The organism is Streptomyces sp. ITFR-21 (assembly GCF_031844685.1).
Taxonomy (GTDB): domain Bacteria; phylum Actinomycetota; class Actinomycetes; order Streptomycetales; family Streptomycetaceae; genus Actinacidiphila.
Genome location: NZ_CP134605.1, coordinates 5,487,672 through 5,603,014 on the forward strand (window position 1 = coordinate 5,487,672; position 115,343 = coordinate 5,603,014).

Annotated in this window: 98 protein-coding genes, 7 pseudogenes and 1 riboswitch (2 of these 106 cut by a window edge); of the genes and pseudogenes, 73 read left to right on the forward strand and 32 right to left on the reverse strand. The window is 72.2% G+C overall.

Annotation, left to right across the window (positions count from 1 at the left end; translation table 11 throughout):
* Window positions 1-835: the end of an ATP-dependent DNA helicase gene (locus RLT57_RS24575; protein ID WP_311299434.1), read on the forward strand. It extends 1,151 nt beyond the left edge of the window; 835 of the gene's 1,986 nt are visible here — the last part of the coding sequence; the start codon falls outside the window, past its left edge; its stop codon occupies window positions 833-835.
* Window positions 836-974: 139 nt separating this feature from the next.
* Here RLT57_RS24575 and lexA read toward each other — a convergent pair whose 3' ends face one another.
* Window positions 975-1,754, reverse strand: a complete 780-nt coding sequence (gene lexA / locus RLT57_RS24580; protein WP_311300851.1) for a transcriptional repressor LexA — start codon at window positions 1,752-1,754, stop codon at window positions 975-977.
* A gap of 503 nt (window positions 1,755-2,257) precedes the next feature.
* Between lexA and nrdR the strand changes: the two genes are divergently transcribed.
* The 7 genes from nrdR to RLT57_RS24615 all read left to right on the forward strand — a co-directional run bounded on the left by nrdR (window position 2,258) and on the right by RLT57_RS24615 (window position 10,089).
* The gene (nrdR, locus tag RLT57_RS24585; protein WP_311299435.1) at window positions 2,258-2,770 is read left to right on the forward strand and encodes a transcriptional regulator NrdR; all 513 of its coding nucleotides are present in this window, start codon (window positions 2,258-2,260) and stop codon (window positions 2,768-2,770) included.
* A 185-nt stretch (window positions 2,771-2,955) separates the two neighbouring features.
* Window positions 2,956-5,850: a vitamin B12-dependent ribonucleotide reductase gene (locus tag RLT57_RS24590; RefSeq protein ID WP_311299436.1), complete on the forward strand. Its 2,895-nt coding sequence runs from the start codon at window positions 2,956-2,958 to the stop codon at window positions 5,848-5,850.
* A gap of 265 nt (window positions 5,851-6,115) precedes the next feature.
* Window positions 6,116-6,886, forward strand: a complete 771-nt coding sequence (locus RLT57_RS24595; protein WP_311299437.1) for an MBL fold metallo-hydrolase — start codon at window positions 6,116-6,118, stop codon at window positions 6,884-6,886.
* Between the two features lie 161 nt (window positions 6,887-7,047).
* Window positions 7,048-7,653, forward strand: coding sequence for a YdbC family protein (locus tag RLT57_RS24600; RefSeq protein WP_311299438.1), 606 nt, complete (start codon window positions 7,048-7,050; stop codon window positions 7,651-7,653).
* Between the two features lie 133 nt (window positions 7,654-7,786).
* On the forward strand, window positions 7,787-8,449 hold the full coding sequence (locus RLT57_RS24605; RefSeq protein ID WP_311299439.1) for a phosphoglycerate mutase family protein: 663 nt from the start codon (window positions 7,787-7,789) through the stop codon (window positions 8,447-8,449).
* 218 nt (window positions 8,450-8,667) lie between these two features.
* Window positions 8,668-9,354, forward strand: a complete 687-nt coding sequence (locus RLT57_RS24610; protein ID WP_311299440.1) for a ribonuclease HII — start codon at window positions 8,668-8,670, stop codon at window positions 9,352-9,354.
* Window positions 9,355-9,408: 54 nt separating this feature from the next.
* Window positions 9,409-10,089, forward strand: a complete 681-nt coding sequence (locus RLT57_RS24615) for a hypothetical protein (protein ID WP_311299441.1) — start codon at window positions 9,409-9,411, stop codon at window positions 10,087-10,089.
* An 87-nt stretch (window positions 10,090-10,176) separates the two neighbouring features.
* Here RLT57_RS24615 and RLT57_RS24620 read toward each other — a convergent pair whose 3' ends face one another.
* On the reverse strand, window positions 10,177-10,767 hold the full coding sequence (locus RLT57_RS24620; protein ID WP_311299442.1) for a hypothetical protein: 591 nt from the start codon (window positions 10,765-10,767) through the stop codon (window positions 10,177-10,179).
* Between the two features lie 481 nt (window positions 10,768-11,248).
* Between RLT57_RS24620 and RLT57_RS24625 the strand changes: the two genes are divergently transcribed.
* Window positions 11,249-13,408 carry a RecQ family ATP-dependent DNA helicase gene (locus tag RLT57_RS24625; protein WP_311299443.1) on the forward strand — a complete coding sequence of 720 codons (2,160 nt, stop codon included), beginning with the start codon at window positions 11,249-11,251 and terminating at the stop codon, window positions 13,406-13,408.
* 334 nt (window positions 13,409-13,742) lie between these two features.
* A complete protein-coding gene (locus RLT57_RS24630; RefSeq protein ID WP_311299444.1) occupies window positions 13,743-14,990 on the forward strand; it encodes a DUF4192 domain-containing protein in 1,248 nt (415 codons plus the stop codon).
* Here RLT57_RS24630 and RLT57_RS24635 read toward each other — a convergent pair.
* Window positions 14,902-16,212, reverse strand: coding sequence for an alpha/beta fold hydrolase (locus RLT57_RS24635; RefSeq protein ID WP_311299445.1), 1,311 nt, complete (start codon window positions 16,210-16,212; stop codon window positions 14,902-14,904). The genes RLT57_RS24630 and RLT57_RS24635 overlap by 89 nt on opposite strands.
* A gap of 163 nt (window positions 16,213-16,375) precedes the next feature.
* On the opposite strand from RLT57_RS24635, the gene RLT57_RS24640 reads away from it, so the two are divergent.
* The 5 genes from RLT57_RS24640 to RLT57_RS24660 all read left to right on the forward strand — a co-directional run bounded on the left by RLT57_RS24640 (window position 16,376) and on the right by RLT57_RS24660 (window position 22,739).
* Entirely contained in the window at window positions 16,376-17,110 is a 735-nt protein-coding gene (locus RLT57_RS24640) for an NUDIX hydrolase (protein WP_311299446.1), read from the forward strand.
* 50 nt (window positions 17,111-17,160) lie between these two features.
* Complete coding sequence (locus RLT57_RS24645; RefSeq protein WP_311299447.1) at window positions 17,161-18,927, forward strand: ATP-binding cassette domain-containing protein; 1,767 nt, start codon at window positions 17,161-17,163, stop codon at window positions 18,925-18,927.
* A 50-nt stretch (window positions 18,928-18,977) separates the two neighbouring features.
* A complete protein-coding gene (locus RLT57_RS24650) occupies window positions 18,978-19,937 on the forward strand; it encodes a FadR/GntR family transcriptional regulator (RefSeq protein WP_311299448.1) in 960 nt (319 codons plus the stop codon).
* A gap of 246 nt (window positions 19,938-20,183) precedes the next feature.
* Window positions 20,184-21,770, forward strand: a complete 1,587-nt coding sequence (locus RLT57_RS24655) for an RNA polymerase sigma factor (RefSeq protein WP_311299449.1) — start codon at window positions 20,184-20,186, stop codon at window positions 21,768-21,770.
* A 132-nt stretch (window positions 21,771-21,902) separates the two neighbouring features.
* Window positions 21,903-22,739, forward strand: a complete 837-nt coding sequence (locus RLT57_RS24660) for a S1 family serine peptidase (protein ID WP_311299450.1) — start codon at window positions 21,903-21,905, stop codon at window positions 22,737-22,739.
* A gap of 102 nt (window positions 22,740-22,841) precedes the next feature.
* Here the strand turns inward: RLT57_RS24660 and RLT57_RS24665 are convergent, their stop codons facing one another.
* Complete coding sequence (locus RLT57_RS24665; RefSeq protein ID WP_311299451.1) at window positions 22,842-23,072, reverse strand: DUF7455 domain-containing protein; 231 nt, start codon at window positions 23,070-23,072, stop codon at window positions 22,842-22,844.
* Between the two features lie 426 nt (window positions 23,073-23,498).
* On the opposite strand from RLT57_RS24665, the gene RLT57_RS24670 reads away from it, so the two are divergent.
* The 5 genes and pseudogenes from RLT57_RS24670 to RLT57_RS24690 all read left to right on the forward strand — a co-directional run bounded on the left by RLT57_RS24670 (window position 23,499) and on the right by RLT57_RS24690 (window position 29,386).
* Complete coding sequence (locus tag RLT57_RS24670) at window positions 23,499-25,619, forward strand: DNA gyrase/topoisomerase IV subunit B (protein WP_311299452.1); 2,121 nt, start codon at window positions 23,499-23,501, stop codon at window positions 25,617-25,619.
* Window positions 25,620-25,944: 325 nt separating this feature from the next.
* Window positions 25,945-26,438, forward strand: a pseudogene (locus RLT57_RS24675) (histidine kinase); the annotation flags it as partial.
* A 29-nt stretch (window positions 26,439-26,467) separates the two neighbouring features.
* Window positions 26,468-27,076, forward strand: a complete 609-nt coding sequence (locus RLT57_RS24680) for a LuxR C-terminal-related transcriptional regulator (RefSeq protein ID WP_399129926.1) — start codon at window positions 26,468-26,470, stop codon at window positions 27,074-27,076.
* Window positions 27,077-27,170: 94 nt separating this feature from the next.
* On the forward strand, window positions 27,171-27,665 hold the full coding sequence (locus RLT57_RS24685) for a DUF485 domain-containing protein (RefSeq protein ID WP_311299454.1): 495 nt from the start codon (window positions 27,171-27,173) through the stop codon (window positions 27,663-27,665).
* A gap of 71 nt (window positions 27,666-27,736) precedes the next feature.
* A complete protein-coding gene (locus RLT57_RS24690) occupies window positions 27,737-29,386 on the forward strand; it encodes a solute symporter family protein (protein WP_311300852.1) in 1,650 nt (549 codons plus the stop codon).
* Between the two features lie 24 nt (window positions 29,387-29,410).
* Here the strand turns inward: RLT57_RS24690 and RLT57_RS24695 are convergent, their stop codons facing one another.
* Entirely contained in the window at window positions 29,411-30,331 is a 921-nt protein-coding gene (locus tag RLT57_RS24695; protein WP_311299455.1) for a sucrase ferredoxin, read from the reverse strand.
* A 22-nt stretch (window positions 30,332-30,353) separates the two neighbouring features.
* The gene (locus RLT57_RS24700; RefSeq protein ID WP_311299456.1) at window positions 30,354-32,813 is read right to left on the reverse strand and encodes a DNA gyrase/topoisomerase IV subunit A; all 2,460 of its coding nucleotides are present in this window, start codon (window positions 32,811-32,813) and stop codon (window positions 30,354-30,356) included.
* Between the two features lie 191 nt (window positions 32,814-33,004).
* On the opposite strand from RLT57_RS24700, the gene RLT57_RS24705 reads away from it, so the two are divergent.
* The 4 genes from RLT57_RS24705 to RLT57_RS24720 all read left to right on the forward strand — a co-directional run bounded on the left by RLT57_RS24705 (window position 33,005) and on the right by RLT57_RS24720 (window position 38,083).
* Entirely contained in the window at window positions 33,005-34,393 is a 1,389-nt protein-coding gene (locus RLT57_RS24705; RefSeq protein ID WP_311299457.1) for a M16 family metallopeptidase, read from the forward strand.
* The gene (locus RLT57_RS24710) at window positions 34,390-35,775 is read left to right on the forward strand and encodes a M16 family metallopeptidase (protein WP_311299458.1); all 1,386 of its coding nucleotides are present in this window, start codon (window positions 34,390-34,392) and stop codon (window positions 35,773-35,775) included. The genes RLT57_RS24705 and RLT57_RS24710 overlap by 4 nt, the downstream gene beginning before the upstream one ends.
* Before the next feature lie 203 nt (window positions 35,776-35,978).
* A riboswitch (cyclic di-AMP (ydaO/yuaA leader) is annotated at window positions 35,979-36,131 on the forward strand.
* A 15-nt stretch (window positions 36,132-36,146) separates the two neighbouring features.
* On the forward strand, window positions 36,147-37,073 hold the full coding sequence (locus RLT57_RS24715) for a M23 family metallopeptidase (protein WP_311299459.1): 927 nt from the start codon (window positions 36,147-36,149) through the stop codon (window positions 37,071-37,073).
* A 335-nt stretch (window positions 37,074-37,408) separates the two neighbouring features.
* Window positions 37,409-38,083, forward strand: a complete 675-nt coding sequence (locus RLT57_RS24720) for a GntR family transcriptional regulator (protein ID WP_311299460.1) — start codon at window positions 37,409-37,411, stop codon at window positions 38,081-38,083.
* A gap of 159 nt (window positions 38,084-38,242) precedes the next feature.
* Here RLT57_RS24720 and RLT57_RS24725 read toward each other — a convergent pair whose 3' ends face one another.
* Complete coding sequence (locus tag RLT57_RS24725) at window positions 38,243-38,524, reverse strand: HPr family phosphocarrier protein (protein ID WP_311299461.1); 282 nt, start codon at window positions 38,522-38,524, stop codon at window positions 38,243-38,245.
* Between the two features lie 165 nt (window positions 38,525-38,689).
* Here RLT57_RS24725 and RLT57_RS24730 point away from each other — a divergent pair, with 165 nt between their 5' ends.
* The 4 genes from RLT57_RS24730 (at window position 38,690) to RLT57_RS24745 (ending at window position 44,264) form a co-directional block, all read left to right on the forward strand.
* Complete coding sequence (locus tag RLT57_RS24730; RefSeq protein ID WP_311299462.1) at window positions 38,690-41,587, forward strand: GNAT family N-acetyltransferase; 2,898 nt, start codon at window positions 38,690-38,692, stop codon at window positions 41,585-41,587.
* A 100-nt stretch (window positions 41,588-41,687) separates the two neighbouring features.
* Complete coding sequence (locus RLT57_RS24735; protein WP_311299463.1) at window positions 41,688-42,272, forward strand: DUF5998 family protein; 585 nt, start codon at window positions 41,688-41,690, stop codon at window positions 42,270-42,272.
* Entirely contained in the window at window positions 42,272-43,465 is a 1,194-nt protein-coding gene (locus RLT57_RS24740) for an alkaline phosphatase family protein (RefSeq protein WP_311299464.1), read from the forward strand. The genes RLT57_RS24735 and RLT57_RS24740 overlap by 1 nt, the downstream gene beginning before the upstream one ends.
* A gap of 148 nt (window positions 43,466-43,613) precedes the next feature.
* The gene (locus tag RLT57_RS24745; protein ID WP_311299465.1) at window positions 43,614-44,264 is read left to right on the forward strand and encodes a thymidine kinase; all 651 of its coding nucleotides are present in this window, start codon (window positions 43,614-43,616) and stop codon (window positions 44,262-44,264) included.
* Between the two features lie 94 nt (window positions 44,265-44,358).
* Here the strand turns inward: RLT57_RS24745 and RLT57_RS24750 are convergent, their stop codons facing one another.
* Genes RLT57_RS24750 through RLT57_RS24760 form a run of 3 tightly spaced genes read right to left on the reverse strand, consistent with a single transcriptional unit; the run spans window position 44,359 to window position 45,679 of the window.
* Complete coding sequence (locus RLT57_RS24750) at window positions 44,359-44,643, reverse strand: InlB B-repeat-containing protein (RefSeq protein ID WP_311300853.1); 285 nt, start codon at window positions 44,641-44,643, stop codon at window positions 44,359-44,361.
* Complete coding sequence (locus RLT57_RS24755; RefSeq protein WP_311300930.1) at window positions 44,550-45,143, reverse strand: hypothetical protein; 594 nt, start codon at window positions 45,141-45,143, stop codon at window positions 44,550-44,552. The genes RLT57_RS24750 and RLT57_RS24755 overlap by 94 nt, the downstream gene beginning before the upstream one ends.
* Window positions 45,137-45,679 carry a glycosyl hydrolase family 28-related protein gene (locus RLT57_RS24760; RefSeq protein ID WP_311300854.1) on the reverse strand — a complete coding sequence of 181 codons (543 nt, stop codon included), beginning with the start codon at window positions 45,677-45,679 and terminating at the stop codon, window positions 45,137-45,139. Before RLT57_RS24760 ends, RLT57_RS24755 begins: the two co-directional genes overlap by 7 nt.
* Between RLT57_RS24760 and RLT57_RS24765 the strand changes: the two are divergent.
* The 3 genes and pseudogenes from RLT57_RS24765 to RLT57_RS24780 form a co-directional block, all read left to right on the forward strand.
* Window positions 45,611-46,153, forward strand: a pseudogene (locus tag RLT57_RS24765) (ThuA domain-containing protein); the annotation flags it as partial. The gene RLT57_RS24760 and the pseudogene RLT57_RS24765 sit on opposite strands and share 69 nt — an antisense overlap.
* An 85-nt stretch (window positions 46,154-46,238) precedes the next feature.
* Entirely contained in the window at window positions 46,239-47,021 is a 783-nt protein-coding gene (locus RLT57_RS24770; protein WP_399129328.1) for a Gfo/Idh/MocA family protein, read from the forward strand.
* Between the two features lie 231 nt (window positions 47,022-47,252).
* The gene (locus RLT57_RS24780; RefSeq protein WP_311299466.1) at window positions 47,253-48,464 is read left to right on the forward strand and encodes an ROK family transcriptional regulator; all 1,212 of its coding nucleotides are present in this window, start codon (window positions 47,253-47,255) and stop codon (window positions 48,462-48,464) included.
* A gap of 203 nt (window positions 48,465-48,667) precedes the next feature.
* On the opposite strand, the gene RLT57_RS24785 is transcribed toward RLT57_RS24780, so the two are convergent.
* A complete protein-coding gene (locus RLT57_RS24785; RefSeq protein WP_311299467.1) occupies window positions 48,668-48,952 on the reverse strand; it encodes a hypothetical protein in 285 nt (94 codons plus the stop codon).
* A gap of 171 nt (window positions 48,953-49,123) precedes the next feature.
* Between RLT57_RS24785 and RLT57_RS24790 the strand changes: the two genes are divergently transcribed.
* Window positions 49,124-49,951 carry a sulfurtransferase gene (locus tag RLT57_RS24790; protein WP_311299468.1) on the forward strand — a complete coding sequence of 276 codons (828 nt, stop codon included), beginning with the start codon at window positions 49,124-49,126 and terminating at the stop codon, window positions 49,949-49,951.
* Between the two features lie 367 nt (window positions 49,952-50,318).
* Here the strand turns inward: RLT57_RS24790 and sepH are convergent, their stop codons facing one another.
* The 3 genes from sepH to RLT57_RS24805 all read right to left on the reverse strand — a co-directional run bounded on the left by sepH (window position 50,319) and on the right by RLT57_RS24805 (window position 54,216).
* Window positions 50,319-51,356, reverse strand: a complete 1,038-nt coding sequence (gene sepH / locus RLT57_RS24795) for a septation protein SepH (RefSeq protein ID WP_311299469.1) — start codon at window positions 51,354-51,356, stop codon at window positions 50,319-50,321.
* A gap of 339 nt (window positions 51,357-51,695) precedes the next feature.
* Window positions 51,696-53,015 (reverse strand): D-arabinono-1,4-lactone oxidase, encoded by a 1,320-nt coding sequence (locus tag RLT57_RS24800; protein ID WP_311299470.1) that lies wholly within the window; start codon window positions 53,013-53,015, stop codon window positions 51,696-51,698.
* Window positions 52,975-54,216 (reverse strand): MFS transporter, encoded by a 1,242-nt coding sequence (locus tag RLT57_RS24805; protein ID WP_311299471.1) that lies wholly within the window; start codon window positions 54,214-54,216, stop codon window positions 52,975-52,977. Before RLT57_RS24805 ends, RLT57_RS24800 begins: the two co-directional genes overlap by 41 nt.
* 171 nt (window positions 54,217-54,387) lie before the next feature.
* Between RLT57_RS24805 and RLT57_RS24810 the strand changes: the two genes are divergently transcribed.
* Together RLT57_RS24810 and RLT57_RS24815 are read left to right on the forward strand one after the other, a co-directional pair.
* The gene (locus RLT57_RS24810) at window positions 54,388-55,530 is read left to right on the forward strand and encodes a ferrochelatase (RefSeq protein WP_311299472.1); all 1,143 of its coding nucleotides are present in this window, start codon (window positions 54,388-54,390) and stop codon (window positions 55,528-55,530) included.
* 11 nt (window positions 55,531-55,541) lie between these two features.
* Complete coding sequence (locus RLT57_RS24815) at window positions 55,542-56,354, forward strand: inositol monophosphatase family protein (protein WP_311299473.1); 813 nt, start codon at window positions 55,542-55,544, stop codon at window positions 56,352-56,354.
* 116 nt (window positions 56,355-56,470) lie between these two features.
* Here RLT57_RS24815 and RLT57_RS24820 read toward each other — a convergent pair whose 3' ends face one another.
* Window positions 56,471-56,644: a hypothetical protein gene (locus RLT57_RS24820; RefSeq protein WP_176725257.1), complete on the reverse strand. Its 174-nt coding sequence runs from the start codon at window positions 56,642-56,644 to the stop codon at window positions 56,471-56,473.
* Window positions 56,645-56,952: 308 nt separating this feature from the next.
* On the opposite strand from RLT57_RS24820, the gene RLT57_RS24825 reads away from it, so the two are divergent.
* From RLT57_RS24825 to RLT57_RS24840, 4 genes are all read left to right on the forward strand, one after another.
* Window positions 56,953-57,606, forward strand: a complete 654-nt coding sequence (locus RLT57_RS24825) for a response regulator transcription factor (protein WP_311299474.1) — start codon at window positions 56,953-56,955, stop codon at window positions 57,604-57,606.
* 14 nt (window positions 57,607-57,620) lie between these two features.
* On the forward strand, window positions 57,621-58,877 hold the full coding sequence (locus tag RLT57_RS24830; RefSeq protein WP_399129929.1) for a sensor histidine kinase: 1,257 nt from the start codon (window positions 57,621-57,623) through the stop codon (window positions 58,875-58,877).
* Window positions 58,878-59,348: 471 nt separating this feature from the next.
* Complete coding sequence (locus RLT57_RS24835; protein WP_033173914.1) at window positions 59,349-59,648, forward strand: DUF4193 domain-containing protein; 300 nt, start codon at window positions 59,349-59,351, stop codon at window positions 59,646-59,648.
* A gap of 13 nt (window positions 59,649-59,661) precedes the next feature.
* Window positions 59,662-60,489: a hypothetical protein gene (locus RLT57_RS24840; RefSeq protein ID WP_311299476.1), complete on the forward strand. Its 828-nt coding sequence runs from the start codon at window positions 59,662-59,664 to the stop codon at window positions 60,487-60,489.
* Here RLT57_RS24840 and RLT57_RS24845 read toward each other — a convergent pair.
* The gene (locus RLT57_RS24845; protein ID WP_311299477.1) at window positions 60,470-60,934 is read right to left on the reverse strand and encodes a DUF3093 domain-containing protein; all 465 of its coding nucleotides are present in this window, start codon (window positions 60,932-60,934) and stop codon (window positions 60,470-60,472) included. The genes RLT57_RS24840 and RLT57_RS24845 overlap by 20 nt on opposite strands.
* A 317-nt stretch (window positions 60,935-61,251) precedes the next feature.
* On the opposite strand from RLT57_RS24845, the gene RLT57_RS24850 reads away from it, so the two are divergent.
* The 7 genes and pseudogenes from RLT57_RS24850 to RLT57_RS24880 all read left to right on the forward strand — a co-directional run bounded on the left by RLT57_RS24850 (window position 61,252) and on the right by RLT57_RS24880 (window position 66,037).
* Complete coding sequence (locus RLT57_RS24850; RefSeq protein WP_311299478.1) at window positions 61,252-61,857, forward strand: PaaI family thioesterase; 606 nt, start codon at window positions 61,252-61,254, stop codon at window positions 61,855-61,857.
* Window positions 61,854-62,387 (forward strand): dUTP diphosphatase, encoded by a 534-nt coding sequence (dut, locus tag RLT57_RS24855; protein WP_311299479.1) that lies wholly within the window; start codon window positions 61,854-61,856, stop codon window positions 62,385-62,387. Before RLT57_RS24850 ends, dut begins: the two co-directional genes overlap by 4 nt.
* Before the next feature lie 35 nt (window positions 62,388-62,422).
* Window positions 62,423-63,175: a DUF3710 domain-containing protein gene (locus RLT57_RS24860; protein WP_399129931.1), complete on the forward strand. Its 753-nt coding sequence runs from the start codon at window positions 62,423-62,425 to the stop codon at window positions 63,173-63,175.
* A 114-nt stretch (window positions 63,176-63,289) separates the two neighbouring features.
* A pseudogene (locus RLT57_RS24865) lies at window positions 63,290-63,873 on the forward strand (sensor histidine kinase); the annotation flags it as partial.
* Between the two features lie 220 nt (window positions 63,874-64,093).
* A pseudogene (locus RLT57_RS24870) lies at window positions 64,094-64,775 on the forward strand (response regulator).
* 101 nt (window positions 64,776-64,876) lie between these two features.
* Entirely contained in the window at window positions 64,877-65,275 is a 399-nt protein-coding gene (locus RLT57_RS24875) for an OB-fold nucleic acid binding domain-containing protein (protein ID WP_311299481.1), read from the forward strand.
* A gap of 90 nt (window positions 65,276-65,365) precedes the next feature.
* Complete coding sequence (locus RLT57_RS24880; RefSeq protein ID WP_311300855.1) at window positions 65,366-66,037, forward strand: DUF3159 domain-containing protein; 672 nt, start codon at window positions 65,366-65,368, stop codon at window positions 66,035-66,037.
* A 120-nt stretch (window positions 66,038-66,157) separates the two neighbouring features.
* On the opposite strand, the gene RLT57_RS24885 is transcribed toward RLT57_RS24880, so the two are convergent.
* Both RLT57_RS24885 and RLT57_RS24890 read right to left on the reverse strand, forming a co-directional pair.
* Window positions 66,158-66,835 carry a potassium channel family protein gene (locus tag RLT57_RS24885; RefSeq protein ID WP_311299482.1) on the reverse strand — a complete coding sequence of 226 codons (678 nt, stop codon included), beginning with the start codon at window positions 66,833-66,835 and terminating at the stop codon, window positions 66,158-66,160.
* A complete protein-coding gene (locus RLT57_RS24890; protein ID WP_311299483.1) occupies window positions 66,832-67,503 on the reverse strand; it encodes a potassium channel family protein in 672 nt (223 codons plus the stop codon). The genes RLT57_RS24885 and RLT57_RS24890 overlap by 4 nt, the downstream gene beginning before the upstream one ends.
* 232 nt (window positions 67,504-67,735) lie before the next feature.
* Here RLT57_RS24890 and RLT57_RS24895 point away from each other — a divergent pair, with 232 nt between their 5' ends.
* Both RLT57_RS24895 and RLT57_RS24900 read left to right on the forward strand, forming a co-directional pair.
* Window positions 67,736-69,802, forward strand: coding sequence for an APC family permease (locus RLT57_RS24895; protein ID WP_311299484.1), 2,067 nt, complete (start codon window positions 67,736-67,738; stop codon window positions 69,800-69,802).
* A gap of 216 nt (window positions 69,803-70,018) precedes the next feature.
* A complete protein-coding gene (locus tag RLT57_RS24900; protein WP_311299485.1) occupies window positions 70,019-71,347 on the forward strand; it encodes a class I SAM-dependent RNA methyltransferase in 1,329 nt (442 codons plus the stop codon).
* Window positions 71,348-71,592: 245 nt separating this feature from the next.
* Here the strand turns inward: RLT57_RS24900 and RLT57_RS24905 are convergent, their stop codons facing one another.
* On the reverse strand, window positions 71,593-72,405 hold the full coding sequence (locus tag RLT57_RS24905; protein ID WP_311299486.1) for a FadR/GntR family transcriptional regulator: 813 nt from the start codon (window positions 72,403-72,405) through the stop codon (window positions 71,593-71,595).
* A gap of 294 nt (window positions 72,406-72,699) precedes the next feature.
* Between RLT57_RS24905 and RLT57_RS24910 the strand changes: the two genes are divergently transcribed.
* The 9 genes from RLT57_RS24910 (at window position 72,700) to argF (ending at window position 83,839) form a co-directional block, all read left to right on the forward strand.
* Window positions 72,700-74,082, forward strand: a complete 1,383-nt coding sequence (locus RLT57_RS24910) for an AAA family ATPase (protein WP_311299487.1) — start codon at window positions 72,700-72,702, stop codon at window positions 74,080-74,082.
* Window positions 74,079-74,522 carry a nucleotide pyrophosphohydrolase gene (locus RLT57_RS24915; RefSeq protein WP_311299488.1) on the forward strand — a complete coding sequence of 148 codons (444 nt, stop codon included), beginning with the start codon at window positions 74,079-74,081 and terminating at the stop codon, window positions 74,520-74,522. Before RLT57_RS24910 ends, RLT57_RS24915 begins: the two co-directional genes overlap by 4 nt.
* Before the next feature lie 136 nt (window positions 74,523-74,658).
* A complete protein-coding gene (locus RLT57_RS24920; protein ID WP_311299489.1) occupies window positions 74,659-75,060 on the forward strand; it encodes a DUF6099 family protein in 402 nt (133 codons plus the stop codon).
* A gap of 33 nt (window positions 75,061-75,093) precedes the next feature.
* Complete coding sequence (locus RLT57_RS24925; protein ID WP_311299490.1) at window positions 75,094-76,017, forward strand: LLM class F420-dependent oxidoreductase; 924 nt, start codon at window positions 75,094-75,096, stop codon at window positions 76,015-76,017.
* 7 nt (window positions 76,018-76,024) lie between these two features.
* On the forward strand, window positions 76,025-76,963 hold the full coding sequence (mmuM, locus tag RLT57_RS24930; RefSeq protein WP_311299491.1) for a homocysteine S-methyltransferase: 939 nt from the start codon (window positions 76,025-76,027) through the stop codon (window positions 76,961-76,963).
* Window positions 76,964-77,185: 222 nt separating this feature from the next.
* Window positions 77,186-78,718, forward strand: a complete 1,533-nt coding sequence (locus RLT57_RS24935) for a 3' terminal RNA ribose 2'-O-methyltransferase Hen1 (protein WP_311299492.1) — start codon at window positions 77,186-77,188, stop codon at window positions 78,716-78,718.
* Window positions 78,715-81,354: a polynucleotide kinase-phosphatase gene (locus RLT57_RS24940; RefSeq protein ID WP_311299493.1), complete on the forward strand. Its 2,640-nt coding sequence runs from the start codon at window positions 78,715-78,717 to the stop codon at window positions 81,352-81,354. Before RLT57_RS24935 ends, RLT57_RS24940 begins: the two co-directional genes overlap by 4 nt.
* Window positions 81,355-81,483: 129 nt before the next feature.
* Window positions 81,484-82,707 carry an arginine deiminase gene (locus RLT57_RS24945; RefSeq protein ID WP_311299494.1) on the forward strand — a complete coding sequence of 408 codons (1,224 nt, stop codon included), beginning with the start codon at window positions 81,484-81,486 and terminating at the stop codon, window positions 82,705-82,707.
* A gap of 133 nt (window positions 82,708-82,840) precedes the next feature.
* Window positions 82,841-83,839, forward strand: a complete 999-nt coding sequence (gene argF, locus RLT57_RS24950) for an ornithine carbamoyltransferase (RefSeq protein WP_311299495.1) — start codon at window positions 82,841-82,843, stop codon at window positions 83,837-83,839.
* 121 nt (window positions 83,840-83,960) lie between these two features.
* Here the strand turns inward: argF and RLT57_RS24955 are convergent, their stop codons facing one another.
* A complete protein-coding gene (locus RLT57_RS24955; RefSeq protein WP_311299496.1) occupies window positions 83,961-84,419 on the reverse strand; it encodes an ATP-binding protein in 459 nt (152 codons plus the stop codon).
* A gap of 396 nt (window positions 84,420-84,815) precedes the next feature.
* Between RLT57_RS24955 and RLT57_RS24960 the strand changes: the two genes are divergently transcribed.
* The 3 genes from RLT57_RS24960 to RLT57_RS24970 all read left to right on the forward strand — a co-directional run bounded on the left by RLT57_RS24960 (window position 84,816) and on the right by RLT57_RS24970 (window position 88,789).
* On the forward strand, window positions 84,816-85,985 hold the full coding sequence (locus RLT57_RS24960) for an MFS transporter (RefSeq protein ID WP_311299497.1): 1,170 nt from the start codon (window positions 84,816-84,818) through the stop codon (window positions 85,983-85,985).
* A gap of 19 nt (window positions 85,986-86,004) precedes the next feature.
* On the forward strand, window positions 86,005-87,327 hold the full coding sequence (locus RLT57_RS24965) for a PhzF family phenazine biosynthesis isomerase (protein WP_311299498.1): 1,323 nt from the start codon (window positions 86,005-86,007) through the stop codon (window positions 87,325-87,327).
* A 715-nt stretch (window positions 87,328-88,042) separates the two neighbouring features.
* Window positions 88,043-88,789, forward strand: a complete 747-nt coding sequence (locus RLT57_RS24970) for an AfsR/SARP family transcriptional regulator (protein ID WP_311299499.1) — start codon at window positions 88,043-88,045, stop codon at window positions 88,787-88,789.
* 327 nt (window positions 88,790-89,116) lie between these two features.
* Here the strand turns inward: RLT57_RS24970 and RLT57_RS24975 are convergent, their stop codons facing one another.
* Window positions 89,117-89,998, reverse strand: coding sequence for an SDR family NAD(P)-dependent oxidoreductase (locus RLT57_RS24975; protein ID WP_311299500.1), 882 nt, complete (start codon window positions 89,996-89,998; stop codon window positions 89,117-89,119).
* Window positions 89,995-90,468: a MarR family winged helix-turn-helix transcriptional regulator gene (locus RLT57_RS24980; RefSeq protein ID WP_311299501.1), complete on the reverse strand. Its 474-nt coding sequence runs from the start codon at window positions 90,466-90,468 to the stop codon at window positions 89,995-89,997. Before RLT57_RS24980 ends, RLT57_RS24975 begins: the two co-directional genes overlap by 4 nt.
* A gap of 491 nt (window positions 90,469-90,959) precedes the next feature.
* Here RLT57_RS24980 and RLT57_RS33730 point away from each other — a divergent pair.
* Window positions 90,960-91,115, forward strand: a pseudogene (locus tag RLT57_RS33730) (IS30 family transposase); the annotation flags it as partial.
* A gap of 77 nt (window positions 91,116-91,192) precedes the next feature.
* Window positions 91,193-91,774: a TetR/AcrR family transcriptional regulator gene (locus RLT57_RS24990; RefSeq protein ID WP_311299502.1), complete on the forward strand. Its 582-nt coding sequence runs from the start codon at window positions 91,193-91,195 to the stop codon at window positions 91,772-91,774.
* Window positions 91,775-91,852: 78 nt separating this feature from the next.
* On the opposite strand, the gene RLT57_RS24995 is transcribed toward RLT57_RS24990, so the two are convergent.
* The 3 genes from RLT57_RS24995 to RLT57_RS25005 form a co-directional block, all read right to left on the reverse strand.
* The gene (locus RLT57_RS24995; protein WP_311299503.1) at window positions 91,853-92,923 is read right to left on the reverse strand and encodes an alkene reductase; all 1,071 of its coding nucleotides are present in this window, start codon (window positions 92,921-92,923) and stop codon (window positions 91,853-91,855) included.
* Between the two features lie 93 nt (window positions 92,924-93,016).
* On the reverse strand, window positions 93,017-94,240 hold the full coding sequence (locus RLT57_RS25000; RefSeq protein WP_311299504.1) for an MFS transporter: 1,224 nt from the start codon (window positions 94,238-94,240) through the stop codon (window positions 93,017-93,019).
* Between the two features lie 5 nt (window positions 94,241-94,245).
* Window positions 94,246-94,680: a nuclear transport factor 2 family protein gene (locus RLT57_RS25005; RefSeq protein ID WP_311299505.1), complete on the reverse strand. Its 435-nt coding sequence runs from the start codon at window positions 94,678-94,680 to the stop codon at window positions 94,246-94,248.
* A gap of 114 nt (window positions 94,681-94,794) precedes the next feature.
* Between RLT57_RS25005 and RLT57_RS25010 the strand changes: the two genes are divergently transcribed.
* Window positions 94,795-95,547, forward strand: coding sequence for an SDR family NAD(P)-dependent oxidoreductase (locus RLT57_RS25010; RefSeq protein ID WP_311299506.1), 753 nt, complete (start codon window positions 94,795-94,797; stop codon window positions 95,545-95,547).
* Window positions 95,548-95,835: 288 nt separating this feature from the next.
* Here the strand turns inward: RLT57_RS25010 and RLT57_RS25015 are convergent, their stop codons facing one another.
* From RLT57_RS25015 to RLT57_RS25020, 4 genes and pseudogenes are all read right to left on the reverse strand, one after another.
* On the reverse strand, window positions 95,836-96,192 hold the full coding sequence (locus tag RLT57_RS25015) for an integrase core domain-containing protein (RefSeq protein WP_311299507.1): 357 nt from the start codon (window positions 96,190-96,192) through the stop codon (window positions 95,836-95,838).
* Window positions 96,193-96,194: 2 nt separating this feature from the next.
* Window positions 96,195-96,263: pseudogene (locus RLT57_RS33475) on the reverse strand (hypothetical protein); the annotation flags it as partial.
* The gene (locus RLT57_RS33480) at window positions 96,260-96,616 is read right to left on the reverse strand and encodes an IS3 family transposase (RefSeq protein WP_399129933.1); all 357 of its coding nucleotides are present in this window, start codon (window positions 96,614-96,616) and stop codon (window positions 96,260-96,262) included. The gene RLT57_RS33480 and the pseudogene RLT57_RS33475, both read right to left, overlap by 4 nt.
* 86 nt (window positions 96,617-96,702) lie before the next feature.
* Window positions 96,703-96,885 (reverse strand): transposase, encoded by a 183-nt coding sequence (locus RLT57_RS25020; protein ID WP_311299508.1) that lies wholly within the window; start codon window positions 96,883-96,885, stop codon window positions 96,703-96,705.
* A gap of 385 nt (window positions 96,886-97,270) precedes the next feature.
* Between RLT57_RS25020 and RLT57_RS25025 the strand changes: the two genes are divergently transcribed.
* Entirely contained in the window at window positions 97,271-98,536 is a 1,266-nt protein-coding gene (locus tag RLT57_RS25025; RefSeq protein WP_311299509.1) for a hypothetical protein, read from the forward strand.
* Between the two features lie 17 nt (window positions 98,537-98,553).
* A complete protein-coding gene (locus RLT57_RS25030; RefSeq protein WP_311299510.1) occupies window positions 98,554-100,716 on the forward strand; it encodes a tetratricopeptide repeat protein in 2,163 nt (720 codons plus the stop codon).
* A gap of 140 nt (window positions 100,717-100,856) precedes the next feature.
* Here the strand turns inward: RLT57_RS25030 and RLT57_RS25035 are convergent, their stop codons facing one another.
* On the reverse strand, window positions 100,857-101,447 hold the full coding sequence (locus RLT57_RS25035; RefSeq protein WP_311299511.1) for a helix-turn-helix domain-containing protein: 591 nt from the start codon (window positions 101,445-101,447) through the stop codon (window positions 100,857-100,859).
* Window positions 101,448-102,092: 645 nt separating this feature from the next.
* Window positions 102,093-102,310 (reverse strand): annotated as a pseudogene (locus RLT57_RS33735) (transposase); the annotation flags it as partial.
* 43 nt (window positions 102,311-102,353) lie between these two features.
* Between RLT57_RS33735 and RLT57_RS25045 the strand changes: the two are divergent.
* Both RLT57_RS25045 and RLT57_RS25050 read left to right on the forward strand, forming a co-directional pair.
* Window positions 102,354-102,599, forward strand: coding sequence for a helix-turn-helix transcriptional regulator (locus tag RLT57_RS25045; RefSeq protein WP_311300856.1), 246 nt, complete (start codon window positions 102,354-102,356; stop codon window positions 102,597-102,599).
* Between the two features lie 18 nt (window positions 102,600-102,617).
* The gene (locus RLT57_RS25050; RefSeq protein WP_311299512.1) at window positions 102,618-103,679 is read left to right on the forward strand and encodes a tyrosine-type recombinase/integrase; all 1,062 of its coding nucleotides are present in this window, start codon (window positions 102,618-102,620) and stop codon (window positions 103,677-103,679) included.
* A gap of 378 nt (window positions 103,680-104,057) precedes the next feature.
* Here the strand turns inward: RLT57_RS25050 and RLT57_RS25055 are convergent, their stop codons facing one another.
* The gene (locus RLT57_RS25055; RefSeq protein WP_311299513.1) at window positions 104,058-105,587 is read right to left on the reverse strand and encodes a helix-turn-helix domain-containing protein; all 1,530 of its coding nucleotides are present in this window, start codon (window positions 105,585-105,587) and stop codon (window positions 104,058-104,060) included.
* Window positions 105,588-105,849: 262 nt separating this feature from the next.
* Here RLT57_RS25055 and acnA point away from each other — a divergent pair, with 262 nt between their 5' ends.
* From acnA to RLT57_RS25090, 7 genes are all read left to right on the forward strand, one after another.
* Window positions 105,850-108,564, forward strand: a complete 2,715-nt coding sequence (gene acnA / locus RLT57_RS25060) for an aconitate hydratase AcnA (RefSeq protein WP_311299514.1) — start codon at window positions 105,850-105,852, stop codon at window positions 108,562-108,564.
* 466 nt (window positions 108,565-109,030) lie between these two features.
* Entirely contained in the window at window positions 109,031-110,437 is a 1,407-nt protein-coding gene (gene ngcE / locus RLT57_RS25065; protein WP_311299515.1) for an N-acetylglucosamine/diacetylchitobiose ABC transporter substrate-binding protein, read from the forward strand.
* Window positions 110,438-110,520: 83 nt separating this feature from the next.
* Window positions 110,521-111,450, forward strand: coding sequence for a carbohydrate ABC transporter permease (locus RLT57_RS25070; protein ID WP_311299516.1), 930 nt, complete (start codon window positions 110,521-110,523; stop codon window positions 111,448-111,450).
* A 13-nt stretch (window positions 111,451-111,463) separates the two neighbouring features.
* Window positions 111,464-112,411 carry a carbohydrate ABC transporter permease gene (locus RLT57_RS25075; RefSeq protein ID WP_311299517.1) on the forward strand — a complete coding sequence of 316 codons (948 nt, stop codon included), beginning with the start codon at window positions 111,464-111,466 and terminating at the stop codon, window positions 112,409-112,411.
* Window positions 112,412-112,659: 248 nt separating this feature from the next.
* Window positions 112,660-113,862 (forward strand): ROK family transcriptional regulator, encoded by a 1,203-nt coding sequence (locus RLT57_RS25080; RefSeq protein ID WP_311299518.1) that lies wholly within the window; start codon window positions 112,660-112,662, stop codon window positions 113,860-113,862.
* Between the two features lie 139 nt (window positions 113,863-114,001).
* The gene (locus RLT57_RS25085) at window positions 114,002-115,093 is read left to right on the forward strand and encodes a sugar ABC transporter substrate-binding protein (RefSeq protein ID WP_311299519.1); all 1,092 of its coding nucleotides are present in this window, start codon (window positions 114,002-114,004) and stop codon (window positions 115,091-115,093) included.
* Between the two features lie 230 nt (window positions 115,094-115,323).
* Window positions 115,324-115,343 carry the 5' end (the start) of an ATP-binding cassette domain-containing protein gene (locus RLT57_RS25090; protein ID WP_311299520.1) on the forward strand. 769 nt of this gene lie beyond the right edge of the window, so only the first 20 of its 789 coding nucleotides appear in the window; its start codon is at window positions 115,324-115,326; the stop codon falls past the right edge of the window.

Genomic DNA, 115,343 nt, shown 5'->3' on the forward strand with positions numbered 1-115,343 from the left:
GCTGCTGCGGGAGAAGTTGTTCACCGATCGTTCGGTGGTGCTGACCTCGGCCACCCTGAAGCTCGGCGGCGATTTCAACGGGGTCGCCGGGACGCTCGGGCTCGCCCCGGAGGGCACCGAGGGCGAGGACGTCCCGCCGTGGAAGGGCATCGACGTCGGCTCGCCCTTCGACTACCGCAAGCAGGGCATCCTCTACGTGGCCCGGCATCTCGCCCAGCCGGGCCGGGACAGCGGCCGGGAGGACATGCTCGACGAACTCGCCGAGCTGATCGAGGCGGCCGGCGGTCGTACCCTCGGGCTCTTCTCGTCCATGCGCGGCGCCCAGGCGGCCGCGGAGGCGATGCGGGGGCGGCTGGACCACCCGGTGCTGCTGCAGGGCGAGGAGACGCTGGGAGAGCTCATCCGGCGGTTCGCCGACGACGCCCGCACCTGCCTGTTCGGCACGCTGTCGCTGTGGCAGGGCGTGGACGTACCCGGCGCCAGCTGCCAGCTGGTGGTCATGGACCGGATTCCGTTCCCGCGGCCGGACGACCCGCTGATGAGCGCCCGGCAGAAGGCGGTCGAGGAGCACGGCGGAAACGGCTTCATGGCGGTGGCGGCGACGCACGCGGCGCTGCTGATGGCCCAGGGCGCCGGCCGGCTGATCAGGGCGACGGGGGACCGGGGCGTGGTGGCCGTACTCGACCCGAGGCTCGCCACCGCCCGCTACGGCGGTTTTCTGCGGTCCTCCATGCCGGAGCTCTGGTACACCACGGACGGCCGGCAGGTGCGGAAGTCGCTGGCGGCCATCGACGCGGCGGCGAGGACGGCTGAGGCGGCCGTACAGCCGGTCTGAGCGGCTCCCGCTCTCCCTCTTCTGCCCCCGCCCCTGCTCCCCCTGCCCGCGGGCGCCCCGGACAGGGGGAGCCCGCGGACGCAGAAGGGCCCCGGAACCGGCGCAGGGGTTCCGGGGCCCGGATGGAGAGGCCAGGCGCTCAGACCCGGCGCAGAACCGCCACCACCTTGCCCAGGATGGTGGCCTCGTCACCCGGGATCGGCTGATAGGCCGCGTTGTGCGGCAGCAGCCACACATGGCCGGCGTCCCGCTTGAAGCGCTTCACCGTCGCCTCGCCGTCGAGCATCGCCGCGACGATATCGCCGTTCTCCGCGACGGGCTGGCGCCGTACCGTCACCCAGTCGCCGTCGCAGATGGCCGCCTCGATCATCGAGTCGCCGACCACTTTGAGTACGAACAGTTCGCCGTCGCCGACCAGCTGCCGGGGCAGCGGGAAAACGTCCTCGACCGATTCCTCGGCGAGAAGCGGGGCCCCCGCCGCGATCCGCCCGACGAGTGGCACATAGGACGCGGAGGGCTTGCCGGTCGTGTCGGTCGGCTGCGGATGACCGGCGTCCGAGGCGCGTACCTCATAGGCGCGCGGCCGGTGCGGGTCGCGGCGCAGAAAACCCTTCCGTTCCAGAGCCATCAGTTGATGGGCCACGGAGGAAGTGCTGGAGAGACCGACCGCCTGGCCGATCTCGCGCATGGAGGGCGGATATCCGCGCCGCTGCACCGAGTCCCTGATGACCTCGATTACCCGGCGCTGGCGTTCGGTGAGTCCCGAGCTGTCGGCGCGAATCCCCGGGGGCCGTCCGGGAAGTGAGCGCGTGGGCTTCGGGGGGCTGTCTTCGTTCATCACGTCCAACGCGCCGATTCGATCCGGGGAGCGGTCAAGTGCGGTCAATGTCGCTGTGGCGCTCTCTGCGGTGGCGGTCACGGCGGCCCCTTTCCAGATGTTCTCCACCGCATGGACTGCGGTCGGCCCGTTCGCGGCACGGGCAGTTAGTACAACGGTAGTGGGTTTCGAAAGGTTGCGCCAAACACACGTTCGAGTGAATTTCCATAAATCCGCTGACGTGATCAAGGTACCGGGTGTATTGCTCGAATGGAAGTTCGATTCCCAAAACTGCCGGTGCCGCGGCTCCCCGGCGGCACGGCTCAGTGTGTCACCGCCGTCCCCGGCGCGTTCACCGAAGCCGTATCCTCGATCTTCCCCTACGCTCTGACACGCCGCGACCCCGGTCCGTGGCTCCGGCGCGTCGAGGGCCCCGGGTGGACACGCTCACCATATCTAGTGGTTAGATGGGCCCCGGCCACCACAAGTTGTGGTCACGGAGTTCGCGCTGAGACGGTTTCCACGCCGTTCGCAGCTGTGCGAGGTCCCCGGAAGCCGTTCGCCGCGCGCTCTCACCGCCGGTGAGGAAGGGATGTGGAAGACCCGTGCACTGCCCCTTCTGCCGACACCCCGACAGCCGCGTCGTCGACAGCCGCACCACCGACGACGGGACCTCGATCCGCCGTCGGCGGCAGTGCCCGGACTGCGGCCGTCGCTTCACCACGGTCGAGACGGCGTCCCTGATGGTGATCAAGCGCAGCGGGGTCACCGAGCCCTTCAGTCGCAACAAGGTGATCGCCGGCGTGCGCAAGGCGTGCCAGGGCCGCCCGGTCACCGAGGACGCTCTCGCGCAGCTCGGGCAGCGCGTGGAGGAGGCCGTCAGGGCCACCGGCAGCGCCGAGCTGTCGACCCACGACGTGGGCCTGGCCATACTCGGCCCGCTCCAGGACCTCGATCTGGTGGCCTACCTGCGCTTCGCCAGCGTCTACCGGGCCTTCGACTCGCTCGAGGACTTCGACCGGGCCATCACGGAGCTGCGCGAGCAGCTGCCACCCACCACTCCTGGCGGGCTCGACGAGGAGCTCGGGGTCCGCACGCCGACCGGTGCCGACGGCTGAACACCGACCGGCCGGGTGCTGACCGGCCGGGCGCTGACCGGCTGAACGCCGGGCGACCGGGTGCCGACCCCAGGACCCAGGACTCGCCGAAGCGCCGCTGTGCGGCGCCGAGGCGCCAGAACAACACCGTGCTACGGGAAGAAACCCGGCACATCAGGGCGTTTTCACCCGTATAGGGAGGCGGAATGACCGAGACGACGAACGGCGCGGCACGCGGTTCGCGCACCAGGGGACCGAAGGGGAGCAAGGGACTGCGCGTCGAACGCATCCACACCACGCCGGGCGTGCATCCGTACGACGAGGTGGTCTGGGAGCACCGCGACGTCGTCATGACCAACTGGCGCGACGGCTCGATCAACTTCGAGCAGCGTGGCGTGGAGTTCCCCGACTTCTGGTCGGTGAACGCGGTCAACATCGTCACCAGCAAGTACTTCCGCGGCGCGGTGCGGACCCCGCAGCGGGAGCAGAGCCTCAAGCAGCTCATCGACCGGGTGGTGCGCACCTACCGCGCGGCGGGTGAGGAGCACGGCTACTTCGCCTCCCCGGCGGACGCCGAGGTCTTCGAGCACGAGCTGACCTACGCGCTGCTGCACCAGGTGTTCAGCTTCAACTCCCCGGTGTGGTTCAACGTCGGCACCACCCAGCCCCAGCAGGTCTCGGCCTGCTTCATCCTGTCCGTCGACGACTCCATGGACTCGATCCTCGACTGGTACAAGGAAGAGGGCATGATCTTCAAGGGCGGTTCGGGCGCCGGCCTGAACCTGTCCCGTATCCGGTCCGCCAAGGAACTGCTCTCCTCCGGTGGCAACGCTTCCGGACCGGTCTCCTTCATGCGCGGGGCCGACGCCTCCGCGGGGACGATCAAGTCGGGCGGTGCCACCCGCCGCGCCGCCAAGATGGTCGTCCTCGACGTCGACCACCCCGACGTCGAGGCGTTCATCGAGACCAAGGTCAAGGAGGAGGAGAAGATCCGCGCCCTGCGCGACGCGGGCTTCGACATGGACCTGGGCGGGGACGACATCGCCTCGGTCCAGTACCAGAACGCCAACAACTCGGTCCGGGTCAACGAAGAGTTCATGAAGGCGTACGAGACCGGCGGGAAGTTCGGCCTACGGGCCCGGATGACCGGCGAGGTCATCGAGGAGGTCGACGCCAAGGCGCTCTTCCGCAAACTCGCCGAGGCCGCCTGGGCGTGCGCCGATCCCGGTATCCAGTACGACGACACGATCAACCACTGGCACACCTCGCCGGAGACCGGCCGGATCACGGCCTCCAACCCGTGCAGCGAGTACATGCATCTGGACAACTCCAGCTGCAACCTCGCCTCGCTGAACCTGATGAAGTTCCTCCGCCAGGACGACCAGGGCAACCAGGAGTTCGAGGCCGAGCGCTTCGCCAAGGTCGTCGAGCTGGTCATCACCGCGATGGACATCTCCATCTGCTTCGCGGACTTCCCGACCGAGAAGATCGGCGAGACCACCCGCGCCTTCCGCCAGCTCGGCATCGGCTACGCCAACCTCGGCGCGCTGCTGATGGCGACCGGCCACGCGTACGACTCCGACGGAGGCCGCGGTCTGGCCGGTGCCATCACCTCCCTGATGACCGGCACCTCCTACCGGCGGTCCGCCGAACTCGCCGCCGTCGTGGGCGCGTACGACGGCTACGCCCGCAACGCCGACGCCCACAAGCGCGTCATGCGGCAGCACTCGGACGCCAACACCGCGGCCACGCGGGTCGACGACCTGGACACTCCGGTCTGGGCGGCCGCCACCGAGGCGTGGCAGGACGTGCTGCGGCTCGGCGAGAAGAACGGCTTCCGCAACGCCCAGGCGTCGGTGCTGGCCCCGACCGGCACCATCGGCCTGATGATGGACTGCGACACCACCGGCGTCGAGCCCGACCTGGCGCTGGTGAAGTTCAAGAAGCTGGTCGGCGGCGGCTCCATGCAGATCGTCAACAACACGGTGCCCGCCGCCCTCAAGCGGCTCGGCTACCAGCAGGAGCAGGTCGAGGCGATCGTCGCGCACATCGCCGAGCACGGCCACGTGATCGACGCGCCGGGCCTGAAGCACAAGCACTACGAGGTCTTCGACTGCGCGATGGGCGAGCGGGCGATCTCCGCCATGGGACACGTCAGGATGATGGCCGCGGCGCAGCCGTTCCTGTCCGGCGCGATCTCCAAGACGGTCAACCTGCCGGAGTCGGCCACCGTCGAGGAGGTCGAGGAGGTCTACTACAAGGGCTGGAAGCTCGGCCTGAAGGCACTGGCGATCTACCGCGACAACTGCAAGGTGGGCCAGCCGCTGTCCGCCAAGAAGAAGGGCACCCAGGACGCCAAGGCCGAGGCTCCGGCGCCGGCCGGCGGGGCGGCCGCGGTGGAGAAGGTCGTCGAGTACCGCCCGGTCCGCAAGCGCCTGCCCAAGGGGCGCCCGGGGATCACCACGTCCTTCACCGTGGGCGGCGCCGAGGGCTACATGACGGCGAACTCCTACCCGGACGACGGTCTGGGCGAGGTCTTCCTGAAGATGTCCAAGCAGGGCTCCACCCTGGCGGGCATGATGGACGCCTTCTCCATCGCGGTCTCGGTCGGCATGCAGTACGGGGTCCCGCTGGAGACCTACGTCTCGAAGTTCACCAACATGCGCTTCGAGCCGGCCGGCCTCACCGACGACCCCGACGTGCGGATGGCGCAGTCCATCGTGGACTACATCTTCCGCCGCCTCGCGCTGGACTTCCTGCCGTTCGAGACGCGCTCCGCGCTCGGCATCCACTCCGCTCCGGAACGCCAGCGGCACCTGGACACCGGCTCCTACGAGCCGGCCGACGACGAGGTGGACGTCGAGGGGCTGGCCCAGTCCGCCCCGCGCGAGCCGGAGCCGACGCGGGCGCCGCTCACCGTGGCCAAGCCGGCGGCGGCCACCCCGGCTCCCAAGGAGGCCCACAGCTCCACCGAGCTGCTGGAGATCCAGCTCGGCCTCAACGCGGACGCCCCGCTGTGCTTCTCCTGCGGCACGAAGATGCGGCGGGCGGGCAGCTGCTACGTCTGCGAGGGCTGCGGGTCGACCAGCGGGTGCAGCTGATCCGGATGCGTTGTGACGCGGCGCGGTACGGCCTTCAGCCGCGGTGCGGCTGAGGCGCTGACCCGGCCGATCAGCAGGGGGCGGCCGCTGGGAGACCGGCGCCCGCCCCCTGCGCCGCCGCGGACCTCCTCCGGTCCGCTGCCCGCGCCTGCTTTGCCCCTCGCCCCCGCCCGCGGTTCCGCGCGGCTTGCGCGCAGGCGGGAACAAGCCCAGGGTGCGAGGTGATGGTGCTGGCGGAAGACCGACTCGGTACGGGGGCACGGCCATGGCAGGACTGGACATCCGTTACGTCGGCGGTCCGACGGCGGTCATCGCGGTCGGCGGGCTGCGGCTGCTGACCGATCCGACCTTCGACCCGCCGGGGGACTACCCGATCGGGGCGCGGGCGCTGACCAAGACCGCGGGACCCGGCGTCACGGCCGCGACGCTCGGTCCGGTGGACGCCGTACTGCTGTCGCACGACCAGCATCCCGACAACCTCGACCGGTCGGGGCGGGCGCTGGTGGCGCGGGCGCCGCTGGTGCTGTCCACGCGCGCCGCGCGGGAGCGGCTGCGGGGCACGGTGAGGGCGCTGCCAAGCTGGGAGCACACCGAGCTGCCGCGCCCCGGGGGCGGGGTCCTGCGCGTCACCTGGGTGCCCGCGCTGCACGGCCCAGATGGCAGCGAGAAGCTGGTCGGCGAGGTCACCGGATTCGTCCTGTCCGGCGAGGGCCTCCCGACGGTGTACGTCAGCGGTGACAACGCCTCGCTCGACCTCGTACAGGCCGTCGCCGACCGGTTCGCCCCCTTCGACGCGGCCCTTCTGTTCGCCGGGGCCGCCCGTACCCCGCTGGTACCGGACGCGCCGCTCACCCTGACCAGCGAGCAGGCGGCGCGGGCGGCGGCGGTACTCGGCGCCCGCGCGGTCGTACCGCTGCATTTCGAGCACTGGGGGCACTTCACCGAGGACGGTGACAGTCTGGAGGCTGCTTTCGCGGCGGCCGGCCTGGGCGGGCGGCTGCACCGGCTGAAGCCCGGCGGGTCCGTGACGTTCTGATCGTCGTCGGCTTGCGGCTGCGACGGCCGCGGAGGCCGCGACGGCGGCGAGGGACGGTGGCGTGGTGCGGCGGGGCCGAGGGGCCGCCGCAGGCCGGACCGGATCCCGCGCCGGCCGTTCGGCGGGCGGTCGCGGCGCCCTGACGCCATTACGATGGCGCGGTGCTGGTGAAGTGGATACGCTGCGGCGTCGTCGATCGACCCGGGTTCGACCGGGGGCAGCGCGGGTGGGCCGCGCTCAGGGAACAGTCCGGGTTCCGCGGCCAGGGCGGCGGCTGGAGCCGGGCGCAGCCCGGAGTGGCGCACCTCTTCGCCTTCTGGGACGAGCGGCGGTCGTACGACGCGTTCATGGCGGGGCCGCACGACGGCATGGCGACCGCCCAGCACGGCACCTTCGAGATGCTCGCCGTCAACCTCTTCGAGCACCGGCTGGACGTGAAGGTCGGCTTCGAGCCGAGGTTCGCCGACGCGGACCTGCTGCGGGTGGCGCTGTGCAAGGTGCGGCCGGAGCGCGTCGACCACTTCACCCTGATGCAGCAACGGGTGTGGAATCCCGCCATGGCGGGCTCACCGGGCATGCTGCGCGGTGTCTTCGGCCAGGGCACGGTCAACGACTTCCTGGTGCTGTCGATGTGGAACTCCGCCACGGAGCACGGCAAATACCGGGAGGGAGCGGTGTCCCGGCTGTCCGAACGGGCCGAGCTGGACGACGACGTGCTGTCCGTGGCCGGCGACGTGGTGGACGTCGAGCAGGCGTGGACGGTCTGAGGGCGCGGCCGTGAGCGCCGTCGGGCCGGTCCGGCCGGGGCGCGGTCGGCCCCGGCCGGGCGTGGCGGCGCGGAGCCGCGGCCCTTGCCGCCGTGGCGCGCAGCGGAACCGGCCGGGCAATAGGCTGACCGTCATGGGACGCCCTCGCCGCATCGTGCTCATCCGGCACGGCGAGTCCCAGGGCAACGAGGACGACACCATTTACGAACGGGTGCCGGATCACGCCCTGGAACTCACCGCCGAAGGAGTTCGGCAGGCCCGGCGGGCCGGTCCGCGGCTGCGCGAGCTCTTCGGCGGCGAGCGGGTGCAGGCGTATGTCTCCCCGTACCGCCGCACCTGGCAGACCTACAACGAACTCGGCCTGGACCAGCGGCTGATCCGGGCCCGCGAGGAGCCGCGGCTGCGGGAGCAGGACTGGGGCAACCGGCAGGACGTCGAGGACATCCAGCGGCAGCGCAAGGCCCGTGACTCCTACGGTCATTTTTTCTACCGGTTCGCGATGGGGGAGAGCGGCGCCGACGTCTACGACCGCGTGGGCTCCTTCCTGGAGACGCTCTACCGGGCCTTCGCCCAGCCCGACTTTCCGCCGAACGTCCTTTTGGTCACCCACGGGCTGACGATGCGGCTGTTCTGCATGCGCTGGTTCCACTGGACCGTCGAGGAGTTCGAGACCCTGTCCAATCCGGCCAACGGCGAGACCCGGATGCTGCTGTCCGGCAGCGACGGCCACTACTTCCTGGACCGGCCGTTCGAACGCTGGGTCACCCCGGACCCGCCGAGTGCCGGCCGTTGGTGATTTCCGGCCATGGCCCGGCCCAAGGCCCGGCCCAGGGTCGGGTCAGGATCGGGCCGAGGATCGCCCCGGGGGATCCGTGACACCGGGATTCCGCCGGTCAGCGGGTGTTCCGGGCCGTTCCGGGCGCCGACGCGGGGCGCATCCCGGCCCGTGCCCGTTCCACCGGCTTGATCTCCCCCTGTGGCAGGCGGGTTGCCGAGGGGTAGGCTAAGGCAGCCATGCCGTACGAACCCCCAACCCACAGCGTCGAACGCTCGATGCGCGCCACCCTCGGCGTCCGGACCGTCGCCGGTGTGGACGAGGTCGGACGAGGCGCCTGGGCCGGACCCGTCACCGTCTGCGCGGCGGTCACCGGGCTGCGCCGCCCGCCCGAGGGCCTCACCGACTCCAAACTCATCACACCCAAACGCCGTACCCGGCTTGCCGCGGTGCTCACCGGCTGGGTGACCTCGTACGCGCTCGGCCACGCCTCACCCGAGGAGATCGACAGCCAGGGCATGACCGCGGCCCTCCGGCTGGCCGCGGTACGCGCCCTGGAGCAGTTGCCCGAGCGGCCCGACGCGGTGATTCTCGACGGCAAGCACAACTACCTGGGCGGATCCTGGCAGGTGCGCACCGTGATCAAGGGCGACCAGTCCTGCGTCGCGGTGGCCGCGGCCTCCGTCATCGCCAAAGTGCGCCGGGACGCGGCAATGGCCGAACTGGCCCCCCAATACGCCCCCTTCGCTTTCGCGGACAACGCCGGATATCCGTCCCCCGTTCACCGGGCGGCCCTTGAGGAGTACGGGCCGACCGGGCTGCACCGGCTTTCGTGGTCGTACCTGGACGCCATGCCGCGCTGGCAGCACCTCAAGAAGGTGCGGGAGGGCGTCGGGACAGGGGAACAACTCGGTTTCGATTTCTGATTTTGGCCCCGTACACCGCTGCGCATTCGTGCCGCGTTTGATAGACATCAACTCATGCCTCTCACCCCCGAGGAGCCTCAGATTCACGAGAGCGTCCCGGGTCCCCGCACTGCTCCGGCCGCCGGCCGGAGTGCGTCGACCCCCCGTCCCGTTCCCGGCCCGCCGCGACCCGCGGCACCACGGCCCGCACCGCCTAAGGAGGCGTCGCCGGCCGGCGTACGTCCCGGCCGGCCCGGTCCGAGCCGCCCCGCCGGTAACGGCACCGCCGCCGTCCCCCCGGGGCCGGCCACCCCGGCCGCCGCGGCGAACCCGAGCGGAGCGCCCGACCAGCGCGCCGCCGCTACCGCGCAGATCCAGCTCATCCCCGCCCCTGCCGACGGCGCGACGGACGCCGCCGACGAGACGGTGGACCTGCTGCTCGACACCGGACGGGCCCCCGGCGAGATCCTGGTCCTCACCACCGGCGACCCCCATCCCTGGGCCGCGCACGAGCTCTCCTTCGGTGAGGACTCCTACTGGGCGCAGCACGACGCCGGCGACGACGTCTTCTACGCCGACATCAGAGCCCCGCGGATCGGTGACCGCCCGGTCGTGATCGTGGCGCTCAACGGCGGCTCCGACGAAACGATGCCTCAGGCCCTGGCAGGGGCGCTCTCGCACGCGGGAGTGCTGCTGATCGTGTGCGGGGACCCGGCACGCATCAACACGCTGTTGGGCGCTGCCGCCGGTTCCTGAGCGATCCGGGTGGTGTTCGCCTGGGCGGTCGCCCGGCGGACCGGTGGGTCGGCCGGTGCCACCGGCGCGGTCCCGTCGGTCCGAGCGTCACTGGACGGCGGCCCGGCGCAGCGGCTGCGGGCCTCCGCCGGGGACGGCCGGCGCCGCACCGCCCGGCCGCCGGGACCAGGAGGCCGCGTTCGGCGTGCGTCCGCTGCGGTTCTCACCGATGATGTTCCAGCCCGCCCGGGTGAGCGTCACATACGAGCCGCAGCGCAGGCCGTGCAGGGTGCAGGCGTCCCGCAGACCCCACATCCAGGCGCCGTCCTCCTCCGTCCAGCCCGCCTCGCCGTCCCGGCAGAGCATGAGCACGGCGGTCCGTACCGGCTGGCGCAGCCGCAGGTCGTGCGGGATGACCCGGCGCAGATGGGACAGCAGGGCGTTGCGCCGCTCCCAGCCGTCCGACACCCCGGGGCGGCCGGCGAAGGAAGCACTCGCCCTGATACGGCCGTCCGGATCGTAGACCGCGACCACCGCGGTCGACGGGGCCGGCAGATGCCGGGAGTGCAGGTCCTTGACCACGTCCCGCGGACTGGCCGGCAACGGCGCCCCGGCGCCGGTCCATTCGGCCGGTTCCAGGTTGCGCGACGCGCGGGAGATGGCCGTCGTCGACGTCCCCGTGATGAAGCCGATAGTCACGGTCCTCCCTTCACGGATACACCCGTAGACCGGGCGCGGGCGCACACCGGTCAGAGGGCTCCAAGAGCCGATCGGGGATCCGAAGGCAATTCTTCCCCCCGCAACTGCTGGCGGCAACGGGCAATCGCCCGCGCCGACCGGTATGGACCTGTCCGCCGCATAGATCCCGCCAGGTCCGGTGGCTCCTGGTGGCCGATCGGTCCTGCACGGCCAGGACCAGCGGGAACGCCGCCGTCGCGCCCGCCTGCCGCAGCGTCCGCGCGCCCGCCGCGAGGGACCGTCCGGTGTCCGCGGCATCGTCCACCACCAATGCGGCCCCGGCGCCGTGCGCGGCGCGGACGCCTCGGCCGGGGGTGGGGTCCCGGTGCGGAGGTCCGCCGCGGCCGTCCTCGATCGGTACGCGGCCGGCGGGCCGCGCGTGAGGCGGCTGTCACGCGGGGTGAAGTCGCCGATTGTCCTTGCCATCGGGTTGCATGGGGGCATGGACAACCTGGAACTGCGCGCCGAAGCCGATGCCGTCCTCGCCGAGCTCGTCGGTGACCCCGGGGGCTCGACGCGGTTGCGGGAGGACCAGTGGCAGGCGGTGGCGGCTCTGGTGGAGGAGCGTCGGCGGGCTCTGGTGGTGCAGCGGACCGGGTGGGGCAAGTCGGCCGTGTACTTCGTGGCCACCGCTCTGCTGCGCCGGCGCGGCTCGGGGCCCACGGTGATCATCTCGCCGCTGCTGGCGTTGATGCGCAACCAGGTCGAGGCGGCGGCGCGGGCCGGTATCCGGGCGCGCACCATCAACTCGGCCAACCCGGAGGACTGGGAGACGGTCTACGGGGAGGTAGAGAGCGGCGAGATCGATGTCCTCCTCGTCAGTCCCGAGCGTCTGAACTCCGTGGATTTTCGCGATCAGGTGCTGCCGGAGCTGGCGGCCGCGACCGGTCTGCTGGTGGTCGACGAGGCGCACTGCATCTCTGACTGGGGGCACGACTTCCGGCCCGACTACCGTCGGCTGCGCACGATGCTGGCGGAGCTGCCGGCGGGTGTGCCGGTGCTGGCCACGACGGCGACGGCGAACGCACGGGTGACCGCGGACGTGGCCGAACAGCTGGGCACGGGGGGCGGGGACGCCCTGGTCCTGCGGGGGCCGCTGGACCGGGAGAGCCTGCGGTTGGGGGTGCTGCGGTTGCCGGACGCGGCGCATCGCCTGGCGTGGCTGGGGGAGCGGCTGGGGGACCTGCCGGGCTCGGGGATCATCTACACGCTGACGGTCGCGGCGGCGGAGGAGGTCGCGGCGTTCCTGCGGCAGCGCGGGTATCCGGTGGCCTCCTACACGGGGAAGACGGAGAACGCCGACCGGTTGCAGGCGGAGGAGGATCTGCTGGCGAACCGGGTCAAAGCACTGGTGGCGACCTCGGCGCTGGGGATGGGCTTCGACAAGCCGGACCTGGGTTTCGTGGTGCACCTGGGGTCGCCGGCGTCTCCCATCGCCTACTACCAGCAGGTGGGCCGTGCGGGACGCGGGGTGGACCACGCCGATGTGCTGCTGCTGCCGGGGCGGGAGGACGAGGCGATCTGGGCGTACTTCGCTTCGGTGGGCTTCCCGCCCGAGGAGCAGGTCCGGCGCACGCTGGCGGTACTGGAGCAGGCGGGCCGTCCGCTGTCGCTGCCGGCGCTGGAGCCGCTGGTGGATCTTCGGCGCTCGCGCCTGGAGACGATGCTGAAGGTCCTGGACGTGGACGGGGCGGTCAAGCGCGTCAAGGGCGGCTGGACCGCGACAGGGCGGCCTTGGGCGTACGACGCGCAGCGGTACGCGTGGGTCGCCCGGCAGCGGCTGGCCGAACAGCAGGCCATGCGGGACTACGTGGCGACCACCGGGTGCCGGATGGAGTTCCTGCAGCGGCAGCTCGACGACGAGAAGGCGGTCCCGTGCGGTCGCTGCGATTCCTGCGCCGGAGCCTGGTTCGATCCCGCCGTGTCTCCCGGGTCGCTCGCGGCGGCGACAGGCGAGCTGGACCGTCCGGGGGTCGAGGTCGAACCCCGCAGGATGTGGCCGACCGGACTCGCCGCGGTCGGAATGGACCTCAAGGGCCGAATTCCCGCGGGCCAGCAGGCGGTCACCGGGCGGGCGCTGGGAAGGCTGTCGGACATCGGCTGGGGCAACCGGCTGCGGCCGATCGTGTCGGCGCAGGCCACGGACGGGCCGGTGCCCGACGATGTGCTGGCCGCCGTGGTGCGGGTGCTCGCCGACTGGGCCCGCTCGCCCGACGGCTGGGCCGGCGACTCGGCCGAGGCGGTGGCGCGGCCGGTGGGGGTCGTCACCATGCCGTCCCGCACCCGCCCGCAGCTGATCGGCTCACTGGCCGGGGGACTCGCCCGCGTGGGCAGGCTCCCGCTGCTGGGCGGCCTGGCGTACACCCCGCAGGCCGACGACCAGGGCGCGCACCGCAGCAACTCCGCGCAGCGGCTGCGCGCCCTGGTCGCCTCGTTCACGGTGCCCCCTGAACTGGCCGGCTCGTTGGCCGGCGCCCCCGGTCCGGTCCTGCTCGTCGACGACTACTCCGATTCCGGCTGGACCCTGGCCGTGGGCGCCCGCCTCCTGCGGCAGGCCGGAGCCGATCAGGTACTCCCCCTCGTCCTCGCCCTGGCCGGGTAGGCGGCGCCCGCCGGCGCCCGGCCGGCCTGTCCCACGCTGCGGGACCGTGACGCGGCACAGCGCGGCGGCGACAGCCGGCACCGCGAACGGCCGGCCGGGTACGACGGCCGCCGCCGCCCACCCCGGCGGCGGTCGGGGGACGGGCACCGGGCGCCGGGAACTCCCGTACGCCTGCGACCCGCGCACCACCGATCTGCAGCCGTCTTCGGCACTTCGATCGGACCCGCGGTCCGCCGACGCCGTTCCGTGACCGGTGGATAGCGTCGAGCAGAGTTATCCACAGGCCTTCAGGGGGGTCTGGTGCGAAACATGCGGGATGCGTCATCGTCGAACCATGACACAGAGCAACGAAACACATCACGCACAGTCATCGCAGGCGACCGACGACATCAAGGTCACCCTGCGCGGACCCGCGGAACTCGCCGACGCCCTGCCGTATCTGATGGGCTTTTATCCGACGGACAGCCTGGTGATGCTGGCGCTGCACGGAGAAAACCGCCGGTTCGGCGGACGCCTCCGCCTCGGTCTGCCGCAGGACCCCGAGGAATGGCCGGAGGTGGCCGGGCAGCTCGCGGACTGCCTGGTGGAAAACAGTACGCGGCGCGGTGCCCGGCCGGACTCCGTCGTCATCTTCCTCTGCCAGGATCCGCGCGCGGGCGAGGCCGCCGGCTCCGTCGTGGAACGCCTGCGACCACTTGCCCAGCGGCTGAGGCTCGCCTGCGGCGAGTTGGACGTCCCCGTCGTGGAAGCGCTGTGCCTGTCGGCGGGCCGCTGGTGGTCCTACTGTCGGCCCGACACGGCCGCCGTGCCCGGCGACGGGCAGGAGCTTCCGCCGGCCGGCAGTACGGCCATGGCCGCGACCGCCGCCTACGCGGGACTGCCTGTTCCCGGTTCCCTCCGGGACATGGAAGCCCGACTCAGGCCCGCCGAGCGGAACCGCAGACACGAGATCGCGCTCGACATCGCGGCCGCCGAGCTGGTCCCGCGCATGATGGACCACGACGGCGGAGAACAGGAGGAGCAGATCAGGAAACGCACCCTCGGCCTGGCCCGCGCGGCGCTGGAGCGCTTCCGCACGGCGCCCCCGATCACTGACCCCGGGCGCGGCGACGGACGGGACGACAGGCTGCTCGGCGACGACGAGGCAGCCGCGATCATCCTCGGTCTGCAGGACAGGGAAGCGCGCGACCGGGCCGCCGAGTGGATGGAGCCCCTACAGGCCGACGCGGCCCTGCGGCTGTGGCGCGCGCTGGCCCGCCGTTGCGCCGGCCCCTACGGTGATCACGCCGCCGCGCCGTTGGCCCTCGCCGGGTGGGTCGCGTGGTCGTCGGGCGACGAGTCCGAGGCCCGGGTCGCGCTCGGCATGGCGCTCGACCGCGAACCCCACTACACCTTCGCGCGGTTGCTCCACCATTCCGTGAACGAGGGCCTGGATCCCGAGCTGCTGCGCAGCTGCCTGCGCCATGAACGCCGCAAGCGGGTCGTCGCCGCGTCTACGACTCGCCGCGGACCAGCCGGACGAGCCGGTCGAGGACCCGGCCGCCGCTCACCCGGAGACCGTCGTGTTCGTACTCGTCGGTGACCCAGGTCCGCAGGTTTTGAACCGCGCGGGCGGTGGCGAGGGAGTCGGCGGTGTCGACGTACATGTCGTCGTGGTAGATCGCCGCGGCCACCGGCACCTCGTTGCGCGCCAACCGCTCCGGGCGGTAGAGGTCCGGCCACTGCCCGCGGTGCGCCAGCAGCTCGGCCGTCTCGTGCAGTGGTGCCAGCGCCGGGTCGGTCGCGAACATCCACGGGTGGATCGTCTCGCCCGTGAACAGCACCGGCCGGTCCTGGGCCGCTGCCCCGGCCGCGTCGAACTGCGGGAACTCCCGGCGTACCCGGTCGGCCGCCCAGTCCGTCCCGCCCGGCGACACCGAGCGCTGCCCGTAGATCGCCTCGTGCAGCACCGCGTAGAGGGGATTGCCCGCAAAGGACAGATGTGTCTGCACCTCGGACAGGAAGGAGTCGGACAGCACCGGCACCGACAGCCCCGGTACGAAGGCGTCCTCGATCAGATAGTGCAGGGTGTGCGAGCCGTCCGCGGATCCCAGCATCGCCCCGAGTGACTGGAACGCCTCGGGGGTGAGACGCCCGCCGCCCGGCAGGGCGATCTTGCCGTCGTTCAGGTGACGGACGATCTCGCGGACCGTGCCGACGTCCTCGGGGTAGCGCGCGTAGTGGCCGAGGTTCTTGCGCTCGATCCGCGGATAGGCGGCGCGGTACACCTCCTCGGCGGAGGACCGGAGGCCGGGCAGTCCGCCGGTGATCAGCACCTCGCGCAGCCCTTCGGGAGCGAACGAGAGGTAGGTGACGGCGCAGAAGCCCCCGAAGCTCTGGCCGAGGACACTCCAGCGCCCGTCCGCGCCGAGGAGTCGGCGCCGGATCACCTCGCAGTCCCGGATGATGGAGTCCGCCCGGAAGTGAGCGAGGTACCGCGCCTGCGCGGCGGCGTCACCGCGCCCGGGAAGGGTCTGCCGGGACGCCGGGGTGGAGCGGCCGGTGCCGCGCTGGTCCAGCAGCAGCACCCGGTAGTCGTCCAGCGCGCGGGTGAGCCATCCGTCGCGCCCGAGGGGACGCGGCGAACGGCCGCCGGGGCCGCCCTGGAGATAGAGCAGCCACGGCAGTCGGTCGTCCTGCCGGCCGGCCGCGACGACCTCCCTGGCATAGACCTCGATCTGCTCCCCGTCGGGCGCGTCGTGGTCCAGAGGTACGGCGAAGGCGTGGTCGGTGAGGACGGTGCCGGGCTGGCGGTGGACGGCCATGGATCTGTCTCCGGAGGTGCGAGGCGGTGCGGGTGAGCTGCGGCTCCCGCCCGGGAACGGTAGTCGGGCCGTGGCCTGCGTGCCCGGCGGGGCCTTCGGGACCTGATCGCGAAGAGGTGGCGATCCGGCTGATTATCGTCAGGGAGACGACTAGGATCGCGGCATGTCGCGTTACGACCCGTCGGCCTTTCCGCCCTTCGCCGTCACCGTCGACCTGGTCGTGCTCACGGTGCGAGAACACGCGCTGTGCGCACTGTCCGTACGCCGGGGTGAGCCCCCCTTCCAGGGGCGGTGGGCGCTTCCGGGCGGTTTCGTCCGCGGCGACGAGGACCTCTCGCAGGCCGCGGCGCGTGAGCTGGCCGAGGAGACCGGGCTGCGGGCGCAGAACGGAGCACACCTCGAACAACTGGCGACCTACGGCGATCCGCAGCGGGATCCGCGGATGAGAGTGGTCAGCGTCGCCCACTTGGTGCTGGCCCCCGACCTGCCGGCGCCCCGGGCCGGAGGTGACGCCCGCGGCGCGCGGTGGGCCCCGGTGGACACGCTGTTGGCGGAGAGCGGCCAGGAGCACCCGGGTGAGACCGCCGCGCTGGCCTTCGACCACCACCGGATCCTGGCTGACGGTGTGGAGCGGGCCCGGTCGAAGATCGAGTACTCGTCGCTGGCGACGGCCTTCTGCCCGCCGGAGTTCACGGTGGGGGAACTGCGCCGGGTGTACGAGGCGGTGTGGGGAGTGGCGCTCGACCCGCGCAACTTCCATCGCAAGGTGACCGGGACGGTCGGCTTCCTTGTGCCCACCGGAGGGACCACGACCCGTCAGGGCGGCCGCCCTGCGCAGCTGTTCAGGGCCGGGGGCGCCACCCTGCTCAATCCGCCGATGCTGAGACCGGAGGTCTGAAGACCGGGCCGTTCGGCCATTTTGTTCCTTTTGGGAGTTATGGTGCTGGGGTGATCCAGGCCATCGGATTGACCAGCACCTGCCGCCGCAACGCCCGGCCCGCCGTCGCCGACCTCACCTTCGACGTCCATCCGGGCGCGGTGACCGGACTGCTCGGCCCCGCCGGGTCCGGCAAGTCCACCGCGGTCCGGCTGCTGCTCGGCATCGAGGCGGGCCGCGGCTCCACCCTCGTCGACGGGTGCCTTCTGCACGATCTGCCGCATCCGGCCCGGGAGATCGGCGCCCTCGTCGGCGATATCGGCGGACACCCGCGCCGCACCGCCCGCGGCCACCTGCGTATGCTCTGTGCCGCCTTCGGAGTGCCCCTGTCCCGGGCGGACGAAACGCTGCACCTGGCCGGGCTCGACGCGATGGCCGACGAACGGCTCGGCACGTTCTCCCTGGGCATGGACCGGCGGTTGGGAACCGCCGTCGCGCTGCTGGCCCGCCCGCGCCTCCTGGTCCTGGACGACCCCGCTCGCGGACTGCCGCCACGGGAGGCCGCCTGGGTGCACGGCCTGGCACGCGGACACGCGGAGGCCGGCGGCGCGGTACTCCTCACCGGCAGGGACGCGCGGTCCCTGGCCCGTACCGCCGACCGCGTGATCGCGCTGGACAAGGGCCGGCTTGTCGCCGACGAACCGGCCGCGGACTTCGCCCGCAGCCGGCTGCGACCTCATGTCGAGGTGCGTTCCCCGTACGCCGAGCGGCTTGCCGGGCTGCTCGGCGACAGCGGCGCGGAGGTCGTCATGACGACCGGCACCTGTATCACCGCCTATGGAACGACGTCCGCGGAGGTCGGCGAGACCGCGTACCGTCACGGGGTCCTGTTGCACCACCTCTCCGACGGGGCCGGGCAGGCGGCCCATGCCGCCGCGGCCGACGAAGCCGGCCCCCGCTCTTTCCACGGACGCAGGAGGCCGCCGCCGGTGCGGCGGATCGCCCACCGCACCGGGCCGGAACGCCCGGTCGGCTACGAGGTACGCCGGGCCTTCGGTGTGCGTACCCCCTGGATCACCGCCGTGGTGGCCCTGTCGGGATCGGCGCTCGGCACCGTACTGATGACCCGGCTGGGTCCCGTCTCCACCTCGCCGCTGCGGTTGGTCTCCGGCTGGGCCGCCGAACTGCCGCTGCCCGCCGCAGCGATCGGCGCCGGGGGGCTGGGCGCGCTGAGCTACGGGCAGGAGTTCACCTACCCGGCACTCGCCCCCGGCTACGGCCCGGAACCCCGCAGCCCCCGGCTGCTGGTGGCGAAACTCGCGGTCGCCGCCGTTGCCGCCGTTCTGCTCGCCGGGCTCGCCGCGGTCATCGACGTGGCACTGCTGTACACCCTGCCCGGCGCCCGGCGGGACGTCGGGCCGCTTGCCCATCCGGCGGCCCTCGCCGGCTGGGCGGCCCTCGCCGTCGGCTGCGCCTGGGCGGGTGTGCTGGCCGCGGCCGTGTTCCGCACCACGGCGCTGGGACTGGCCGCGGTGCTCGCTGTTCCGGTGCTGGTCGTACCGGCCGTACGGGCGGCCCTCGGTGAGCGCGCCGCCGGGGAACTCGGCGATGCGGCCGGGGCGTTGTGGTCGGTGCTGACGGGCGTCTCCCAGGACGGCCGTACGGTGTCCGGGACGCTGCGGCTCGCCGCCCAACCCTTCTTCCTCGCGCTGGTGTTGTCGCTGGTCGCGCTCGCCGGAGCCTATGCGGCGAGCGCGATGCGCGGCCGGCGCAGGGGGCGCAGGACAACTGCCGTCCCGGCGGCCACTACTGCACCACTGACCAGCAAAAAGAGCTGATTCGTCCACAAAAACGTCAATTATCAGGTGATGAGCACTCACCCTTTCGTGTGCTTTTCAGCAAAGCCCTCAAGGCGCGCACCGGCTTCGCCGACAAAAGATGCGTGAGTACCCTTGCGCATTCCATGATGACCTCGGCTCGCTCAGCCGACTCCGGGATCTCCGGTCCGGGCGAGCTGGACCGCTATTCGTACGCCGACACCCCCGGCGCCGACCGCCCCGGACTGCCGTCCTGGGAGGGCGCGGAGCCGGACATGAACCGGGTCGGCCGCCGCACGGGCGGCAGTCGCGGCCGGGGGCTGCACGGCCAACTCGTCCAGCAGCTCGGACAGATGATCGTCTCCGGCGACCTCGGCGCCGACCGCCCCCTCGTGCCCGAGGAGATCGGCCAGCGTTTCGAGGTCTCCCGCACCGTGGTGCGCGAGTCCCTGCGCGTGCTGGAGGCCAAGGGCCTGGTGAGTGCCCGCCCCAATGTCGGTACCCGGGTCCGTCCGGTCAGCGACTGGAACCTGCTCGACCCCGACATCATCGAATGGCGGGCGTTCGGACCGCAGCGCGACGAGCAGCGCCGCGAACTGCTCGAACTGCGCTGGACCATCGAGCCACTGGCCGCCAGGCTCGCCGCCGGCCACGGGCGCGAGGACATTCAGCAGCGGCTGGCCGACATGGCGGAGATCATGGCCCACGCCGCCGCCCAGGGAGACGCCCTCACGTTCTCCCGCGCCGACGCCGAGTTCCACAGCCTGCTCCTGCAGGTCGCGGGCAACCGGATGCTGGAGCACCTGTCGGGTATCGTCTCCTCCGCCCTCCACGTCTCCGGCGGCCCGGCCACCGGCTGCGACCGCCCCGCCGACGCCTCCGTCGGGCTGCACCACCGGATCGTCGACGCGCTCGCCGGCGGCGACGGCGGCACCGCGGAAGCGGCAATGCGCCAGCTGCTCGCGGTACCCGACGAGCAGCCGGCGGCGGGCCCGGCCGACCACGTCGTCCCCGCCCCGCGCGAACACTGACTGCCCCCGGGCCGCCGTGGGTCACCCGTTGACGGGGCCCGCGGCGGCCTTAGACGTATCAGATGTCCGATTTTCCGATGATGGGTACTATTCGTGGTGTGACTCGGGCCACGTAGGGTGGGCGTAACGCTTGGCGAGGCAGTGCGATGACTTAATAGGTGGCGGCCGTACGAGGAATATCCAGCGTCGCGTCTGGCGCTGAGCCGCTGTGCGGTTCCACCGAGTCGTTCCCATCGTTCCGAGAGGTTGTTCGTGTCGGCCAGCACATCCCGTACGCTCCCGTCCGAGATCGCCGAATCCCAGTCTCTGATGGCACTCATCGAGCAGGGTAAGGCCCAGGGCCAGATCGCCGGCGACGACGTGCGTCGGGCGTTCGAAGCGGACCAGATTCCGGCAACCCAGTGGAAGAACGTTCTGCGCAGCCTCAACCAGGTCCTCGACGAGGAGGGTGTGACGCTGATGGTGACTGCCGCTGAGGCGCCCAAGCGCACCCGTAAGAGCGTCGCAGCCAAGAGCCCGGCGAAGCGTACTGCCACCAAGACGGTCGCCACCAAGGCGGCCCCTGCCAAGAAGACCGTAGCGCCCACGGCCCCCACCCCTGCGGTGGTGGTCGAGGCCGAGACCACGGTGGAGCCATCGGTGGAGGCGGAAACCCCAGCCAAGAAGGCGCCGGCGAAGAAGGTCGCCGCCAAGAAGACGGCCGCCAAAAAGGCCCCCGCGAAGAAGGTGGCAGCGGCCAAGAAGACCACTGCTGCCGTACCGAGCGAGGACGAGGCGGTCGCCGAGACCGACGAACTGCTCGAAGAGGTCGTGCCCGGTGGCAAGAGCGGGGAGGAGGACACCGAGAAGACGGAGTCCGAGAGCTTCGTGCTCTCCGACGACGACGAGGACGACGCGCCTGCCCAGCAGGTCGCGGTCGCCGGTGCCACCGCCGACCCGGTCAAGGACTACCTCAAGCAGATCGGCAAGGTCCCGCTGCTCAACGCCGAGCAGGAGGTCGAGCTCGCCAAGCGGATCGAGGCCGGCCTGTTCGCCGAGGACAAGCTCGCGGCGGCCGACAAGCTCGCACCCAAGCTCAAGCGTGAGCTGGAGATCATCGCCGAGGACGGCCGCTGGGCCAAGAACCACCTGCTGGAGGCCAACCTCCGGCTCGTGGTGTCGCTGGCCAAGCGCTACACCGGCCGCGGCATGCTCTTCCTGGACCTCATCCAGGAAGGAAACCTGGGCCTGATCCGCGCGGTCGAGAAGTTCGACTACACCAAGGGCTTCAAGTTCTCCACCTACGCCACCTGGTGGATCCGGCAGGCGATCACCCGCGCCATGGCCGACCAGGCCCGTACCATCCGCATCCCGGTGCACATGGTCGAGGTCATCAACAAGCTGGCCCGCGTCCAGCGCCAGATGCTCCAGGACCTGGGCCGCGAGCCCACTCCGGAGGAGCTGGCCAAGGAACTCGACATGACCCCTGAGAAGGTCATCGAGGTCCAGAAGTACGGCCGCGAGCCCATTTCGCTGCACACCCCGCTGGGCGAGGACGGCGACAGCGAGTTCGGTGACCTGATCGAGGACTCCGAGGCGGTCGTGCCCGCCGACGCGGTCAGCTTCACGCTTCTGCAGGAGCAGCTGCACTCGGTTCTGGACACCCTCTCCGAGCGGGAGGCGGGCGTGGTCTCGATGCGCTTCGGCCTCACCGACGGGCAGCCCAAGACGCTGGACGAGATCGGCAAGGTCTACGGGGTGACGCGCGAGCGGATCCGGCAGATCGAGTCCAAGACGATGTCCAAGCTGCGGCACCCGTCGCGCTCCCAGGTTCTCCGGGACTACCTGGACTGATCCGGGGGTACCTCGGACGGTACCAGCACCGAACGCGTTTCGGGTCACCGGAAGTGGCCTCCTGCGGATGCGGCCTCCGATCCTATCGATAACTCTGGGTGCTCAGAGTTGTTCATAGGGTCAGGAGGCCGTATGCGTTTCCCCATCCGTGCCGTGACGGCGGCTGTGGTAGCACTGCTGCCCGCGGCCGTCCTGCCGCTCGCGGGGCCTGCGGCCCCGGCGGCGGCGAACGGTGTGATCATCGGCGGCACCCCCGCCAGTACCGACCAGGAGCCGTGGGTGGTGGCGCTGTCCAGCCGCTCGCGCTTCGGTACCGACCGCTCCGGCCAGTTCTGCGGGGGCGCGGTCGTCTCCCCGCGGACGGTCGTCACCGCCGCGCACTGTTTCGGCCGGGAAGCGCTCGGCGTCTCCGACTGGCGGCAGCTGCCCGATCTGCGTGTCATCGCGGACCGCACCGATCTGACCGGCGACGCCGGCGAGGAGATCCGACTGTCGCAGGTGTGGGTGAACCCGGGCTTCGATCCCTCCACCAACGCCGGGGACGTGGCCGTGATCACGCTGGAGGAAGCGCTGCCCGGCGGGACGGGCATCGCACTGGCCCAGCCGTCGGACACCCAGCTGTACCAGGACGGTGCCCAGGCGGAGGTGTACGGCTGGGGGGATACGACCGGACGCGGCGACTACGCGGATGCACTCCGCTCCGCGCCGGTTACGGTCTTCGCGGACACGACCTGTGAGAAGGCGTATCCGGGGAGTTCCGACGGCACCTATCTGAAGGCCACCATGATGTGCGCCGGAGCGCGTGGCGGGGGCCGTGACGCCTGTCAGGGCGACAGCGGCGGGCCCCTGGTGGTGTCGGGTCGCCTGGTGGGACTGGTGTCGTGGGGCAGTGGATGCGCGCAGGCCGCGTATCCGGGCGTTTACACCCGGGTCTCCGCGGTGGCCGCGCTGGTGGCGCAGCACATGTGAAGACCGGGGTGAGCGCCGACGTCCTCGGGAAAACCCGCGGGCGGACACCCCCTCAAGGGGTCCGTCCGCCCGCGGATCCGAACTCGTCGCTGGTGCGATGTGTCAGCGCTCGTCGTCTCCCGCCGACGCCTGGGTGTCGGTGAGCCTGCCGGTCTCATCCTGTATTTCCGCTGCGATCTTCTTCAGCTCCGGCTCGAACTTGCGGCCGTGGTGAGCGCAGAAGAGCAGCTCTCCGCCGCTGAGGAGTACGACGCGCAGGTAAGCCTGAGCGCCGCAACGGTCGCAGCGGTCTGCCGCTGTCAGCGGACTCGCGGGGGTCAGAACAGTGGTCACGTCGCCTCTTCTCTAGCTCGACGAGCTGTCGTACCAGGGTCAACATCCAACCAGGCCGAAAACGTTCCCGCTCGCGGCTTTTCCTGGAAAACCGTCTTCGGAGTGACTGGGTGTTACCGATTGGCGGCGAATAGGAATATTTACGTCAGATGTCCCGAGTGGGGCACTTGTCCGAACTTGCCCCCGGCTGGCTGTCGGGTTGTTGCTGAGGACGTGCCCGGAGCCTAAATGGTTCATGCGTCTTTGGGAACGTGACATGTGTATCACTCTCACGGGTTATCGAACGCCTGCTCGATAACGGCTAGTATGGGCGTTGTGGATACCGGGTCGCGGCGTCGCCCCCCTGCCCGGCATCGGTACCCTCTGACCGGTGCGACCGACTTCGGTTGACGAATTTCACAACATCTGGATCGAGGAGCTGCCCGCGTGACCGCCGAGACATCCGTGCCGTCCTCCGCGCTGCTGGCCGGCGCGGATCGTGACGGCTCCAACTACACCGCGCGGCACCTGCTTGTCCTCGAAGGTCTCGAAGCCGTACGCAAGCGGCCCGGCATGTACATCGGATCGACCGACAGCCGCGGTCTGATGCACTGTGTGTGGGAGATCATCGACAACTCCGTCGACGAGGCCCTGGGCGGACACGGTGACCGCATCGAGGTGATCCTGCACGAGGACGGCTCCGTCGAGGTACGGGACAACGGCCGTGGCATCCCGGTCGACCTGGAGCCCAAGACCGGGCTGTCCGGCGTCGAGGTCGTGATGACCAAACTGCACGCCGGCGGCAAGTTCGGCGGCGGCTCGTACGCCGCCTCCGGCGGCCTGCACGGCGTCGGAGCTTCCGTCGTCAACGCCCTGTCCGCCCGGCTGGACGTCGAGGTGGACCGCGGCGGCCACACGCACGCCATCAGCTTCCGGCGGGGCGTTCCCGGCCTGTTCACCGAATCCGGCCCGGACGCGCCCTTCGACCCGGCGAGCGGCCTGACCCGGACCAGGAGGATCCCCCGTACCCGTACGGGCACGAGGGTGCGCTACTGGGCGGACCGGCAGATCTTCCTCAAGGACGCCAAGCTCTCCCTGGAGCACCTCCACCAGCGGGCCCGCCAGACCGCCTTCCTGGTGCCCGGCCTGACCATCGTCGTCCGCGACGAGCGCGGCGTGGAGACGGACCGGCCGGTCGAGGAGGTCTTCCACTTCGACGGCGGCATCAGCGAGTTCTGCGAGTTCCTGGCTCCGGACAAGCCGATCTGCGACGTTCTGCGGCTGACTGGCAGCGGCGTCTTCAAGGAGACCGTCCCGGTGCTGGACGAGCTCGGACACATGACACCCACCGAGGTCACCCGGGAACTCGGCGTGGACATCGCGCTGCGCTGGGGCACCGGGTACGACACCACCACCCGGTCCTTCGTCAACATCATCGCCACCCCCAAGGGGGGCACCCATGTGACCGGATTCGAGCGGTCGGTCACCAAGACCATCAACGAGGTACTGCGCGCCGGCAAGCTGCTGCGCGTCGCCGAGGACGACATCGTCAAGGACGACGCCATGGAAGGCATGACGGCGGTGATCACCGTCCGTCTCGCCGAGCCGCAGTTCGAGGGCCAGACCAAGGAGGTGCTCGGCACCTCGGCGGCCAACCGGATCGTCGCCGCCGTCGTGGCGAAGGAGCTCAAGGAGTTCCTGACCTCCGTCAAGCGCGACACCAAGGCGCAGGCCCGCGCCGTGCTGGAGAAGGCCGTCGCCGCCGCCAGGACCCGCATCGCGGCCCGGCAGCACAAGGAGGCGCAGCGCAGGAAGACCGCGCTGGAGACCTCCTCGCTGCCGGCCAAGCTCGCCGACTGCCGCAGCGACGACGTCGAGCGCAGCGAACTGTTCATCGTCGAGGGCGACTCGGCCCTGGGCACCGCCAAGCTGGCCCGCAACTCCGAGTTCCAGGCGCTGCTGCCGATCCGCGGCAAGATCCTCAACGTCCAGAAGTCGTCCATCTCGGACATGCTCAAGAACGCCGAGTGCGGCGCGATCATCCAGGTCATAGGAGCCGGGTCCGGCCGGACCTTCGACATCGACCAGGCCCGCTACGGCAAGGTGATCTTCCTCGCCGACGCCGACGTCGACGGCGCCCACATCCGCTGCCTGCTGCTCACGCTCTTCCAGCGCTACATGCGGGCCATGGTGGAGGAGGGCCGGGTCTTCTCCGCGGTGCCGCCGCTGCACCGGATCGAGCTGGTCCAGCCCAAGAAGGGCCAGGACAAGTACGTCTACACGTACTCCGACAACGAGCTCCGGCAGACCCTGCTCGACTTCCAGCGGCGCAAGGTCCGCTACAAGGACAGCATCCAGCGCTACAAGGGCCTCGGCGAGATGGACGCCAACCAGCTCGCGGAGACCACCATGGACCCGCGGCACCGCACCCTGCGGCGGATCAACATCAGCGACCTGGAAGCCGCTGAGCAGGCATTCGACCTGCTCATGGGCAACGAGGTCGCGCCACGCAAGGAGTTCATCACCAACTCCGCCTCCACGCTGGACCGGGCGCGGATCGACGTCTGACCCGGGGTGGAGTGGGGTGGGGCTGGCCGGCGCCGGGCGGGAGGATGTTCGGGGGCGCGGCGGGTGGGTCTCCACCCGGGGTGGAGGCGATCTTTCCACCCCCGGTTTGATCCCCTGATCGGGACATTTGCGTAGATTCATGGACGCGGGCAGGCCACCCCGCCCGCCCACCCGAATCCACGCCAGGGAGGCGTCCCTCATGTCCGGTCTGGTCAATGCCCTGGTGATCCTTGCGGACATGAGTCGTGATCGCCCGCCAGCTCCGGCCCCGCCGGGTCGGTGGCGGCCGATCGCCGGCGGCGGCACCGCCCGACTACTGGACGCGCCGGTGGCCGCCGCAGTGCTCTGGTGCGGCTGCGCGGTGATCGCCATCGAACGGCTGCCGTTGGCTGCAGGAGTGCCTCTCGCGGCCGTCTCGTTGACCGGTTTCGCGCTGTGGGACAGCGGGGACAGCCCGCTGGCCGCCGTGCTCCTTGCGCTGGGCCTGGCGTTGGCCGGGTACACCGTGCGGCTGGACGCGGAGGCACGAGGACAGGCGCAGCGGCTGCTGGTGCAGGAGCGGGGGCGCGAGAGGCCGGGGCCGAGTCGGCCGCACTCGCCGAACGGGCCAGGATCGCCCGGGAGATCCACGACGTGCTCGCGCACAGCCTATCCGCGCAGATGGTCCATCTGGAGGCGACCAGACTGCTGATCGAGGGCGGCGCGGACCGGGAGGAGGTGTTGCGGCGAGTGGTCGCGGCGCGGCGGATGGCTCGGGAGGGGCTCGCTGAGACACGGCAGGCGCTCTCCGCGCTGCGCGGGGAGCTGGCGCCGGTGGAGCGGCGGCGGACGGGGAGGAGGCGGTACGGCTGGTGGCGGAACACCGGCCGGAGGTGGTGCTGATGGACCTGCGGATGCCCCGCTGTGACGGGGTGGAGGCGACCCGGCGGATCCGGTCGGAGTATCCGGGGACGCAGGTGGTGGTGCTGACGACGTTCGTGGACGACGACTCGCTGTTCCCGGCGCTGCGGGGCGGGGCGCGCGGGTATCTGACGAAGGACGCGGGCCGTGAGGAGATCGCACGGGCCATCGTCGAGGTGACGGCGGGCCGGGCGGGCCTGTCGCCGACCGTGCAGAGCCGGCTGCTGGACGCGCTGGCGACGACGGTACCGGGCGCCGGTGCCAAGACTGGAGCCGGTGTCGGAACGGGAGCCGGTGCCCGAGCCGGAGTGCGTGCCGGAACCGTGCCGGAGGGCATGGGGCGAGGGGAGCGGGCGGAGTTGCCGGGCGGGCTGACCGTTCGGGAGGCGGAGGTGCTGGCCCTGGTGGCGGAGGGTCTGTCCAACGCGGAGATCGCTGGGCGGTTGCACGTGCGCATGGCGACGGTGAAAACGCACATCAACAACCTCTTTGCCAAGACCGGGGTACGGGACCGGGCACAAGCGGTCGGATATGCATACCGGCACGGCATCACCTGATGTGGTGAAGGTTTCGGCTTGTTCTATCTGGATCTTCCCGCTCTGTCCATGATTGGGCGCATGGCCGATCGGCCGGTGGAGCAAGGAGAGTTCGGTGGACAAGCACGACGGGGGTGACCCGGGGGTGCTGCGGGTGAACGACCTCTGGCAGGACGTGGGGGCGACCGGCCTGTGGCTGCCGGATCAGCAGGCCCCCGAGCGGGCCCCTGAGGCGGTGAGGGAGGATCCCGCCGCGTACGGGGAGCTTTGGACGGTCGGCGACCGGTCGGCGGTCTATTTGGAAGTGCAGCACAGCGAGGACTTCCAGCACGTACGGGACCGGTACCGGAGATTCGTCTTTCCGGCGGTGGCGGGGTTCGTCGGCTGGTACCTGCTGTACGTGGTGGCCGCGACCACCGCGCCGGGGCTGATGGGGTACCGGCTGGCGGGCGAGCTGAATGTCGCGTTGGCCGCGGGGCTGGCGCAGTTCGCCAGCACGTTCCTGCTGACGTGGGCGTACGCACGGCACGCCCGGGTGCACAGGGACCGGGCGGCGCTCGATCTGCGGTGGACGCTGGCCACCAGGACCGGACAGGAGAGGGTGCGTTGACGGCGGCGCAATGGGCCGGGCAGTCGCCGGGAGGCGGGAATGCCGCCCCGGGGTATCTGGCGACCCGGCAGCTGGCGGATTCCGCCGGCGAGCATCAGGGCCTGGCGATCGTGCTGTTCACCGTGTTCGTGTCGGTGACGCTGGCGATCACCGCGTGGGCGGGGCGGCGGCGGAGTTCTTCGGTGGAGTTCTTCGCCGGGGGACGGCTGTTCTCGCCGATGCAGAACGGGCTGGCCATCGCGGGCGACTACATGTCGGCGGCGTCCTTCCTCGGGATCTCCGGGCTGATCGCGCTGTTCGGCTACGACGGGATGCTCTACTCGGTGGGCTTCTTCGTCGCGTGGCTGGTCGTGCTGATGCTGGTGGCCGAACTGGTCCGCAACGTGGGCCGGTACACGATGGCCGACGTACTCTCCGCGCGGATGCGGGAGCGGCCGGTGCGGATCGCGGCGGGTACTGCGTCGGTGACGGTGTCGATCCTCTACCTGGTGGCCCAGATGGTGGGCGCGAGCAGCCTGGTGGGTCTGCTGCTGGGCGGCGGGGAAGGGGCCGCGGTGCGGACCTGGACGGTGATCGGGGTCGGGGCGCTGATGGTGTTCTACGTGTCCTTCGGCGGAATGCGGGCCACCACCTGGATCCAGATCGTGAAGACGGTGCTGCTGATCGGCGGGACGGTCACGCTGACGGCGCTGGTGCTGGTCCGCTTCCACGGCAACTTCGGGGAGTTGCTGCGGTCGGCGGCGGACGGGAGCGGGCAGGGGGACGCGTTCCTGGCGCCGGGGCTGAAGTACGGGGTGGACGCGACGTCGCGGCTGGACTTCATCAGCCTCGGTGTGGCGCTGGTGCTGGGTACGGCCGGGCTGCCGCACATCCTGTCGCGTTTCTACACCGTTCCGACGGCCCGTTCGGCGCGGCGGTCGGTGGTGTGGGCGATCGGGCTGATCGGCACGTTCTACCTGATGACGATCGTGCTGGGGTTCGGCGCGGCGGCGCTAGTCGGCTCGAACACCGTGCGGGACTCGAACGCGGCGGGCAACACCGCGGTGCCGCTGCTGGCCGAGATCCTCGGCGGCGGGTCGGGGACCACCGGTGGCACGGTGCTGTTCGCGGTGGTCGGAGCGGTGGCCTTCGCCACGATCCTCGCCGTGGTCGCGGGCATCACGCTGGCGTCTTCGGCCTCCGTGGCCCACGACCTCTACGCCAGCCGGCGCCGTCCGGCGGGCCAGGGTCGGCACGGGGGGCGCCACGCCCAGCGGGAGTCCGAGGGCGAGATGGACCAGGAGGAGGTGCGGGTGGCCAGGTTCGCGGCCGTCGGCATCGGAGCGGTGTCGATCTGGATCAGTCTGCTGGCGCAGGACCAGAACATCGCCTTCCTGGTGGGCCTGGCCTTCGCGGTGGCCGCGTCGGCGAATTTGCCGGGGCTGCTCTACTCCCTGTTCTGGCGCCGCTTCACCACCCGGGGCGCGGTCTGGTCCGTCTACGGCGGGCTCGTACCTGCTCTGCTGCTGGTGGTGCTGTCGCCGGTGACGTCCGGGCGGCCGGACGCGCTGTTCCCCGGAGTCGACTTCCATGTCTTCCCGCTGGAGAACCCCGGGCTGGTCTCCATCCCGCTGGGCTTCCTGGCCGGCTGGCTCGGAACCGTGCTGTCGCGCGAGTCGGCGGACGAGGGGAAGTACGCGGAGACGGAGGTGCGTTCGCTCACCGGCGCCGGGGCCGCCTGACTGCCGGGACGCGCTGGGCCGGGCTCAGCTCGCGTGGCTGCCCAACAGGTCCTTGATGGCGGTGACCTCCATCCGGGTCGGGGTACCGAGGGCTCCGCCGCAGCTTTCCGGGCGGGGCGGGGTGGAGGCGTGCTGGGCCACCGCGACCCGCCAGGCGCGGCCGTCGGTGTGGGTGACGCGGACGGTCCAGCCGCCGGGATCCGACTCCGTGCGGTCCACCGTGAGCGCGCCCGCCCCTTCCTCGCCGGTCAGCCGGCGTATCGCCAGCTCGGCGGCCTGGCCCGGACGCTCCCAGGACGACCGGCCGCGGCAGTTGTCCAGTACGACCCGGCCGGCGGCCGCCGCCGCCAGGACGTGCTGGGCGTGGCGGCCGTCCATCCGACCGTAGGCGTAGCCGTGCGGCAGGACGAGCATGGTGGGGGCGAAGCGGTGGCCGCCGAGGTGGGTGGTCTCCCAGATGCCGCCGCTGCCGGAGGCCGCGAGCTCGGTTGCCAGCGGGCGGCCGTGGACGGCGCAGCAGCGGTCCCGCTTGCCGTTGGTGCACACCAGGCCGATCGGCGGCCCCTGGTAGGGCGTTCCGAAGCCGCCGTGCTCGCCCGCGCCCAGGGCGGTGAAGTCCAGCGCGGTCAGCTCGGCCGGGTCCGTGACCTCGGCGGTGCGCACCCACGGGTGTTCGGGCGCGGTGTGGGCCAGCAGCACCCGGTGCCGGCCCGGGCGGTGCCGGTCGGGGTGCCGACCGGGGCGGCGGATCAGCGCGACCCGTACCCCCGCGACGGCGGCCAGCCGGTCCAGCGCGCGGCCGACCGCGGGGTCCAGTCGGCTCGCGCCGAGAGCCTTCGCGCCCCAGGGACCCGGCTGCTCGATCAGCAGCCAGGTCCGGGCGACCGCTGCGGTCCCGTCCATCGCCTCGTCCAGCTCGACGGAGGTCTGCATACAGGTGTTCACGTGGCTGAGAATAGGCGCTGATCTACACGGGACCGGCCAATACTGAGACCTGCTTGAGAAGAGGTACTCCGGAGCCGTCGCGGCGAGGGTCCTTCGGCGGCAGATCGGCCGGGGCGCCGGTGGCGGTCGCCGCGCGGACCGGGGTGGCGCCCGCCCAGGCCAGCGCCAGACCGGTCTCGCCCCGCAGGAAACGCTGGCAGCGCACCCCGCCGGTGGCGCGCCCCTTGCGCGGGTACTGGTCGAACGGGGTGAGCTTCGCCGTGCCCTGGGGCTCTCCCTGATCCGCGTCCTCCAGCGTGGCCTCGGCGCGGGCCACGGTGAACACCACCGCGTCCACCGCCGGATCGACCGCTGTGAAGGAGATCACCTTCGCACCGTCGGTCAGCTTGATGCCCGCCATGCCGCCGGCCGGGCGGCCCTGCGGGCGCACCTGGGAGGCCGGGTAGCGCAGCAGTTGGGCGTCGTCGGTGATGAAGACCAGGTCCTCCTCGCCGGTCCGCAGCTCGACCGCGCCCACCACCTGGTCGCCTTCCTTGAGGGTGATGACCTCCAGGTCGTCCTTGTTCGCCGGGTAGTCCGGCACCACGCGCTTGACGACGCCCTGTTCGGTGCCCAGCGCCAGACCGGGCGAGGACTCGTCCAGCGTGGTCAGGCACAGCACCCGCTCGTCGTCCTCCAGCGACAGGAACTCCGCGAGTGGCGCGCCCCCGGCCAGCGAGGGCGGGCCCGCGGTGGGCGGCAGCATGGGCAGGTCGATGACGGTCAGCCGCAGCAGCCGCCCGGCGGAGGTCACCGCGCCGATGTCGGCCCGGGCGGTGGTCGGCACGGCCGAGACGATCACATCGTGCTTGGCGCGCCTGCCGTCGTCCTCCCCGGACCCGCCGCCGATCTCGGTGCGGGCCAGCAGCCCGGTCGAGGAGAGCAGCACCCGGCAGGGGTCGTCCGCGACCTCCAGCGGCACCGCGGCCGGCGGGGTGTCCGCCGACTCCAGCAGCACCGTGCGGCGCTCGGTCCCGTACTGCTTGGCCACCGCGGCCAGTTCGGCCGACACCAGCTTGCGCAGCTCGGCGTCGGAGTCCAGGATCCGGGTTAGCTCGGCGATCTCCGCGTTCAGCCGGTCCCGCTCGGACTCCAGCTCGATCCGGTCGAAGCGGGTCAGCCGGCGCAGCGGGGTGTCCAGGATGTACTGGGTCTGGATGTCCGACAGGCCGAAGCGCTCCATCAGCCGCTCCTTGGCCTGCGCGGCGTTCTCGCTGGCCCGGATGATCGTGATGACCTCGTCGATGTCGACCAGGGCCACCAGCAGGCCGTCCACCAGGTGCAGCCGGTCGCGGCGCTTGGTGCGGCGGAACTCGCTGCGCCGCCGCACCACTTCGAAGCGGTGGTCGACGTAGACCTGCAACAGCTCCCGCAGGCCCAGGGTGAGCGGCTGGCCGTCCACCAGGGCCACGTTGTTGATGCCGAAGGAGTCCTCCATCGGCGTCAGTTTGTAGAGCTGCTCCAGTACGGCCTCCGGGTTGAAGCCGTTCTTGATCTCGATGACCAGCCGCAGGCCGTGTTCGCGGTCGGTGAGGTCCTTGACGTCGGCGATGCCCTGCAGCCGCTTGGCGCCGACCATGTCCTTGATTTTGGCGATGACCTTCTCGGGCCCCACGTTGAAGGGCAGTTCGGTGACGACCAGGCCCTTGCGGCGGGCCGTCACGTCCTCCACCGCCACCGTGGCGCGGATCTTGAAGGTGCCGCGCCCGCTCTCGTACGCGTCCCGGATGCCGGACAGGCCGATGATCCGGCCGCCGGTCGGCAGGTCGGGCCCCGGCACGTACCGCATCAGGGCGTCCAGATCGGCGCCCGGGTATCTGATCAGGTGGCGGGCGGCGGCGATCACCTCGCCCAGGTTGTGCGGCGGCATGTTGGTGGCCATGCCGACCGCGATCCCCGACGAGCCGTTGACCAGCAGGTTCGGATACGCCGACGGCAGTACGGCCGGCTCCTGCTCCTGGCCGTCGTAGTTCGGCGCGAAGTCGACGGTGTCCTCGTCGATCGACTCGACCATCAGCTGCGCCGGGCCGGACATCCGGGCCTCGGTGTAGCGCATGGCGGCCGGCAGGTCGTCCAGCGAACCGAAGTTGCCGTGGCCGTCCACCAGCGGCAGCCGCTGCGAGAAGGGCTGCGCCATCCGCACCATGGCGTCGTAGATGGACGAGTCGCCGTGCGGGTGCAGCTTGCCCATCACCTCGCCGACGACGCGGGCGCACTTCACGTAGCCGCGCTCCGGGCGCAGGCCCATCTCGTTCATCTGGTAGACGATGCGGCGGTGCACCGGCTTCATGCCGTCGCGGGCGTCGGGCAGCGCCCGCGAATAGATGACCGAGTAGGCGTACTCAAGGAAGGAGCCCTGCATCTCGTCCACGACGTCGATGTCGAGGATGCGCTCCTCGAAACCGTCGTCGGGCGGCGGGGTCTTCGTCGTGCGGCGGGCCATCTCGGCGGCGCTCCTTCGTCTGGACCTGGGGACTGCTGCCGACCATTGTGGACCGCGCCGCCGACAGCACCGACCACCGCCCGGCGCGGGCGCGCGCCGTCCGCGGGAACTTCGCGCGGCACCGGCTCGCTTCCCTAGAGTGGCAGCACTCTACGCAGTCACCAGCACGCGATCGGAAGGACAGCCTGCCCATGGGTCACACGGCCACCCCGGAGGCACACTCCAGCGGCCTGACAGCCACCGAGCACCGCCTGGCGAACGGCCTGCGAGTGGTGCTCTCCGAGGACCACCTCACCCCGGTCGCGGCCGTCTGCCTCTGGTACGACGTCGGTTCACGGCACGAGGTCAAGGGCCGCACCGGCCTGGCCCACCTCTTCGAGCACCTGATGTTCCAGGGCTCGGCCAGCGTGAAGGGCAACGGCCACTTCGAGCTGGTGCAGGGTGCCGGCGGGTCGCTCAACGGCACCACAAGCTTCGAACGCACCAACTACTTCGAGACGATGCCCGCCCACCAGGTCGAACTGGCCCTGTGGCTGGAGGCCGACCGGATGGGCAGCCTGCTCACCGCGCTGGACCAGGAGAGCCTGGACAACCAGCGGGACGTGGTGAAGAACGAGCGCCGCCAGCGGTACGACAACGTGCCCTACGGCACCGCCTTCGAGCGCCTCACCGCCCTCGCGTACCCCGACGGCCACCCGTACCACCACACCCCGATCGGTTCGATGGCCGACCTGGACGCTGCCTCGCTGGAGGACGCCCGGGCGTTCTTCCGTACGTACTACGCGCCCGGCAACGCGGTGCTCACGGTGGTCGGCGACATCGACCCGGAGCAGACGCTGGCCTGGATCGAGAAGTACTTCGGCAGTATCCCGGCGCACGACGGCAAACCCGAGCCGCGCGACGGCTCGCTGCCGGAGGTGATGGGCGGGGAGACCCGCCAGGTCGTCGAGGAGGACGTGCCCTCGCGCGCCCTGATGGCGGCCTACCGGCTCCCCGAGGACGGCACCCGGCAGGGTGACGCGGCCGACCTGGCGCTGACCGTGCTGGGCGGCGGGGACTCCTCCCGGCTGCACAACCGGCTGGTGCGGCGGGACCGTTCCGCGGTGACGGCCGGTTTCGGGCTGCTGCGGCTGGCGGGGGCCCCCTCGCTCGGCTGGCTGGACGTCAAGGCGTCCTCCGGGGTCGAACTGAGCGCCATCGAGGCCGCGGTCGACGAGGAGCTGGCCCGGTTCGCCGCGGAGGGTCCGACGCCCGAGGAGATGGAGCGGGCACAGGCACAGCTGGAGCGTGAGTGGCTGGACCGGCTCGCGACGGTGAACGGCCGGGCCGACGAACTGTGCCGGTTCGCGGTGCTGTTCGGCGACCCGCAGCTCGCCCTGACCGCGGTGCAGCGGGTGCTGTCCGTCACCGCTGAGGAGGTCAGGGCGGTGGCCGCCGCCCGGCTGCGCCCGGACAACCGGGCGGTCCTGGTCTACGAGCCCACCGGCGGCGACCGGGCCGGGGCCGGGGACGGCGAGGACGAGGCCGGCCCGGCCGGGAGCGGCGCCGAGGCCATCGAACAGGAAGAGAGCGAAGCATGAGCGAGACCGCGGCCGTCATGACGTTCCACCCGCAGCCGCAGCCGGGCAAGCCCAAGCCGTGGGCCTTCCCGGCGCCGGAGCGGGGCGCTCTGCCCAACGGGCTGACGCTGCTCACCAGCCACCGGCCCGGCCAGCGGGTCATCGCGGTCGAGGTGGTGCTGGCCGCGCCGCTGGACGCCGAACCCGCCGCCCTGGAGGGCGTGGCCACCATCATGGCCAGGGCGCTGTCCGAGGGCACCGACGAGCACTCCGCCGAGGAGTTCGCCGCCGAGCTGGAGCGGTGCGGCGCCAGCCTGTCCGCGCACGCCGACCACGCGGGGGTGCGGGTCTCCCTCGAAGTGCCCGCCTCCCGGCTCGACAAGGCGCTCGGCCTGCTCGCCGAGGCGCTGCGCGCGCCCGCCTTCGCCGAGAGCGAGATCAAGCGGCTGGTCGCCAACCGGCTGGACGAGATCCCGCACGAGCTGGCCAACCCGGCCCGCCGCGCCGCGATGGCGCTGTACAAGGAGCTCTTCGCGGCCGACCTGCGCTGCTCCCGGCCGCGCCAGGGCACCGAGGAGACCGTCCGCGGCATCGACGCGCCCGCGGTCCGGGCGTTCTACGAGGCGCACGTGCGGCCGTCGACCACCACCGCCGTGGTCGTCGGGGACTTCACCGGCATCGACCTGCCGGCGCTGCTGACCGACACCCTCGGCCGCTGGACCGGGGACAAGGCCGAGCCGCGTCCGCGCCCGGCGATCACCTCCGACGACACCGCCCGGGTGGTGGTCGTCGACCGGCCCGGCGCGGTGCAGACCCAGCTGCTGGTCGGCCGTACCGGCCCGGACCGCCAGGACCCGGTCTGGGCGGCGCAGGTGCTCGGCACCTACTGCCTGGGCGGGACGCTGACCTCCCGGCTGGACCGGGTGCTGCGCGAGGAGAAGGGCTACACCTACGGGGTGCGGGCCTTCGCGCAGGTGCTGCTGACGTCCGCGGACGGCACCGGCGCCGCGCTGCTGGGGATCAGCGGCTCGGTGGCCACCGAGGTCACCGGCCCGGCGCTCGCGGACGCCTGGCAGGTGATCCGCACCCTCGCCGAGGGCGGCCTCACCGAGGAGGAGCGGGACGTCGCGGTGCAGAACCTGGTCGGGGTCGCGCCCCTGCGCTACGAGACCGCCGCGGCCGTCGCCGACACCCTGGCCGACCAGGTCGAGCAGGAGCTGCCCGACACCTACCAGGCCGAGCTGTACGCCCGGCTGGCCGCCACCGGCACCGTGGAGGCGACCGCCGCGGTGGTCAGCGCCTTCCCGCTAGACCGGCTGGTGGTGGTCCTGGTGGGTGACGCCGCCACCATCGCCGAGCCTGTCCGCGAGCTGGGCATCGGCCCGCTGACCGTGGTCGGCTGAACCCGGCGGCGCAGCCGCCCCCTCCTCCGCCCGGAACCCCGGTCGCCCCACAGGCACCGGGGTTCCGGGCGTTTTGCGCCCCGCCGGGCGGTGTGTGGCGTGCGCTACATATCGGCTGATCTGTTTGGTGTACGGCTGACCGCGCGGTTAGCGTCGGCGCACGTTGCCCGTGGACGGCAGCGGCGCCCGGTCCGACCGGGCGCACCCGTACATCGCCGAGTCCCCCGTGAGGGGGAGCCGGGGACCCACGTCCCTGGGGTGAATCGCGGCCACCCGCCCGCCCGGGCGGATGCCCCGTAGGAGACCTTCCTGCTCCGAACCCGTCAGCTAACCCGGTAGGCGAGAAGGAAGGAAAGGAGCGACGCCTCCTCATGGCGTTCAAAGTCCTGCCCGCGCACAGCGGGAAGCACCGCCGCACCCACCCGGTCCGCACCGCCGCCACCCTGGCGGGCGTCGCCGTACTGGCCACCGGTGGCGCCATCGGCGCCACCGCGATGGCCTCCCCGGGGGCGGCCCCCGAGGCCGCGGCGCAGCCCGCCGCGTTCACCCGGGCCCTGAACGCGCACACCGCCGCCCTGGTCCGCACTCTCACCACGCAGGAGCAGGGCCAGTACAAGGCCGCCGACACCGCGAAGGCGAAGGCCGCCGCGACGGCCAGGGTCCGGCAGGCCCTGGCCTCGGCCAGGGCCGAGGCGAAGGCGAAGGCGGCAACCAAGGCCAAGGCGGCCGCGAAGGCCGGGGCAGCCGCCAGGGCCGAGGCGGCAGCCGCGGCGAAGGCGCCCACCGCGCGGGCCGCGCAACAGCCCGCCGCGAGCCGGTCGCAGACCCGGACCGCACTGCCCGCCGCGTCCGCCTCCGGTACCGGCGGCGGCACGGCCGGCAGCACCGCCACCGGCTGGATGGAGCCGGTCGGCGACGCCTCCGTCGGCACCGGCTACCAGGCCTCCGGCTCGCTGTGGTCCAGCGGCTCGCACACCGGCGTGGACTTCCTGGTCGACTCCGGCACGCCCGTGCACGCGGTCGCCGTCGGCACGGTGGTCTCCGCGGGCGCCGACGGCGCCTACGGCAACGACGTGATCATCAAGCACGCCGACGGCAAGTACACGCTGTACGGCCACCTCACCGAGCCGCTGGTGTCCGCGGGGCAGACGGTGACCGAGGGCCAGGAGATAGGCATTTCCGGCGCCACCGGCAACGTCACCGGCCCCCACCTGCACTTCGAGGTGCGCACCACCCCCGACTACGGGTCCGACATCGACCCGGTCGCGTACCTGGCCTCGCACGGCGTCGTCATCTGAGCCCGGCCGGGCCAGTTCGGACCCGTCCGAGTCCGTCCGAGTCCGTCCGAGTCCGTCCGCGACAGTCCGAACCTGTCCGAACCTGTCCGAACCTGTCCGTACCGGCTGAACCGGCCGCACCGCCCCGTACCGCCGGATCCGAGCGTCCCGGTCCGCCGCGCCGGGGCGCTCGGACGTCTTCGGCCGTCTCCGGACGCTCCCGGCCGTCCGATAGCACCCCTCCTGTCCAAAAACAAACAAAGAATTCCAGGGGTGCTTTCCCATTTCCGGGTGTGCTGGAATAGAGTCCGGCACAATACGGGGAAGGAAACGGAGTCTGCGATGCGGAGCCGGATGTGAACGGGGCGGACGGCGCGGGGCGCCGGATCTCGGCCCAGGTGGTGTGTACGGCCATCCGCGACGACATCGTCGGCGGCTTCTTCCCGCCGGGCAGCCGGCTGACCGAGGAGCTGCTCGCGCAGCGCTACGGCGTCTCACGGGTGCCGGTGCGCGAGGCGCTGCGCACCCTGGAGTCGGAGGGGTTCGTCAGGACCCGCCGGCACGCGGGGGCCTCGGTCGCCGAGCCGACCGAGCAGGAGGCCGCCGACCTGCTGGAGATCCGCGGACTGCTGGAACCGCTGGGCGCCGCCCGCGCCGCCCAGCGCCGCACCGAGGCGCATCTGAAGGTGCTGCGCGGACTGGTCCGGCTCGGCCAGGAGCGTGCCGTGCAGGGGCAGCTGTCCGACCTCCCGTCGCTGGACGGCTGGTTCCACGAGACGCTGGCGCAGGCGTCGGCCAGCTCGACGCTTGCCGCGCTGCTCACCCAGCTGCGGCACAAGATCGCCTGGGTGTACGGGGACGGCGGCAGCACGCGTGCGGTGGAGTCGTGGGAGGAGCACGCCGGGATAGTCGACGCGATCGCCCGCGGGGACGCCGAGCGGGCCCGCCGACTGGCCGCCGTGCACGTGGAGAGGGCCGCCGCGGTGAGGATCCTGAAACATCCCGTAAACGCAGCGCGCCGCCGCGCTTAACAAACGCACCGTATACAAGGTCGTAGAATTGCGGCTCCCGTAAATCCTGAAAAGCGGGACCGGGCAATCCATGGGGGATTGCCCGGTCCCGCTGTATTGCGCTGCCCGCGTTCCGGGTTCGGGCGCCGCGGTGCCGGAAATCGTCGGTCGCGGGGGCCCTCAGACCGTTTCCGGCAGCTCCTCCAGGCCCTCGGCGACCAGTTTCGCCAGCCGGTCCAGGGCGGCCTGCGCGCCCTCGGCGGGTGAGGTGAGCACGACCTCCTCGCCGCCTCGCACGCCCAGGCCCAGCACCGCCAGCACCGAGGCCGCGTTGACCGGCGAGCCGCCCGCCTTCGCGATGGTGACCGGCACGCCGGCGGCCATCGCCGCGCGGACGAAGATGGACGCCGGGCGGGCGTGCAGGCCCTCTGCCCAGCCGACGTGGACGCGGCGCTCAGCCATGGTGTCGCCCTTCGGGTCGCCGACGGGGTGCCGCCGGTACGGGTGGTGCCGGTTGTCCCGACCACTCTCGCACCGCCGGGCCGTGCCGGGACCGGCCGCGCAGCCCCCAGACTGCCCCGTGTGCGGCGGCGACGCGAGCGGGGCGCGCCCGCATACGCTGGGGCCATGACGGAGCAGCCCGCCCACCCCTATCCCGTGCACTGGGAGGCGGACGTCGTCCTGCGCGACGGCGGCATCGCGCACGTGCGGCCGATCGGCCCGGACGACGCGGAGCGGCTGGTCGACTTCTACGAGAAGGTCTCCGACGAGTCCAAGTACTACCGCTTCTTCGCGCCCTACCCCCGGCTGTCCGACCGCGACGTGCACCGCTTCACGCATCACGACTACGACGACCGGGTGGGCCTGGCCGCCACCGTGGGCGGGGAGTTCATCGCCACCGTGCGCTACGACCGCACCGCCGAGGACGGCAGCCCCGCCACCGGTAGCGACGGCACCCGCGCCGAGGTCGCCTTCCTCGTTCAGGACGCCCACCAGGGACGCGGGGTCGCCTCCGCGCTGCTGGAGCACATCGCCGCCGCCGCCCGCGAGCGCGGCATCCTGCACTTCACCGCCGAGGTGCTGCCCGCCAACCGCAAGATGGTCAAGGTCTTCACCGACGCCGGGTACACCCAGCGCCGCAGCTTCGCCGACGGGGTGGTCCACCTCGACCTCGACCTGGCGCCCACCGAGGCGTCGGTGCAGGTCATGCGGGCCCGTGAACACCGCGCCGAGGCCCGCTCGATGCAGCGGCTGCTGCGGCCCGCCTCGGTCGCGGTGGTCGGCGCCGGGCGCCGGCCCGGCGGCGTCGGCCGGACGCTGCTGCGCAACCTGGTGGCCGGCGGCTTCACCGGGCGCCTGTACGCGGTCAACCACGCGTTCCCGGCGTCCGGGGCCGACCTGGACGGGGTACCGGGCCACCGCTCGGTCGGCGCCATCGGCGAGCCGGTGGACCTCGCACTCCTCGCGGTGCCCGCGGGGCAGGTGCCGGAAGCCGTCGACGACTGCGGCGAGGCGGGGGTGCGCGGTCTGGTGGTGGTCGCGGCCGGCTACTCCGAGACCGGCGGCGAAGGGCGGGAGCGGCAGCGCCGACTCGTCCGGCAGGCCCGCGGCCACGGCATGCGGGTGATCGGCCCCAACGCCTTCGGCATCCTCAACACCGCCCCCGACATCGGCCTCAACGCCTCGCTGTCCCCGGAGATGCCGCGCCGCGGCCGGCTCGGGCTGTTCACCCAGTCCGGCTCGATCGGCATCGCGCTGCTCTCCGGCCTGCACCGCAGGGGCGCCGGCCTGTCGTCCTTCGTCTCGGCCGGCAACCGCGCCGACGTCTCGGGCAACGACCTGCTGCAGTTCTGGCAGGACGACCCGGAGACCGAAGCGGTGCTGATGTACCTGGAGTCGTTCGGCAACCCGCGCAAGTTCAGCCGGCTCGCCCGCCGCACCGCCGCCGTCAAGCCGGTGGTGGTGGTCAAGGGCGCCCTGCACTCCGGCTCGGTGCCGGCCGGGCACGCCGTCCCCGCAGCCCGCATCCCCGACGCCACCGTCTCCGCGCTGTTCCGGCAGGCCGGCGTGATCAGGGTGCAGACCGTCACCGAACTCCTCGACGCCGGGCTCCTGCTCGCCCTCCAGCCGCTCCCGCGAGGCGACCGGGTGGCCGTCCTCGGCAACTCCGAGTCCATCGGGCTGCTCACCTACGACGCCGCGCTCACCGCCGGCCTGCGGCCCGCCGCCCCGGTCGACCTGACCGCCGCGGCCCGCCCGGAGGACATCGCGGCCGCCCTCACCGCGGCCCTCGCCGATCCCGGGAACGACGCGGTGCTGGTCACCGTGACCCCGCGGGTCGGCGCGCACACCGCACCGGCCCGGCCGGCCGCCGGGCCGCCCGGCGCGCGACAGCCCACCGGCCCCGTCACCGGCCCTGACGGCCCTGACGGCCCTGACGGCGCCACCGGCCTTGACCCCGACGCCGCTTCCGCCCGCGACACAGCCCGCCCCGACCCCGCCGGCCCCGATCCCGATCCCGAGGCGGGCGACGACCCCGCTCTCGCCGACGCCCTGCGCCGCGCCGCCGAGGGCGCCGGGAAACCCGTGGCCGTCGTCCACCTCGCCCTGGACGCCATGGCCGACCGGCTCGGCTCCCCGGACGGCGCGGGGGTCCGCATCCCCGCCTACCGCGCCCCCGAGCGGGCGGTCGGCTCGCTCGCCGAGGCCGCCTCCTACGCCGCGTGGCGGGCGACCTCGGGCGCGCCGGGCCGGGTACCGGAGTTCGACGACCTCCAGCCGGCCGCGGCGGCCGAGGCCGTACGCCGGCTGCTGCCCGAGGGCGCGCCCCCGCAGGCCGAGGTCACACTGTCCGACGAGGACGCGGCGGCCCTGCTCGGCCGCTACGGCATCCGGGTACGCCGGGCGCTGCCCGCCCCCGACCCGCAGGCCGCGCTGGCCGCCGCGGCCCTGCTCGGCTACCCGGTGGCGCTCAAGACCACCGCCCCCCACCTGCGGCACCGCGCCGACCTCGGCGGCGTACGGCTGGACCTGGCCGACAAGGGCGACCTCAAGCGCGCCTACCAGGAGCTGACCGCCCGGCTCGGCGAGCCCGCCGAACTGCTGCCCGTCGTCCAGGCGATGGCGCCGCGCGGGGTGGACACGGTGGTCCGCGCCGGGGTGGACGCGGCGGCCGGGGCGCTGCTGTCCTTCGGGCTGGCCGGGGCGCCGTCCGAGCTGCTGGGCGACGTCGCGCACCGACTGGTTCCGGTCACCGACCGGGACGCCGCCGAACTGGTCCGCTCCATCAGGGCCGCGCCGCTGCTCTTCGGCTGGCGCGGCGCGGAGCCGGTGGACACCGCGGCCCTGGAGGAGCTGCTGCTGCGGGTGTCGATGCTCGTCGACGACCTGCCGGAGGTCGTCGCCGTCGACCTGGAGCCGGTGGTGGTCGCGGCCCGCGGCCTGACCGTCCTGGGCGCCTGGGTCCGCCTGGCCAGGCCGCCCGCCCGCACCGACCTGGGCCCGCGCGCCCTGGCGTCCTTCTGAGCCGGCCGGACTCCGCGCCCGGGCCGCCGCCGGCCCGCGACGGGTTCCTTCCGCGTCCTGAGGAGCCGCCACCGCACCCCGCGCCCTTAGGATGGAAGGCATGGCGAAGACCGGTACCACGACACAGGGCCTGCGCACGGCGATCGAGCGCAGCGGCTACTACCCGGCCCTGGTGGGCGAGGCCGTCGAGGCGGCGGTCGGCCGCGAACCGGTCAGCTCCTACCTGGTGCACCAGGAGACCACCTTCGACGCCAACGAGGTGCGCCGCCACGTCACCGTCCTGGTGCTCACCGCCAGCCGTTTCCTGGTCAGCCACACCGACGAGCAGGCCGCGGACGACACCTCGCCGAGCCCGTACGCCACCACCTCCACCGAATCGGTGAAGATCGGCCGGATCTCGTCGGTGGTGGTGAGCCGGGTCGTCGCCAACCCCGAGTCGTACAAGCCCGGCACGCTGCCCCGCGAGGTGGTGCTCACCATCGGCTGGGGCGCCGTCTCCCGGCTGGACCTGGAGCCCGCCGCCTGCGGCGACCCCAACTGCGAGGCCGACCACGGCTACACCGGCTCCTCCACCGCCGACGACCTGTCCCTGCGGGTCAGCGAGGCCGGCGACGGCCCCGACGCGGTCCGCCAGACGCTGGCCTTCGCCCAGGCGCTCTCCGAGGCGACAGCGGCAACGGACTGATGGCCCACCCGGTCACCGACGCGTACGGCCCCGCGCCCCTCGATCCGCGTGCCGCCCCGGTCCCCGAGTACGGCACCGGCGCGCTGTGCGACGTCATCCCCGCCGCCCTGGCCGGCTTCGCCGTCCCCGGCATGCCCCCGACCGGCCTGGTCCTGGCACCCGCCGACCGGGTGTGCGTCTTCCTGGTGGACGGCCTCGGCTGGGAGCTGCTGCTGCGCCACCCGGACGAGGCGCCGTTCCTCAGCTCGCTGCTGGGCAGCTCGCGCGGCGGCACCGGCCGGCCGCTGACCGCCGGGTTCCCCGCCACCACCGCCACCTCGCTGGCCTCGGTCGGGACCGGGCTGCCGCCCGGCGGGCACGGCCTGGCGGGCTACACCACCCTCGACCCCGGCACCGGCCGGCTGATGAACCAGCTTCGCTGGCAGCCCTGGGTCGAGCCGGCGCTCTGGCAGCCGCACCCGACCGTCTTCCGGCTGGCCGCCGCCGCCGGGATCGCCACCTGCCAGGTGTCCTCGCCCACGTTCGCCGACACCCCGCTGACCAAGGTCGCGCTGTCCGGCGGCAGCTTCCTCGGCCGGCTGACCGGCGAGGAGCGGATGGACCTGGCGGCCGACCGGCTGGCCGCCGCCGACCGCGCGCTGGTCTACACGTACTACAGCGAACTGGACGCCATGGGCCACCGGCACGGCGTCGACTCCGACGCCTGGCGCGGGCAGTTGACCATGGTCGACCTGCTGGCGCGGCGGCTCGCCGAGCAACTGCCGCCGCGCAGCGCGCTCTACGTCACCGCCGACCACGGCATGCTCGACATCCCCTTCGACGAGGAGAGCCGGGTCGACTTCGACGAGGACTGGGAGCTGCGGGCGGGCGTCGCGGTGCTCGGCGGCGAGGGCCGGGCCCGGCACGTCTACGCGGTGCCCGGCGCGGCCAAGGACGTTCTCGCGGTGTGGAGCGAGGTGCTGGGCGACCGGATGTGGGTGGCCGGCCGGGACGAGGCCGTCGACGCCGGCTGGTTCGGGCCGCGCCCCGAGGCCCGAGTGCTCGGCCGGATCGGCGACGTGGTGGCCGCCGCCCGCGACGACATGGCGATCGTGGCCAACCGCACGGAGCCGGGGGAGTCCAGGATGGTCGGGCTGCACGGTTCGCTGGCCCCCGTCGAGCAGTTGGTGCCGCTGCTCGAAGTACGCTCCTGAGACGCCGCCGGGCCCGCCCGAGGACCTGGCCCGTCCCGTGTCCGTACCCGGTCCCGGCACCTGTGCCCCCGCCCGTGCCGCACTCCGCGGCCCCGCCCCCGCCCCGCGCGCCCGGCGGACCGCCCACCGAAAGGCCGACGCCCCACCCATGTCCGAGCTGGTCTTCTTCTGCGGAACGATGGACTGCGGCAAGAGCACCCTCGCCCTGCAGATCGTCCACAACCGCACCGCCCGCGGACTCCAGTCCGTGATCTTCACCCGCAACGACCGGGCCGGCGAGGGCAAGCTCTCCTCGCGGCTCGGCCTGGTCACCGAGGCGGTCGAGGTCGCCGACGACAGCGACCTCTACGGCTACGCGGTGGGCAGGATCAGCCGCGGCGGCCGGGTGGACTACGTCGTCGTGGACGAGGCTCAGTTCCTCGCGCCGGTCCAGGTGGACCAACTGGCCCGGGTGGTGGACGACCTGGGCAAGGACGTCTACGCCTTCGGCATCACCACCGACTTCCGTACCCGGCTGTTCCCCGGCTCGCAGCGGCTGATGGAGCTCGCCGACCGGGTGGAGGCCCTCCAGGTCGAGGCGCTGTGCTGGTGCGGCGCCCGCGCCACCCACAACGCCCGCACGGTGGACGGCGTGATGGTGGTCGAAGGCGAGCAGGTCGTCATCGGGGACGTGGACCGGGACGCGGGCGAGACCGGCTACGAGGTGCTGTGCCGGCGGCACCACCGGCGGCGGATGACGAGCGCTGTCGCCGGGGCGGGCGCGCTCTCCCCCGATGTACTGCCGGTCAACCACGACTGAGCCCGCCCCGGTGCGGCACGGCCGCGCCGGGGCACGGCGAAGCGGGTCCGGGCGGCCCTCTCGGCGGTCGCCCGGACCCGCTCACGGCCGCCGGTCAGGTGCCCGCGACCGGCCCGAACCGGGCGGTGACCGTGCCGTCGGCGGTGACCGTGCCGTCGGCGGTCACCGGGACGGAGACCTCCGGTCCGGCCGCCGGGAGCGCGGCGCCGTCCAGCGTCCAGCCGAGCAGCCGGTAGCCGCTCGCCGGGGTCACGGTGACGGTCACCGTGCCGCCGCCGGCGCCGCTCAGGTCGCGGTTGGGGGCGGCCGCCGTGCCGCGCAGTTCGACCCCGGCCGGGACCCGCAGCCGGCCGGCGACCCGGTACCAGCCCGCGGGCAGGTAGACGGTGCCGCCGCCAGCGCCATGCCCCAGCGGCCGTCGACGTCGTCGACCTGGAGGGCGACGTCGGTCCGCACCACGGTGGACTGCAGGAAGGCGCCGACGAACGAGGCCTGCTGGCCCTTCACCACCTGGATGCCGGCGCGGTAGTCCGACAGTGCGATCTTCGAGAACTGGTCCCACTCCAGGTCGCCGAGGACCAGCCCGGTGCCGTTGGCCCGCGTCCAGCGGTCCAGGGCGGCCCTGGCGGGCGGCCGGTACGCCGAAGGGACTTTCGCCCAGTAGGAGTTGGCGAAGGTGACGTCCTCCCCGGTGCCGACGTCGGCGCCGTTGCCGGCGGTCGCCCCGTTGCGGAGCGCCGTGCCCTTGACGTCCTGGAGGGTCGCCGACTCGTGCACCTGGCCCTGCACCGCGGGGTCGCCGCGGTCGCTGGGCATCGTGGACACGCCGACGCCCCGGTAGGAGTTCAGCATCGTGACGTGCGCGACGGTGCTCAGCATGTAGTTCTGGTCGCCCTGCCAGGCGCGGCCCGGTATCTCGAAGGTGTAGCCGTACGGCACCGGGTCGGTGGCGCTATGCCGCGGGTAGTAGGTGGCACGCCCTGCACGGAGGCGCTGCCGCCGACCCGGAACAGCGCCGGTCCGTCCGCGCCGGACGGCAGGTCGGCGCGGACCCCGGTGCCGTACGGGCCCGAACCGCGGTCCGGGTCGCGCCGGTCGCCGCGCAGCGAGCAGAACGCCGGGACCTCCACGGTGTCGGTGATCCGGTACGTGCCCGCGCCCAGCCACACCGTGCCGCCGCCCGCGTCCTGGCAGTCGTAGAGCGCCGCCCGCACGGCGGCGGTGGCGTCCCGGCGGCCGGTGGCGTCGGCGCCGTAGTCGCGCAGGTCGAAGTCGGCGACCACGGGGTCGTCGGTGGGGTAGCGGGCGTGGATCAGCTTCGGGCGCGCGGTGACCACCCGTTGGTCGTGGACCTCCAGTCCGGCCAGCGCCACGCTGTTCGCGCCGGCCGCGTAGCCGCTGATCACCAGCCGCACCCATCGGGCGGCGGTGGCCGCGAAGGCGGTGGTGAAGGCCGGGCCCGCGCCGGTGGCCCCGGTACGGCCGGTGTCGCGGAAGCGGCTGCCGTCGGTGGAGACCTGGACGGTGCAGTCAGCGGCGGCGAAGGCTTCACGGTCGAGACCTGCGACAGCCTCGGCGTCTACGGCGACGCCGGTCTGCTGGCCGCGACCGACCTGATCATCCAGTGCTGGAGCATGGGCGAGACCACCGGCGAGCAGACCAGGGGCCTGGTCCGGGCGGTCGAGGCCGGCACCGGATTCGCCGGCTGGCACGGCGGCATCGTCGACTCCTTCCGCGGCGACGTCGACTACACCCTGCTGACCGGCGGCCAGTTCCTGATGCACCCGCCCGGCTTCGTTTCTCACACCGTCCACCTGCGCCCGGAGCGCGCCGACCACCCGGTGATCGCCGGCCTCGCCGACTTCCCGGTGCACACCGAGCAGTACTGGGTGGCCACCGACCCCGACATCGACGTGCTGGCCACTGGCCGCCGCTCGCGCCGCCGGGGTACGGGTCGGCAGCGCGCCCGACACGGTGCTCGGCACCGGTACCCGGACCGCCCGCAAACCCGTCGACGACTGGCTGATCGGCACCCCGGTCGCCACCACCGCCTTCATGACCACCCCAGGGCACGAAGCCTGGCACCCCGACCCGGAGTTCTACTACCGCCCCGGCGGCGGCCCGCTGCTCGACACGGGCCCCTACTGCCTGTCCGTCCTGGTCCACCTGCTCGGCCCGGTGGCCGAGGTCACCGGCGCCGCCGCGACCCCGCGCGCCGAACGCGTCATCGGCAGCGGCCCGCGCGCCGGACAGCGCTTCCCGGTCGAGGTCGCCACGCATGTCACCGGCGTGCTGGAACACGCCGGCGGCGCCCTGTCCACGCTGGTGACGAGCTTCGACGCGCATGCCGCCCGGCTGCCGCGCATCGAAGTGCACGGCACCGCCGGCTCGCTGTCCGTACCCGACCCCAACGGCTTCGACGGGCCCGTCGAGCTGTACGCGGCGGGCCGGTGGCAGCCGCTGCCGGTCTCGGTTGGCCACCCCGGCGCCGGGCGCGGCACGGGGCTGGCCGACCTCGCCGACGCGCTCGCCACCGGCCGCCCGCACCTGGCGTCGGCCGAACTCGCCGAGCACGTACAGGATGCCGCTCGACCAGCCGGCGCCAGTCCGTCTCGTAGGACGTCCAGCCGTAGCGCTCGGCCGCCCGGCGCACCGCCGGCTCCGACCGGCCGCAGACGGCGGTCAGTTCCAGGTCGCGCGGCAGGTCGAAGAAGCGGCCTGCGGTGCGCCAGGCATGGGAGTGGGCGGCGCCCGTGAAAGCATGGCCCACCATGCCGGTCCGCAAGGGCGGGAGTGCGGTCGTCGTCACAGGCGTCCTCCTGGCGGGCGAATCGTCATTCATCCGGCATCGACTCAAAGTCGCGTCAGCGGATAGAACGGTTCGCGGGTTTCTGCCTGAACTCCGTCATAAGTCAAGGCTCTTGACGGAAGGATCGAGGAGAAGGCACGGTGCCACCCGGTGCACCGTCCGTCCACACCCCGGGAGTCATGATCGACACACCAGTGAACCTGCGCGAGGTGGGCAGACTGCGGGTCCTGGAGGCCCTGCACGCCACCGCTCGCAGCAGCCGTCCCGAACTGGTCCGGGTGACCGGCCTGTCCCGGGCCACCGTCTCCTCGCTGATCGCCGACCTGATCGCGATCGGCCTGGTCACCGAGGACGAGGGCCCCGAGGAGCCGGAGCCGCGGCGCACCGGGCGGCCCGCGCAGTCCCTGTCGCTGGTGCCGAGCGCCGGGTACGCGATCGGCGCGGACATCGGACACCAGCACGTCCGGGTCATCCTCTGCGACCTGTTCGGGTCGGTGCTGTGGGAGCACTGGGTGGCCAAGGAGGTCGACCGGGCACCCGAGGAGACCCTCGACCTGGTCGCCGTCCTGGTCGGACGGGCCCTCCAGGAGAGCGGTGTCACCCGCGCCCGGGTGCTCGGCATCGGCGCCGGCATCGCCTCCCCGGTGGAGAAGCACAGCGGAGCGCTCGGCGCCGAGGGCATCATGCCCGGCTGGGTCGGCATGCACCTCACCGACGAACTGCGCCGCCGCACCTCGCTCCCGGTTCGTGTCACCAACGACGCCAACGCCGGGGCACTGGCCGAACGGATGTACGGCGCCGGGCGGCAGTCCGGCGACATGGTCTACATACGGCTGTCCGCCGGCATCGGCGCGGGCATCGTCAGCAACGGGCGGCTGCTGCTCGGCGCCCGCGGCCTGGCCGGCGAGATCGGCCACCTGCCGCTGATCACCGACGGCCTGATCTGCCGCTGCGGCAACCGCGGCTGCCTGGAGACGGTGGCCAGCCCGGTCGCCATCGCCCGCCTGCTGTCCGACAGCTGGGGCCAGCAGGTGTCCGCCCGCGACCTGCCCGAACTGATCCGCCGCCGCAACACCGGCGCGCTGCGGGCCATCCGGGACGCCGGCGACGCGGTCGGCCGGGCGCTGTCCACGCTGGTCACCCTCCTCAACCCCAGCCTCATCGTGGTCGGCGGCGACCTGGCGAGCGCCGGCGAGGACATCCTCGAACCGATGCGGGCGGGGCTGCGCCGCCACACCCTCCCCTCCGCCGCGGAGAGCGTCGAGATCGTCACCGGCGGCCTCGGCGACGGCGCCGAGGTACGCGGCGCGGCCGGCCTGGTACTCGCCGACGCGCCCCAAACCCTCTCCGCCACCACGGGCGAGGCCCCGGCCGCGGCGGAACCGGCCTGACGGCCGGCCGAACCGGAAGCAGCCGGCGGCTCCCTTACGGCCGGCGCACCCGCGGAAGGCCGCGCCTTCGGCGCGGACCGCGCCGGAGCGGGCGGCACCGGCCGGGCGTGCCGGTAACCCGTCGGGAGGGCTGCCGCCTCCGGGCGGCGGGACTGCGATGAGCAGGGCCGCCGGTGACGGGACGGCTGCCGGACGGCTGCGCCTCACAGGTCGGCGGTGGCGGGCAGCACCGGGGTGCGCCGGCGGCCCGCCGGGAAGACGGCCGCCCCCCGGACCGCCGGGTCGGGTGGGGTCGGCGGTGCGTGTGCGGGTGGCCGGGACCTCGGGTCCGGCGGGGCCAGCGTGTAGCGGCCCAGCTGCGGCGGCCCCGGGGCGAACTCCCAGCCGAACAGCGCCCCGTGGAAGTCCTGCGCCCGCTCGGCCCGCTCGGCCATCAGACTGGCCCAGCAGGGCGTGCCCGGCGACCGCCGGCTCGGTACCTCGGTCATGGGAAACGTACTCCGCGCGGGGGCGCCCTGCCACGCGCCCGGCAGTTCGGTGTCGGTGCGCGCCGATCGTTCCACCGCGGGCGGCCCGGCGCCGTCGTGACGTGCCGTGTCCTGGCGCGCGTCGCCCACGGGGGCGGGCGGCGGTCCGGGGGCGGCTGTCACAATGGGCGGATGGAACACATTATCTCCGTGGCGGAACTCGCCGACGTGCCCGACGGGACGGCGATCCTCGACGTCCGCTACCGCATGGGCGGCCCGCCGGGGGCCGAGGAGTACGCCAAGGGCCACATCCCCGGCGCGCGCTACGTCGACCTGGACGCCGAACTGGCCGGGCCGCCCGGCGCGGGCGGGCGGCACCCGCTGCCGCGCCCGGAGGACCTCACCGCCGCGCTGCGGCGCGCCGGGGTCGGCCGGGACCGGGACGTGGTCGTGTACGACGACTGGAACGGCTGGGGTCCGGCCCGCGCCTGGTGGCTGCTGCGCTGGGCGGGCCACCGGCGGGTCCGGGTGCTGGACGGCGGCCTCGCCGCCTGGAAGGCCGCGGGGCTGCCGCTGAGCACGGAGGAACCCGCGCCGGGCGGCGGCGACTTCACCGCGGCCCCCGGCGGGATGCCGGAGCTGGACGCGGACCAGGCGGCCGGACTGGCCCGCCGCGGGGTGCTGCTCGACGCGCGGGCCGGTGAGCGCTACCGCGGCGAGACCGAGCCGATCGACCGGACACCCGGGCACATCCCCGGCGCGGTCAACGCCCCCACCACAGCCAACGTCGGTCCCGACGGCCGCTTCCTGCCCGCCGGCGACCTCGCCGCCCGCTTCGCCGCCCTCGGTGCCCACCCGGCCGCCGAGGTCGGTGTCTACTGCGGCTCCGGCGTCTCCGGCGCCCACGAGATCCTCGCGCTGGCCGTCGCCGGCATCCCCGCCGCCCTCTACGTCGGCTCCTGGTCCGCCTGGTCCGCCGACCCGACCCGCCCGGTGGCAACGGGCCCGAACCCGGGCTGACACCGGCCCCACCGCCGCCACCCTGCGGGCCCGGTCCGGGGCCGGCGCCCGCGACCCGCGCGTGAACGACCCCGGTCCCGGGCCGCAGGCGCCGGCGCGCGCGCCGGTACGGGTAAGGGGCAGCCACCCTCGGGCGGCTGCCCCTCACGGCCGTCGGCTCCCGGTCCAACGTCCCGGTGGCTGCGTCGCGATCACGCACGGGGGACAGGGGCCTGTCGGTGGGATCTGCGCGGCGTCGCGGGCCCCGGTCCGCACGCCTGCCGCGTTCCCGCCGGTCGGCGGCACACCACGCCGCCTCCCTCCCCGGCCTCGCCTGCGCACGCACCGGACCCCGCTCCCCGACCCGCGGAGATCCGAACGACTGACCCTAGTCCTGCTTCTTGCGGCGGCTGCCGAAGACGATCTCGTCCCAGCTCGGCACGGTGGCGCGGCGGCCGGGGCGGACGCCGTCCGCCTCGGCCTGGCGGTCGGTGGAGCCCTTGAGCCGGTCCCGGTGCCCGGCCACGGCCCGCGGCATCAGGACGTCGGCGTAGGCGGAGCCCGCGCTGGCGGCCGGAGCCGCCTCCTCGGCCTCCTCGACCGGCACCTCGGCCGCCGGAGCGGCGTCGGGGCCGGGCGGCGGCGCGGGGACCACCATGTCGCCCCGGAAGCTCGGCACCGCCTCCAGCAGGCTGGTCAGCGAGTCCCGCTCCTCCGCGGTGGCCTCCGCGCGCTCCTCCCCCCGCGGTTCGCCCTGCTGCCGCTCCAGGGCCCGGTCCATCGGACGGTCCCTGGGCAGCCTGGCGATCCGCGGCACGAACGGGAAGCTCGGCTCCTGCTGCGCCGCCTGGCTCTGGGTGGTCTCGCCGATCAGCGACCTGGCCTCGTCATCCACCGCCTGCACCAGCCGGCGCGGCGGGTCGTACGTCCAGCTCGCCGAGTGCGGTTCACCGGCCACCTTGTAGATCAGCAGCACTTCCCAGGTGCCGTCGTCCCGCCGCCAGGAGTCCCACAGCACGTGGTCCTTCTCCGCGCCGCGCAGCAGCAGCCGCTCCGCGACCGCCTCGCCCAGCTGGGGTCCGGTGCTCTCGCCCTGCCGCCGTACCGGCGTCTTCCTGGCCCGCTCGGCCATGAACGCGCGCTCGGCCAGCACCGGTCCCTCGAAGCGGCGGACCCGCTCCACCGGGATGCCGGCCAGCTGCGCGACCTCCTCGGCGGAGGCGCCGGAGCGTATCCGCGCCTGGATGTCGCGGGGCCGCAGGTGGCTCTCCACCTCGATCTCGATCTGGCCCAGACGGGCGCGGTCGTTGCGCACGGCAGCCCGCAGCCGCTCGTCGATAGGGAGCGTGTATTCCGTGCTGTCGGCAGCTTTGAGCACCAGTCGTGTGCCGTCGTTGCTGACGGCCACGACGCGCAGTTCGGGCACGGTTACCTCCCGGGTGGTGCCTGCCGACGTCCGTTGCGTCGCTGCTCCCGTTGGACACGAGTGTGGCCTGCCCGGGTGCAGCGTGCCACAACCTTGCACAGTTACCCGGCGTGTCGGGTGTACATGGTGACACGCCGTTATGGGACGGTGGTCAATTGGCCACGGAGCGTGACCAACGGGCGTCCGGACGGGCACCGGGCGCCGGGATTCGCCACGGTACTCCATTCGGGCCACCGTGAGGTGGCTGCCGCGCCGTCGAATGTCTCGGCGTGGAGCGGGAGTTGAGTGATGCGACTCACAAGTGCGCCGGGTGCGCGCCGGGCAAAGGGGGACGTACTCCTACGAACCCAGCACCCTCCGCAGGTAGTCGTTGGCGAACAGCCGTCCCGGGTCGAGCCGATCCCGCAACCGGGTGAACTCCTCGAACCGGGGATACACCGAACCGAGGTACGCCGCGTCCCGGGTGTGCATCTTCCCCCAGTGCGGCCGGCCGCCTTGCGCGGTCATGATCCGTTCCACCGCGGTGAAGTACTCCTGATAGCGGCTGCCCCGGTACATGTGCACCGCGATGTACGCGCTGTCTTGCCCGAACGCGGTGGACAGCGGGATGTCGTCGGCGGGCGCGACCCGCACCTCCACCGGGAAGCTGATCCGCAGATCCGACCGCTCCACCATCGCCCGCAGCTCGCGGACCGCTTCCACCGCGGCCTCGCGCGGCACCGCGTACTCCATCTCCACGAACCGCACCCGGCGCGGACTGGTGAACACCTTGTACGGGATGTCGGTGTACGTACGGGCGGACAGCGCGCGGCTGGAGACGCGGGCGATGCCCGGGATCGCGGCCGGCGCCGCCCGGCCGAGCGCGCACGCCGCCTGGAAGACCCCGTTGGACAGCAGTTCGTCGTCGATCCAGCCGCGGACCGTCGGCACCGGGGCGGCCGGTCCCTGGCTGCGGTTGTTCCGCTTGGTGTTGCAGCTCGCGGTGTGCGGGAACCAGTAGAACTCGAAGTGCTCGTTCTCGGTGGTCAGCCGGTCGAACTCGGCCGTCACCCGGTCGAAGGACATCGGCTCCTCCCGGGCGGTCAGCAGGAACACCGGCTCCACCGCGAAGGTGACCGCGCTGACCACGCCCAGCGCGCCGAGCCCGACCCGGGCCGCGGCGAACACCTCGGGGTTCTCCTGCGCCGAGCAGTTCAGCACCGTGCCGTCCGCGGTCACCAGCTCCAGCGCCCTGATCTGGGCGGCGATCGAGCCCGAGTCGCGGCCGGTGCCGTGGGTGCCGGTACTGGTGGCGCCGGCGACCGTCTGCTCCATGATGTCGCCCATGTTGGTCAGCGACAGGCCCTGCGCGGCCAGCGCCGCGTTGAGGTGCCTGAGCTGCACCCCCGCCTCGGCCGTCACGGTGCCCGCCGCCCGGTCGACGGCGCGGATCGCGGTCAGCCGCTCGGGGCGGATCAGCACCCCCTCGGTGGCCGCGGCGGCGGTGAAGGAGTGCCCGGAGCCGACCGCCTTCGCGGTCAGCCCGTCCCGCGCCGCCCGGCGCAGCACCTCGGCCAGCTCCGCCGCCGAGGCCGGGGCCTCGCTGCGGACCGGCCTGGCCGACACGTTGCCGGCCCAGTTACGCCACGCCTTCTCGGCTGTGCTGACCGGTCCGGCCATCCTCGTACTCCTCCCGCTCCGGCGCCGGCCGCAGCCGGCGGTACCCGAGGAACGCCACCGCCACCGCGACCACCGCCGCGGAGGCAGGTACCGCGAACGCCGCCGACGCGCCCCGGCTGTCGATCACCCGGCCGGCGAGCGCGGCACCGGCGGCGATACCGACCGCCAGCCCCGTGGAGGTCCACGTGATGCCCTCGGTCAGTCTCGCCCGCGGTACCAGCTGCTCCACCAGGCCCATCGCGGTCACCATCGTCGGAGCGATGGTCAGGCCGTTGAGGAACAGCGCACCGGCCAGCAACCACAGGTTCCCGACCAGTAGTGGCGGGATCATACTCACCGCCATCAGCGATATCCCCAGCAGGAACCGGCCGGTGATCGTACCGCGCGGCCTGAGCAGCCCGAACGCCAGCCCCGCCAGGCACGACCCGAGCGCGTAGGCGGCCAGTACCAGGCTGGCCAGCGCCTTGTGGCCGCGCTCGTCGGCGAAGGCCACCGTGGTCACCTCCACCGCTCCGAAGATCGTACCGGTGCCGACGAACACCCCGGCCAGCACCGGCACACCGCGGAAGCCCAGTGCCGAGCGCCCGGCGGCCCGGTCGCGCGGGTGCGGCGGCGGCTCGGTGCCGCGCTGGGCCGACAGCAGCAGCACGCCCGCGGTGAGGAAGACCGCCGCCAGCAGCGGTCCCGCCTCGGCGAACCACGCCGTGCACAGCCCGATGGACAGCACCGGCCCCACCATGAAGACCACCTCGTCCAGGGAGGACTCCAGGGCGTAGGCAGTGTGCAGCCGCTCCGGCGAACCGCGGTAGAGCTCGGTCCACCGGGCGCGCACCATCGCGCCCACGCTCGGGGTGAACCCGGTGCCCGGTACGCACCCGAAGTACACCCACTCCGGCGCCCCGGTGCGTACGGCGACCAGCAGCGACACCACTGACAGCACCGTCACCGCGCAGGCCGGGCGCAGCACCCGCCGCTGGCCGAGGCGGTCGACCAGCCGCGAGACCTGCGGGCCGCAGACCGCGGCCGACAGGGCGAGTTCGGCCGACAGCGCGCCCGCCAGCCCGTAGCGGCCGGTGAGCTGCGAGACCATCGTCACAATGCCGATGCCCAGCATGGACAGCGGCATCCGGCCCACCAGCCCGGCGGCGGAGAACGCCCTGGTGCCGGGGACCGAGAAGATCGCGCGGTACGGGCTGCTCACGGAAGCGCTCCCCGGTAAGGTTCTTGGCGGGCTGATACAGCTTACGCAGCAGGTCGCACGGTAGGACAACCGGATCGTAGGCCGGGCGGCGGGAGCCCGGGGTGGGGCCGACGGGCCGCCGCGGGGAGCCGGGCGCCGGGCATCCGGCCGGCGGGTGGCAGGATCGGCGGCATGCCCGATCAGCCACCCCAGCCCGCCCCGGCGGCCCGGCCCGACCCCGGCCCGTACGACGCCCTGCTGCTGCTCTCCTTCGGCGGCCCCGAGGGCCCCGACGACGTGGTGCCCTTCCTGGAGAACGTGACCCGGGGCCGCGGCATCCCCCGCGAGCGGCTCAAGGAGGTCGGCAAGCACTACTTCCTGTTCGGCGGGGTCAGCCCGATCAACGCGCAGAACCGGGCGCTGCTGGACGCGATCCGCAAGGACTTCGCCGACGCCGGCCTGGACCTGCCGGTTTACTGGGGCAACCGCAACTGGGCGCCCTACCTCACCGACACCCTGCGGGAGATGACCGACGCCGGGCACCGCCGCGTCCTGGTGCTGGCCACCAGCGCCTACGCCTCGTACTCCGGCTGCCGCCAGTACCGGGAGAACCTGGCCGCCTCGCTCGCGGCGCTCGCAGCGGAGGGCCGCGTGACACCGCGGGTCGACAAGCTGCGGCACTACTTCAACCACCCCGGCTTCGTGGAGCCCATGGCCGGGGCCGTCCTCGCCGCCCTGGCGCAGCTCCCGCCCGGGGTACGCGACGGCGCCCGGCTGGCCTTCACCACCCACTCCATCCCGACCGCCGCCGCCGACACCTCGGGACCGGTACCGGGCCACGGCGGCGGCGGCGCCTACGTCGCCCAGCACCTGGACACCGCCCGGGTGGTCGCCGGCCGGGTACGGCAGGCCACCGGCGTCGACCGCCCCTGGCGGCTGGTGTACCAGTCGCGCAGCGGCGCCCCGCACATCCCGTGGCTGGAGCCGGACATCGTCGACCATCTGGAACAGGCGCACGCTGACGGCGCGCCCGCCGTGGTCATGGTCCCGATCGGCTTCGTCTCGGACCATATGGAGGTCACGTACGACCTCGACACCGAGGCCGCGGCCAAGGCCGCCGAGCTCGGGCTGCCGGTCAGCCGCGCGGCCACCGTGGGCGCCGACCCCCGGTTCGCCGCCGCCGTACGCGACCTGGTGCTGGAACGCGCCGCCACCGAACGCGGCCTGGCGCCCGCCCGCTGCGCGCTGGGCGCCCTCGGCCCCGGCCACGACATCTGCCCCGCGGGCTGCTGCCCGGCCAGGACCCCGCTGCCCGCCGCCGCGGGAACCGACTGAGGAGCCACGAGATGACCACCAGCCCGGCACACCCGGACACCGCCGAACTCCTGCAAATCGCCCTGGAGGCGGCCCGCAGGGCCGGCGCCCTGCTGCGCGACGGACGCCCCGCCGACCTCGGGGTGGCCGCCACCAAGACCAGCCCGATCGACGTGGTGACCGAGATGGACATCGCCGCCGAGAAGCTGATCACCTCCTACATCGGTCAACTGCGCCCCGAGGACGGCTTCCTCGGCGAGGAGGGCGCCAGCAGTGAGGGCACCAGTGGCGTGCGCTGGGTGATCGACCCGCTGGACGGCACCGTGAACTACCTCTACGGCCTGCCCGCCTGGGCGGTCAGCATCGCCGCCGAGTTCGACGGGCAGGTGGTCGCCGGAGTGGTCGAGGCGCCGATGCGCGGCGAGACCTACCAGGCGGTGATCGGCGGCGGAGCCCTCGTCAACGGGGTGGCCGCCCACTGCCGGCCGGCCGCGGACTTCGCGCACGCGCTGATCGGCACCGGCTTCGGCTACCTCGCCGAACGGCGGGCCGCGCAGGCCGAGGTGGTCCGGGCGCTGGTGCCGCGGGTGCGGGACATTCGCAGGGGCGGGGCCGCCGCGATCGACCTCGCCGACGTCGGCTGCGGGCGGCTCGACGGCTACTTCGAGCGCGGCCTCAATCCGTGGGACCTGGCGGCCGGGGCGCTGTTCGCCCGGGAGGCGGGCGCGCTGACCGGTGGACGGCCCGGGGAGCCCGCCTCGGGGGAGTTGACCGTCGCCGCCCCGGCCGGGCTCTTCGAGCCGCTCCAGGAGCTGCTGGAGGGCCTCGGCGCCTGGCACGACTGAGCGCCGTGCGCGGCGGCCGGGTTCCCCCAGGTCGCCGCGCGTAGACGTGCGAACGCCCCGGCACCATCCTGGTGGCCGGGGCGTGCGGCTTGCGGGTCGACCGCTGGATCAGTGGATCAGGCGACCTTGGGCCGTACGTCCACCCCGTGCTCGGCGGCGAGCCGCTGGAGGTCCTCCAGCTCGCTCTGCTCGACCTCGGCGAGGAACTCGTCGCCCGTCTCGCGTGCCTTGCGCAGGTCGGACTCTGTGGTGTGTATGCGCTGCAGGATTCCGGTCGTGAACGCGTTCATGTGCGCCCCCTCGTCGACTCCGTTGACACCAGGTGTCAAAGCCCGGTCGCCACGCGATGGGAAACGCGTGGCGAGGCATGGTGGGTGGGTGTACACCCGTCTTGCCCAGCTGTTTCAGCGGGGAAACCTCGGAGTCCACCGGAGAATTTCCCGGGCAAGTGCCCGGACACCCCGGTCCTGCCGCCTTGCGGGCCCTTACCGCCGATTTACGGCCGTCCGGTGCAGGATGGACGAGCGTCCCCACCGTTCAGCCCCGCAGTCCGGCCCCCCACAGCCCGTGCCCCACCGTTCACGGAAGGAAAAGCGCCTTGCGCGTACTGGTCGTCGAGGACGAGCAACTGCTCGCCGATGCGGTGGGCACCGGCCTGCGCCGCGAGGCCATGGCCGTCGACGTCGTCTACGACGGCGGCGCCGCCCTGGAGCGGATCGGGGTCAACGACTACGACGTCGTCGTCCTGGACCGCGACCTGCCAGTGGTGCACGGCGACGAGGTCTGCCGGCAGATCATCGGACTGGGCATGCCCACCAGGGTGCTGATGCTCACCGCCGCCGGCGACGTCAGCGACCGGGTGGAGGGCCTGGAACTCGGCGCCGACGACTACCTGCCCAAGCCGTTCGCCTTCACCGAGCTGACCGCCCGGGTGCGGGCGCTGGGCCGCCGTACCACCGCCGCCCTGCCACCGGTCCTGGAGCGCTCCGGCATCCGGCTCGACCCCAACCGCCGGGAGGTCTTCCGGGACGGCCAGGAGGTGCACCTCGCGCCCAAGGAGTTCGCCGTCCTGGAGGTCCTGATGCGCAGCGAGGGCTCGGTGGTCTCCGCCGAGCAGCTGCTGGAGAAGGCGTGGGACGAGAACACCGACCCCTTCACCAACGTGGTGCGGGTCACCGTGATGACCCTGCGCCGCAAGCTCGGCGAACCCCCGGTGATCGTCACCGTGCCCGGCTCCGGCTACCGGATCTGACGGCCGTGGCATCCCTGTCCCCGCAGCCGCCCCCTACCCCGCCCCCCATCAGGCCGGCCCCGCCGCGCCCGGCCGCCGACCCCCATCCCGCCGAGAACCCGCCGCCGTGGCTGCGGCCCACCATCCGGATACGGCTGACCGTCCTGTACGGCGGCATGTTCCTGATCGCGGGCGTACTGCTGCTGTGGATCATCTACCTGCTGGCCGCCCAGGCCCTGCACCAGGGCAACGCGCCGCTGTTCACGATCAGCTCCGGCCAGGTGAACATCACCAGCAACAAGTGCCCCGGACTCATCGACCAGAGCAGTCCCTCGTACTTCAACGAGACGCTCACCAAGTGCATGACCGCACAGCGCGAGATGGCCCTGCACACCCTGCTCAAGCGTTCGCTGATCGCCCTGATCGGCCTCGCCGTGGTCGCCTTCGCCTTCGGCTACGTGATGGCCGGCCGGGTACTGGCTCCGCTGGGCCGGATCACCAGGACCGCCCGCAGCGTGGTCGGCTCCGACCTCAAGCGGCGGATCGAACTGGACGGCCCCGACGACGAGCTGAAGGAGCTGGCCGACACCTTCGACGGGATGCTGGACCGGCTGGAGCGCTCCTTCGACGCGCAGCGACGCTTCGTGGCCAACGCCTCGCACGAGCTGCGCACCCCGCTGGCCATCAACCGCACCCTGCTGGAGGTCCAGCTCTCCGACCCGGAGGCGTCCCAGGACCTGCAGCAGCTCGGCCGGACCCTGCTGGCCACCAACGAGCGCAGCGAGCAACTGGTCGAGGGACTGCTGCTGCTGGCCCGCAGCGAGAACGAGATCATCGACCGCAAGCCGGTGGACCTGGCCGAGGCCGCCTCCCGGGCGCTCGACCAGACCCGCGGCGAGGCCCAGGCCAAGGACGTGGAGCTGCGCGGCGACCTGACCGGCGCCGTCGTCCTGGGCAACGGCGTGCTGCTGGAGCGCATCGCGCTGAACCTGGTGCAGAACGCCGTGCGCTACAACGTGCCCCAGGACGGATGGGTGGAAGTGCGTACGGCGGCGGAGAACGGGCACGCTCTGCTCGTAGTGGCGAATACCGGGCCGGTGGTGCCCGCGTACGAGATCGACAATCTTTTCGAACCCTTCCGCCGGCTGCGCACCGAGCGCACCGGAAGCGACAAAGGCGTCGGCCTGGGGCTGTCCATCGCCCGTTCGGTCGCCCGGGCGCACGGCGGAGTGATCGCAGCGCAGCCGCGGGAGGGAGGCGGCCTGGTCATGCGGGTCGCGATCCCGCTGTAGGGTCTCCCACGGTCTGCCACCGGATCAGCGGGGGTAGCTCCGGCGGGCTGTGAACCGCGTCACTTCCGTCTCATGCGTCACAGCGGTCGGAACAGGGTGTGTTCGCTTTGCGAGTAATCCCGCGATCTGCTCCCGCTCGGCACCGAGTGTGACCGATCGCACACGGAAAGCGCGCGACGGGTACCCTCGGTGATCGCCTTATCCGGGAAAAGGACCGGAAAAACCATGTTTCCCCAGGTCGTGATCACGGGAAGTACCCGTGGAGGCGCTCGTGCCGGAACGAGTCACCAACCGCCACGGATCAAGGTCGGCCCCCCCATCCATCATCCCTTCGGGGGTGTTGCCGGGTGTCGATTAAGTAACGGGCCTTGATGTGAGGCAAAATCTCCGCCTCAGGTCGGGCACAAGTCCGGCCTCCCGCGCGTTACGTGCGCTGGAGACACCACAGACACCCACAGGGGGAGAGCGAAAATGGCCACTGACTACGACACCCCACGCAAGACCGACGACGATGTCAACGAAGACAGCATCGAAGAGCTGAAGGCCCGGCGGAACGAGAAGTCGACCTCCGCGGTCGACGTCGACGAGTTCGACCAGGCGGAGTCCCTGGAGCTGCCCGGCGCCGACCTCTCCAACGAGGAGCTGTCGGTCCGCGTACTGCCCCGGCAGGCCGACGAGTTCACCTGCATGAGCTGCTTCCTCGTTCACCACCGGAGCCAGCTGGCGTCGGAGAAGAACGGGAACCCGATCTGCCGCGACTGCGCGGCCTGATCCGCGGGCGCCCGTGACCGGCTCGCCGGAACGACACGAAGGCGACGAGCGGGGCCGTGCGGCCTCGCTCGCGGCCAGCACGGCCCGCGGCATAGGCCGCACCGTGGCGGGTGGCGCCCGCCAGGGCGGCCGGATCGCCAGGATCGGCATCGGCTCGATCGCCGAGCGGCTGATCCAGACCGCGCCGCGGATCCCGGTCCGCGACCTGGAGACGCTGCGCGGACAGTTCCCCGGGCTCGGCCCCGAGGAGATCGCGGACCGGCTGACCGCCGCCGCGGTGAAGGGCACCATGACGGTCGGCGCCGGTATCGGTGCCGCCGCGATGCTGCCCGCCCCGCCGGTCATGCCGGCCGAAGTCGCCACCGAGACCCTCGGCGTCGCCGCCGTCGAGTACAAGCTCATCGCCGAGCTGCACGAGGTCTACGGACTGCGGGTCCCCGGCACCGCCCGGGAGCGCGCGGCCGCGTATCTGTGGTCGTGGACGCAGCAGCGCGGAGTCGACGTCCTGGCCCCGGCCACCGTCGGTGTCGCCCTCGGCGCCGGCATGAAACGGGAGCTGCGCCAGCGGCTGGTGCGCCGCACCCTGCGGCACATGCCCTCGCTGACCCCGTTCATGGTCGGCGCGGCCGTCGGCGCGGTGATGAACCGGCGCGACACCCGAAAGCTCGCCGACCGGATCCGCGAGGACCTGCGGGCCCACCAACTCCCCTGGCCCGAGCGGCCACCGGCCCTTGAGCCGGCCGCCCCGGACACCGCTCCCGCAGCCGAAGCCGGGACCGTGCCGCCCGAAGCACCCGGCACCCCACCCGAACCACCCGGGACTAGCGAGCCGTCGTCCTGACCGCCGACAGCGCGTCCGCCAGCCGCTGCGGGGAGCGCGTCGACAGGTACAGATACGGTGTCGGATCGGCCGGGTCGGTCACCTCGACCTTCAACGCGGTGGGCACATAGGACCGCAGCAGCATGAACGCCCGCGGGTCGGCCTTGTGCGACCGCCAGGCCACCGTCTCGGCCGGGTCCAGCACCAGCGTCTCGCCGAGCGCCTCCAGCGGAATACGCGCCTTGCCCGCCACCAGCGAACCGGCCACCACCCTGATCCGGGCCGACCCGTAGGAACTGACCGCCATCATGGCCAGCGCCGCGCCGCCCACCAGGCCGGCCAGGATGGCCAACGGGCCGAGGGGGAACAGGATCAGCGCCATCGCCACCCCGACCCCGGCGGCGAGGACCCACCAGGAGCGGGGCACGGTCAGGCGTTCGTCATAGGGCTGCGGGGCACCAGGCATGGCACAAGGGTGCCATGCGCCCCCGGGCCGCCGGCCGCGGAGGCGCGCCGCCGCCCGGGTGACACCCCGGGACGGCCGTCCACCGGCCGCCCGGTGCCGCCCGCCCGCCGCCGGCGGCCCGGCGCCTTCCTCGGCCCGGGAGCCGTCCGCCGCTCTTCCGCGAGGGCTCCGCCCGGTCCGCGGCGGGCGGCGGGGCCACCGCGGCGGGCGGGCCGGATCCCGGCCGCGGTGGCCGGATCCCGGCCGCCCGCCGCCGCCTGCGAAGAGCACCGGAGGCAGGAGGGGAAAGGATCCCGCAGGAGGGTAGGGTCTCCGGCGTGAGTGCAGCCACGACATCCGCCGGCGGCGGCCGGCCCCGCCTGGCCCCGCCGCCCGACGCCACCGCGCCCGTGCGGCACCCGGACGCCCCCGCGCCCGGCGAGCTGCTCGGCGCCCACTACGACCAGTGCTTCGGCTGCGGCGAGGACCAGCCGCAGGGACTGCGGCTGGCGGCCAGGGCCGGCGAGGGCGTCAGCGTCACCGCCGAGTTCACCGTGCGGCCCGCCCACCAGGGCGCCCCCGGCCTGGCCCACGGCGGGGTGCTGGTCACCGCGCTCGACGAGACCCTGGGCTCGCTCAGCTGGCTGCGGCGGGTCATCGCGGTCACCGGCCGACTGGAGTCGGACTTCCTGCGCCCGGTGCCCGTCGGCGCCACCCTGTACCTGTCGGCCCGCTGCACCGCGGTGGCCGGCCGCAAGATGTACGGCACCGCCGAAGGCCGCATCGGCGGCCCCGACGGCCCGGTCGCGGTCCGCGCCGAGGCGCTGTTCGTCGAGGTCGACCTCGGCCACTTCACCGGCAACGGCCGTCCCGAGGAGATCCGCGCCGCGATGTCCGACCCCGACCAGGCCAAGGTCGCCCGCGCCTTCGAGGTGAACCCGTGACCGCCGTACGACCGCCGGTGGACGTCCTGCTGCGGCGTCTGGACGAGTCCGTGCCGGTGCCGGGCTACGCGCACCCCGGGGACGCCGGGGTCGACCTGGTCACCACGCAGGCCGCGGAGCTGGCGCCCGGTGAGCGCACGGTGCTGCCGACCGGTATCTCCCTGGCGCTGCCCGACGGTTACGCGGCCTTCGTGCACGCCCGTTCCGGGCTGGCCGCCCGCTGCGGGGTGGCGATGGTGAATGCCCCGGGAACGGTGGACGCCGGGTACCGTGGGGAGATCAAGGTGATCGTGGTCAATCTCGACCCGCGGGAGGCCGTCCGGTTCGAGCGGGGTGACCGGATCGCGCAACTGGTCGTCCAGCAGGTCGAGCGGGTCCGCTTCCACGAGGTCGCGGAGCTGCCCGGCTCGGCCCGGGCCGCGGGGGGCTTCGGTTCCACGGGGGGTCACGCCGCGGTGGAGCCGCCGTCGGCCGAAACGTCCAGCAACGGATACGCATCATCGGTCCTCAGCGACCGGGAAGGACAGTGACCGTGTTCCGTCGTCGCAAGGAGCGCGAAGACGCCATCGACGGGCTCGACGGGGCCGAGGGCCCGGACGAGCCGGCGCAGGACGCCGTCGACGCCGACGAGGGGTCGGACGGCTCCGGGGATTCGGTGCGCTACAGCCTCCCGTCCGCTCCACGGCCCGACGGCCCCTGGGACGCCTCGGAGATCCAGGAGCCCGGCGAGGGCCGGGTCGACCTCGGCGGCCTGTTCGTACCGGGCGTCGACGGCATGGAGCTGCGGGTCGAGGTGGCCGGTGAGTCGATCGTGGCCGCCACCGTGGTGCTGCGGGACAGCGCCGTGCAGCTGCAGGGCTTCGCCGCCCCCAGGTCCGAGGGCATCTGGGGCGAGGTACGCGAGGAGATCGCGTCCGGCATCACCCAGCAGGGTGGGATCGTCGACGAGGTCGAGGGCCCGCTCGGCTGGGAGCTGCGGGCCCAGGTCCCGGTGCGGCTGCCGGACGGCACCAACGGCGTGCAACTGGTGCGCTTCGTCGGCTGCGACGGTCCGCGCTGGTTCCTGCGCGGCGTGATCTCCGGCCAGGGCGCGGTCCAGCCCGCCGCGGCCGGGGTGCTGGAGTCGATCTTCCGCGACACCGTGGTGGTGCGCGGCGACGCCCCGATGGCGCCCCGCGACCCGATCGTGCTCAAACTGCCCAACGACGCGCAGATGGTGCCGGACGGCGGCGCCCCCGCCGAGCAGGCCGAGCCGTCCAAGTTCGGCGACGGCATCGACCCGCTGCGCCGCGGCCCGGAGATCACCGAGCTGCGCTGAGCCCCGACCGGGCCCGTACGCCCGGCCCCGTGCGCGGATCCCGCGGTCCCGCCCGCGGGGACCCGACCGGCCCCACCACCGCCCGGCCGCCGACCTGTTCGGCGGCCGGGCGGTGCGCGTCCGCTGGCCGGCGTCGAGGACGGCGCCGAGCGGCTGGACCACCTGGTCGGCAACCTGCTCGACATGTCGCGGCTGCAGACCGGCACCGTCGTCCCGCTGATCCACGAGGTCGACCCGGACGAGGTGGTGCCCACGGCGCTCGGCGGGGTGCCCGAGCACAGCGTCGTCCTCGACATCCCCAAGACGCTGCCCATGGTCGCCGTCGACCCCGGGCTGCCGGAGCGGGGCGTCGCCAACGTGGTGGAGAACGCCGTCAAGTACAGCCCTCGGGACACCAAGGTCCTGGTGGCCGCGAGTGCGGTCGGCGAACGCGTCGAGCTGCGGCCGACCGGGTGCCCGGCGTCCCGGAGGAGGCCAAGGAGCACATCTTCGAGTCCTTCCAGCGGATCGGTGACGCCCCGCGCGGCAACGGCGTGGGCCTGGGCCTCGCGGTCGCCCGCGGCTTCGCCGAGGCGATGGGCGGCACGCTGGTCGCCGAGGACACTCCCGGCGGCGGTCTGACCATGGTGTTCACCCTGCGGGCCGCGGCCGGCGGCGCGCCGGCCCGCCCCGGCTTGCCCGCGACGGCCGTCACATGACTCCCGCGGCGCCGCCGGGGGCGGGCGCCCCGCGGCGCACCGGCTCGGGATTCACCCCACCGGGTGCCGTCGAACACACCGGGCACCTCGGGCGGGTGACAGGCGTGAAGGAGATGAAGGGAGTCGGGGGCGTCGGGACCGTCAGGGGCGCCGGGGACCTCCAGGTCGTCGAAGCCGTCGAAGCCGTCAAGGAGAGGACGCCGTCAAGGAGAGGACACAGATGTACCGGGTGCTTGTGGCCGACGACGAGCCGCAGCTCGTCCGCGCGCTGGCCATCAACCTGCGGGCCCGCGCCTACGAGGTGGACGCGGCCCACGACGGCGCCACCGCGCTGCGGGTGGCCGCGGCCCGCCACCCCGAGGTGGTGGTCCTCGACCTCGGGCTGCCCGACATGGACGGTGTGGAGGTGATCCGGGGGCTGCGCGGCTGGACCCGGGTGCCGATCATCGTGCTGTCCGCGCGGCGGGCGTCCGACGAGAAGGCCGAGGCGCTCGACGCGGGCGCCGACGACTACGTCACCAAGCCGTTCGGGCTGGACGAGCTGCTGGCCCGGCTGCGCGCCGAGGTCCGCCGGGCCGCCCCCAGCGGCCCCGAGGACGACGCCGCCATCGAGACCGACACCTTCACCGTCGGCCTGGCCGCCAAGAAGGTGCAGCGCGAGGGCGCCGACGTGCGGCTTCACCCCCACCGAGTGGCACCTGCTGGAGGTCCTGGTCCGCAATCCCGGCCGGCTGGTCAGCCAGAAGCAGCTGCTCCAGGAGGTGTGGGGACCGGCCTACGGCACCGAGAGCAACTACCTGCGGGTATACCTGGCGCAGCTGCGCCGCAAGCTGGAGACCGACCCGGCCAGGCCCCGCCGCTTCATCACCGAGACCGGAATGGGCTACCGCTTCGAGCAGTGACCGGGAGTGAGCGGCCGGGCGGGCCGGCGGCGGCCCGGCGCCACCGCGGTGCGCGGTGCGCGCGGTGAAGTTCGCCGGGGGTGGCCGGTACCCTTGGGGGCATGAGTGGTGCACTGCGTTCCGACCGGCCCACGGGCCGCTTCCGTCGCATGCTCGACCGCCTGTCCTCCACGCAGGAGGAACTGCACTCCGAGGAACTCCAGCAGGACGCCCTGGCCACCGGCTGCACCCCGATCTCCGACTGCTCCGACCGCCAGATAGTGTCCGTCACCGGTACGCTGCGTACGGTCACGCTCCGTCCCCGGGCGGGCGTGCCCGCGCTGGAGGCAGAACTGTTCGACGGATCCGCCGCACTCGACGTGGTGTGGCTGGGCCGTCGCAGCATCACGGGCATAGAGCCCGGCCGCAGGATCATCGCCTCCGGTCGGATCTCGATGAACCGCGGCCGGCCGGTGCTGTTCAACCCCAAGTACGAGCTGCGTCCGGTCGGACAGGAGTAACAGGTGGCGTCACCAGACAACACGGGCACCGCGCAGCACACCGGTGCCGGCCCGGAGACGGCCCCCGGCCCGGACGACGCGGCACGGGCGGTGACCGAGGCCGCGCTGTTCGAGGCGTTCGGCGGGGTCCGCGGCATGGTGGAGACCACGGTCCCCGGCCTGGTCTTCGTCGCGATCTACACCGTCGACCACGACATCAAGTCCTCCGGGATCGCCGCGCTGGCCCTGTCGGTGGTGCTCGGCGTGGCCCGGCTCGCCCAGCGCGACACCCTCAAGCACGCCTTCAGCGGCATCTTCGGTGTCGCCTTCGGCGTGGTCTTCGCGATGATGTCCGGCAACGCCAAGAACTTCTACCTGCCCGGCATGCTCTACACGCTGGGCCTGGCCATCGCCTACATCGTCTCGGCCGCGGCCGGTTTCCCGCTGCTCGGCCTGATCCTCGGGCCGATCTTCAAGGAGAACCTGTCCTGGCGCAAACGCAATCCGGGGCGGCTGCGCGCGTACACCAAGGCCAGCTGGGCCTGGGGCCTGATCCTGCTGGCGAAGTCCGCGATCCTCTTCCCGCTGTACTGGTGGGGCAACGCCACCCAGCTCGGCTGGGTCAAGGTCGCGCTCGGCATCCCGCCGTTCCTGCTGTCGGTCTACCTCACCTGGATCCTCCTGGTGAAGGCGCCGCCGCCGATCGACGTGATCGCGGAGATGGAGGCGGCCGAGCAGGCGGAGAAGGCCGAACCGGAGAAGTCCGCGAAGTCGCCGGGCTGACCGCGGCGGCGGGAGACCGCCGAGCCGACCGCGGTACGCGAACCGCCGGCCTGACCGCGCCGGCGCCCGACCGGCGGTGGTGGGGGCTCGGACGGCCGCGCCCCCACCACCGGCGCGCCGTCAGCCCTCGGCCGTACCGCCCTGGACGGACAGCAGGTCCTCCAGCTGCTCCTCCCGGTGCGGGGCCGCCACGAACAGCAACTCGTCACCGGCCTCCAGAGCGTCGTCCCTGGACGGTGTGAGCACCCGGTTGCCGCGGATGATCGTCACCAGCGAGGTGTCGGTCGGCCACTCCACGTCGCCGACCCGGGTGCCGACCAGCGCCGCCTCCTCCGGCAGCGTCAGCTCGACGAGGTTGGCGTCGCCCTGGCTGAAGCGCAGCAGCCGGACCAGGTCGCCGACGCTCACCGCCTCCTCGACCAGCGCCGACATCAGCCGCGGCGTGGACACCGCGACATCCACGCCCCAGGACTCGTTGAACAGCCACTCGTTCTTCGGGTTGTTCACCCGGGCGACAACGCGCGGCACCCCGTACTCGGTCTTGGCCAGCAGCGACACGACCAGGTTGACCTTGTCGTCACCGGTCGCCGCGATGACCACGTTGCAGCGCTGGAGCGCCGCCTCGTCCAGCGAGGTGATCTCGCAGGCGTCGGCGAGCAGCCACTCCGCCTGCGGAACCCGCTCCACCGAGATGGAGGTCGGGTTCTTGTCGACCAGGAGAACCTCGTGGCCGTTCTCCAGCAGCTCCCCCGCGATGGAACGGCCCACCGCGCCGGCCCCGGCGATCGCCACCCTCATGAGTGCCCCTCCCCGTCAGGGCCCTTGGCGAAGGCCGCCTCGACCTCGGGGACTCCGTCGGTGCGCATCATCACATGCACCAGGTCGCCTTCCTGCAGCACGGTCTGCGACGTCGGCAGCATCGCCTCGCCGAGCCTGGTGATGAACGCCACACGGACACCGGTCTCCTCCTGGAGCCGGCTCACCTTGTGGCCGATCCAGAAGGCCGGTGTGTGCACCTCGGCGAGCTGCACCCCGCCGCTGGGGTCCCGCCACAGCGGCTCGGCGCCCGAGGGCAGCAGCCGGCGCAGCATCTGGTCCGCGGTCCACCGCACGGTGGCCACGGTCGGGATGCCCAGCCGCTGGTAGACCTCGGCGCGGCGCGGGTCGTAGATCCGCGCCACCACGTTCTCGATACCGAACATCTCCCGCGCCACCCGGGCCGCGATGATGTTGGAGTTGTCGCCGCTACTGACGGCCGCGAAGGCGCCCGCCTCCTCGATTCCGGCCTCGCGCAGCGTGTCCTGGTCGAACCCGACTCCGGTCACCCGGCGCCCGGCGAACCCGGAGCCCAGCCGGCGGAACGCCGTCTGGTCCTGGTCCACCACCGCGACCGTATGACCTTGTTGTTCGAGGGAGTGCGCGAGAGTGGAACCCACTCGCCCGCATCCCATAATCACGACGTGCACGACCGTCCTTCCGGCTGTCAACGTATGCGCCTGTGCCTTGCGGTTCTCCTGCGGCCGCAGGTCCGGGCCGTCGGCGTACTGCAAGCCGTACACCAAGCGTCTCAGACCGCGGCCAAAGGTACACACGTGCGCGGCGACGCCAAAGGTTGCGCCATGGCGGGGTCACAAGTTCGCCACATCCCAGAGGACGGCCGGGCCCCCGCGCATCTTGGCGATCCCTTAACATCGCGGGGTGTCCAAACTGACCGACCTGCCGAAACGGATTTTGATCGGCCGGGCGCTGCGCAGTGACAAACTGGGGGAGACGCTGCTCCCCAAGCGGCTCGCGCTGCCCGTCTTCGCCTCCGACCCGCTGTCCTCCGTGGCATACGCGCCGGGCGAGGTGCTGCTGGTCCTTTCCATCGCGGGGGCGTCGACCTACCACTTCAGCCCGTGGATCGCGGTCGCCGTCGTGGTCCTGATGTTCACCGTCGTCGCCTCCTACCGGCAGAACGTCCACGCCTACCCCTCCGGCGGCGGCGACTACGAGGTCGCCACCACCAACCTCGGCCCCAAGGCGGGCCTCACGGTGGCCAGCGCACTGCTGGTGGACTACGTGCTCACCGTCGCGGTGTCGGTCGCCTCGGGCATCGAGAACCTCGGCTCGGCGGTGCCGTTCTTCGTCACGCACAAGGTGCTGGGCGCGGTCGGCATGATCGTGGTGCTGATGCTGATGAACCTGCGCGGGGTGCGCGAGTCCGGCACGATCTTCGCGATCCCCACCTACGCCTTCGTCCTCGGCGTCTTCTGCATGATCGGCTGGGGCATCCTCAAAATCGCCACTGGGCATGACATGCACGCGCCCACCGCGAACTTCACCGTCCACGCCGAGTCCTCGGGCCTCGGCGGCTTCGCGCTGATCTTCCTGCTGCTGCGGGCCTTCTCCTCCGGCTGCGCGGCGCTCACCGGCGTCGAGGCGATCAGCAACGGCGTCCCCGCCTTCAAGAAGCCCAAGTCCAAGAACGCCGCCACCACCCTGGCCGCCATGGGCCTGCTGGCCGTCACCATGTTCTGCGGCATCATCGCGCTCGCGATGAACACCAGGGTCCGGATGGCCGCCGACCCGGCCACCGACCTGCTCGACCACGGCCGGCCGGTGGGCTCCGGCTACACCCAGGACCCGGTGATCGCCCAGGTCGCCGAGGCCGTCTTCGGACACAACTCCATCCCGTTCGTCTTCCTCGCCGCGGTCACCGCGCTCGTCCTGTTCCTGGCAGCCAACACCGCGTACAACGGCTTCCCGGTGCTCGGCTCGATCCTCGCCCAGGACCGCTACCTGCCGCGCCAACTGCACACCCGCGGCGACCGGCTGGCCTTCTCCAACGGCATCGTGCTGCTGGCGGGCTTCGCCTGCGTCCTGGTCTACATCTACGGCGCCGACTCCACCCGGCTCATCCAGCTCTACATCGTCGGCGTCTTCGTCTCCTTCACCCTCAGCCAGACCGGCATGGTCCGGCACTGGAACCGCCACCTGCGGACCGAGACCGACCCCGCCGTCCGGCGCCGCATGCACCGCTCCCGCACGATCAACACCTTCGGCGCCTTCCTGACCGGCCTGGTGCTGGTGATCGTGCTGCTCACCAAGTTCACCCACGGCGCCTGGGTCGCGGTCCTCGGCATGGTCGTCTTCTACGCCACCATGAGCGCCATCCGCCGCCACTACACCCGCGTCGCCGAGGAGATCGCCGCCGACGACGAACCCGGCGAGGACTACGTGCGGCCCTCCCGGGTGCACTCCATCGTGCTGGTCTCCAAACTGCACAAGCCCACCCTGCGCGCGCTGTCGTACGCCAAACTGATGCGCTCCGACTCCCTGGAGGCGCTCAGCATCAACGTCGACCCGGAGGACACCAAGGCCCTCCAGCGGGAATGGCAGCAGCACGGCATGGACGTACCGCTGAAGGTGCTGGACTCGCCGTACCGCGAGATCACCCGGCCGATCATCGACTACGTCAAGGAACTGCGCCGCGACCGCCCGCGCGACGTGGTCAGCGTCTACATCCCCGAGTACGTCGTCGGCCACTGGTACGAGCACCTGCTGCACAACCAGAGCGCGCTGCGGCTCAAGGGACGGCTGCTGTTCACCCCCGGCGTGATGGTCACCTCCGTACCGTGGCAACTGGAGTCCTCCGAACTGGCCAGGGCCCGCGCCCGCCGCCGCGCCGAATGGAACGCGCCCGGCTCGATCCGGCGCGGTCCGATGGCGCCGCAGCCGCGCAGCAGGACGCCCACCGCGCCGGGGCCGCGGGAGGGCGGGTAACGGGCCTTCCGGCCGGCTGTCCCCGCGCGGGGGCGGCCGGGTCCGGACCGCGCCGGGTCCGGGACCGGACCGGTCGGAGCTCGGCCGGGCGGTGCTCGGGGCCGCAGCCGTGTTCGGCCGGGCGCGAGGGCCGGCCGGGGCACGTAGACTGGTGGGCTGTCGCCGCCCGGCCGCCGTGCCCGCGCGCGTCCCGCCACCACCCCAGGAGCCTTCCGCATGCAGACCCAGTCGCCGGCACCGGCCGCCTCGCCCGTCGGCCACGAGTACGAGGTCGAGGTCGGCCCGGTGGCGCACGGCGGCCACTGCGTCGCCCGCACCGAGGCCGGCCAGGTGCTGTTCGTCCGGCACGCGCTGCCCGGCGAGCGGGTCGTCGCCCGCGTCACCGAGGGCGAGGACGGCGCGCGGTTCCTGCGGGCCGACGCCGTACGGGTGCTGACCGCCGCCAAGGACCGGGTCGAGCCGCCGTGCCCGTACTCAGGACCGGGGCGCTGCGGCGGCTGCGACTGGCAGCACGCCGCGCCCGGCGCCCAGCGGCGTCTGAAGGCCGCGGTGATCGCGGAACAGCTCGACCGGCTCGCCGGACTCACCCCGGAACAGGCCGGCTGGGACGGTACGGTCGCCCCCGCGCCCGGCGACAAGGTGGCCAAGGGCGAGGTCCCGGCCTGGCGCACCCGGGTGCAGTACGCGGTCGACGCCGAGGGCCGCGCCGGGCTGCGCAGGCACCGCTCGCACGAGGTCGAGGTGATCGACCACTGCCTGATCGCGGCGCCCGAGGTCGACGAACTCGGCGTCGAGGCCCGCCGGTGGCCGCAGATCGCCGCCGTCGAGGCCATCGCCGCGACCGGCTCCCACGACCGGCAGGTGATCCTCACCCCGCGGCCCGGCGGCCGGCTGCCGATCGTGGAGCTCGACCGGCCGGTGTCGGTCCAGCGGATCGGCGAACGCGACCACGCCGTGCACCGCGTCCACGGCCGCCCCTTCGTCCGCGAGCGCGCCGCCGGCCGCACCTGGCGGGTCGGCGACGGCGGCTTCTGGCAGGTCCACCCGAGGGCCGCCGACCTGCTGGTGGAGACGGTCATGCAGGGCCTGATGCCGCGCAAGGGCGACATGGCCCTGGACCTGTACTGCGGCGTCGGGCTGTTCGCCGGCGCGCTGGCCGAACGGGTCGGCGAGCGGGGCGCGGTGCTCGGCGTCGAGTCCGGCAAACGCGCGGCCGAGGACGCCCGGCACAACCTCCAGGACCTGGACCGGGTCCGCATCGAGGCCGGCAAGGTCGAACAGGTCCTGCCGCGTACCGGCATCACCGAGGCCGACCTGGTCGTCCTGGACCCGCCCCGGGCGGGTGCGGGCCGCCCCACCGTCCGCCACATCGCCGCCCTCGGCCCCCGCCGTATCGCCTACGTCGCCTGCGCCCCGGCCGCCCTTGCCCGCGACCTCGCCTGGTTCGCCGAGGAGGGCTACCGTTCGGTGACCCTGCGGGCCTTCGACCTGTTCCCCTTCACCCACCACGTGGAGTGCGTGGCCATCCTGACCCCCGCGAAGTAGGCCCGGCCCGAACGGAGCCTCGCCGACCCGGCCCCAGGGCTCCGCCGGGCGGCGTCCGGGCCGCCGGTTCACGGCCGCCTGCGGCTCCCGCCGCGCTGACCTGAGGGTCGGCCGGTGGGCTGGGCCGAGAGGGCCGGGGCCGGGGGCCGGGGAGAGGTACCGGCCCGAAGGGCGGGCGACCGCACCGCCCCGCCCCCCGGCCCGTGCCTCTCCGGTGCGCGCTCCGCGAGGCGGGGCCCCGTCCGTCAGTCCGCCGCGGCCGGTCCGGGCGGTGTCGCGCGGTCCGGCTCGTCCAGGCACAGCCGCGCCGCGGTCCGGCTCAGGTGCTCGCGCATGATCCGCTCCCCGGCCGCCGCGTCGTCGGCCCGGATCGCGGAGATCAGCGCCCGGTGCTCCTCGACCCCGCGCCGCCCCATCTCCGGTGCCGTCTGCCGCGCGGCCGCCGGCGCCAGCAGCAGCGGCCCGTGGAAGGTGTGGATCAGCATCTCGAACGCCGTGTTGTGGGTGCTGGCGGCGAGCCGGGTGTGGAACTCCGCCGACAGCGCCACGTCGTAGCTCCCGCCGGCCAGGCACGTCTCCTGCCGCTCGCAGATCGCTTCGAGAGCGGCGATGTCCTCGTCGTCGGCGGTACGGCACAGCAGCGGGATGATGCCCACCTCCAGCACCGTCCGCACCTCGGTGACGTCGCTCGCGCTCGCCGAGGACAACGCGAGCAGGTCGGTGATGCTCGCGCCGACCCGGTCGCTGGTCGGCCGGGTGACGAACGCGCCCCCGTGGGCGCCCACCCGGATCTGCACCAGGCCGCCGGCCTCCAGCACCCGCAGCGCCTCGCGTACGGTCACCCGGCTCACCCCGAACCGCTCGCACATCTCCCGTTCCGGGGGCAGCCGGTCGCCCGGGGCCAGCCGCCCCTCGTGGATCAGGGCGCGGACCTGGTCGACGATGAGCGCCGAGATACGGCGGTCGGTGACCGGGCTGAGCAGTCCGCCGGACCGGCCGCCCTCGGGTGCGGTCTCCGGCTTGGTTCCCGTCTTGGTCTCCGGGCGGCGAGGGGCCATGAAGCTTCCTTCCCCAGACGTTGGCGGGACTATGCTATCGGCTTACGGTAGGACCAATAGGCCCCGAACGGGGCCTGAATGACGCGCGCACTTCGGACCCGCTGGGGTACGCCGGGCGGTCGGCGCCGGGCCGTGGGAGCGCAGCCGCAGGAGTGGCAGCGCGGGTCGGCCGGCGGGCGGTGACCGGGACGCTTCGTGCGGTTGACGCCGACCACGTGTGATGTTCCCCCGTTCGAAGGACCGGCGGCCCGCTTGAACGGTTCGGCACCCCGGGAAGTGGCTACGTTCGCGGCCATGAGCACCACGCAGCACCGTCCCGTCGTCACCGAACTCCGGCTGTCGGCCTTCAAAACACACCGGGGGGCGACCTTCGGTCTCGGCCCGCTCACCCTGCTCACCGGCAGCAGCGGAACCGGCAAGTCCAGCGTGCTCGAAGGGCTCACCGCGCTCGGCCGGCTGGCCTGCGGCGCCGGGCTGCACGAGGTGTTCGAGACCTCGGTGCGCGGCGGCGCCGCGGCCTGCGTACCGCAGGGCGCCCAACCCGACGTCCAGGGCCGGCGCGGCTTCCGGATCGGCTGCACCGTGACCGGCCCGATCGGCCCGGTACGGCTCGACATCGCCGTCCAGGCGGAACCCACCCTGCGGATCGTCGGCGAACGCCTCACCGGCGCCGGTGAGACGCTGCTCACCACCGCGCTGCGCGACCCCGCCCGGTCCACCGTCCAAGCCGCCTGGCACACCGCGGGCGCCGTCGCCGTGACCCGCGCCCCGCTGCCGGACGACCTGCTGGCCACCGCGATGCTGCCGCTGCGCGTCGCGGGCCGTACCGACGGACAGCGCCTGGTGCTCGCCGCCGCCGAGCAGGTCGTCGTCGCGCTGCGGGGGGTCTTCCCGGTCGCGCCGCGCCCCGAACTGATGCGTGCGCCCGTGGCACTCGGCGACGGCCGGCTGCGGACCGCGTGCGACAACCTCTCCGCGGTACTGGCCAGAACCGAGGGCGAATGCGTCACCCGCCACGCGGCACTGGTCAACGCGGTACGCGCGGTGTGCAGCCCGCCCGTCGAGGGCCTGACGACCCTGCCCGCGCCGCTCCCCGGCGGCAACCGCGGCCCCGCCGCCGGCGGCACGCCCACGGCGGGCGGCACCCTCACGGCCGAAGCGGCGACCGCGGTCGGCGCGACGATCGCGGCGGTGGACCGCGGCCCGCTCGGCCTGGTCCCCATCGACCGCCTCGGCGACGGCGAACTCCGCTTCCTCGCGCTGGCGTTGGTCCTGCTCACCGGCCCCGGCGTGCTGGACGTCGACACCAGTACGGAACTGCTGCCGGCCGGCCAGGTGCTGACCGTGCTGGCCGACGGGCTCGACCTCGGCCTCGACCGCAGACAGGCCGGAGAACTGCTGCGCCTCGCCGGGCTGGCCGCAGCCCGCGGCCACATCCGCCTGCTGGGAACCGTGCAGGACGCCTCGTTCCTGGACGGTCTGGGCGGGGTGTCGGTGACGACGCTCGGCGCCGGGCCGGCACAGGATCGGGAGCCGGCGCCGTGCGCCGGCCCGTGCGCCGACCCGGACACGGCTCGAGGCACCGACCGCCGGACCGCAGGACCCGACGCGGCGGAAGCGGAATCCGCGGCCGGCGCGGACGGCGACCTGGGGGATGGGGTAGACCAGTCCGGGTGACCGAACCCAAGCACCTGGACCTCGCGGCCCTCCAGCGCCGCCTCGTCGACTTCGCGGCCGTCCGCGGCTGGGGGCCCTTCCACAGCCCGAAGAACCTCGCCGCCGCGCTGAGCGTCGAGGCGTCCGAACTGCTGGAGATCTTCCAGTGGCTCACCCCCGAGCAGGCCGCGGCCGTCATGGACGACCCCGGCACCGCCCACCGCGTACGGGACGAGGTGGCGGACGTACTGGCGTATCTCCTGCAGTTCTGCGAGCGGCTGGGCGTCGACCCGCTGACCGCGCTCGACGCGAAGATCGACCGCAACGAACTGCGCTTTCCCCGGCCGCGGGCCGACGCGGGAGCGGGGGCGGCGGCTGATCCGGTGCCGGACGCGGCGGCCGAGCCGGGACCGGCACCGGCCCCGGGCCGGCAGTCGGACCCGGCTCACTCGTCCGAGTGAGCAATTTATCCACAATGTGTCGGTTGTCCACAGATACACGAACCGCCCCTTCCATCCCGTCCGGAATCTGTCACGCTGAGTCACATCAGGGCGGCGGTACGGGAACCGCAGCCGACAGTGGAAAGGGGCACCGATCATGGACGCGGCACGACTGGTGGCGGAGGCGGAACGCACACTGCGGAGCGGCCCGCAGCCCGAACACGTCATCGCCGAAGCCTGGCAGGCATACGAACTGACCGAGGCGGTGGCCCGGTTGCTGGGCGACGACCCCGCCCGGCCGGCCGTACGGGCCGGGCCCGTACCGGTGGTGACGGCCGGCGCCGCCGGTCCGAGGGCGGCACGCCTCACCGGGGTCCGCGACCCGGCCGGCACCCTGCGGGCGCTGCGCGCCCTCCTCGGTGAGATCGGCCTCGCCCTGGTCGGCCTCACCGGCACGGCCGAGGACGAAGCCGCCTACTGGCAGTGCGTCGAAGCCCTCGACGCCGTCGACGAGGCCAAGGACCGGATCAGGGAACTCGTCCGCGCGGGTGGCGGTTGACGGAGAACGCCGGGGTGGGGGCAGGATGGATAAATGGACCTGCGAATCTTCACCGAGCCCCAGCAGGGCGCGGCCTACGACACGCTGCTGGCCGTCGCCAAGGCCACCGAAGACCTCGGCTTCGACGCCTTCTTCCGCTCCGACCACTACCGCGCGATGGGAGAGGCGGACGGGCTGCCGGGACCCACGGACGCGTGGGTCACCCTCGCCGGCCTCGCCCGCGAGACCAGCCGGATCAAGCTGGGCACCCTGATGACGGCGGCCACCTTCCGGCTGCCGGGCGTACTGGCCATCCAGGTCGCCCAGGTCGACCAGATGTCCGGCGGCCGGGTCGAGTTCGGCCTGGGCGCGGGGTGGTACGAGGCGGAGCACACCGCCTACGGCATCCCGTTCCCCAAGGACAAGTTCGCCCGCCTGGAGGAGCAGCTCCAGGTCATCACCGGACTGTGGAGCACACCCGACGGCAAGACCTTCGACTACGACGGGAAGTTCTACCGGCTGAAGGACTCCCCGGCGCTGCCGAAGCCCGCCCAGGCGAAGATCCCGGTGCTCATCGGCGGCATGGGAGCCAAGCGCACTCCGGAGCTGGCCGCCCGCTACGCCGACGAGTTCAACGTGCCCTTCGCGTCACTGGAGGACACCGCCCGCCAGTTCGGCCGGGTCCGGGACGCCGTGCGGGCGGCCGGCCGCGCCGCGGACGACATGGTGTACTCCAACGCCCTGGTCACCGCGGTCGGCAAGGATGACGCCGAGGTCGCCCGCCGGGCGGCGGCGATCGGATACGACGTCGACGAACTGAAGCGCAACGGGCTGGGCGGTACGCCCGCGGAGGTGGTCGAGAAGATCGGGCGGTTCGCCGAACACGGCGCCACCCGCTTCTATCTGCAGATCCTCGACCCGCACGACCTGGACCACCTGGAGCTGATCGCCTCCCGGGTGAGCTCCCAGCTGGGATGACCCGCCGATGAGCCGACCCCCGCTCCTCGGCGCCCACGGCACGCTGGTGCTGGACGGCGGGCTGTCCAACCAGCTCGCCGCCCAGGGGTGCGACCTGTCCGACGAGCTCTGGTCGGCCCGGCTGCTCGCCGACGCCCCCGAGCAGATCGAGGCCGCCCACACCGCCTACCTCCGGGCGGGTGCGCAGGTGCTGATCACGGCCAGCTACCAGGCCACCTTCGAGGGCTTCGCCCGCCGCGGCATCGGCCGGACCGAAGCATCGGCCCTGCTGCGCCGCAGCGTCGAACTGGCCCGGCGGGCGGCGGCGGGAGCGGGGGCGGGCGAGCCGCCCGCAGAGGCCGCCGGGGAGCCCGCCGCCGGGTCTCCCGTGCGGGTGGCCGCGTCCGTCGGGCCCTATGGGGCGATGCTCGCCGACGGCAGTGAGTACCGGGGGCGGTACGGCAGGTCGGTGCGGGAGTTGGAGCGGTTCCACCGGCCGCGGATGGAGGCGCTGGCGGAGGCGGGGCCGGACGTGTTCGCGCTGGAGACGGTGCCGGATGCGGACGAGGCCGAGGCGATGGTGCGGGCGGCCGAGGGCACGGGGGTGCCGGTGTGGCTGTCGTACACCGTGGCGGGGGAACGGACCCGGGCGGGACAGTCGCTGGCGGAGGCGTTCGCGGTGGCGGCGGGCCGGGACCAGGTGGTCGCGGTGGGGGTCAACTGCTGCGCTCCGCCGGACGCCGACCGGGCGGTGGAGATCGCGGCGGCCACCACCGGCAAGCCGGTGGTGGTGTATCCGAACAGCGGTGAGCGCTGGGACGCCGACGGGCGGCGCTGGGCGGGGGGTCCGGTGTTCGAGCCGGGTCGGGCGGTGCGCTGGGAGGCCGCCGGGGCCCGGTTGATCGGAGGCTGCTGCCGGGTGGGTCCGGCCGGGATCGCGGGGATCGCGGCGGCACTGCGTCGGTAGGGCGGCGCCGAAGGCGCGGCGCCGGAAGCGGAAGGCCGCCAGCCGGAGTGGCCCGTCGGCCGGCCGGTCGGGCGGTCGGGTGGCCGGCCGGACGACCGGACGGTCAGGGTCGCGTCGGCGGAGACGGGCCGGACACCCGGCCGGTGGCGGGGCGGGGAGGCCGGGGCGCGGGGGCGGAAATCCAGTGTCGGCGGACAAGCGGGGCAGGGAATACTCGGCCGGGTGTTCCTGACGATATCGACCACGGCAAGCGCAGCGGGCCCGGCGACCGACCTCGGGTTCCTGCTGCACAAGCACCCCGACAAGGCGCAGGTCTTCGCGACCTCCTACGGCGACGCGCACGTCTTCTACCCGGAGGCGGGCGTCGAGCGCACCACGGCCGCGCTGCTGCTGGAGGTGGATCCGCCGGCGCTGGTACGGCGCGGGCGGGGCCGGCAGCGCGGCGGCGCGCCCGACGCGGCGCTGGCGGCGTATGTGAACGACCGGCCGTACGCCGCGTCGTCACTGCTGGCGGTCGCGCTGCGGACGGTGTTCTCCAGTGCCCTGCGCGGCGAGTGCCGCAGCCACCCGGAGCGGGCCGCCGCGCCGCTGCCGCTGCGGATCGAGGTGCCCGCGCTGCCCGCGCGCGGTGGCGCAGCGCTGGTGGCCCGGCTCTTCGAGCCGCTCGGCTGGCAGGTGGACGCGCGGCCGGTGCGGCTCGACGGGCACTTCCCGGAGTGGGGCGAGTCGCGGTACGTGTCGCTGGTGCTGCAGGGTGAGCTGCGGCTGTCCGAGGCGCTGCGGCACCTGTATGTGCTGCTGCCGGTGCTGGACGACGCCAAGCATTACTGGGTGTCGGCGGACGAGGTGGACAAGCTGCTGCGGTTCGGCGAGGGCTGGCTGCCCGCGCACCCGGAGCAGAAGCTGATCACCAGCCGTTATCTGTCCCGCCGCTGGGCGCTGACCCGGGAGGCGATGGAGCGTCTGGAGCTGGCGCGGCTGGCGGACACCGACGACGTGGAGGTCGAGGAGATCGACAACGCGGTCGCGCCCGAGGTGCCGGAGGAGGCCGAGGAGCGGCCGGCGCCGCTGGCGGTCCGGCGCCGTACGGCGATCCTTGCCGCGCTGCGTGCGGCCGGCGCTGCCCGGGTGCTGGACCTGGGGTGCGGGCAGGGCCAGTTGGTGGCCGCGCTGCTGAAGGAGCCGGGGTTCACCGAGATCGTCGGCGTGGATGTGTCGGTGCGGGCGCTGGACATCGCGGCGCGCCGGTTGCGGCTGGACCGGATGGGCGAACGGCAGGCGGCCCGGGTCACGCTCTTCCAGGGCTCGCTGGCGTACACCGACAGCCGCTTGAAGGGGTACGACGCGGCGGTGCTGAGCGAGGTGATCGAGCATCTGGACCTGCCGCGGCTACCCGCTCTGGAGTACGCGGTGTTCGGCGCGGCGCGGCCCCGTACGGTGGTGGTGACCACGCCGAACGTCGAGTACAACGTGCGCTGGGAGACGCTGCCCGCCGGGCACGTCCGGCACGCCGACCACCGGTTCGAGTGGACCCGGGCGGAGTTCGCCGCGTGGGCGGGCGCGGTGGCGGGGCGGCACGGTTACGAGGTGGCCTTCGCTCCCGTCGGCCCGGACGACCCCGAGGTCGGCCCGCCGACCCAGCTGGCCGTCTTCACCCTCCCGGCGGCGCCCCCGTCCCCGGGGACCGTCGGTCCCCGGGCCGCCGACCCCCGCGACCCCGACCCGACCCGCGCGAAGGAGGACACCGCCGCATGACCGAGCACACCGAGCACACCGACCGCACCGACCGCACCGACCAGGCCGACCGCACCGATCCGGCGGTGAACACCGACCGGACCCCGGACGGCACCGCCCCGGCCCGCCGTTCCCTGGCCGTCACCGATCTGTCCCTGGTCGTGCTGATCGGCGCCACCGGCTCCGGCAAGTCCACCTTCGCCGCCCGCCACTTCAAGCCCACCGAGGTGATCTCCTCCGACTTCTGCCGCGCCCTGGTCAGCGACGACGAGAACGACCAGGGCGCCACCGCCGACGCCTTCGACGTCCTGCACTACATCGCGGGCAAGCGGCTGGCGGCGGGCCGCCGTACGGTCGTGGACGCCACCAGCGTGCAGTCGGAGAGCCGTAAGCAGCTGATCGCACTGGCCCGGGAGCACGACGTGCTGCCTGTCGCGATCGTGCTCGACGTCCCCGAACAGGTCTGCGCCGCCCGCAACGCCGCCCGCCCGGAGCGGGCCGCGCTGCCCCGGCACGTCATCCAGCGCCACCAGCGCGAACTGCGCCGCTCGCTCAGGGGCCTGGAGCGCGAAGGCTTCCGCAAGGTGCACATCCTGCGCGGCACCGCGGAGATCGACGCGGCCGAGGTGGTCACCGAGCGCCGCTTCAACGACCTGACCCACCTCACCGGCCCGTTCGACATCATCGGAGACGTCCACGGCTGCCGCTCGGAGCTGGAGGCGCTGCTGGCCGAGCTCGGCTACGTGGACGGCGCGCACCCGCAGGGCCGGACCGCGGTGTTCGTCGGCGACCTGGTCGACCGCGGCCCGGACAGCCCCGGCGTGCTCCGCCGGGTGATGGGCATGGTGGCGGCCGGTACGGCGCTGTGCGTGCCGGGCAACCACGAGAACAAGCTGGGCCGCTACCTCAAGGGCCGCCCGGTGCAGCACACCCACGGCCTGGCCGAGACCGTCGAGCAGCTGGCGGCGGAGGACGGGCGCGACCCGGAGTTCCGCGAGCGGGTGCGGCGCTTCGTCGACGGGCTGGTCAGCCACTACGTGCTGGACGGCGGCAAGCTGGTGGTCTGCCACGCCGGGCTGCCGGAGAAGTACCACGGCCGTACCTCGGGCCGGGTCCGCTCGCACGCGCTCTACGGCGACACCACCGGCGAGACCGACGAGTTCGGGCTGCCGGTCCGCTACCCGTGGGCGGAGGACTACCGCGGGCGGGCCGCCGTCGTCTACGGCCACACTCCGGTGCCCACCGCCTCGTGGGTCAACAACACCATCTGCCTGGACACCGGCGCCGTCTTCGGCGGCCGGCTGACCGCCCTGAGGTGGCCCGAGCGCGAGCTCGTCGACGTGGCCGCCGAGCGGGTCTGGTACGAGCCGGTCAAGCCGCTGGCCAGCGAGGCGCCGGGCGGCCGCGAGGGCCGTCCGCTGGACCTCGGCGACGTGGCGGGCCGCCGGGTGGTGGAGACCGCCCGGATGGGCCGGCTCGCGGTGCGCGAGGAGAACGCCGCCGCGGCGTTGGAGGTGATGAGCCGTTTCGCCGTCGACCCGCGGCTGCTCGCCTACCTGCCGCCCACCATGTCGCCGTGCGCGACCTCGGCCAGGGAGGGGTACCTCGAACACCCGGAGGAGGCGTTCGCGGCCTTCCGGGAGGACGGCGTACGCCGGGTGCTCTGCGAGGAGAAGCACATGGGCTCGCGAGCGGTCGCCCTGGTGTGCCGTGACGAGGCCGCCGCGCTGCGCAGGTTCGGTGTCACAGGGGTCACCGGCGCGCTGCACACCCGTACCGGGCGGCCGTTCTTCGACGACCCGGCCGTCACCGAGCAGGTGCTGGCCCGGGTGCGGGGCGCGGTGGCGGCGGCCGGCCTGTGGGAGGAGCTCAACACCGACTGGCTGCTGCTGGACGCCGAACTGCTGCCCTGGTCGCTGAAGGCGTCCGGTCTGCTGCGCAAGCAGTACGCCGCGGTGGGCGCCGCGGCCGGCGCCGTCTTCCCGCCCGCGCTGTCCGCGCTGGAGGCCGCCGCCGCGCGGGGCGCCGACGTGTCCGCGACGTTGGCCAGGCAGCGAGAACGGGCCGCCGACGCGGGCGCGTTCACGGACGCGTACCGGCGTTACTGCTGGACCACCGACGGCCTGGACGGGGTGCGGCTGGCACCGTTCCAGCTGCTGGCCGTGCAGGACCGCAGCCTCGCCGGGCTTGCGCACGACGAGCAGCTGGCGCTGATCGACCGGCTGGTGGCGGCTGACAGCAGCGGGCTGCTGCACCCGACCGGGCGGCTGGTGGTCGACACCGGGGACGAGGCGTCGGTCGCCGAGGGCGTGCGCTGGTGGCTGGAGCTCACCGGGGCAGGCGGAGAGGGCATGGTCGTCAAGCCGCTGGCCGCGCTGATCCGGACCGAGGCGGGGCGGCTGGTGCAGCCCGGCGTCAAGTGCCGCGGCCGGGAGTATCTGCGGATCGTCTACGGCCCCGAGTACACCCGTCCCGAGCACCTGGCCCGGCTGCGCAACCGGGCGCTCGGCCACAAGCGGTCCCTGGCGCTGCGCGAGTACGCCCTGGGCCTGGAGGCCCTGGACCGGCTCGCGGCGGGCGAACCGCTGTGGCGGGTCCACGAAGCGGTCTTCGCGGTGCTGGCACTGGAGTCGGAACCGGTCGACCCGCGGCTGTAGCCGGGCAGGTCCCGGCGCGGAACCGGCGGCCGGGGCGGCGGCCGGGCGCCGGCGCTGTGCCGGTTCAGCGCCGGTTCCGGGACGGGCGAGGCGTGTCGGGCGGCCCCCGGCGTGGGAAGGTCTTGTGCCATGGGCTTCCACGTGGACTCCGAGACCGGGCGGCTGCGCAGCGTCATCCTGCACCGCCCGGATCTGGAACTGAAGCGACTGACCCCCACCAACATGGACGCGCTGCTCTTCGACGACCTGCTGTGGGTCCGCAGGGCCCGCGCCGAGCACGACGGTTTCGCTGACGTGCTGCGCGACCGGGGCGTGAAGGTGCACCTCTTCGGCGACCTGCTGCGTGAGACGCTGGCGCTGCCGGCGGCCAAGCGGCTGGTACTGGACCGGGTCTTCGACGAGAAGGAGTACGGCCCGCTGGCCACCGGCCATCTGCGGGCCGCCTTCGACCAGCTCGGCACCGGCGAGCTGGCCGAGGCACTGGTCGGCGGGATGACCAAGCGGGAGTTCCTGGGCGGTTTCGCCGAGCCGGTCTCGGTCCGTTTCCACGCCATGGACCTGGAGGACTTCCTGCTCAGCCCGCTGCCTAACCACCTGTTCACCCGGGACACCTCGGCCTGGGTCTACGACGGGGTGAGCATCAACGCGATGCGCTGGCCGGCCCGGCAGCGCGAGACCGTGCACTTCGAGGCGATCTACCGGCACCACCCGCTGTTCGCCGGCGGCGGCTTCCACCTCTGGTCCGAGGGCCAGGCCGCCTACCCGTCCACCATCGAGGGCGGCGACGTGCTGGTCATCGGCAGCGGCGCGGTACTGATCGGGATGAGCGAGCGCACCACCCCGCAGGCGGTGGAGATGCTGGCCCGGGGTCTGTTCGCGGCGGGGTCGGCGCGGACCATCGTGGCGCTCGACATGCCGAAGACGCGGGCGTTCATGCACCTGGACACGGTGATGACGATGGTCGACGGCGACACCTTCACCCAGTACGCGGGTCTGGGCATGCTGCGGTCGTACACCATCGAGCCCGGCTCGGGGGAAGGCGACCTGAAGGTCACCGACCACCCGCCGGAGCACATGCACCGGGCGATCGCCTCGGCCCTCGGCCTGGACGCGGTGACGGTGCTGACCGCCACCCAGGACGTGCACGCCGCCGAGCGGGAGCAGTGGGACGACGGCTGCAACGTACTGGCGGTGGAGCCGGGCGTGGTGGTGGCGTACGAGCGCAACGCCACCACCAACACCTTCCTGCGCAAGCGCGGCATCGAGGTGATCGAGATCCCGGGCAGCGAGCTGGGCCGTGGTCGGGGCGGGCCGCGCTGCATGAGCTGTCCGATCGAGCGCGACGCGGTGTGAAGGGCGTGAACGCTTCGGCCGCCGGGGCTCCGACCCGGGGGCGGCTGTATAAGAATGCCGACCGTCGTATAGAGTTCCATGGGTTCCGCAGTCCGCCCGACATCTCAGCGCCGTCCCGATCTAGGAGTCCCGCATGGCCGTCGACCTCAAGGGCCGGCACTTCCTCAAGGAGCTGGACTTCACCCCGGAGGAGTTCCGCCACCTCGTGGAGCTGGCCGCGGAGCTGAAGGCCGACAAGAAGGCGGGCGAGGAGCGCCGTCGGCTCAGCGGCCGGAACATCGCGCTGGTCTTCGAGAAGACCTCGACCCGTACCCGCTGCTCCTTCGAGGTCGCCGCCGCCGACCAGGGCGCCACCACCACCTACCTGGACCCGTCCAGCTCGCAGATCGGCCACAAGGAGTCGGTCAAGGACACCGCCCGGGTACTCGGCCGGATGTTCGACGGCATCCAGTACCGCGGGCACGGCCAGGCGGTCGTCGAGGAGCTGGCCGCGTACGCCGGGGTGCCGGTCTGGAACGGCCTCACCGACGAGTGGCACCCCACCCAGATGCTCGCCGACGTGCTCACCATGACCGAGTACAACCACAAGCCGCTCACCGAGATCTCCTACGCCTACCTGGGCGACGCCCGCGCCAACATGGGCCACTCGCTGCTGATCACCGGCGCGCTGCTCGGCATGGACGTACGGATCGCCGCCCCCAGGAGCCTGTGGCCGGCCGAGGCGGTCACCGCCGAGGCCCACCGGCTGGCCGGGGCGAGCGGCGCCCGGATCACCCTCACCGAGGACGTAGCCGAGGGCGTACGGGGCGCGGACCACGTGCACACCGACGTGTGGGTCTCCATGGGCGAGCCGAAGGAGGTGTGGGACGAGCGGATCGCGCTGCTCAAGCCGTACGCCGTCACGGCCGAGGTGATGCGGGCCACCGACAATCCGCGGGCGACCTTCCTGCACTGCCTGCCCGCCTTCCACGACCTCGGCACCGCCGTCGGCCGGGAGATCCACGAGCGGCACGGACTGGAGTTCCTGGAGGTCTCCGACGAGGTCTTCGAGTCCGAGCGGTCGGTGGTCTTCGACCAGGCGGAGAACCGGATGCACACCATCAAGGCGGTCCTGGTGGCGACCCTCGCCTGACCGCCTGACCGCCTGACCGCCTGACCGCCTGACCGCCTGACCGCCTGACCGCCTGACCGCCGCGCCGCCTCGGGCGAGGGCACGCCCACGCCCCCGCACCCGCCGCGCCTCCGGGCGCCGCTCAGGGCAGGGTGAACCAGACCGCCTTGCCGGTGCCGGTCAGCCGGCACCCCGACGACACGCTCAGCGCCCGGACCAGCAGCAGCCCGCGACCGCCCTCGGCCAGCTCCGCCAGCGGTACGTCGCCGGGCACGGCGCTCTGCACCGGGATCAGCCGGGTGAAGCCGTCCGGGACCTCCTGCCCGGGGTCGTGCACCTCCACCTGGAAGCCCTGCGGCAACAGCTCGACGCTCAGCTCGATCGGGCCGCCCGGCGTGTGCTCCACCGCGTTGGTCACCACCTCCGCGGTGAGCAGCTCGGCGGTGTCGGTCTCGGGGCCGTCGGCCTGGCCGAGCCCGACGAGGATGTCCCGGATCGTCTCGCGGGCCAGCGGTACGGCGGCGGGGGAGTGCGGCAGTGGGATCCGCCACCGGCTGGAGCGGTCCGGCGGGCCACCGGTCGCGCGCGTGGGGCTGGACATCTGACGGGCTCCGTTCCTCGGGGTCTGCTTCCACCGTACGAACCGAACAAGAAGGACAGTAGAGGTAAAAGGGAAGGACTTGCGGGACCCCGGTCCCGCCGGGCCCGGATCCCGCGGCAGCGCCCGGAGCCCGCCGGATCCCCGCGGCGCCGGCCGGCCCCGGTCCGGGCGGGCCCGCCCGGACCGGCGCGCGGTACATTCGTCGCCGTGCCCGCGAGCACGTCGTGCACGGCTTCCGCATCCCGTACCCGTACTAGGGCCAGGACCAGGGCCAGGACCAGGACCAGCATCAGAATCAGGCGACCGTGCCCATCACCGACACCGCGGTCCCCGGCCGGGACCGCCACTGACCCGGACCGCGGCCCCGGCCGTGTCCCCGCGCCGATGACCGCACCCATGACCCAGCCCCTGGCCGCCGTCCGCCGTCCGCCGCCCCCTGCCGTCCGGCGGCGGGCCGTCGCGGGCGCGCTGACCGCCGCGTTCGGCGGCTTCGCGAGCTTCAACCTGCTGCTGTCCGCGGTGCCGGCGTACGCGGTGCGGACCGGTGCGGGGCCGGTCGGCGCCGGGGCCGTGACCGGCACGATGATGGCCGCCACACTGGCGGTGCAGCCCCTGACGCCGCGCCTTTTCGCCCGGCTCGGCAGACGCCGGTCGCTGGCCCTGTCCGGCGCGCTGCTCGGCCTGCCCTGCCTGCTGATGCTGCTGCCGGCCGTGTCCGGCCTGGTCCCGCTGCTCGGCCTGACGACGCTGCGCGGGCTGGGCTTCGGCGTCTTCGTGGTCGCCGGCGTCACCTTCACCGCCGAGCTGTTCCCGCCCGACGCCCGGGGCCGGGCCGTCGGCTGGTACGGCGGTGCGGTCGGCGCGGCCGGCATCCTCGGCGCCCCCCTCGGCCTGACCCTGGCCCGGCACGGTGCTTACCCTGCGGACTTCGCGGCAGCCGCGGCCGGCGCCGCCCTCGTCCTGGCCGGCTCGCTCGGTTTCCCCCGGGAGCCCGTCGCCCCGCCGGCCGGCCGCCGCCGCCCGCCCGGCGCCGTACTGCTCGCGCTGCGCCCGCTGGCCGGCCCGCTGCTCGTCGAGGGCGCCACCACCACCGCGTACGGCGTCGTCTTCACCTTCCTGCCGCTGACCGCGTCCGCCGCGCCGGCCGCGCTGCTCGCCGTCCAGGCCGCCGCCGTACTCGCCCGGCTGGTGTCCGGGCGGCTGGTGGACCGCTACGGCGGCCGGCCGGTGCTGGGGCCGGCCGTGCTGTGCGCGGCGCTCGGCGCCGCCGCCGGGGCCGTACCGCACCACCCGGCGGTGGTGCTGGCCGGCGGCGCCCTGTTCGGGGCGGGCTTCGGCGCCGTCCAGAACGCGACCCTGGTCCTCGTCATGCGGGCGGCCGGCGACACCCCCGCCGGGCTGGGCCTGGCCGGCGTCTCCTGGAACATCGCCTTCGACGCCGGCACCGGCTTCGGCGCCCTCGCCGGCGGCCCCCTGCTCTCCCTCGGCGGCCCGGCGGCCCTCTTCCCGGCCACCGCGGCCGTGCTGGCGGCCACCCTGCTCGCCGGGGGCCCAACCGACCGCTGATCACAACCGTGGAGCAGCCATGAGCAACGAGAACGCGCAGCCGCCCGTACGGCAGATGAGGGTGGTGGTAGCGACCGAGGACTACGAGCGGGCCGTCGCCTTCTACGGCCGGGCCCTGGGTCTGCCGATCCGGGACGGCTTCCAGGGGGCGGGGGACGTCCGGGCGGTGGTCTTCGACGCGGGAGCGGCCACGCTGGAGATCGGCGATCGGGCCCGGACCGCGCTGGCCGACGACGTGGGGGCCGGGCTTCCGGCCGGCCCCCGCATCCGGCTGGCCTTCGAGGTCACCGACGCCGCCGGCACCACCGACCGGCTGGTCGAGGCCGGAGCCCGGCCGGTGTCGCCACCCGCCGCGCCGCCGAGGAACTCGCTCGACTCCGGGCTGGACGCGCCCGGGGAGGTGCGGATAGCGCTCTTCCAGGAGCCGCGCGAGCCGGCCGGCGCGCCGCGGTACGCGCCCTTCGCGCTGGTCGACGTGTTCGGTGAGGAGTCCTTGGCGGGCAATCCGCTGGCCGTGGTCGACCTCACCGGAGACCCGGACGCCGTGGACGACGAATGGCTGCGCAAGGTGGCCCGGGAGATGAACCAGTCGGAGACGACGTTCGTGTTCCCCGGTACCGACGGCGCGGTCCGCACCCTGCGGTCGTTCACCGCCGGGGGCGTCGAGGTCACCGGCGCCGGGCACAACGCTCTGGGCGCCTGGTGGTGGCTGCTGCACACCGGCCGGGTCGCCGCACCCGGCGACGGCGCGCTGGTGCAGCGGATCGGCGGCCGGAACCTGTCCGTACTGGTGGGCGAGAAGGGCGTGCTGGCGATGCGGCAGACCCCGGCCCGGCTCGGCGCCACCGTGGACGCTCCCGCCGCGCTGGCCGACGCGGTCGGCCTGGCGCCCGGCGACCTGCGGGCCGACCGGCCCCCGCGCGTGGTGGACACCGGCGCCGCCCACCTGATGGTCCTGCTCACCGGCGCGGAGGCGCTGGCGCGGGCCGCGGCAAACAAGAACCTGCTGGTCGCCGCGGCCGACGCCGTCGGCGCCCAGGGCGTGTACCTGGCGTGGCTGGACGACGCCGCGGCCGGCCGCACCGCCCGCACCCGGTTCTTCAACCCCGGTGTCGGACTGGACGAGGACCCCGCCACCGGCAGCGCCGCGGGACCGCTCGGCGCGTACCTGACCACCACCGGCGACCTCGCGCCCGGACAGGCCCTGACGGTCGTCCAGGGCGAGGCGATGGGCCGGCCGAGCACACTGCGCGTCACCGTGGACGCGGCGCTCGTCCCCGACGTGTCCGGGAGCGGCAGCCTGACCGTCGAGGGCCGCCTCACGCTCCCCTCGCGCCCGTAGCACCCGCGCCGGGCCCGCCCCGGCGGCCCGCCGGCCCCGGTCCCGCCGGGGACCCGGCCCGCCGGCCTCACCTCCCGGGGACCTGGCCGAGCCACAGCCGAGCCGTCATCGAGCCCTCCACCATGCCCGCCCGCCCGCGCGGCCCCGCCGACCGCGGCGTGGCGGGGGCGGGCCGCGGCGGATGTCCGCGTGCCCCGGGCGCCGGCCCCCTCTCGGCGTCCGCGGGTTCCGGCGTCCCGCAGGCCGGTACGCCCGCGGGCGCCCGGTGGCCACCGGGCACGCCGGATCGGCCGGGCCCGGCGCGAGCAGCCCCCCGTCCGGCGCGAGCAGCGCTCCGGGCCGGCCTGCGGCACCCCGCCGGGTACCTGCCGCCCACCGCGTCGCCGCTCCGGCACCGGTGTATCGTCCGGCTTTTTGAAACGGCAGCCGTCGGGCGCCCGGCGCATGGGCCGGGGGCCCGCCGCTCGCGTACCGGCGCCCCGCGGACGTACGTCCATGTCCCGCCTGCCGCCTGCTCCGGCACCTTCCGGGCCGGCCCGGCGGGACGACGAGAAGGACAGCGGCAGGGATCTTCGAGCGATGTCGACGCCGACGGCGGTGCGGTACACCGTCCTCAAACCGCTACGGGTCTGGCGCGGCGACGCGGAACTGCCGCCCGGCCCCCCCGAAACAGCAGGCCCTGCTCACCCTCCTCGCGGTACGCTCCCCGGCCTCGGTGACCCTCTACGAGGCTGTGGACCTGCTGTGGGACGGCGACCCGCCGGACAGCGCCGTGAACGTGGTGCACCGTCACATCGGCGGCCTGCGGCGGCTGCTGCAACCGGACCTGCCGCCCAGGGCCCCGGGCGGACACGTGGTGCGGACCGCCGGCGGCTACCGGCTCGCCACCGGCCCCGCCGCCTTGGACCTGGCCCGCTTCCGCGGCCTGCGCGAGCGGGCCCACCGCGCGCAGGCCGCCGGGGCCGGGGGAGACGGCGCTTGCCTGTACGCCGAGGCGCTGCGGCTGTGGCACGGCCCGGTCGCCGCCGGCGGCATGCCGAGGCTGCGGGACCACCCGGTCTTCGTGGCCGTGGAGAACGAGTACCTGGCGACCGCGAAGGAGGCCGCGGACACCGTGCTCCGGCACCGGTCCCCGCTCACCGAGGACGTCCTCACCGCGCTGCGCTGCGCCGCCGCCGGCCGCCACCGGCTGGACGAGGGCCTCCAGTCCAGGATCGTCACCGCGCTCGCCGCGACCGGCCGGCAGGCCGAGGCACTGGAGGTGTTCGAGGCGGTCCGCGCCGACCTCGCCGAGGAACCCGGCGTAAACCCCAGCTCGCCGACCGCATTCGCGCCCACCCTGCTGGGTGAGTACCTGGCTTCGATCCATGCGACGGCATCACTGCAGGTCAAAGTCGTAACGGGAGCGTTGGGCGGAGGCGCGATCTCCCAACCTGAGGTGGAAAGGAGGGGAGAGGACTGAGGGCTGTCCCGTAAACGATCTGGACTGGCCTCGGGCAAGGGCGGGGTGCTGTACGGTCCCATGGCTTGTCCGGCGACGGCGAGGTGGTGCATCCGGGCGATGACGCCCATGCTTATGGCCATGGCCATGCCTGCCGGTCAGGCGCCCGGCGGTCCGCGGTGCAAGACCGGAAGGACGTGCTGCGGGTGCTGGGGGCGCCGACCGGTTCGAGCAAGACACGAACAACCGCCTCGGTCCGGACCTGTCCGTCCGGGCTATGGTGCCTGGCCGGCGTACCCCGCAGGCGGAGGTAGCCGCGACCCGTTGACAACCGGTTTCGGGCGGGCCCTACCTCGTGAGCGGCTCCACTCCGAGGAGGGCTGCGGTTTTGGTGTAGACGGTCCGGGCGAGAGCGTCGTTCAGGGCCAGGCGTGAAGGGGTGTCCGGATGGGAGTGGCTGAAGAATCCGCCGCTGGGTCGCGGCGCGGGCGAGGTGCTGGCGAGCCAGACAGGGGTCTGCACACCTTCGTCCGGGGTGATGGCGAACGGGCGGAACAGCGGGGCGGTCAACCGCATCAGACCGCCGGCGTTGCTGTTCATCGCGGTGCCCTTGACCATGCCGGGATTGGCGTTGTAGACGCTCATGCCGTCGGGCAGGCGGTGTGCGAGTTCTCGCGCTGCCAGGAGGCTGACGAGTTTGCTCGTGGCGTAGACGCCGGGCTGGTTGTAGAAGCGCTTGCTCCACGATGTTCCCGCGACGTCCGGATCGGTGGCGTCGAGCTTGCCGCGCTTCTCCACGAACGAGGACATGTTGATGATCCGCGCTTCGAGCGTGAGTGCTCCTTCGGCCAGGAGGGCGTGGGTGAGCAGGAACGGGGCGTGGTGATTGAGGGCGTAGGTGCGCTCCACGCCGTCCGGCGTCTGCTCGTACCGGGGGAACGCCGCCCCTGCGTTGTTGACGAGGACGTCCACCAGGTGTCCGTCAGCGGCCAGTTTCGCTGCCAGTGCCTGTACCTGCGACCACTGTTCCAGGTCAGCGCTGTACGTTCTCAACGGTGCTGCGTCGCTGCCCGCAGGGGCCAGGCCGCGCAGGCTGTCAGCGGCCGCCCGGGTGCGTGTCGCGTCCCGGCCGACGAGGACGACACTCTGGCCGGCTTTGACGAGGTGGCGTGCCGTCACAAGGCCCAGGCCCGAAGCTCCACCCGTGATGACTGCGGTCTTGCTGCTCATCGCTGCTCCTCCTTCACTGTGTCCTTGACGCTGGCGGCCTGACCTGTCGGGCGGGGGCCGTCGATCACTTCGCGGAGAAGCGTGTGCAGGCGCAGCCTGCTCTCGTGGTCGAGGAGGGCGAAGGGCGAGTGCTCGGTGGTGTGCTGGATGACGCGGTCGCGCAGCGCGCATCCCTCGGAGGTGAGCTGGATGACTTTCACGCGGCGGTCGGTGGGATGGGGCACGCGGCGGACCAGGCCGCGCCTCTCCAGCCGGTCAATCATCGACGTGGCGGTCGAGGCGTCGCACTGCAGGAGTTCGGCCAGACGCCGCGCGGTCATCTCCCGCCCGCGACTCAGCCTCCACAGCGCATCGGCCTGAGTGTCGGTCAGCCCCGCTTCCCGGGCCAGTTCCTTGAGCTCGGCGTGCACCTGGGTGCGGATCGCGAACAGGCAGTCGTAGAGCTCTTCGGTCAGCTGCCGGTCATCCATGACCCATATAATACATGGAGAATGCAATCATTTGATAATCCACGTACTGTTGCAAGGCCCCTCCGGCGTGGCGGGCCGGCCCGCCGTGACGCTCAGCTGATAGCCGGCCACATGTCGAGGCGGCGATGTGGACGGAGATCGCCAAGGGTCTTCTGCCTGAGGCCGCCGCCGCCGTCGGCGTGGCGCCGGCGGTCGCGGCGGGCTGGTACCGACAGGGTGGCGGCACGCGACCGTTCGATTCGAACTGGTCCTCGGGCAGGTACTTGTCCGTTTCCGAGCGGGAGGAGATCGCGTTGCTCAGGGCTCAGGGCTCAGGGCAGGGGAGTGCGCGAGATCGCTTGAGACGTCGATCGCAATCCGGGCACGGCCACGGAGCGCTGAATCGCGAGCTCATCCCATGCCTTCGGACCGGCCGCGCCCTGCGCGCCCTGCGCGCGCCGCGGGCGCGTTCACAGCGGAAGACCTCGGCGCACGTCACGCCAGAGACGTGGATCAGCGAACGGCCCGCCGAGGCCGAGGGCCGCACAGGCCCCGGCCACGGGGAAGGGGATGTGATCATCGGGCCGAAGCATTCCGCGATCGGCACCGTTGTCGAGCGGTCGACCCGGTTCACCGGGCTGGGCCACCTGCCCCGCGAAGAGGAATACGGCACGGGCTCTACGAAACTCGGGACAGCTCAATCGTGATTCTGTTCCGATCGGTCAACTAAGCGTATCGTGAAAGCATGTCACGACCACGTGCGTTCGATGAGGACACCGCCGTCCGGGCGGCACAAAATGCGTTCCGCCGTACGGGGTACGCGGGCACGTCGCTCTCCGACCTTGCCGAGGCCACTGGTCTGGGCAAGGGCAGTCTGTACAACACGTTCGGCGACAAGGAGCAGTTGTTCCAGCGGGCTTTCGGCGATTACTGCGACGAGGCGGACGCCGCGACCGACGCGTTGTTCACCCCGGACGCGGGTCTCAGCGGGGCCTTGGGCTATCTGCGGATGGTCACCCGGGACGCGCTGGCCGACCGCGAGCACGTGGGCTGCATGATCACCAAGACCACGTCGGAGCTCGCGGTCAGTTCCCCCGCGGTGGTCGACCGGGCGTCGAGGACGCTGCACCACGCCGAGGACCTGATCACTGGCGCCCTGACCCGGGCTCGGGAGACCGGTGAGACGGGCGGCGAGGAGGACCCGCGGGATCTGGCCCGGCTGCTCGTGGCGATCACCCGCGGCATCGACGCGCTCGGCAAGGCCGGCTACTCGGCGCAGGCGCTGCGTGCGATCGAGGCGACCGCCGCCCGCGTCATCGGGGGGTGAGCGCGGCTCGTCGAGGCGTCCCTGTGTACCCGCGCTGCCGGCCGGCGCCGGTACGGCGGCCGGCAGCGCGGACATGGCTCAGCCGGCGGCCGGGTAGTCGGTGTAGCCTCCGGCGCCGCCGCCGTAGAACGTGCCCGGATCGAACTCGTTCAGCGCGGTGCCGGTGTGCCAGCGGGCGACCAGGTCGGGATTGGCCAGCAGCGGACGTCCGACCGCGACGAGATCGGCCAGGCCTTCGCTGATGACCGCCTCGGCCCAGGCGAGGCTGGTGACTTCGGCGAATCCGCCGTTGGCGATGGTCACGCCGCCGAAGCGGGCGGTCAGGTCGCGGATGAGCTCAGAACGCGGGTCGGCCAGGTAGGACAGGTAGGCGATGTCCAGCGGGGCGATGGCCTCGGTCAGTGCCCGGTAGGTCGCCGCCGTCTCGGCCGCGTCGTCCTCGATGACGCCCTGGATGTTGTGCGAGGGCGAGATCCGGATGCCGACCTTCTCCGGTCCGATCGCATCGGCCACCGCGTGGACGATCTCGCCCGCGAAGCGGGCCCGGTTCCGGGGTGTGCCACCGTAGCCGTCCGCGCGCCGGTTGGTGGATGGTGCGAGGAACTGGTGCACCAGGTAGCCGTTGGCGGCGTGGATCTCGACGCCGTCCAGGCCGGCGGCTGCGGCCCGCTCGGCCGCACGCACGAAGTCGCCCACCACCTCTGGGATCTCCCTTGCCTCCAGCCCCCGAGGTACGGGCTGCGGCTTCATACCGCCGGGAGTGAAGATCTCTCCGGGCGCGGCGATCGCGCTGGGTGCCACCAGTTGCGGCGTGGTCTTGTTGTCGGGATGGCCCACCCGGCCTGCGTGCATGAGCTGGACGAAGATGTGGCCGCCTGCGGCGTGCACGGCGTCTGCGACGGCGTGCCAGCCCTCGACCTGCTCGTCCGAGTGCATCCCGGGGGTGTCGACATAGCCCTGCCCGACCGGGCTCGGTTGGGTGCCCTCGGTGATGAGCAGTCCGGCGCTCGCGCGCTGGGCGTAGTACTCGGCGGCCAACGCGGTCGGGACGCCGCCTTCGCCGGCCCGGTTCCGGGTCATCGGAGCCATCACAATGCGGTTGGCCAGAGTGAGCTTGCCGACCTCGATCGGATCAAAGAGTGTGGGCACGAAGTTCTCCTGGAGCGATGCTGTCCACGGGTGCGACCGCGCCCGTGCGGTGGAGCTTCCTGTTCGCGCCGACTGACCAGGCGCGAACAGGGTTCAGCAGACGCGGCCCGCGTGCTCGCGGACCGGGCGGCGGGAGCCGCGGACGGCGACCACGGCCGCGCCGAGGACCGCGAGCGCCGCGGCCACCTCGAAGGCGGAGCCGATCCCGGCGCCGTCGACCACCAACCCGCCCAGGGCCGAGCCCCCGGCCAGGCTGACCTGGATGGTCGAGACGAACAGCGCCTGGCCGCCCTCGGCCGCAGTTCCGGCCGTGCGCATCATGAAGATCTGCAGTCCCAGCGGGAGCGCCCCCCAGAAGGTGCCCCACAGCGCCACGAGGGCGATCACGGCCGGGGCACTCGCCTCGACCCAGGGGAGGACCGCGATAGCAGCGGCGGTCATGGTCATGAAGGCGGTCACCGCCCGCCTGGGCGTGGCGTCGATCAACCTGGTGAAGGTGCAGTTGCCGACGAGCCCGGCCAGTCCGAAGCCCAGCAGCACCAGTGTGACGCCGGTGGGGCTGAAGCCTACGTGGTCTCCGAGGTACGGCTCCAGGTAGGTGTACGCGGCGAACTGGGCGAGAAACGTCGCGACGCAGCCGATCAGCACCGTCCGGGAGGCGGCCGACCGGACGATGCCCAGCAGCGATCGGAGGGAGTTCCGGCTCACCGACGGCAACGGCGGCAGCAGGAGCAGCTGCGCGATCAAGGCGGCCAGCGCGAGCCCGGCACCGAGTACGAACGCGACCCGCCAACTCGCCACGTTCCCCAGCAGCGAGCCGAGTGGCAGGCTGGCCACGGTGGCCAGCGCGATGCCGCTGGTGATCGCCGCGGTGGCGCGGGTGGCGTCCGTGGCGTCGACCAGGCGCGGCGCCACTCCGGTGCCGAACACCCAGAACCCGCCGACGCCGATGCCCAGCAGGACCCGCGCGAGCAGCATCACCGCGAGGTTCGGGCTGACGCCGGCGAGCAGGTCGGACGCCGCGATCAGCGCGGCCAGCGCGCACAGAACGACCCGGCGGTCGGCCCGGCCGGCCAGGATCGTCGTGGTCGGGGCGGCGATCGCCGCGGTCAGGCCGGGTACCACCACCAGCAGCCCGGCAGTGCCGGGGGAGACCCGCAAGCCGTCGCTGATGTCGGAGAGCAGGCCGATCGGCAGGAACTCCGAGAGCACCAGACTGAACGAGCAGAACGCCACCGAGACCACCGCGGCCCACCGCCGCGGGTGCGAGGGCCGGTCGCGACGGTGCTCCGGCGCGACGGCCCGGGATGTCCGCATCCCGGTCATCGCGCCGCTGACCACAGGAAGCGGTCGGCGTCCTGGCCCAGGAAGTCGGGGTCGACGTAGATGTGCAGCCTGGAGATCTTGTCCCCGCGGAACTCGAACGCGTTGCAGTACCGGCCCTCCAGCTCGGGACGCCCGTCCGGCCATGCGACGCCGGCCGCGTTGCGGCCGCGCTCCAGGCCCTCGACGATCAGCCGGTTGCCCTCATGGGTGTAGACCATCGATTCAACCGGATGCTGGAACGCGACCTGCTCCGCCATCAGCCCGGCTCCGAGCCGGCCGAAGTCCTCGATGCCGTGACCGGTGCCGAACTTCGGGAAGAAGACCTGCGCGTCCGCGGCGAACAGGTCGACCGGCGGCTCCCCGGCATCGACGCGGCGGAAGTACTCCAGAGCGATGGCGACGTGCTGCTCGCGGACCTGTCCGTCGGTCATGGTGATCTCCTGATGCGAAGGCGAAGGCGGGCACCGGAAACGTAGCATAATTTTTGACCGATCGACCAATAATTGGGTACGGTCGAAGCCGGGCTACGCACGTGGAGGATGACAGTGAGCAACAAGATCGCACTGGTAACCGGGGGCAATCGCGGCATCGGCCGGGCCACCGCGATCGAACTGCGGCGCCGGGGCTACGACGTGGTCATCACCAGTCGTTCGGCCGACGCGGCTGCCGCAGCCTTCGCCGACACCGCGCCCGTGCTGCGCCCGGTGCACGCCATCGAGGCCGACATCACCAACGAGACCGGCCGGCTGGCGATCGCCGACCACCTTGCGTCGGCGCACGGAGTCCTCGACCTGCTGATCAACAACGCCGGGACCTGGCTGGAGTCGGAGAATTCCTCGGACGCGTCACCGAACCGCACCAGCGAACTCGAACTGTCGGTCCTGCGAGCGACGTTCGAGACCAACTTCTTCGCGCCGGTACGTCTCACCCAGTTGCTGCTGCCGCTGATCAGGAAGTCCGAGGCCGGCCGGATCCTCAACATCGCCAGCATGCACGCCTCGCTCACGCTGCATTCCTCGCCGGGCTCGCCGGTCTTCGACCGCAAGGTATTCGGCTACGCCGCGTCGAAGACCGCGCTGAACGCGTTCACCGTCCCGCTGGCCCACGAGGTCGCGGGGAGCGGGGTGACCGTCAACTCCCTCGACCCCGGCTGGGTACGCACACAGATGGGCGGCCCGACCGCAACCCTCAGCCCGCAGGAATGCGGCACCGCGATCGCCGACATCGCCACCCACCTTGCACCCGACGTGAACGGCCGCTTCCTCACCCTCCAGCCAGGCACCGAAAACCCTTGGTAACAGGACTCCCATCAGCGTCCGGCCCGAGTGCCAACGGCACGGGCGAGCAGAGCCGGGGCCGGAAGCGCAGGCAGGGCGGTGTACGAGACCTCGAACGGCCCGTCGCATGCTGCCCCACGCTTTCACGAAGGGGTGGCGGGCGCGGTGTCGCGCCAGCGCAGGCATGCACGGACAGTTGCGGGACCTGCCGTGGAACCAGGCGACGGCGAGGTTCTACGACCGCACCACCGGCCACGGGCGCCCGGAGACTGGGCTGTCCCGAGTTTCGTGGAGTCCGGTGATCTTGTCTCAGGCGGACTGTGGGACTGCTTCCTGGCTTCGCCGGTAGTCCTGTTCGTACTCGGCGGGCGGCACGTAGTCGAGTGCGGAGCGGAGGCGTTCTTCGTTGTACCGGGTGATCCACTGGAAGATCGCCTGTTCGACCTGCTCGACGTCCTTCCGGGGGCCCTGCGTCTCGGTCAGCTCGGCCTTGAACGTTCCGTTCGGAGCCTCGGCCGTCGCGTCGTCGTACGAGTCGGCGACGGACCCGACGGAGGCGCCGGTGCCGGCGAGCCGGTCGGTACACCGAATCGATACGTATCGAGCGATTTCAGCCTGTCGCCGTGATGGACGAGGCCGGGGTCCTTCTTGATCCTCCGCCTCCACAGGGCCGTCTCCAGTGCGTCCAGCGGGAGTTCGGTCCGCATGTGGTTGGCGACCTGCCGGCCGACGGTCATCCGGGAGTACAGGTCCAGGACGAAGGCCACGTACGCCCCGGACCAGGCCCGGCCGTCAGCCGCTCGACGGTGCAGCGGGCCACCCCGTGGCCCCTGCGCCGAACGGCGCGGGTGGTCCGGCGGGCACCATACGTGCCGCCGGACTCCGTGTGGACCTGTCCGAGCAGCGGCATGAGCTGCTCGTCACGCGGCCGACGGGCCGACTTCGGCCGCTTCTCGCGAGCGGAATACGTCGATGGCGACAACTCAGGAACCCGGCAGGCGGGATCGACCCCGAGACCTTTGTCACGCGGGTGGTCGATCACCCGCCCGGCCTCGTCCGGGGACGGCCGGTCTCCTGGGCAGAAAAACACCGAGGGTGCCTTGAGGATCTCATCCGCCCGCCCCAACTCGGCATACTGCCGGCGGCGTTGCCTGAGCCCGTCCTGTTCATCGCCGGTCAGCCGGTCAGCCGGTCACCGCGCTCACCGCGGTCGGCCTCGGCCTGGCGGGCCCAGCCGCGCAAAGCCTCCTTGCGGATGCCCAGATCCTTTGCGACACGCGCGATCGGGCGGCCGGTCGCGCTGACCTCACGGACCGCGCGCTCACAGAGCTCATCGGGATATTGACGGGATGCCGGCATGGCGCCGGTGGTTCCCCTTCGCCAGGATCGTAACCCCGGTATCAGGGACTCCACCCAACTCAGAGCAGCTCACCGCGAGTTCTACCGCCGTTCTGGGTTTGTGCCAGGGGTGGTCGCAACCGGCGACCGGGGTCTTGCCCGCGGGTTACCAATGAAGGCGACACAGCGCGGAAGGAGGTGGACGGAATGAAGAAGATCAAGATCCGCAAGGCCGGCTCGGTGCGCCTGACGACCTCCGCTTCGCTTTACGGCGGTCCCCCCTGCGACGTGGCCTGACTGTGACAACCTCGGCGATGGGCCAGCCGGCACCGCGCCCATCGCCGAGGTCCGCCCAGCACCGCGTCCCACCGTGCTCCGTTCCGAACACCAACCCCTCGGGGGAGCCATGCCCGAACCATCGCCCGCCTCCGCCGAGGCTGCCCCCGCCAGGAAGACGGCGGTACAGGCCCACGACGAACCGCTTGCCTTCCACCCGCTGACCTTTCAGCCCGAAGGCGACGAAGTGACGGTGGGCCGGATGGACGAGGGCACCTTCGTCGTACTGCCCGCCGACGGTGCCGCGCTGCTCCAGCGGCTGGTCGAAGGCACGCCGCCGCGGCAGGCGGCCTGCTGGTACGAGCAGGAGTACGGAGATGCCGTCGACATCGACGACTTCGCCGCCGAGCTGACGGAACTCGGCTTCCTGCGTGCGGACGGCATCCCCGAGCTGTCGTTCGCGCGTTCCCTGCGGTGGCGGCAGCTGGGCCGCGCGGTCTTCTCCCCTGTCGGTGCGGTGCTCTACACGGCGCTGCTGGCGGCGTGCGTCCTTGTGGTCGTGCGCGTCCCCGATGCGGCACCGCGCTACCACAACGTCTTCTTCACCCACTACATGTCGGTTCTCACGCTGACGCTGTTCGTTGGCCAGCTCCCGCTGATCCTGGCGCACGAGTCCGCGCACGCCCTGGCCGGACGGCGGCTTGGCGTGCCCTCGCGGCTGTCTGTCGGACGACGGCTTTACTACGTGGTGTTCGAGACCAACCTCGACGGGCTTGCGGGGGTGCCACGACGCAGCCGCTACCTGCCGATGCTCGCGGGCATGCTTACCGACGTCGGTTGCTTCGCGGTACTCACCCTGCTCGCCGCCGGCACCCACCGTGCGGGCGGTGGCTTCCCGCCGGCCGGTGCCGTACTTCTCGCGCTGGCCTACGCCACGTTGCTGCGCCTGGTGTGGCAGGGGTACTTCTTCCTCCAGACGGACATCTACTACCTGATCGTCACGGTGCTGGGCTGCGTCGACCTCCAGACGACCGCCCGCCGGCTGCTGGCCAACCGCTGGCACGCGTTGCTGCGGCGGCCGACCCCGTACGACCCGGAGCAGTGGCATCCCCGGGACCGCGCGGTGGCCCGCTGGTACTCCTGGCTCATGGTCGCCGGTTACGCGTTCTGCCTGGCCACGCTGCTCCTCACGCTGCTGCCCATCCTCGTCCACGTCTTCGGCACCGCGGTCGCCCGGCTAGCCGGCAACGGCCACCAGGGCGGCGCCGGCCTCGCCGACAGCCTGGTGTTCCTTGGGCTGAGCTTGGGCGAGACGGCCGTCGCCGTCATGATGTACGTCCGCGAGCGACGGGCAAGCGCCCCGACCACCGAGGTCGCCGCGCCCGCTCCCGCCTGACCGTTACGGGAGAACCCATGCCTGATCCGACGCACCAGTCGGCCCCCGCTCACCTCTTCCTGGCCGGAGCGCTGCGGCGCGACCGGCGCGAGTGCCTCGGGACGCTGCTACTGCCCGGCCCCGTGCATCCTACGGTGCGGGTGATCGACTCGAACCGGCGGTCGGGTGGTCCGTACACGGTGGCCGGCGCGCTGATGCGCGCTCTGGTGCCGACAGCGCTGATCGAGCGCCCGGATCTGGTCGCCACGCACCAGGTGGAGATCCTCACCGCCGCCGCCGACCTGCGCGGCATCATTCCCGCCACCCAGGAGACGCTGACCTCGTTGGCGGTGCCGACCGAGCGAACCCGGTTCTACGCGCGGCAGCGGACGCTGCGCATCGCGCACGGTCTCAAGGAGTTCCTGCACGACATGCTGTCCGCCCCGGGGCACGGACCCTGCGCCGTGGTCGTCGACGACCTCGACCACGCCGACCCCACCGACGCGGAGTTCATCGCGGTCCTGCTGCGCCGGATGGACCCGGCGGTGCTGACCGTGGTCGCCGGGGGCACCGCGGGGCTGCTCGACCCGGCCGCGGAAGCGCCCGCCGAATCCGGAACCCCCCTGGGCGAGCAACTGCCCACTGCTCTTCTGCGGTACTGCCGCAGGGTGGACTGTGCCCCCGCCCAGGCCCCGGCCGGATCGCCCAGTGAACCACGCGCGCTCGCGGCGCGGTATGTGGCTGGCGACTGCCGGGACGACGACCCGGCGATGCTCGCGGCGTACCGTGACCTGGCATCGGACGAGCGGCAGCGCCTGCACGACGCGCGCGCCGACCAACTGGAGGCGGCCGAAGACTCTGTCACGGCGCTCGGAGCCCTGCCGTTCCACCGCGAGCACGGCTCGGATCCGCTCGGTGCGGGCTTGGCGGCGATGGAGCAGGCGATGACCACCTGCGTGCTGCACGGCTTCTACGACGCAGTGCTGGACTTCTGCCGACGGGGCAGGGCGCTGACCGACTGGGAGACCACCGCGCGCCAGCGCTGGACGTTTTCCACGCTGCTCCCCACCACGCTGTCCGCACTCGGCAGAGCGGAGGAGGCCGAGGCGATCTGCGACGAGGCCCGCGTCCACATGCGTGATCCGCGCGTTCACATGCAGGTCGCGTACGCCACCGCCATGCTGTACACCCGCCACCGCGCGCCCGGCCGCCGGGACCACGAGCGGGCGACGGCATGGATCAACACGGCCATCGCCATCTCTGGTCTCCTGCCTGACGCCCGCAGCCGGGCCTTCAGCACCGTCTTCCATCACAACGGGCTCGCATTGATCGAGGCCCACCGGGGGCGCCCGTTGGAGGCGCTGGAACTCGTCACCCAGGGCATGGCTGCACTCGACCGCGAACTTGGCGAACGCGAGCATAATCTACATCGCTCGGTGCTGCGCCACAACCGCGCCACCGTGTTGACGGGGCTGGGGCGGTACGAGGAGGCGCTCGCCGAATTCCGTGTGGTGATCGACGTGGACCCGTACTACCCCGAGTACCACCTCGACCTGGGAAACCTCCTGCAGCAGATGGGCCGTCACGAGGAGGCCGCCGCTGCCTACGACACCGCGACCCGGCTCGGTCCGCCCTTCCCCGAGTTGTACTACAACCGGGGCGACCTGCGGAACGGGCAGGGCGACGAGGAGGGTGCGCTCGCTGATTTCGGCTACGTGCTCGAACTCGATCCCACGTTCGTGGACGCCTACGTCAACCGGGCGGGCCTGCTCCTAGACCGCGGTGAGACCGAAGCAGCCGAGCACGACATCCGCGCGGGGCTGAAGTTGGCGCCGGACAGCCCGCTGCTCCTCGCCGCGCTGGGCCGGCTGCACGCCGACCGCGCGGAGGCGGAAAGTGCCCGGACCGCATTTGACCGGGCGCTCTCCGCCGCCCCCGATCTGGTCGCCGCGCTGTGCGGCCGGGCCGGCCTCGCCTTCGACGCCGGGGAATTCGGTGCCGCCCTCGACGACTTCGGCCGTGCGGTCGAGGCGGCGCCCCACGACCCCGCCATCCGCTACAACCGCGCGTTCGTGCTGCGCAGCGTCGGCCGCTGGGACGAGGCGCTGGCCGACCTCGAAGCGGCGGCGGCCGACACCCCCGACGATCAGGAGGTGCAGGAGGCGCTGGAGGAGTGCAGGCAGCGGCTCGCCGCTGCCTGAGCGTGGAGGGTCGGCCCCGACACCGCCCCTCGCGCGGCTGCGGCCGGCAGCCCCCCGGATCCGCCTCCCGCGCACACGGGCGCCGGTCTCGGCGAACCGCTCGGCCACCGCCCGTTGGCGCACCGCCGTCGGCAGGGGTGTCAGCCGCGTCCGGTCAGGCGGCTACCGTCGGGGGCGGTGGCTGCTCCCGCGGGGCGTCCCTCCGGCAGGCGGGCGAGACTGAGAACGGCGGCCGGCAGCCGGACAAGGGCTGACGCGACGCGGACAGACCTACTGAGCCAGCGGGAGGCGGGCGCAGCAGGCGGTACGGGGAGCGGTACAGCGGACGCTGGCTCCAACGTGCGGGACCGCGCGTCGGTCAATCGCTCCACCCGCTCGGTCAGCGCCTGCCGGCGCAGGTTCAGCAGCGAGCCGGGCGGCAGGCCGAAGGCACGCTCGTAGGCGCCAACCAGCGCTTCGGAGGGCAGCCGCTGCCCCCGCTCGACGTCCACGAAGACACTGTGGGCGCTGTATCCGAGCAGCCGGGCCAGCGCGCGTAGCGATAGTTCGTGTTCCAGCCGGAGGCGGTAGAGAGTGAGGCCGAGGCGCCGCTGCGCCGGGAGGGCCGCGCCCCCCTCCGGGTGCGCGACCGCGGGCAGGACGTGAGGTGGGATGGCGGGTGCCGCCCCGGGCGGGAGCACAGGGGTCCGGCGCACCCGGAGCGGGCGGCCCGGTCCTCCGCTCTCCGGCATGCCCGTCACATCGGCCCCTGCGGAGCAGTGTGACGGCGGTCGCGACATCGGCTACAACTGTGGCCGGGATCCTGCGGTCTCATCTGATCACGCTTCCTTGCGTCAGGACCGCGCCTACGGGGCGCGGCGCTCTTTCACGAGGCGGTAAAGCGATCACGCCTATCGACTACACGCCGGGCTCACATGTCGATATCTCATGTGGACATCGGGTGCTTGGGTTCTGCTGATCCCTGCGTGCATTCCGTACGGCGTACTCGGCGCCGTTTCCCCGGACATTTTGCTGGGAAAGTTCGCTAGCCGACCGGATCACCAGCATGGGGTTTAGTCCACCACTCGTCAAGGTGACCGGAACCGGCCCGCTGCCGCCCGCCGCCGACGCAGATGCCGATCAGCCGACAGTGTAAAGCGGCACTGCCGAGCGGAAATCCTGCCGCCGTGCACCATGCGCACGTCACCGGGGCGCAGCTCTCGCTCGGCCCTCCGGTCGACACGCTGGGTGTGCGTGATGGAAATGGCTGGATCCCGCCGGGTGCGGATATTTTCCGCATTCCGGCAGTGGTGCAACGGATGTGGCGAGTGTGGCGCTGCTGGCCAACGCTACGCGCTTGCTGCCAGTATTCGCCGCCTCCGCCTCCGCCTCCGCCGCCCTCGCCCCGCGCACAGGCCGAGGATCTCGCGGTAGCCGTCGGAGGTGACCGCGCTGGCGCCGTGGATGGTCTGTTCGTGACCTGCCCGTCTCTGATCTTGACGTGGATGGCATCCACGAAGACGACCGGGTAGACCTAATCGAGCGGGCGGGTGCGCCACTCGTTCATCGGGTCCAGTGCCTTGTCGGTGATCGTGGCGATCGTTTCCTTGGACGTCTTCATCCTGTCCCAGCCCGTTAGCGATCCCCGGACAGTGCAGATGCAAGTGGTGGCTGCACTGCTCACCGTGAGAGGTGCAGCCACCTATCTTGGCATCTCGGAAAGCACTCTGTATGTCTGGCGTCATCGGAGGACAGGGCCGCCCGGCTTCCGACTGGGACGACGTGGAAGAGTTATGTACCGCCGCACCGCGCTCGATAGACGGCCGGACGAGCAGGAGGCGTCGGACTCCCGCTCCAACGCCACCTTGAGTCCCCTCGCTCAGGCGACTCGTAGCCGCAGCTGATCGAACCATGTCCGCTCGATGAGGCTCGAGCCGAGCGCGGCTCTATGGAGAGAGGAACGGGAGATAGCCGGCTCTATAGAAGACCGATGGCTGAAGAAGCGTCCTGACCCGAAAACCCGCGAACGCGAACGCGCGGCCCTGTACGGCAAGTGCACCCGCTACCGGGTCAGGGGAATTCCTGGCGTCAAGGGCCGTTCCTTCGACGCCCTCCAGGACGCCAGGACCTGGCTCGCCCAGGCCCAGACCGACGCTCGCCGTGGCGGATTCGTCGATCCGCGCGATGGGGCCACCTCCCTCAAGGACTACATCGCCACCCACTGGTGGCCCACGCGGAGCGGTGACCCCTCCACGATCGAGCGGATTGAGCAGAGGGTACGGCGACACATCGTTTCCCGCCTGGGTGCTCGGCCGCTCGACGCCATCGGCACGGAAGTCCTGCGCCACTGGGAGAAGCGGCTGGAGAAGGACCTCGGTCCGACCTCCATCCGCCTGGTCTGGGCGACGCTCTCCAGCGTGCTCCAGGCCGCGGTCGAGGACCGCCGCCTCGGACGTAACCCGTGCCGGTCCAGCACGGTCGGCCCCCCGGCCGCCGCATCCGGCAGAGTCGAGGCGTGGCCGCCCGAACGGGTATTGGCGGTACGGGAGGCCCTGCCGGAGCGCTGCCGGCTCCTCCTGGTGATCGGAGCAGATCTCGGGCTCCGCCAAGGGGAGGCGCTCGGTCTCTCAGCCGACGACATCGACGTCGAGAAGGAAATCGTTCATGTACGGCGGCAGGTCAAGATGGTGCGGGCGAAACCGTGCTTCGCGCTTCCGAAGGGCCGCAAGGCCCGGGACATCCCGCTGCCGGCCGGTGTGGCGCGAGCCGTCCGGCAGCACATGGAGCAGCGTGAGCCGGTGCCGGTCACCCTGCCGTGGGACGACCCGACTTCGGCTCAGACGCCGGTGGAGGCCAAGCACCTGCGGCCGAAAATCTGCGGCCTCCTGGTGACAGGACGCGAGCGGAAGGCCGTCAACCGGAACTACTGCAACTCCTCCGTGTGGAAGCCCTCGCTGACCACGGCGGGTGTGATCGCCCCGTGAACGAGGGCAGCACCGACGGTGCTCGCGTGTGGGAGCCGTCCCGGGAGCACGGCTTCCACGCCCTGCGCCACTCCTACGCCGCCGGGGAGCTGAAGGCCGGCGCATCGGTCGTCTCCCCGGCACGCTGGCCGGGGCACTCCGACCCCGGGTTCACGCTGCGGAAGTACTCCCATCTTCCTTCCCGCCCCGCGCTGGCACACGGGGCAGCGCCGCCATCGACGCGATCTTCGCGTAGCCGCGGTCGGTTGGCAGAGCCTGTGGAGCGCGGCCCGTAGCCCGCCACCGGCCCCACGTTGCAGAAAAGTCCCACGGATGCCGCCGCACCCCTCCCTGACGCGCTGAACGGCATGTCAGACGGTGTGAAGCGGCCTCCGCACATCAGATGTCGCGGAAGATCTCGATCTGCGCCCCGATCGTGTTCAGCCGCTCCGCCAGGTCCTCGTAACCGCGGTTGATGACATAGACGTTGCGCAGCACCGACGTGCCCTCGGCCGCCATCATCGCCAGCAGGACGACCACCGCGGGGCGCAGGGCGGGCGGGCACATCATCTCGGCGGCCCGCCAGCGGGTCGGGCCCTCGACGAGCACCCGGTGCGGGTCGAGCAGTTTGACCTGGGCGCCGAGCCGGGTCAGCTCGGTCAGGTAGATCGCCCGGTTGTCGTAGACCCAGTCGTGGATCAGCGTCGAGCCCTGCGCGGTGGCCGCGATGGCCGCGAAGAAGGGCACGTTGTCGATGTTGAGGCCGGGGAACGGCATCGGGTGGATCTTGTCGATGGGGGAGCGCAGCTTGGACGGGCGGACGGTCAGGTCCACCAGCCGGGTGCGGCCGTTGTCCGCCCGGTACTCCGGGGTCAGCTCGTGGTCGAGCCCCATCTCCTCCAGCACCGCGAGCTCGATCTCCATGAACTCGATCGGCACCCGGCGGATGGTCAGCTCGGACTCGGTGACCACGGCCGCGGCCAGCAGGCTCATCGCCTCCACAGGGTCCTCGGAGGGCGCGTAGTCCACGTCGCGGTCGATGCGCGCGAGGCCGTGCACGGTGAGCGTGGTGGTGCCGACGCCGTCGACCCGCACTCCCAGCTCCTCCAGGAAGAAGCACAGGTCCTGGACCATGTAGTTGGAGCTGGCGTTGCGGATGACGGTGACGCCGTCGTGGCGGGCGGCGGCCAGCAGCACGTTCTCGGTCACCGTGTCGCCGCGCTCGGTCAGCACGATCGGGCGCTTCGGGGCCACCTCGCGGTCCACCTCGGCGTGGTAGGAGCCGTCGGTGGCGGTGATGTCGAGCCCGAAGTGCCGCAGCGCGTTCATGTGCGGCTGGACGGTGCGGGTGCCGAGGTCGCAGCCGCCCGCGTAGGGGATCTGGAAGCGGTCGGTACGGTGCAGCAGCGGGCCGAGGAACATGATCACGCTGCGGGTGCGGCGGGCCGCGTCGGTGTCCATGGCGGCCAGGTCCAGCTCGGCGGGCGGCACGATCTCCAGGTCGTTGCCGTCGTTGATCCACCGGGTGCGCACCCCGACGCTGCCCAGCACCTCCAGGATCCGGTAGACCTCCTCGATCCTGGCCACCCGGCGCAGCGTGGTGCGTCCGGCGTTCAGCAGGGTCGCGCAGAGCAGTGCCACACAGGCGTTCTTGCTCGTCTTGACGTCTATGGCGCCGGACAGCCGGCGTCCGCCGACCACTCGCAGATGCATCGGCCCGGCGTACCCCAGCGAGACGATCTCGCTGTCCAGGGCCTCGCCGATCCGGGCGATCATCTCAAGACTGATGTTCTGGTTGCCGCGCTCGATCCGGTTCACCGCGCTCTGGCTGGTCCCCAGCGCCTCCGCCAGCTGTGCCTGCGTCCAGCCGCGATGCTGCCGCGCGTCCCGGATCAGCCTGCCGATACGTACCAGGTAGTCCTCGGTCATATCATCGAGGTTATCTCTTATATGAGATGTGGCAACCCGACACCCGTCACCGATGACGCGTCCCTCGCTCTGCCCGTCCGGCCCGCACATCGCGTCCTCCCCGGCGGGTAGGCGCCACACCGGAGCGTGCGCCGGGCCGGGGCATGACCGGCCCGGGGTGGTGTACTAGAGTTATCTCGACATCGAGATATCTGCCGAGGCGTACCGTCAGGTCGGCGGCAACGCGGTGGTACGCGCGAAAACATGCATGAAGGAGACTGTCGTGTCGGCGAACAGCTTCGACGCCCGCAGCACCCTGCAGGTGGGCGACGAATCATATGAGATCTTCCGGCTGGACAAGGTGGACGGCTCCGCCCGGCTGCCGTACAGCCTGAAGGTGCTGCTGGAGAACCTGCTCCGTACCGAGGACGGCGCGAACATCACCGCCGACCACATCCGGGCGATCGGCGGCTGGGACTCGCAGGCCCAGCCCAGCCAGGAGATCCAGTTCACGCCGGCCCGGGTGATCATGCAGGACTTCACCGGCGTGCCCTGCGTGGTGGACCTGGCGACCATGCGCGAAGCGGTGAAGGAACTGGGCGGCGACGCAGCGAGGATCAACCCGCTGGCCCCCGCCGAACTGGTCATCGACCACTCGGTGATCGCCGACCGCTTCGGCACCCCGGACTCCTTCGCCCAGAACGTCGAGCTGGAGTACGGCCGCAACAAGGAGCGCTACCAGTTCCTGCGCTGGGGCCAGACCGCCTTCGACGAGTTCAAGGTGGTCCCGCCCGGCACCGGCATCGTGCACCAGGTGAACATCGAGCACCTGGCCCGTACCGTCATGGTCCGCGGCGGCCAGGCGTACCCCGACACCCTGGTCGGCACCGACTCGCACACCACGATGGTCAACGGCCTCGGTGTGCTCGGCTGGGGCGTGGGCGGCATCGAGGCCGAGGCCGCGATGCTCGGCCAGCCGGTGTCCATGCTGATCCCGCGGGTCGTCGGCTTCAAGCTGACCGGCGAGCTGCCGGCCGGCACCACCGCCACCGACCTGGTGCTGACCATCACCGAGATGCTCCGCAAGCACGGCGTGGTCGGCAAGTTCGTCGAGTTCTACGGCCAGGGCGTGGGCGCCACCTCGCTGGCCAACCGCGCCACCATCGGCAACATGTCGCCGGAGTTCGGCTCCACCGCGGCGATCTTCCCGATCGACGCCGAGACGATCAGCTACCTCACGCTGACCGGCCGCTCCGCGCAGCAGGTCGCGCTGGTCGAGGCGTACGCCAAGGAGCAGGGCCTGTGGCTGGACCCGGCCGCCGAGCCGGACTACTCCGAGAAGCTGGAGCTGGACCTGTCCACGGTGGTCCCCTCCATCGCCGGCCCCAAGCGCCCGCAGGACCGCATCGTGCTGGCCGACGCCTCCCAGCAGTTCACCCGCGACGTGCGCAACTACGTCACCGACGACGAGGAGGCGGGCAAGGAGTCCTTCCCGGCCTCCGACTCCCCGGCCGCCGCCAACGGGGTGCCCACCAAGCCCACCCCGGTGACGGCCCCCGACGGGACCACGTACGAGCTCGACCACGGCGCCGTCACGGTCGCCGCGATCACCTCCTGCACCAACACCTCCAACCCGTACGTCATGGTCGCCGCCGCCCTCGTCGCCAAGAAGGCGGTCGAGCGCGGTCTGAGCAGCAAGCCGTGGGTGAAGACCACCCTGGCGCCGGGCTCGAAGGTGGTCACCGACTACTTCGACAAGGCCGGCCTGACGCCGTACCTGGACAAGCTGGGCTTCAACCTGGTCGGCTACGGCTGCACCACCTGCATCGGCAACTCCGGCCCGCTGCTCGAGGAGGTCTCCCAGGCGGTCAACGCGGCGGACCTGGCGGTGACGTCGGTGCTGTCCGGCAACCGCAACTTCGAGGGCCGGATCAACCCGGACGTCAAGATGAACTACCTGGCCTCACCGCCGCTGGTCGTCGCGTACGCCATCGCCGGCTCCATGAGGGTCGACATCACCCGGGACGCGCTCGGCACCGACACCGAGGGCGCGCCGGTCTTCCTGGCCGACATCTGGCCGTCGGAGGCCGAGGTCACCGAGGTGGTGGCGTCCGCCATCGGCCAGGACATGTTCAAGGACTCCTACAAGGACGTCTTCGCCGGCGACGCGCAGTGGCAGGCGCTGTCGATCCCGACCGGCGACACCTTCGAGTGGGACCCGCAGTCCACGTACGTGCGCAAGCCCCCGTACTTCGACGGCATGAGCACGGACCCGGACCCGGTCACCGACATCTCCGGCGCCCGGGTGCTGGCCCGGCTGGGCGACTCGGTCACCACCGACCACATCTCGCCGGCCGGCGCCATCAAGGCCGACACCCCCGCGGGGAAGTACCTCACCGAGCACGGCGTGGAGCGCCGCGACTTCAACAGCTACGGCTCGCGCCGCGGCAACCACGAGGTCATGATCCGCGGCACCTTCGCCAACATCCGGCTGCGCAACCAGATCGCACCGGGCACCGAGGGCGGCTTCACCCGCGACTTCACCCGGGACGGCGGCCCGGTCGCCTTCATCTACGACGCCTCGCGCCACTACATCGAGCAGGGTGTCCCGCTGGTCGTGCTGGCCGGCAAGGAGTACGGCTCGGGCTCCTCGCGCGACTGGGCGGCCAAGGGCACCGCGCTGCTCGGCGTCAAGGCGGTCGTCGCGGAGTCCTACGAGCGCATCCACCGCTCCAACCTGATCGGGATGGGCGTCCTGCCGCTCCAGTTCCCCGAGGGCGCCACAGCGGCCTCCCTGGGCCTCACCGGCGAGGAGACCTTCACCATCACCGGTGTCACCGAGCTCAACGAGGGCCGCACCCCGCGCACGGTCAAGGTCAGCACCGACACCGGCATCGAGTTCGACGCGGTGGTGCGCATCGACACCCCCGGCGAGGCGGACTACTACCGCAACGGCGGCATCATGCAGTACGTGTTGCGGTCGTTGATCCGCGAGTAACCAGCACGTAGCATCCGGTCCGAAGGGCGGGCCGTATCCCTGTCACCGGGGATGCGGCCCGTCCGTTTTTGTCCGGACGTGACCGTGCGCACGGCCTTTCACTACCTGAACGCAAATGTCAGAAGGATCCGCTGAGAGTTGAATACAAGATCCGGCCGGTTCGTGGCCGAATCCCTCGCCCGTCAAGTCATCCCACGTTTCGGACAGGTCTCAACTCGGGAAAGCTTGCCGTCCAAACCGGCAATGGATCTTGCCCTGCCCGAGCGAAGTGGACTATACCTGTCGCGTCCAAGGAACCCGCGTCGCAGCGGGGCGGGGCGGGGGGAACCCGGGCGCATCAGCCCGGCGATACGGTGACGTACCCCGCCCCGATGGATGCACGGCATCAACTCACGCTTCATCTGTTCGCGGTCGTCGGCGGATTCCGCTGCACCGCATGAGTCCTGGAGAAGGCGAGGACTTGAGCATGGGATCCGAAATCAACCGTCGGGATCTGGTCAGGCGTTCCGCGGCGCTTGGCCTGGTTGCCATCCCGTCGGCCGGCCTGCTGAGCGCGTGTGCGTCCAGTGGTGGTGACGACGACACGTCGAGCACTCCGACCGCCACGAAGGCCGGCGCCACCGCCGACCCGAAGAACCCGTTCGGCGTCAAGGACGCCGACGCCCTCGACATCGTCATCTTCGACGGCGGCTACGGCCACGACTACGCCACCGCCCTGGGCAAGCTGTACGAGTCCCAGCACGCCGGCGCCAAGTCGAGCGTGCTGCCCACGCAGGACATCGCGGGCAAGCTGCAGCCGCGATTCAACGCCGGCAACCCGCCGGACGTCATCGACGACTCGGGCGCCCAGCAGATCAAGCTGGACGTGCTGCAGAAGAACGGCCAGCTCGCCGACCTCACCCCGCTGCTGGACGCGCCGTACATCGACGACCCGACCAAGAAGGTCCGCGACGTACTGCAGCCCGGCACGGTGGAGACCGGCACCCTCGACGGCAAGATGTACTCGCTGAGCTACATCTACACCGTGTGGGGCCTGTGGTACTCCGGCAAGCTCTTCAAGGACAAGGGCTGGACCGAGCCGAAGACGTGGAAGGACTTCCTGTCCCTCTCCGCGGAGATCAAGAAGGCCGGCATCGCGCCGTTCGCCCACCAGGGCAAGTACCCGTACTACATCAACGTAGCCATCATGGACCTGATCGCCAAGAACGGCGGTCTCGACCTGCAGAAGCGGATCGACGCCTTCGACGACACCGCGTGGGACGACCCGGCCGTCAAGAACGGCATCGAGGCGATCTACGAGATCGTCAGCAACAACTACCTGCTCCCCGGCACCAACGGTCTGACCCACATCGAGTCGCAGACCGCCTGGAACCAGTACAAGGCCGCCTTCATCCCGTGCGGCTCCTGGCTGGAGAACGAGCAGATGAAGGCCACCCCGGCCGACTTCGACATGAAGTTCTTGCCGATGCCGTCGCTGGAGGGCGACAAGCTCCCGTTCGACGCGATCCGCGCCGGTGCGGGCGAGCCCTTCATCGTGCCGGAGAAGGCCAAGAACAAGGCCGGCGGCCTGGAGTTCCTGCGCATGATGCTGACCAAGGAGGGCTCCGGCCGGTTCGCCGCCGCCGCCAACTCGCTCACCGTGCTGAAGGACGGCGTGGGCCCCGAGGTCAAGCTCCGTCCGGGCACCGCCTCGACCGTGACCGCGCTGACCGCGGCGGGCAGCAACACCTTCAACTTCAACTACCCGAACACCAACAGCGAGTTCGACACCGCACTGCAGAACATCAGCGCCGAGCTGATGGCCAAGCGTCTCACCCCGGCGCAGTGGATCGCCAAGGCCAAGCAGGCCGCGCAGAAGGCCAAGAAGGCTTGACCTAGCGACGCCCTGCGCGCTGCGGGGGCCGGGCCCGTCCCGGCCCCCGCAGCGGCGCAGCCTCCCGATCAGGAGCAGGATCCATGCAGCATCGCAAATACCCCTTTATCGTGGGGTTCCTCATCGTCCCCCTCGTTCTCTACGTCACCTTCGTGATCTGGCCGTATCTGCAGACCTTCGGCTACTCGCTCACGGACTGGAAGGGCGAGTCGCAGAACTTCACGTTCGTCGGGTTCGACAACTACAGCGCGCTGTTCCACGACGATGTGTTCAGAACGGCGCTGTGGCACAACATCCTGCTGCTGATCTTCCTGCCGGTCATCACCATTCTGCTCGCGCTCTTCTTCGCCTTCATGGTGAACGTGGGCGGCCGGGAGACGGCCGGCGGCGTCCAGGGTGTCCGCGGGGCCGGCGTCTACAAGGTCGTCTACTTCTTCCCGCAGGTACTGTCGGTCGCCATCCTGATCGTGCTGTTCGGCGCGGTGTACCGCAGCGACCCCTCGGGTCTGCTCAACGGCGCGCTGATCAAACTCCACCTGGAGGACGCCAACAGCCCGATCGAGTGGCTCAACGATCCCAGCCTGGTGCTGTGGTGCCTGCTGGCCATCCAGGTCTGGGCCGGCGTCGGCTTCTACCTGGTGCTGTTCTCGGCGGCCATGCAGTCCATCCCCAAGGACATCTACGAGGCGGCGCTGCTGGACGGCGCCGGCCGGTCGCAGACCTTCTTCAAGGTCACCCTCCCGCTGCTGTGGGACAGCGTGCAGACCTCCTGGGTCTACATCTCGATCTTCGCCATGGACTTCTTCGCCCTGGTCTCCGGCCTCACCCAGGGAACGTACGGAGGTGGGCCCGATCACCACAGCGAGGTGATGGCGACCTACCTGATGCGTAACTTCCTGTACTTCGGCAAGAGCGGCTACGCCTGCGCCCAAGGCGTGATCATCATGCTGGTGACCTTGATCGTATCCGCCGTCACGCTCCGGGTCTCCCGCCGTGACCGCATCGAGTTCTGAGCGGGGAATCGCCATGACCTCACCCATCACCGAGTCGCAGGCCGGCCTGCTGGACCAGGTCCCCGCCGGCGGGCTGCGCGGCAGGCCGAAGACCTCCGACGACGAGAACCGCTACGACGGAGCCGGCGGCCGGGTGCTGAACGTCTTCTCGCACGGCTTCCTCGCGCTGTGGGCGATCCTGATCGTGCTGCCGCTGGGCTGGATCGTCCTCGGCTCGTTCAAGAACAACGCCGAGATCGGCGGCAGCGCCTGGTCCTGGCCCGCGCACTGGAGCTTCGACGCGTTCGGCCGGGCCTGGGACAAGGGCATCGGCGACTTCTTCCTGAACACCGTGATCGTGATGATCTTCTCGGTGCCGCTGACCATGCTCCTCGGCTCGATGGTCGCCTACGTCCTGGCCCGCTACGAGTTCCCCGGCAACAGGCTCTTCTACTTCCTGTTCGTCGGCGGCGCGATGTTCCCGTACTTCCTCGCCCTGGTGCCGCTGTTCTTCATGGTCAAGAACCTCGGCATGCTCAACACCTACCAGGGCCTGATCCTGGTCTACATCGCGTACTCGCTGCCGTTCACCACCTTCTTCATGCACTCGTTCTTCAAGACGCTGCCGACCGCGGTGCACGAGGCGGCGGTACTGGACGGGGCCTCGCACACCCGGACGTTCTTCCAGGTCATGCTGCCCATGGCCAAGCCGGGCCTGCTGAGCGTCGGCATCTTCAACGTGCTCGGCCAGTGGAACCAGTACATCCTGCCGGTCACCTTGATGCAGCCGCAGAGCAGCAGTGACAAGGACCACTCGATGCTGGCCCAGGGCCTGGTGAACCTGGCCCTGTCCCAGGGGTACTCCGGCGACTTCCCGGCACTTTTCGCCGGCATGGTGATCGCGATGCTGCCGGTGCTCGTGGTGTACCTCTCCTTCCAGCGCCAGGTTCAGGCGGGCCTCACGGCGGGCACCCTGAAGTAGGGCGTCCAGCTGCGACGGGGCAGCCACCGAGTCCTTCCAGCGGCTCCGCGATCACGCGGAGCCGCCGCTCGGCGTCCAGGAGCGATGCGCATAACGGAGTGGTTCTGCCCCTTGACGGGACATCGCCCCAAACACTCAACTTAGAGTTCACATGTTGTAGACGACGGGGTCTCGCTGGTGTGATGCCGGCGTGGGTGCCCGTCCGTGCGGGCAGCCGGAGGCGCTCCGTCTGCCGGGCAGGAGTGGAAGTGGAGACTCCGGGATCGCAGTCATCGCTGCACCGGGCCAACCTGGAACGCGTCGTGCGTGCCGTACGGCTCGCCGGGTCGCTGACCCAGGCCGAGATCGCCAGGAGTACGGGGCTGTCCGCCGCGACGGTGTCCAACATCGTCCGCGAACTGCGGGACAACGGAACGGTGCAGGTCACGCCGACCTCCTCGGGAGGTCGGCGGGCGCGCAGCGTGGCGCTGTCCGGGGACGCCGGCATCGTCGTCGGGGTCGATTTCGGCCACTCGCACCTGCGGGTCGCGGTCGGCAACCTGGCCCACCAGGTCCTCGCCGAGCAGTCGGAGCCGATCGACGTGGACGCCTCCGCCTCGCAGGGTTTCGACCGGGCCGAGCAATTGGTGGCCCGGCTGGTGGAGTCCACCGGCATCAACCCGGAGAAGGTGCTCGGCGTCGGGCTCGGCGTGCCGGGCCCGATCGACATGGAGTCGGGCACCCTGGGGTCGACGGCCATACTGCCCGGCTGGAGCGGCATCAACCCTCGTCAGGAGCTGACCGACCGGCTCGGCGTCCCGGTCCAGGTGGACAACGACGCCAACCTCGGCGCGCTCGGCGAGCTGGTCTGGGGCGGCGGCCGGGGGGTGAAAAACCTGGCGTACATCAAGGTGGCCAGCGGTGTCGGCGCCGGCCTGGTGATAGACGGCCGGATCTACCGTGGACCCGGCGGCACGGCCGGCGAGATCGGCCACATCACCCTCGACGAGTCCGGGCCGGTGTGCCGCTGCGGCAACCGCGGCTGTCTGGAAACGTTCACCGCGGCGCGCTACGTGCTGGAACTGCTGCGCGGCAGCCACGGCGACGGTCTGACCGTGCCCAAGATGGTCCAGCTGGCCCGGCAGGGCGACCCGGGCTGCCGCCGGGTGATCGGCGACGTCGGCCGGCACATCGGCATGGGCGTCGCGAGCCTCTGCAACATCCTGAACCCCAGCAGAATCGTGCTGGGCGGCGACCTGGCCGAGGCCGGTGAGCTGGTGCTGGGTCCGATAAGGGAATCGGTGTCCCGCTACGCGATCCCCAGCGCGGCGCAGCGGCTGTCGGTGATGCCCGGCGCGCTGGGCGCCCGTGCGGAGGTTCTGGGGGCTCTTGCCCTGGTGTTGAGCGAGATGGGCGATTCGACCCTTCTGGATGGAAATGTCCAGACCGATGAGCCCGCATTTTCGGCATAACTGAGCGTTCACACAGCTAACGAAACGCGCCGTTGCCATCTCGTTAAGTGTTTACTTCTTGACGACACGGTGCCAGCCGGAGTTGACTCACGACCACCTCGGCCGCGGTGTTGCGGCCCTGTCAGGGAGGCAACCTCACATGAACGCAATGACGCGTCGCTTCGCTGTCGGAACGGTAGCCGTTTCGATCGCGCTCACCATGGCCGCTTGTGGCAAGGCGGGTGACGACAAGGGGTCGAGCAGCAGTGACAGCAAGGCCAAGTCCATCGGCCTGCTGCTGCCGGAGAACGCGACCACCCGTTACGAGAAGTTCGACCGCCCGCTGATCGAGGCGAAGATCAAGGAACTCTGCCCCGACTGTGTCGTCAACTACGACAACGCCGCCGCCGACCCGCAGAAGCAGGCGCAGCAGGTCAACAGCATGATCACCAAGGGCGTCAAGGTCCTCATCCTGGACCCGCAGGACTCCGTCGGCATCAAGTCCTCCGTCGAGGCCGCCGTCGCCAAGGGTATCAAGGTCGTCGCCTACGACCGTCTCGCCGAGGGCCCCATCTCCGCCTACGTCTCGTACGACAACGAGAAGGTCGGCGAGTTGCAGGGCCAGGCGCTGCTGGACGCGATGGGTCCCAACGCCACCCCGCAGTCCAAGATCGTGATGATCGACGGTGACCCCGCCGACCCGAACGCCGCCCAGTTCAAGGCCGGTGCCCACAAGATCCTCGACGGCAAGGTCGACATCGCCTACGAGCAGAGCGGTCTGTGGAAGGACACCGTCGCCAACCAGAAGGTGACCGCGGCGATCACCCAGCTCGGCAAGTCCTCCATCAAGGGCGTCTACTCCGCCAACGACGGCATGGCCGGCGGTATCGCCACCGCCCTCAAGGGCGCCGGCATCAGCGTCCCGCTGACCGGCCAGGACGCCGAGCTCGCGGGTCTGCAGAGGATCCTGACCAACGCCCAGACCAGCACGATCTACAAGGCCTACAAGCCCGAGGCGGACGCCACCGCCGAGATCGCGGTCGACCTGCTCCTGGGCAAGGACTTCAAGTCGGCCGCCGACACCACCGCGACCAGCGCCTCCGGCCAGACCGTGCCGGCCAAGCTGCTGCCCGCCACGTCGGTCACCAAGGCCAACATCAAGGACACGGTGATCAAGGACGGTCTGTACACGACCGCCCAGCTGTGCACCGCCGAGTTCGCCCAGGCGTGCAAGGACGCCGGCATCTCGTAGTACCGGCAACACCCTCCTGTAGAAGCCTGTCCGGCGCCCCGCCTCAACCAAACCACCCCGCTGCCGAGGCGGGGCGCCGGACGGAAACGCTTACGCCGGGAGGCGGCAGTGCAGGGGAGCGGGCATACCCCTTCCCCCGTTCCCCGTTCTCTTGTCATCCTGTGCTTTGCGCACTCCCTCCGCGGCTGTATCCAGCACGCGGCATCCCCGCCGGTCAGGCGGCGAAGGAGATGGTTCACGTGTCCGCTAC

Coding starts and splice junctions, on each gene's coding strand:
- RLT57_RS24605 (WP_311299439.1), top strand. CDS start 7,787: ATGGGACGCCCTCGCCGCATCGTGCTCATCCGGCACGGCGAGTCCCAG.
- RLT57_RS24785 (WP_311299467.1), bottom strand. CDS start 48,952: ATGACCGAGGTACCGAGCCGGCGGTCGCCGGGCACGCCCTGCTGGGCC.
- RLT57_RS24835 (WP_033173914.1), top strand. CDS start 59,349: ATGGCCACTGACTACGACACCCCACGCAAGACCGACGACGATGTCAAC.
- RLT57_RS25070 (WP_311299516.1), top strand. CDS start 110,521: ATGCAGCATCGCAAATACCCCTTTATCGTGGGGTTCCTCATCGTCCCC.
- mmuM (WP_311299491.1), top strand. CDS start 76,025: ATGAGCCGACCCCCGCTCCTCGGCGCCCACGGCACGCTGGTGCTGGAC.
- RLT57_RS25075 (WP_311299517.1), top strand. CDS start 111,464: ATGACCTCACCCATCACCGAGTCGCAGGCCGGCCTGCTGGACCAGGTC.
- ngcE (WP_311299515.1), top strand. CDS start 109,031: ATGGGATCCGAAATCAACCGTCGGGATCTGGTCAGGCGTTCCGCGGCG.
- RLT57_RS24940 (WP_311299493.1), top strand. CDS start 78,715: ATGACCGAGCACACCGAGCACACCGACCGCACCGACCGCACCGACCAG.
- RLT57_RS24905 (WP_311299486.1), bottom strand. CDS start 72,405: ATGGCCCCTCGCCGCCCGGAGACCAAGACGGGAACCAAGCCGGAGACC.
- RLT57_RS25020 (WP_311299508.1), bottom strand. CDS start 96,885: ATGCCGGCATCCCGTCAATATCCCGATGAGCTCTGTGAGCGCGCGGTC.
- RLT57_RS24635 (WP_311299445.1), bottom strand. CDS start 16,212: ATGGCCGTCCACCGCCAGCCCGGCACCGTCCTCACCGACCACGCCTTC.
- RLT57_RS24875 (WP_311299481.1), top strand. CDS start 64,877: ATGAGTGGTGCACTGCGTTCCGACCGGCCCACGGGCCGCTTCCGTCGC.
- RLT57_RS24975 (WP_311299500.1), bottom strand. CDS start 89,998: ATGAGCAGCAAGACCGCAGTCATCACGGGTGGAGCTTCGGGCCTGGGC.
- RLT57_RS24745 (WP_311299465.1), top strand. CDS start 43,614: ATGTCCGAGCTGGTCTTCTTCTGCGGAACGATGGACTGCGGCAAGAGC.
- RLT57_RS24955 (WP_311299496.1), bottom strand. CDS start 84,419: ATGTCCAGCCCCACGCGCGCGACCGGTGGCCCGCCGGACCGCTCCAGC.
- RLT57_RS24660 (WP_311299450.1), top strand. CDS start 21,903: ATGCGTTTCCCCATCCGTGCCGTGACGGCGGCTGTGGTAGCACTGCTG.
- RLT57_RS25055 (WP_311299513.1), bottom strand. CDS start 105,587: ATGACCGAGGACTACCTGGTACGTATCGGCAGGCTGATCCGGGACGCG.
- RLT57_RS24980 (WP_311299501.1), bottom strand. CDS start 90,468: ATGGATGACCGGCAGCTGACCGAAGAGCTCTACGACTGCCTGTTCGCG.
- RLT57_RS24625 (WP_311299443.1), top strand. CDS start 11,249: ATGGACAACCTGGAACTGCGCGCCGAAGCCGATGCCGTCCTCGCCGAG.
- RLT57_RS24715 (WP_311299459.1), top strand. CDS start 36,147: ATGGCGTTCAAAGTCCTGCCCGCGCACAGCGGGAAGCACCGCCGCACC.
- RLT57_RS24925 (WP_311299490.1), top strand. CDS start 75,094: ATGGACCTGCGAATCTTCACCGAGCCCCAGCAGGGCGCGGCCTACGAC.
- RLT57_RS25025 (WP_311299509.1), top strand. CDS start 97,271: ATGCCCGAACCATCGCCCGCCTCCGCCGAGGCTGCCCCCGCCAGGAAG.
- RLT57_RS25030 (WP_311299510.1), top strand. CDS start 98,554: ATGCCTGATCCGACGCACCAGTCGGCCCCCGCTCACCTCTTCCTGGCC.
- RLT57_RS25005 (WP_311299505.1), bottom strand. CDS start 94,680: ATGACCGACGGACAGGTCCGCGAGCAGCACGTCGCCATCGCTCTGGAG.
- RLT57_RS24820 (WP_176725257.1), bottom strand. CDS start 56,644: ATGAACGCGTTCACGACCGGAATCCTGCAGCGCATACACACCACAGAG.
- RLT57_RS24920 (WP_311299489.1), top strand. CDS start 74,659: ATGGACGCGGCACGACTGGTGGCGGAGGCGGAACGCACACTGCGGAGC.
- RLT57_RS24945 (WP_311299494.1), top strand. CDS start 81,484: ATGGGCTTCCACGTGGACTCCGAGACCGGGCGGCTGCGCAGCGTCATC.
- RLT57_RS24610 (WP_311299440.1), top strand. CDS start 8,668: ATGCCGTACGAACCCCCAACCCACAGCGTCGAACGCTCGATGCGCGCC.
- RLT57_RS24800 (WP_311299470.1), bottom strand. CDS start 53,015: ATGGCCGGACCGGTCAGCACAGCCGAGAAGGCGTGGCGTAACTGGGCC.
- RLT57_RS24790 (WP_311299468.1), top strand. CDS start 49,124: ATGGAACACATTATCTCCGTGGCGGAACTCGCCGACGTGCCCGACGGG.
- RLT57_RS24910 (WP_311299487.1), top strand. CDS start 72,700: ATGAGCACCACGCAGCACCGTCCCGTCGTCACCGAACTCCGGCTGTCG.
- RLT57_RS25035 (WP_311299511.1), bottom strand. CDS start 101,447: ATGCCGGAGAGCGGAGGACCGGGCCGCCCGCTCCGGGTGCGCCGGACC.
- RLT57_RS24900 (WP_311299485.1), top strand. CDS start 70,019: ATGCAGACCCAGTCGCCGGCACCGGCCGCCTCGCCCGTCGGCCACGAG.
- RLT57_RS24595 (WP_311299437.1), top strand. CDS start 6,116: ATGGCAGGACTGGACATCCGTTACGTCGGCGGTCCGACGGCGGTCATC.
- RLT57_RS24755 (WP_311300930.1), bottom strand. CDS start 45,143: ATGCTGAGCACCGTCGCGCACGTCACGATGCTGAACTCCTACCGGGGC.
- RLT57_RS24735 (WP_311299463.1), top strand. CDS start 41,688: ATGGCGAAGACCGGTACCACGACACAGGGCCTGCGCACGGCGATCGAG.
- RLT57_RS24990 (WP_311299502.1), top strand. CDS start 91,193: ATGTCACGACCACGTGCGTTCGATGAGGACACCGCCGTCCGGGCGGCA.
- RLT57_RS24640 (WP_311299446.1), top strand. CDS start 16,376: ATGTCGCGTTACGACCCGTCGGCCTTTCCGCCCTTCGCCGTCACCGTC.
- argF (WP_311299495.1), top strand. CDS start 82,841: ATGGCCGTCGACCTCAAGGGCCGGCACTTCCTCAAGGAGCTGGACTTC.
- RLT57_RS24615 (WP_311299441.1), top strand. CDS start 9,409: ATGCCTCTCACCCCCGAGGAGCCTCAGATTCACGAGAGCGTCCCGGGT.
- RLT57_RS24630 (WP_311299444.1), top strand. CDS start 13,743: ATGACACAGAGCAACGAAACACATCACGCACAGTCATCGCAGGCGACC.
- RLT57_RS24965 (WP_311299498.1), top strand. CDS start 86,005: ATGAGCAACGAGAACGCGCAGCCGCCCGTACGGCAGATGAGGGTGGTG.
- RLT57_RS24730 (WP_311299462.1), top strand. CDS start 38,690: ATGACGGAGCAGCCCGCCCACCCCTATCCCGTGCACTGGGAGGCGGAC.
- RLT57_RS24780 (WP_311299466.1), top strand. CDS start 47,253: ATGATCGACACACCAGTGAACCTGCGCGAGGTGGGCAGACTGCGGGTC.
- RLT57_RS25085 (WP_311299519.1), top strand. CDS start 114,002: ATGAACGCAATGACGCGTCGCTTCGCTGTCGGAACGGTAGCCGTTTCG.
- RLT57_RS24590 (WP_311299436.1), top strand. CDS start 2,956: ATGACCGAGACGACGAACGGCGCGGCACGCGGTTCGCGCACCAGGGGA.
- RLT57_RS25045 (WP_311300856.1), top strand. CDS start 102,354: ATGCAAGTGGTGGCTGCACTGCTCACCGTGAGAGGTGCAGCCACCTAT.
- RLT57_RS24705 (WP_311299457.1), top strand. CDS start 33,005: ATGGGTCACACGGCCACCCCGGAGGCACACTCCAGCGGCCTGACAGCC.
- RLT57_RS24740 (WP_311299464.1), top strand. CDS start 42,272: ATGGCCCACCCGGTCACCGACGCGTACGGCCCCGCGCCCCTCGATCCG.
- RLT57_RS25050 (WP_311299512.1), top strand. CDS start 102,618: ATGAGGCTCGAGCCGAGCGCGGCTCTATGGAGAGAGGAACGGGAGATA.
- RLT57_RS24845 (WP_311299477.1), bottom strand. CDS start 60,934: ATGCCTGGTGCCCCGCAGCCCTATGACGAACGCCTGACCGTGCCCCGC.
- RLT57_RS24725 (WP_311299461.1), bottom strand. CDS start 38,524: ATGGCTGAGCGCCGCGTCCACGTCGGCTGGGCAGAGGGCCTGCACGCC.
- RLT57_RS24700 (WP_311299456.1), bottom strand. CDS start 32,813: ATGGCCCGCCGCACGACGAAGACCCCGCCGCCCGACGACGGTTTCGAG.
- RLT57_RS24810 (WP_311299472.1), top strand. CDS start 54,388: ATGCCCGATCAGCCACCCCAGCCCGCCCCGGCGGCCCGGCCCGACCCC.
- RLT57_RS24885 (WP_311299482.1), bottom strand. CDS start 66,835: ATGAGGGTGGCGATCGCCGGGGCCGGCGCGGTGGGCCGTTCCATCGCG.
- RLT57_RS24815 (WP_311299473.1), top strand. CDS start 55,542: ATGACCACCAGCCCGGCACACCCGGACACCGCCGAACTCCTGCAAATC.
- RLT57_RS24710 (WP_311299458.1), top strand. CDS start 34,390: ATGAGCGAGACCGCGGCCGTCATGACGTTCCACCCGCAGCCGCAGCCG.
- RLT57_RS24960 (WP_311299497.1), top strand. CDS start 84,816: ATGACCCAGCCCCTGGCCGCCGTCCGCCGTCCGCCGCCCCCTGCCGTC.
- RLT57_RS25000 (WP_311299504.1), bottom strand. CDS start 94,240: ATGCGGACATCCCGGGCCGTCGCGCCGGAGCACCGTCGCGACCGGCCC.